We start from the raw sequence: 103,559 nt of genomic DNA on the forward strand, positions 1-103,559 counted from the left end.
CGCGAAAATGCGGAACATGGGCGAAGCCTGCACCGCCGCCAACCGCTTCCTCGTCCACGAAACCGTCGCCGCCGAGTTCACCACCAAATTCGCCAAAGCCATGGCAGCCCTGACCACCGGCCGCGGCACCGACCCCGACACCACCGTCGGGCCCCTCATCGACGCCGGTGCCCGCGACGACGTCCACGCCCTGGTCACCGCCGCCATCGACGCCGGAGCAACCGCGGTCACCGGCGGCGCCCCCGTGGACGGGCCCGGCTACTTCTACCAGCCCACCGTCCTGGCCAACGTCCCCAACACCGCCGCCATCCTGGGCCAGGAAATCTTCGGCCCCGTCGCCCCCATCACCACCTTCACCACCGAGCAAGACGCCATCACACTCGCCAACAGCACCGAGTACGGGCTCGCCTCCTACCTCTACTCACGCGACTTCAACAAACTCCTGCGCGTCGCGGAACACATCGAATTCGGCATGGTCGGCTTCAACGCCGGAATCATCTCCAACGCCGCAGCACCCTTCGGCGGCGTCAAACACTCAGGACTCGGCCGCGANCGCCACACTGGCCCAGCTTTCAAGCGGCGGGACCAGGGAAACCCGGTCCCGCCGTTTGGCGTGCCCAAACACCGGGCCAGCCTGCCCCCGCCGCCCCTGTAGTCTCTGCACATGGTGCAGCGGCATAGGTATCAATACGGTGCGGACCCCAGCCAGTGGGGCGAACTGTTCCTGCCGGAGCTGCCTGCCGGCGGGAAACACGAGGGCGTGGTGGTGGTGGTCCACGGCGGCTACTGGCGCTCCAGGTACGGGGCCGAACTGGGTGAACCGCTGGCCAAGGACTTGGCGGAACACGGCATGGCGGCCTGGAACCTTGAGTACCGGCGCGCGGGCAACGGCGGGGGTTGGCCCGGGACGTTCCAGGATGTTCTGGGCGGAATCGACCGGCTCGCCGGGCTCGCGGAACCGCACGCGCTGGATCTGGGCAAAGTGGTGGCACTGGGCCATTCGGCCGGCGGCCACCTGGCAGTGTGGGCCGCGGGTCGGGACCGGCTGGCGGGGCTGGGGCCGGCGGAGGGTGGCCTGCTGCAAAGCCGTGGCGACGGCGTCCGCCTCACTGGGGTGGTGAGCCAATCCGGTGTGCTGAACCTGGCCGAAGCTGAACGGCTGAACCTCAGTGACGGCGCCGTGCGCAACCTGCTGGGCGGCCCGTCGTCGGAATTTCCCCGGCGGCACCGCATGGCTGATCCCATGGTGGCTCTGCCGCTGGGCGTTCCCGTCCTCGCCGTCCACGCCAGGGAGGATGCGGACGTGCCACTGACAATGTCCACCACGTACGTGGACGCGAGCCGCTCCGGACCCCTGCCGGCGGAGCTGGTCATGGTGCCGGGCGACCACTTCTCCCTGATCGATGTCAGCGCCGAGGCCTATCTGACGTGCCGGGACCTGGTGCGGCGCCTGCTCGGCTGACACGAAATGCTGACGCTGCCCTCTTTCTGGCAGAGTATGACCATGCTCACAGTGATCGGCGAAGGCCTTGTTGATGTTGTCCAGCGTGCTTCTGGAATCCAGGCCCACGTGGGCGGCAGTCCGCTCAACGTTGCGGTGGGACTGGCCCGGCTGGACCACCCGGTGCAGTTCATTGGCCGCTACGGCCGGGACGCCTACGGTGACTCCGTGGCAGCGCACCTGCGCGCCAGTTCCGTGATGCTGCCGGTGCCCCCGGACGATCTGCCCACCAGCGTGGCCACGGCATTGATTGACGACGACGGCGCGGCCACCTACACCTTCGACCTCGCCTGGGAGCTCCCGGGCCTGGCGGACCGGCTTGGCTTCATGCTGCAGGGCACCACGCTGCTCCACACCGGCTCCATTGCCACGATGCTCGAGCCCGGCGCCGCCGAGGTGCTGGCCGCCGTCGAACATGCCCACCCCTCCGCCACCATCAGCTTTGATCCCAACTGCCGGCCCAGCATCATCACGGACGTGGATTATGCGCGCCGGCAGGCGGAGAAATTCGTGGTGCTCTCGGATGTGGTCAAGGCATCCGACGAGGACCTCGCCTGGCTGTATCCCGGGCAGGACGTGCTGGATTCGGCACGCAAGTGGCTGGCCCTCGGTGGGGAGGAGGGGCCGGCGATGGTGGTGGTGACCCGTGGCGCAGAGGGCCCTTGGGGTGTGTGCCGGGCCGGCGAAGCTTCGGTGCCTGCGCCCAAAGTGGACGTTGCAGACACCGTGGGGGCGGGCGATTCGTTCATGGCGGCGTTGCTGTCCGGCTTGGTGGACCGGGAGCTGGACGGCGCCCAGAACCGGCAGGACCTGCGGGACCTGCCGGTTGAAGGGCTGGCCGAACTTCTGGAGCACGCCGCAAGGGCGGCCGCTGTCACCGTGTCCCGGCCGGGCGCGAACCCGCCCACCCGGACTGAGCTGCACGAGGCTGCGAAGGAGGCTTAACCCCTCATCGATTGCTCCGTACCTGCCGTTTTGCGGGCCCAAAAAGACAACTACGGAGCAATCGACGGGGGAGGGGGCTACTCCTTGCCGAGTCCGGCGGCGGATGCCTTCCCGTTCGAGACGCTGTTGAGGGCCCGTAGGTCGAAAATGCCGTTGATGTCGGCCTGCTTGGTGGTCCCTGCCGTGACTCCGTCCGTGAGGAGCTTCTGGTAGGTTCCGGCGAGCGGGTCCACGGTGAACACAATGTTCTTCAGGGAGCGGTCAATGACGTCCGGTTTCAGCTCCGCGCCGGCGGCCTCCTTGAGGGCTGCGTTGATGACGGTGGCCTTTTCCGTAGCGGATGCCGCGTTCAACCACTCGACCGACTTCACGTGGCCCCTCAGCAATGCCTTGACGGTGTCCGGGTGGTCTGCGGCGAACTTCTGGTTCACGATCAGGACGGTGGTGGGGAACTCGCCCGGTTTGCCGGACAGCGAACCGTCCCACAGGTCCTTCTCGTCCACCAGCACCTTCGCGCCGGCGTTCAACACCAGGCGGGACGCCCAGGGCTCGGGCAGCCACGCGCCGTCGAGCTTTCCGTCCTGGAACAGCTTGAGGGTCTGGGCGTTCTCGGTGGGGTTGATGGCAACGTCGCCGCTGCCGTCCACGTTCGTCCTGTACCCCTGTGAGGACAGCCAGGCGCGGAGGGCAACGTCCTGGGTCCCGCCAAGCTGCGGCGACGCGAGGGTCTTGCCCTTGAGGTCGGCGGCGGAGGTGATCTCGGGTTTGACCACCAGCTGGGCGCCGCCGGCTGCGGCGCCGGCGATGATGTTGATGGATTGGCCCTGGCTCTTCACGAACGAGTTGATGGCCGGGTTGGGACCGATGTAGGCGGCATCAATGGCGCCGGCATTCAGTGCTTCGATGGCGGCCGGGCCGGCGTTGAAGACCTGCGTGCTGAGCCTGGTGCTGCCGAGCTCGCCGGCGATGAAGCCCTTGCTGATGCCCACCAGGGCCGGCGCATGGGTGACGTTGCCGAAGTAGCCGAGCTTCAGCTCGGCGGCAGGAGTGCCGGACTGGCCTGCTGCAGGTGCCGCGCTGTTCACGGCGGAGGCGACGGCGGCACCCCCGCCAACGAGGGCGACGACGGCTGCCGCAATGCCGATCTTCAGGCCAAGCGGACGCTTGGGCTTGGCCGACTGGCCGGCGACGATGCGGGTGGAACCTTGCTGGTTTTGGGGAGTCTTGTCCTGTGGGTTTGCCATGGGAATCCTTTGCTGGGGCGGATGCTGAGACGAGATTACGGAGCAGCCGACGGCCCCACAATCAATGCCGTAGCGGTCGTTCACGGGGCGACGCGAAGGCTTAACCCGGCGTAGGAGGGCGTCAAAATTCGTCACGGGGCGTCTTGAATCGGGGCTGCTACGGCGCCGGAATCAGTGGCGCAAGTGGCCAGGTACTCTTCCTGATTCGCTTGGGGTGATTTATCTGCCGCTTTGGTGGGTACGTGCCCGGCATGGGGATTTTGAAAAACTAGTCAAGGAGACTCTCATGTTGCTTTGGATCGCCATTATCATCGCTGTTCTCTGGCTTCTCGGACTGCTGGCAAACATCGGTGGTGGCCTCATTCACATTCTTTTGGTCATCGCAGTAATCGTCCTGATCTTCCACTTCGTCACAGCCCGGCGGCGCGTTTAGGCAGGAAGCGTCAAGACGCGACGGCTCAGGCAGTAACGAGGTCCCGCCGCCGGCAGAGAGCCGGCGGCGGGACCTGCTGTTTTCAGGCCGCCTTGACCAGGGGGAGTTCGTCCCAGTGCGTGGTGTAGCGGGGCGAGCGCATCCCACGTTTCATGGTCCAGTCCAGGCCGGACCTGATTCCGGCGTGCCCCAGGCCGATGGAGCCGCGGCCAAACCGCCTGCTCACGTCGTCGAGCAGGGGGCCGATCCCGCGTTCCTCGTGCCGGTTTTCGAACGGTGCCAGGGGCGGCTGGTTTCCTGAAGGCCGCAGGTCGGTGAGCATGAGGCCCGCTTTGGCGTACTTGAGTCCTTCCCGGATTTTGGGGAGCAGCGCGTGCGCCGCCTTGGTGAGCAGCAGTGGATCCGCCGTGGGCATGGGCAGCGGAACACACACTGACGGGTAGGCCTGTTCATGGTTCCGGAAGGGCGACGTGGCCGCGAAGGCCGTCAGCACTTTCGCCTGCAGCCCGTGTTTGGCCAGCCGGGCGCTCGCCTGCTGTCCGTAGATGCTTAACACCTCGCGCAGGCCGGCGGCGGTGGTCACGGGAGTGGCGAAGGAGCGCGAAAAGATCAGCTGGTCGCGCCCGATCCGCTCCTCCTCCATGGGGATGCACGGCGTGCCGCGCAGTTCCAGCACGGTGCGCATCAGCACCACGGAGAACCTGTCCCTGATCATGACCGGATTCGCGCGGACCAGGTCCAGGACGGTGAAGATCTCCAACACGTTCAGGCGCTTGCTGAGGCGGCCGGCGATGCCCCAGACTTCATTGACGGGCAGCCGGCCCATCAACCCCTCCCGCACCTCGGCCGGGACCGATTCCCACACGCACACGCCACCGAAAGCCGGATTGTTCTTGGCCCACTGGTTGCAGAGTTTGGCAAGGGTCTTGGTGGGGGCGATGCCCACGCAAACAGGCACCCCCACATGCCGGCGCACGGATTCTTTGATCCTGCCGCCCAGGGCCAGCAACTGCCCGGTGTCTCCTTTGACGCCCAGGAACGCTTCATCAATGCTGTACACCTCCAGCCAGGCCGAGTACCTGCCCAGCAGTTCCATGACACGGGCGCTGATGTCCCCGTAAAGCTCGTAGTTGCTGGATTTTGCCACCAGCCCCCATTCCCTGGCGCGCGGCGCAAGTTTGAACCAGGGCTCGCCGGTGGCAATGCCCAGTGCCTTCGCCTCCGGGGAGCGGGTCACGGCGCAGCCGTCATTGTTGGACAGCACCACCAGCGGACGCCCCTCCAGCGAGGGGTCGAACGCCCGCTCCGCCGAGGCGTAGAAACAGTTGACGTCCACGTGCGCAATCTGCGGCATCTGCCGCATGGGGGCCGGCCTAGCCATGCCGCTGCTCCCGAGGACCCCGTACCTCAGACATGGTGCAGGCACCTGGTGGCCACACCCCAGATGGTCAGCTCGGACAGCGCGGGCACGTGGATGTCCGGATATTTGGGATTCTCTGCCTGCAGCACCACGCCGCCGCGGGTGATGCGGAGGCGTTTGACGGTCAGTTCACCATCCAGCACCGCGATGACCACGGATCCGTCCCTGGGTTCGAGCGCCCGGTTCACGATCAGTTCGTCGCCGTCGCTGATGCCGGCACCCTCCATGGAGTCGCCTGTCACCCGCACCACGAAGGTGCTGGTGATGTCCTTGATCAAATGTGCGTTCAGATCGATCCGGCCGTCGAAGTAGTCCTGGGCCGGGGACGGAAAGCCTGCCGCCACAGGCACGGGCGAGATCAGCACCGAAAACAAGGAGGCGCCCGCATCTATCACGCGGGGACCGATAATAACGCCCACAACACACCTTTATTCGAAAATATGTTCGATAGTTCAGTGTAGCCCCGGAGGCTGACAACGGGCAGTCTTCGGTGAACTGCCGCCGTGGGGGCGTCCACGCCCACGTAGACTTGCAGGATGCGGCTGGTTGCAAGCGATATCGACGGAACAATCCTTGGGCACGATGGAAAAATCAGCCCCCGCACCATCCGCGCCTTCCACGCCTGCAGGGATGCCGGCGTCGAACTTGTTTTCGTCACGGGACGGCCGCCGCGGTGGCTGCACCCGCTGGAAGAGCAGCTGGGCCACACGGGGCGCGTGATCTGTTCCAACGGGGCCGTGGTCTGGGACCTCGAGGCGGGTCGCCTGGTCTCTGCCCGCACCCTGGCCATCGACACCGTCATGGAGGCCCGGCGCATCATCAAGGCGCTCCGGCCGGCCGCGCTGTTCGCCGCCGAAACGCTGACTGGCTTCCACCTGGAACCGGGCTTCATCGAAAACGAGTCCAGCGAGCTTCTTGCCGAATTCACCCCAGCGCCGCTGGCGGACACGCTCACGGACAACGACTCCGTAGTGAAGTTCCTCGCCATCGTCCGGGAGGGAACGCCGGACGACTTCCTCGCCGAGGTGGCTCCCGCCGTCGGACACCTGGCCGCTGCCACCCACTCCTCGCCCGGCGTTGCCATGCTGGAACTGTCCCTGCCCGGAGTGAACAAGGCAGTCACGCTCGCCGAATACGCGTCCGGGCTGGGCATCGATGCCGCCGACGTGGTGGCCTTCGGTGACATGCCCAACGACATCGAAATGCTGCGCTGGGCCGGCCACGGCTACGCGATGGCCAGCGGCCACCCGGACGCCATCAGGGCGGCGGGGCAACAGGCGCCGCATTTTGACGACGACGGCGTGGCCCAGGTTCTGGAGGCCAGGCTCGCTTCCCTGGGCGTCCAGTTCTCCTGACTCCGCCCGGTGCCCGTCGCCAACTTCACAGCCGGCGCTCACCTGGCGTTTACCTTCCCGCCGTAGCGTGAAGCGTGCAGGGCCGGCAGCCTCCCGCCGGCTCGAAGGGGGTAATAATGGCAAGGAATGCCAGGCAACACGCTGCCAATGCGCCGCTGGGCACGGCAACGCCCGCCCCGCACTGGAAGCAGCTGCGGCAGGGTGACCGCGTCCGGGTCCTGTTTTCGCCCGGCTTTGAAGCGGGCGGCGTGGTGGACACCGTCACACCGGACCACACCGCCGTGTGGGTCCACCTCGACGGCGGCCGCGGCCGGACCATGCTGCACTGCAGCGACGGCGTCGACATCGTGGCCTGCCGCGAGACTGCCTGCCGGGACTGACGGCGGGATCCGGTCCCGCGCGGCGGGGTACGCTCGCTGTGTGACCCTGCCCTTTTTCCAGCACCCCGACGACGCCGGGCGGCAGCTTCCCATCGCCATGGCCCACCGCGGATTCTCTGCCGACGGGCTCGAAAACTCGATGGCCGCGTTCCGGGCCGGTGTGGACCTGGGATTCAGCTATCTCGAAACGGACGTGCACACCACGGCCGACGGCGTGCTGCTGCTCTTCCATGACGAGAGCCTGGACCGGGTGACGGACGGCAGCGGCCGGGTGGCGGAGCTGCCGTACGCGGAGGTGGCCAAGGCCCTGATCGGCGGTCAGGAGCCCATCCCCACGTTTGACGAACTGGTCACGGGGCTGCCCGAGGCCCGGCTGAACCTCGACGTCAAGGACTGGAGCTCGGTGCGCAGCACCGCGGCCGCCATTGAACGGCACCAGGTGCACCACCGCGTGCTGGTCACGAGTTTCTCGGACCGGCGGCGGCGGGCGGTGCTGAAGCTGCTCAGCCGCCCCGTCGCCTCCTCCGCGGGAGTGGGTTCAAACGCGCTCTTCACCCTGCTGGGGCCGGCACTTCCCCGCCCGGTGTTCCGCCGGCTGATGCGGCGGGTCCTCCGGGATGTCCATGCGCTCCAGGTTCCCGTCCGCTATGGGCGGCTCCGGGTTGTCACCCGGGGCTTCCTCCGCCGCGCCCACGACCTTGGCCTGGTGGTGCACGTGTGGACCATCAATGAGGAGGATGAGATGCACCGGCTCCTGGAGCTGGGCGTGGACGGCGTCGTCACGGACCGGGCAGACCTGCTCCGCGACGTGCTCATGCGTCGCAGCCAATGGCCGCACCGCATGTAGCGCACTGCCTCGCTGTCACGGCACGGGCGTCCCGGCCGGGGCGGCCGGCGCCCGCGCCGCCGGGCTAACTCCGGTCGGTGTCGGTGGGCGCCGTCGCGTCGCCGGCCAGTCCGCCGTCGTCCGTCCTGTCGTTGTGCGCGCTGTCATTGTCGGTCTCGTCGACGTCCCCGCCCAGGGGGCTGGTGGACACGGGCGCGGGGGCGTCGCCGGTCTTGAGGCCCGGGGCCTTCTGCTTCTCCGCCTCCATCGCGTTCGAACCTTCGCTGAGGGACGAGTGGACCTCCACGTCGTCATTGGGGTCCGCCGGATCAGGCACGTCCATCTTCTCGGTCGGCTTGGACGTCCCGGCCAGGTCCTCCATGGCGTTTTCCGCTGCCTTGCCAATGCTGTCGCCGATTCCCATGTGACTGCTCCTTCCGACATCGCATGCCGGCGCCCCAGCGGCGTCCCGGCCCTACCCCTCCAGAATTATCAGCATGCTTACAATTAGTCCAGTGCTGGGGAATTCAACCCCAGCCAGAGAGGAAGGAAGAGCAGCATGGGCACTTACCATCCCGAAAACGACCCCGCCAACCCGGACCGTCCCGGGAAGGACAATGTAGGCGCGGCGCAGCCGCACCTGGCCGAACAGCGAAGCCGCGAGGCGGGGGGCTCACCCAACCCTGACCCAGCGGAAGGCAATGTCACCGGCCTGGAGCCGGGCGGGGGAGTGCCTCCCGGCGAGACCCCGCCGGCCGAGGACCAGATGAGCAGGGACCAGGGACACTCCGAATAGCGCTTACAGGCCAGGACGGGGGCGGCGTGCCTGCCGCACGCCGTCCCCGTCCTGCCCTGCGCCGCTTCCTAGGAAGTCTTCTTGCCCCGGCCGGTCCGTGACCTGCCCGGGGCCGCCAACTGACGCTCCAGGCCGTCAAGGTCAAGGCGCGTGTTCCAGGCCGCCCAGTCCTCCGGGCGCACTGATGGCCTGCCCAGCAGGAAGCCCTGGCCGGCGCTGATGCCCAGTTCAGTCAGGGTCTTCAGCTCGCCCACCGTCTCGATGCCCTCAGCCACCAGGGTGATGCCGATCTGGTCGGTGAAGTCCACCAGGCAGGCGGCCAGGTCGCGCTGGAGTCCGTCCTTGTCCACGTCGCCGATGACGTTGCGCCCCACCTTGAGGAAGTCCGGCCGAAGGTGGAGCATGCGGCTGAGTGCGCCGGCGCCGGTGTGGGTATCGTCAACGGCGATCCGCAGCCCCTGCTCCCGCAGCGGATTGATGGCCGAAATGAACTGCAGGTATTCCTCTTCCGGAATGTCCTCGGTCAGTTCCAGAACCACCCGGCTAACGGACAGGTCAATGTGCTCAAACAGTTCCGGAAGCCGCGGATCCATGCAGGACGTGGGGGAAATGTTGAGCGAGACATAAAGGTTTTCCGGCAGCCCGCGGGCAGCCGCTGCCGCGGAGCCAAGGGCAGAAAATTCAAGGTTTGCCCCGAGGCCCACCGCCGCGGCCTCGGCAAACCAAAGTTCAGCAGCGGCGCCGTCATCGCTGACGAAGCGTGAGAGGGCTTCCACGCCAACCACCGTTTTTCCCTCCAGCCCGTAAATGGGTTGGAATGCTGTCATCAGCATCTGGCTTTCAAGCAGGGCACTGATCCGTGACATACTGCGGATCGCGTCCACTTGCTCGGCGAACTGGGGCGGCAGCGCGGGCGGCGCAAGGCGGACCTCCCGCGCGGTTTCCAGCGAATCCGCCGTATTCGCGTCACTGTGCCGGGTCTCCAGGAGATATTCCAGCAGGGCGCGTTCAGGCACGCCCGGATTCTCATCGAGGCTGTTGCTCAACCGCTGCCGAACGGCGGCTCCCGCAGGATCCGTATCCGCCAGGACAGCGGCGATAATTCCCCATGCCTGTACCCGAACCGACATTAGCGACGCCCCCAGTTGACGAAGTAATGACCCCATGGCCCAATAATGTTCAAATTTCCAAACGCCTTATAAAAGTACGGTGCTGCCAGACCTGAATTCCGCGGCGGCGAAAAACCTGACACCGCACGCTGATCGTATAACGGCGGCTCCAAAAGCGCAGTAGTTTTTGCGCTACTGGTCAGCGCTTTCCTGCTGGTCAGCCAGCAGTTCCGGGATCCGGTCCGGGGGGACGGGGCGGCTGAAGTAGTAGCCCTGCGCGCTGCGGCAGCCCAGGTTCCGCAGGATTTCCGCCTGTTCCGCCGTTTCAACGCCCTCCCAAACGGCTTCCAGGCCGCAAGCCCGCACCAGTTGCAGCACCGCAGCCACCAGGGAAGGCTGGCTGGGATCGCTGTCCAGGCCGGCGATCAGGGACCTGTCCACCTTGACCCGGTCCACGGGCAGCCGGCGAAGGTAGCTGATGGAGGAGTAGCCGGTGCCGAAGTCGTCAATCTCGATGCCCACGCCCAGGCCGCGGAGGCCACCCAGGGAATAGCGGTCGAGCTCGTTGCCCTTGACGATGGCCACTTCCGTCAGCTCCAGGACCACCTGTTGGGGCCGCACCCCGTTTTCCTGCAGGGTGTTCCGCACGTCCTCGATGAACTGCAGGCTTTGCAGGTCCGTGGCGGAGATGTTGACCCGGACGGAGAAGCTGCTGTCCACCAGCGAAGCGTCGATCCAGGACCGCAGCTGCTTCACGGCCGTCTTGAGCACCCACAGTCCGAGTTCGGAGATCAGTCCCGCCTCTTCGGCCAGGGGGATGAACTCGTCGGGCATGATGAAGCCGCGGGTGGGGTGGTCCCAGCGGACCAAGGCCTCGACGCCTTCGATCCGGCCGGTCTCCAGCTCCACCACCGGTTGGTAGTGCAGGCTCAGTGCATCGTTCCTGATGGCCGCCCGCAGGTCATCCACCAGCTGGCTGCGGAGCCGCCGCATCAGCAGCAGCGCCGGCTCGAACCGGTGCAGCTTGTTCTGCCCTTCCGCCTTGGAGGCATACATGGCGACGTCGGCTTCCATCAGCATGTCCTCGGGGCTTTGGCCCTCGCTTCCCACGCTCAGTCCGATGCTGGCGCCGCAGCGGACGCTGCGGCCCGGCAGCTCGATGGGATCGTTGAGGGAGGCAAGGATGCGGTGTGCCACGATGGCAGCCTGGTCCGCCGACGCCGTCGGCATGACGATGGCGAATTCGTCCCCGCCCAGGCGCGCCACGACGTCGGAGGCCCGCACCGCGGTCCGCAGCCTTTCGCCCACGGTCACCAGTACCTGGTCGCCGGCAGTGTGGCCCAGGCTGTCGTTGATGGACTTGAACGCATCCAGGTCCATGAGCAGGATGGCCGGGCCGTCCTGCCCCGGTTCCCCGTCCGCTCCGGGGCGGGAGCCCAGGGCGCTCCGGAGGGCCTCGATCATCGCGGACCGGTTGGCGAGCCCCGTCAGCGGGTCCTGCATGGCCATCTTCTGCATCTCGAGGTGTGCCTCGTGCAGGAGTTGGGTCCGCACCTGGACCCGCTGCTCGAGTTCCTCGTAGATGACCTGCAAGTCCTCGGCCAGCAGGTTGGTGCCCATGATGATCGCATCCAGTTCGTCCCGGGCAGGGGAGACCTCGATGCGGGAGTTCAGGTCGCCGGAGGCAAGCCGGACTATGCCTTCCAGCAGCTGGGACAGCCGGGGGTCGTCGTTGGTAAACACCGCCAGTCCTCCTTTGACGCCTAGTTGACCAGGGCGCGGTCGGTGCCAAGGGGAAGGCTGACGGTGACCGTGGTTCCGGTGCCCAAGGTGGAGTCGACGTCGATCCGGCCGCCGTGGCGGTCCACGATGTCCTTGGAGATGGCGAGGCCCAGCCCGGTGCCGGGGATGGCGCCGTTCATGGCGTTCGATGCGCGGTAAAACCTCGTGAAGACGTGGTTGATCTCATCGCTCGAGATGCCGATGCCCGTATCGGAGATCCGCACGGTGGCCCACTTGGACCCGTCCGGGGTGGCATGGGATTCGCTGCCCACCGCAATCCGTCCCCCGCTGGGCGTGAATTTGATGGCGTTCGACACCAGGTTGGTGAACACCTGCTGCAGCTGCACTTCGTCGGCAAGGATTTCCGGATCCTCCGGGACCGGCTCCACGTCGATGGTCACGTTCTGCAGCGTGGCCAGGGGGCGGAGGGCCGCGGCCACCAGGTCAAGGGTCTGGCCCAGGCGCACCGGGGCAAGGTGCATCTCCAGGGTGTCCAGGCCGCCCCGCGAGACGCTGAGCATGTCCTCGATGAGGGTCCGGAGCCGCTCGGTGTTGCGGACCACGATGTCCAGCATCTGGTGGACTTCCCTGGACACCGGATGCTCAGTGCTCTCCTGAATCATGTCCAGGTAGGCCATGATCGAGGTCAGCGGTGTGCGCAGTTCGTGGTTGACCGTGGCCAGGAAGTCCGTCTTGGCCTTGTCCAGTTCCCGCAGCTGCTTGACCACCTGCTGCTGGCTGCTGATCAGGTGGCTTTGGATGAGTCCGTACGCGGCGTTGCCGGCCACGTGCTGGATCAGCCCCAGCTCGGCGCTTGACCACGTCCGTGGCCGGTCCATGGAAGCGATCCAGATGATGCCCAAGGAGGAATTGCCCTCGCCGATGGGCACCGCAAGCGTGGAAGCGGCGCCGGCGATGGCTGTCACAGGCTTGTCGTCGGCCAGCGACCCCGTCTCGGCCCCGTCCGCGGAAAGTGTTTCCGTCCCTGCCCAGAGCGCGTCCGCCGTGGCGCGGGCCAGGTCCTCGCCTGGAAGGGCCGCCGGCGGCAGCGCGGCCAGGCCGGACCTGTGCCACGCCGCCCTGATCACCGGGACCCTGTGGTCCTCGAAGGTGGCCAGGACAACGTGGTCTGCCTTGAAGGTCCGGCCGAACCCCGCCACCACGTGGTTGGCGATCTCCTGGGGGTCGTTGGTGGACCGTACGGCGGCGGAAACCTCACGCAGCTGCTCGCGGAGTCCCTCCGCTTCCTGCCGGGATGCGCTGCGCCGCCTGACCTGGTCGATCAGGGCCGATGCCCGGTGGACCAGCTCCTTGGCGGCCGGTGGCTTGGTGATGCAGTCATGGACGCCGGGTGGATTGGCGGCGGCGATCTCCTGCGGGCTGTCGAGGTCCACCATCACCAGGACCGGGGCTTTGGACGGGACGGAGGACAAGGCCGCGTCGGCGACGATAACGGAGGGCTCGACGGTGTCCAGCAGGACAGCGAGGCCGCTGGCGTCAGTTGCTTCAAGGACGGTGTACCCGGCCTCGCGGAGAGCGCAGGCATTGGCGGCGAGCCGGCCGGCGTCGGGATCGGCGACGACGGCGGTACGGGGCAGGCGGACGTCACTCGGCGCAGCCGTCACAGTGCTCCCTTCCCTCCCAGTTGAGTACATTCTAGGGGGATGCGGCCCCGGAGGGTCCACAGCGCGGGGACCGTTGATGCATCTCTTCCGTCAAGCCCAACTACTACGTGGCGCGCCGTAATGTAACCCAACGCGCCGCCGGTGCCTGGGAGGGAACATATATTTGACGCGTGTCCCCTACAAAGTCACCGTCCTCCATCTGGCAGAAGTACCTGATGATCCCCAAACTCGTCAGGTTGTCGCGGAGCGCCCCGAAGGACCGCCACCAGGCGTGGGATACCTACTGGGCCGGCATCAGTGCCACCGGACCCGGGGGCGAAGTTCTGTGGGATTCGGGCACTGACCACGAGTTCCTTGGTTATAAGGGCAGCCTGCTGCGCCACTTGGACTCCGGGCTTCCCGTGGTGGACACAGGCTGCGGCCATGGCAGCTTCACCCGGGCGCTCGCCGGGATCTTTCCCCGGGTCATCGGTGTGGACGTCTCACCCAACGCCGTTGCGAGGGCCACCGCAGAGTCCCAAGGCACCGCCAATATTGCCTACGAGACGCGGGACATGACGGCAGCAGGAGCGGGCGCAGCGCTGGCGGAGTCCATTAACGCCGGTGCCGACGGAGCCAACGTCTTCATCCGGGGCGTCCTGCACGTCCTTGACCCGGCGCACCAGGTGGCGCTGGTGGAAAACCTGCTGCACCTTGCGGGGCGCCGCGGCACTGTTTTCATGGCTGAAACCAACTTCCATGGGAATCCGGTGGAGTACGTGTCCCACCTCGGGGCCAGCACCCGCGGCATTCCGGCGCCGTTGGAACTGGCCATCCGCGGACTCCCCATGCCAGGGCACTTCGGGCCCGCAGAGCGCGAACGTGCGTTCCCGGCGTCGGAATGGGAACTCCTTGAGGACGGCCAGGTGGCCATCGAAACCAATCCCGTGACCGGCGTCCCGGGACAGGACCGGGTGCCCGGGTACTACGCCGTGCTCCGCCCCCGCCACTAACCGGAAGCCGCCTAATCCGCCAGGTTCCCTCTGCGCCCGCAGATTTTCCCGTCTCCCCGCAGACGCGCCGCAGAGTACCCGCGTCCCCCTTGACAGGGGGCCGGGGCCGGAGGCTCCATGGTAAGTAGACTTACTAGTGGAGGCTGAGAGGGGGCCGCGCACATTAGCCGGGACGGATGGTTTGACACCTGCAACTCCCGCAAAACCCAACGTCATTCACCAGGAACAACGCAGCGACGGCGGAAATCCACTTCTTCGGGATGGAGGACCCCAACCCGGAGAACGCCCAAGCCGCACCCGCGCCCCAGCATCTGGCAGCCGCCGGATATATCTTCGGCTCTGCAGCCCCGCCGAGGCGCACGACCTTCAGGAAATACCATGAGCAACCTTATTCCGTCCGGCGCTCTCCGCCGGATGCTGCTGCCCCCCACCTACGGGCGGCACGTCACCTCCGCCACCGAATTCACCATCCTGTCCGTGGAGGTGTGGGCCTCCGGGCTGGTGGTCAACATCCACCTTCCCTCGGATGGCGCGCCCCAGCCCCGCCTTGTGCTTCAGGACCACTTCGGGACTGAATACCGGCTGCAGGACTCGGCCACCATTGGTTCCCGCAACCTGCAGGTGTTTACCCCGTCGGTGCCGCCCGGCACCAGGAGCCTCACCATCAGGTCTGCGGACGACCCCGCCGGCCGCCCCGTGGTGACCTTCGCCGTCCCCCTGATGGCCGTCCCGGAAGCATCCGGCGATGCGGCAGGTCGCCGGACAGCTCCCGACGCCGAAAACGAGCCTTACCGGGACGACCTCCGCCGCCCCGCCTAACCCACCGAAAGGCCCGCCATGCCGGACACCAGCGACTTTGCCCCCGCCACCGCCATTGTCACCGCCTCCGACTCGGGAATCGGCAAGGCCACCGCCGTGGCACTCGCCCGCGCCGGAATGGATGTTGGCGTCACCTGGCACTCCGACAAGGAAGGTGCGCAAGGTACGGCGGAGGAAATCCGGGGCCTGGGCCGCAAGGCGGTGGTCCGCCGCCTTGATACCACCGAACTCCGGGAGGCGGGCGGCGTAATCGACGAGCTTGCCGGTGAACTCGGGGGCCTGGATGTCTTCGTGAACAACGCCGGCACCGGGGCAAGCACGGGGTTCCTGGACATGGGCATCGAGGACTGGACGAAGATCCTGGACACCAACCTCAACGGTGCCTTCGTCTGCCTGCAGGCAGCGGCACGCCGCATGGTCAAGGCCGGACGGGGCGGGCGCCTGGTAGCCGTCTCCAGCGTGCACGAGTTCCAGCCCCGCGTGGGATCCTCCGCCTACGATGCCTCCAAGCACGGCCTGGGCGGCCTGATGAAAACGCTGGCACTGGAACTGGGGCAGTACGGCATCACGGCCAACACCGTGGCACCGGGCGAGATCGCGACCCCCATGACCGGGCAGGAGGACCAGGACCCGACGACGACGCAGCGGCCCGGGGTGCCGCTCGGACGGCCGGGGCATGCGCGCGAGATCGCCGACGTCATAGCGTTCCTCGCCTCGCCCGCGTCCAGTTATGTGACCGGTGCGGCGTGGGTGGTGGACGGCGGGATGCTGCAAATGGGCCCCCAGGCCGGCTCGCACCTCACCAGCAACGACTGGCGCGACGGGTAGGGGCCGCGGGAAGCCGGCTCCCGGTCGACCGCCCGGCCGCGGGTCCATATGGCGGATCAGGCAAGCCCTTTCCCGACGCCGGCTGGCATGATGGAGCGCATGCGCATTCTTATCGCCCCGGACAAGTTCAAGGGGTCCCTCACTGCAGCTGAGGCTGCCGCGGCCATCGCCGAAGGCGCGTTGCGGGTATACCCGGACGCCGTTGCCACCCAGTTCCCCATTGCCGATGGCGGCGAGGGCACCCTGGAAGCGGCCGTCGCAGCCGGCTACGAAGAGCGGCTGAACGCCGTGGTGGGGCCCATCCTGGCCCCCGTCGGCGCTGCGTGGGCCATCCATAAGGGCCGCGGCGGCAAAGTCACTGCAGTTATTGAAACAGCCCAGGCGTCCGGCCTGGCGGACATGGAACCAACCCCGGCCAACTCATTGAGGGCGCACAGTTACGGTTGCGGCCAGCTCATCGCCGCCGCCCTGGATGCCGGCGCCACCGAAATCGTCCTGGGCCTGGGGGGATCGGCCATGACCGACGGCGGCAGCGGCGCCCTGCGCGCCTTGGGCCTGACGCCGCTGGACTCCGCCGGAAACGTGGTGCCCCTGGGCGGTGGTTCCCTTGCCGACGTGGTTGCGCTGGACAGCACCGGCCTGGACCCCCGGCTGTCCGCCGCCACCTTCCGCATTGCCGTGGACGTACGCAACCCCCTGTACGGGCCAACCGGCGCCGCGCACGTTTTCGCCCAGCAAAAGGGGGCGGACCAGGACGCCGTGGAAATGCTCGACGCCGGGCTGCGCAACTGGGCATCAGTGCTGCGGGAAGCAACGGACCGGGACGTGAACGTCCCCGGCGCGGGCGCCGCCGGCGGCTTCCCGGCGTCGTTCCTTGCCTTTACCAATGCCACGCTGGAAGGCGGTTTCGCACTGGTGGCGGGCTTGACTGGCCTGGCAGGCCAGTTGGACCAGGCAGACCTGGTCATCACCGGCGAAGGGTCCATGGACTCCCAGTCGCTCACCGGAAAAGCTCCGATCGCGCTCGCGGACGCGGCCCGTGAACGGGGCATTCCCGTCATTGTGGTGGCGGGCAGGATCCTTGTGACCCTTGAGGATCTCGCCGGACACGGTGTGGTCGGCGCGGCGCAGCTGCTCGACGTCGCCTCAAGCCCGGACGACGCCGTGGCAAACGCCGCCAAGTACCTGGCCTGGGCCACAAGCCAGGTACTCGAAGGCGCCTGACAGGATAAGTCGCCAGCACACGATGGTGGTGTTGCGGCGGCGAATCACCAAGGTGTGTAGTTCAGCCCCGTGGACTTATTTCGGGCCGGTTCGCCGGTTCGCCGGTACCCGGGTTCGCCGGGCCCGTGGGCGCGGTATCCCCGGGGAATGCTTCAAGACCCGGTTTCGTAATGGGGTTCAGCAACAGGCTTCGATTCCGGGGACCCCTTTTCCCGAAGGTAGACCGATGCGCCCACCAGGACCGCGACGGCCAGGAACTCGCTTTGCCAGTTCTGGAACGACTCGAACCAGAACCGGCTGGTGCCCAGGTACTGCAGGAAGCTGACGGCGGGCTGGCCATGGCTTTCCTGGTCCTGGTTGTACTCATTCGCGCCCCCAGCGGCGTGCAGGCCGAATGAGGCCAGGAACAGAACGAAGAACATGATGGACAGGGAGTGTTCGTACACTTTCAGGACCAGGCCGCCGCGCCGGATGGGCCATGGCGTGGCCGGGCTGATGGAAGCCTGGCGCGGGTCCTCGTCCTGCGGGGCGTCCTTCCCCACCGGCTTGGACTCGGAGGAGCCCTTTTGGAACAGGAACACCGTGAGGACCACGTACATGGCCATCTGCAAGAACTCCGACTCCCAGTTCTCAAACGTGGCTTCCACGAAAGCGCCCGTTCCCAGGAATTGGAGCACCGAGACCGCCGGTTCCCCGTGGGCTTGCTTGTCCTCGCTGTAGGACGCGGCTCCGGAGACGACCATCCCAACGAAAAAAGCGAGGAACAGGCCTGCGTTGGCCAGCAGCAGGCCGTGTTCCCTGGCCCATTTACGCATCCTCACTCCTTCTCCCCGGCCGGGGGAAGGACCCTTCCGGTTGCCAGCCTGTTCAGGCGAAGCGGAACAAGTACGAGCATGACCACCATGACGGCCAGCAGCGCGCCGCCAGCGGCGACCCCGGCGGACCGGCCGGCAGCGACGTCGAACACCAGGGCGGCAGTTCCGGCGCTGAGCAGGGCGATGCCGCCCAGGGCAATCTTGGTGATGGTGTCGGCGCTGGAAACCAGCATCTCCTTGAGGCGTTTGCGGAAGAGCCGGCGGTGCACGCTGACCGGGAGGAGGATGAAGGCGGTGGTCAACGCGGCGACCACGACGTTGGCCAGGTAGAGGCCGACTTCCCAGTCGTCGAGCTTTTCGAACCGCTGCTGGAATGGCAGCGTCAGCAGGAAACCGGCCAGGATCTGCACCCCGGTCTGGAGCACGCGCAGCTCCTGCAGCAGTTCCGCCCAGTTGCGGTCCAACTGCTCTTCCCGGGTCTCATTCCGTCCCGTCCGGCCCGTGTAGTCCTCGACTTCGGACATCGGTCCTCCTCCCTCTCAGGCCCCGTCCAGGTCTTCTTTCTACTCCTCCCGTACCCAGAAACAAGGCCACCCGTTGCGCCTCCTACAACATTTGATAAGTTTACTGATTATTACCCGGAGTGGTGGACGCCGTGCTCCACGCCGGGATAGCTTCAAAGGGCCGGAGCACGGTGGTGCTCTTCCCAACCGACGGGGCTTTTTCCAACCGACACAGGCAGGGCGGACCATGAGCGACACGGAAAAGCAGACAGACCAGCCGAAGGATCCGCGCGGCGGCTACCACTCGGGGCCGTTCCCGGAACAGGAACAAAAACAGCCCGGGTTGACGGCACCGATGGACCCCAAGCCGGACCACGGGGAGCTGAGCTACGAGGGGCACGGCAAGCTCGAGGGCAAGGCCGCGCTGATCACGGGCGGCGACTCGGGCATCGGCAAAGCCGCGGCGATCGCCTTTGCCCGTGAAGGGGCCGACGTCGCCATTTCCTACCTGCCCGAGGAGGAAGACGACGCGCAAGACACGGCGGAATGGATCCGGAAAACCGGACGCAGGGTACTCCTGTTTCCCGGGGACGGACGTGAAGAGGAATTCAGTACGCGCATCGTCGAGGAGACCGTCTCCGAATTCGGTCGCCTGGATGTCCTGGTGCTGAACGCGGCGTACCAGAAGAACCGCGAGAGCCTGGAGACGCTTCCCACCGAGGAATTCGACCGGGTTTTCCGGACCAACCTGTATTCGCTGCTGTGGTCGGCCAGGGCGGCCGTGCCGCACCTGAAAGCCGGGGCTTCCATCATCACCACCGCCTCCATCCAGGCATTCAATCCCTCGCCCGGGCTCATCGACTACGCCATGACCAAGGCCGCGCAGGTGGCGTTCACCAAGGCACTGGCCCAGGAACTTGGGCCCAAGGGGATCCGCGTCAACGCAGTGGCGCCCGGGCCCATTTGGACACCCCTGATTCCGGCCACGGAGTGGCCGGACAAGCTCCCGTCCTTCGGACAGGACACGCCCCTGGAGCGGGCGGGGCAGCCAGCGGAACTCGCGGCGGCGTACGTACTGCTCGCATCCGAGGACGGCTCCTACATTTCCGGTGCCGTCCTGCCGGTCACGGGCGGCAAGGGACTGTAGGCAGGACCCGGCGCGGGGCTCCGGGCACCATCACCAGACCAGCAATATCGGCAACGCACAACAGGAGGAAGCATGACACAGGAAAACCAGCAGGCTGAGCCCGAGACGGCCCCGGGCGGTTACGGGACCCCCACCGCGGAGCAGGAGGCGGCCGGGACCCAAGGCGGGCAGGGCCAGCAGTCCAGTGGCCGCACCTCGTCGCCCGGAGCGGACACCAACGAGCCGCAGGCGGGAGCCGGCCAGCAGCCCGTCCCGCACGATCTGGACCTTCCCTCCAGCGCGGCGGAAATCGATGAGTCCAATGACGATTCCCAGGGTTCTGCTCCCGTGTCGTCCGAGTCAGGGCAGGAGGCCACCGGCATTCCGGACGGCAGTGGCAACGATCTGCCCCAGGAGGAGTCGCCCAACGACAACGACGAAAGCTTCGACGCCGGATAAGGCGCCGTGAGCCACTGGCCCCCGCCCTGCTGCCTGCCCGGCAGCGGACGCGGGGTCCTTTTGCCGTGCCCGTGGCTGTGCCAGCTCCCGCGCCGGCTCTCCACGCCGGGAAGGGCATACATCCCGCACTGCTGGGTACGGAACACGCGAAACCAATTCGCCGGCATCCGGCAGCCGCAAGCACATTGTGCTGGCCGCCGGCGCCAACTTCAACGCCAGGAAGGTGGACCGTGGGCATGAGGTTTTCGGAGCAGTGGGCGCTCCCGGTGGACCGGCCGGAGACGGCGGCAGTGGACGTCCTGGTGCCCACCTGCAACCGGCCGGCCGAGCTCGCCGTGACCCTCGCGGGACTGGCCGCGCAGCAGGAACCCGCGTTCGCCGTCGTCATCAGCGACCAATCAGCCGGGCAGCCGGCCTGGGAACACCCTGCCGTCGCAGCGATGGTGCGCGTGCTGGAGGTGCAGGGGCGCCCTGTCACCCTGCTGCGCCACCTCCCGCGCCGCGGACTGGCTGAACACCGGCAGTTCCTGCTGGAGCAGTCCACCGCGGACCAGTGCCTCTTCCTGGACGACGACGTCTGGCTGGAGCCCGGGGCCCTGGCGAGGCTGAGCCAGGCCCTCGACCGCCTCCGGTGCGGCTTTGTGGGGATGGCGCCACAAGGCCTGTCCTTCCTGGACGACCGCAGGCCGGAACAGACGGCAGCGTTCCAGCCGTGGGACGGCCCGGTGACACCCGAACGCGTCCGTCCCGGCACCCGTGAATTCGAACAATGGCCGCTGCACAGCGCCGCCAACCTCAGCCACCTCAGCGCAGAGCTCCCACTTCAGCCCGGTGAATGGGTGGCTTACCACGTGGCATGGCTGGGTGGCTGCGTGCTGTATCGGAGGGAAGCCCTGAACGACGCTGGCGGGTTCCGTTTCTGGGCCAGCCTGCCGCCCGACCACGCCGGCGAGGACGTGGTGGCCCAATGGCAGGTGATGGAACGGTACGGCGGTGCCGGCATCCTGCCGTCCGGTGCGGTGCACCTGGAATCGCCCACGACGGTGACGGAGCGGCGCGTGGAGGCACACCACGTCGTCCTCGGCCAGGAGTCGGCCCGGACGTCCTAGTATCCGCCCGTTGCCGGTGATTCCAGCGGATAGGCAACATAGGCGAAGCGTTGGGAGTCCGGCGACCAGCTGTTGACGTTGAGGGTGCCCTGGCCGCCAAACACCGGCCAGGTGTGCAGCGGAGCGGTCCAGTCGCTGGTGGACACTAGGACGACCTCAACCGGCAGGTCCGCGGGGTGGCCCTGCGTCCCGGCGGGGAAGCGGAGGTAGCTGGCCAGCCGGCCGTCGGGGGAGAGGTGCGGGAACCAGTCCACACTGGCAGTCTCTGCGAGCGGCTCGAACCCGCTGCCGTCCGTGCGGACGCGAGCCAGCTGCGCGTGGCCGGGTGCCGTGCTGAAGGACTCGGTGTTGAGGTACAGCCAGTCCCCGTCCGGGGAGTACTCCGGGCCGTCACAGTGACCTTCGCCTACATCCACGCTGCGCGCCGGACCGCCGGCTGCGGGGATGATCCGCAGCCGCCCCGGCCGCGTGAAGTCCCCACCCTCGATGTCGACGTACGCCAGGCAGCCGCCGTCGGGAATGATTCCGTGCAGGAAATGGAATGACCCGTCGTCGTCCGTGATCCGCGTGGCCGCACCGCCCTCAAGGGGCGCGCAGTAGATGTGGCCGTCCTCCCCGGACAGGAACATGGTGCTCCGGTCCGGGGCGAGGACGTGATCGTTGTTCAGGTCGGGGACGCGGGTGAGCGGGACCTCGGCGAGGCTGCCATCGGCCGGGCCGAGCCGCCACAGCTTGCCGGCGCCGTTCAGAATCAGTGCTTGCCCGTCAAGAGTCCAGTTGGGTGCTTCAAGGAGCATATTCTCTGAAGCGTATATAAGATTCCGCTGACCATTGGCCGAAGCGATCCATACCTCGCATTTCTGGCCGGGGCGGAGGCTGCGCACGGCGGGAAGCTCAGTCGTTGCTGCTGAAGGCGGCGTCGAAGCTGGTTTGGGAGGCGGGGAAGTCGTATTTCTTCAGGGCTGCGAGGGCTTCGGGGGCGCCGTGGAGGCGGTCCATGCCGGCGTCTTCCCATTCGATGCTGATGGGGCCGTTGTAGCCGATGGCGGTCAGCGCGCGGAAGGAGGCTTCCCAGGGGACGTCGCCGCGTCCTGCGGAGACGAAGTCCCAGCCGCGGCGGGGGTCGCCCCAGGGCAGGTGGGAGCCCATGACGGTGTTCCGGCCGGTTTGGCGGATCTTGGTGTCCTTGCAGTCGACGTGGTAGATCCGGTCCTTGAAGTCCCAGATGAAGGAGACGGGGTCGATGCCCTGCCACATCATGTGGGAGGGGTCCCAGTTCAGGCCGAACGCTTCGCGGTGGCCGATGGCTTCGAGGGTGCGGACGGTGGTCCAGTAGTCGTAGGCGATTTCGGAGGGGTGGACTTCATGGGCGAAGCGGACGCCGTTTTCGTCGAAGACGTCCAGGATGGGGTTCCAGCGGTCGGCGAAGTCCTGGTAGCCGGCGTCGATGACTTTGTCGGGGACGGGGGGGAACATGGCGACGTATTGCCAGATGGAGGATCCGGTGAACCCGACGACGGTGTCCACGCCGAGGGCTTTGGCGAGCCGGGCGGTGTGCTTCATTTCCTCGGCGGCGCGGGTGCGGACGCCTTCGGGGTCGCCGTCTCCCCAGACCTTTGATCCGACGATGGCCTGGTGGCGGAAGTCGATGGGGTCATCGCAGACGGCCTGGCCTTTGAGGTGGTTGGAGATGGCCCAGACCTTGAGGTTGTATTTGTCCAGGATTTCCAGCTTGGAGTCGACGTAGCCGGGTTCGTCCCAGCGCCAGGCGTCCAGGTGGTCGCCGGAGACGGCAATTTCGAGGCCGTCGTAGCCCCAGCCGGAAGCCAGCTTCGCGACTTCTTCGAAGGGCAGGTCGGCCCACTGGCCGGTGAACAGGGTGAACGGGCGGGGCATGCGGGGCTCCTCGGATTGGGGCTGGTTCGGGGGCGAGCTAGTGGCGGACCACTGTGAGGGTGCTTTTGTTGGCCGCGGATTCCTCGACCGCGTTCAGGACGTATTGGACGTTCAGTCCTTCTTCGAACGACGGCGAGGGCTCGGTTCCGCTGTTGATGGCGGTGAGGAAGTCGCGGATCTGGTGGGTGAAGGTGTGTTCCCACCCGATGATGTGCCCCTGCGGCCACCAAGCGTCCAGGTAGGGGTGCTCGGGTTCGTTGACCAGGATGCGGCGGAAGCCCTGCTCGCGGACGGGAAGGGTGGCGTCGAGGAAGCCGAGTTCGTTGAGGTTTTCCAGGTCGAACAGCAGGCTGCCCTTGTCGCCGTAGACCTCGATCTGGAGGCTGTTCTTCCTGCCTGTGGCCACGCGGGAGACCTCGACGGAGGCGATGGCCCCTGAGGCGAGGGACAGGGTGGCCCAGGCGGCGTCGTCGACCGTGACATCCTCGGTCCCCTCAGGCCCGGGGCGCTGGGGCACGAAGGTGTTGAGCCGGCCGGAGACTTCGGTGACCTGGTCGCCCAGGAGGTACAGGACCTGGTCGATGGCGTGGGAGGCGATGTCGCCCAGGGCGCCGGACCCGGCGGTTTCCTTCCGCAGCCGCCAGGTCATGGGTGCGTCGGCGTCGGCGAGCCAGTCCTGCAGGTAGGCGGTGCGCACGTGCCGGATGGTCCCCAGCCGGCCTTCGGCGATGAGTTCTTTGGCCAGGGTCAGGGCAGGAACCCTGCGGTAGTTGAAGCCGATCATCGATTGGACTCCCCGGGCCCTGGCTTTGGCGGCCGCTGCGGTCATGAGTTCTGCCTCGGCAAGCGTATTGGCCAGGGGTTTTTCCACCAGGACGTGTTTTCCCGCTTCCAGGGCGGCGATGGCGATTTCGGCGTGCATCCAGCCCGGGGCGCAGATGTCCACGATGTCGATGTCATCCCGCGTGATCACGGTGCGCCAGTCCGTGGCCGATTCGGCCCAGCCGTACTTGGCCGCGGCCCCTGCCACGGCGCCGGCATCCCGGCCTACGAGGACTTTCTGCTCGAAGGCCGGGACGTCGAAGAAGCTGGCCACGTTCCGCCACGCATTGGAATGGGCCTTGCCCATGAAGGCGTAACCGATGGCGGCCACGCCCAAGGGCCGTGAAGCCGGTGGTGATGCCGGGGGCTCGGACTGGTGTGCGGGTGTGGTCATGATGCGTTCCTGCGTGCTTCCTGCTTGCGGACTGGTGGGCCGGGTTAGAGGGTGGCTGTTTCCGGTGCCCAGTCCTCAGGAAGGGCGGAGGAAGCCGGGGCGTTGCTTTCGACGTTCACGAACGTACCGGCGTCGATTGATTCGCTGATGGAAACCATCGTGTCCAACACGTGGTACGCCAGCTCGCCCGGGGCGCGGTGCGGAACGCCGGCCCGGATGGAGCGTGCCATATCCAGGACGCCCATGCCGCGGCCATTGGCCGGACCGGTTGCGGGAACTGTGGTCCAGTCCTCGTCGCCGGCGCGCCAAAGCTTGATGTCGCCCGTGAAGTAGTTGGGGTCCGGCAGCGAGATGGTGGCCTCGGTGCCGGTGATCTCCACGAAGCCCATCCGCGTCCGGGGGGACTCGAAGGAGAAGACGCTGTGCGAGGACGCGCCCGATTCGAACTGGGCCATGGCGGAAACGTGCGTGGGCACCTCAACCGTGAACTCCTCGCCGGCCTTGGGGCCGGAGCCGATGACGCGAACGTCCTTGGCCTTGGACCCGACGGCGGCCACTTTGCGGATGGAGCCGAAGGCCTGCACCAGGGTGGTGAGGTAGTACGGTCCCATGTCGAACAGGGGGCCCGCGCCATGCTGGAAGAGGAACGCCGGGTTGGGGTGCCAGGATTCCGGGCCGGGAGTCTGGAACGTGGTCATCGCGGTCAGGGGAGTGCCGATGTCGCCCCGGCGGATCAGCCGGAGCGCGGTTTGGATGCCCGCGCCCAGGAACGTGTCCGGGGCGCAGCCCAGGCGGATTCCTGCAGCGTCCGCGGTCTTGAGCAGGCCAAGCCCGGACTCGCGGTCCAGGGAGAACGGCTTCTCGGTCCAGACGTGCTTGCCGGCGTTGACGGCCGCGGTGGCCACTTCCACGTGCGCGGCGGGGATGGTCAGGTTGACGATGATTTCTACGTCGGGGTGGTTCAGGGCCTTGTCAACGCCGCCCCATTCTGGGATGCCGTACTCTTTGGCCCGTGCCTCGGCGGCGTCCTCGAAGAGATCGGCGATGACGTGGACTTTGAGGTCCGGGAACGCCGTGAGGTTGTCCAGGTACTGCTTGCTGATCACGCCGGCGCCGATGACGCCGACGCCTACCGGACCGCTGCGGGCCGGGTTGGCTGCGGGGGTGCTCACGCGTTGGCTCCTTCGGTTGCAGTGTTGCTGGTCAGGAAGGCAAGGCTCTGGGCGATGCCCTCGAAGATGTCGCCGGTGTAGTCATCGAACTCCACCACGCCCACTTCCAGGGATTTGGCGGCGGCGATGACGTCCAGGACGGGAACCTTGCCCTGGCCGGCGGGCTGCTGGGCCTTGTTGTCCTTGTTCAGGGGGCCGTCCTTGATGTGGATGAACTTCACCCGGTCCCCCAGCCTGCCCAGGAGTTCCACGGGGTCCTGGCCACCCACGGCGGCCCAGTAGGTATCCACTTCCAGGACCAGCTCCGGGTCCAGCAGGCTTTCAAAGTATTCCAGTGCGGTGCGGCCCTCGATGGAGGACTCCAGCTCCCAGGCGTGGTTGTGGTAGCCCACCCGGATGCCGTATTCCGCGCCCTTCTTCGCGGCCGCGTTCAGTTTGGCTGCGGTCGCCTGGATGTCTTCGGCTTTCTGCCAGTGCTCCGCGGGGAGGAACGGGTCGATGACCGTGGTGATGCCCAGTTCCTTCGCCGCTGCGAAGATTTCGTCCTGGTCCTGGCTCATCAGGGGCGCATGGCCCGAGGGCGCAGTCAGGCCGTTCTCCTTCAGGGCCGCGCCCAGTTCCTTGGCAGTGGCCACGAAGTTATACGGCTCAACCTGGGTGTAGCCAATCTCCGCCACCTTCCTGATGGTGCCGGGAAGGTCCTCCGAGATGGCATTGCGGAGGGTGTAGAGCTGCAGTGAGTAGGACATGTGTTTCCTTTTGCGGTTTGTGGTTGGTCGTTGGGGTGGGCGGGCTGTCTTTAGCGGACCGTGGTCAGCGTCCTGCCAGCGAGCCGCCGATGCCGCCGACGCTGAAGTACTTGTTCAAGGTGGCGAAGACAATGACGGGCGGGAGCATCATGACCACGGCCAGGGCCATGACGGATGTCCAGTCAGTTGCATTCTGCTGGAAGAAGGACTGCACGCCCATGGGGAGGGTGAAGATTTCGTTCGAGCGCAGGAAAACGATGGCCACCAGGTAGTCGTTCCATGCCAGGAGGAAGGCGAAGATCGCTGTGGAGAGGACGCCCGGGAGTGAATTCCGGAGCACCACTTTGGTAAACGATCCGAATACCGAGCATCCGTCGATCCAGGATGCCTCCTCGAGGCTGGCCGGGATGGAGTCGAAGTAGGCGGCCATCATCCAGGTGGCCACGGTCATGGTGGAGCCCACGTAGATGATGGTCAGGCCCAGGAGGTTGTCCACCAGGCCCATGCCGGCAAAGAGGATGAACAGCGGCACCACGGAGGTGATGATGGGCAGCGACTGCATCACGAACAGCAGCAGGGAGTATCCGGACACCGCCTTGCTGCGGCCGCGGGAGAGGACGTAGCCGGCGGGTGCGGCCACGGCCACGGATACCACCACGGTGGAGAGGGTAGTGACCAGGCTGTTCTTGAGCCATGTGGCGGCAAGGGTCTTGGAGAAGACGTTGGCGAGGTTTTCGAATGTGAGCCCCGTTGCGGTGCTGTTGGGTCCGGGCGTGAAGGCCAGCAGCACTGTGACCATGATGGGTACCAGCACGATTCCAGTGATGATGAGGATCGCGGCGAAGCGCCACCAGCGGCCCCGCTGGCCGGCTTCGGAGAGGACTTTGCGGCGCTTGCCGGCGTCAACGCCCAGGCTGGGGCCGGACTCGGGATGGGCGTGAAGGACTGCGCTCATTATTCGACGCTCGACTTTCGGATCTGGCGGTACAGGATGACCGAGATGACCACCAGGGTCATGGTCATGAGGAAGGCGATGGCCACGCCGGGCCCGGTGGCGAAGTCCTGGAACACGGTCCGGTAGGCAAGGACCACCAGGGACGTGGTGGCATTGACGGGGCCGCCGCCGGTGAGCAGATAGATCGTGGGAAAGTCGTTGACGCAGAAGATGGTCATCAGGATCCAGCTGATGTAGGTGGACCGTGCGATCAACGGCAGGGTGATCTGGGTGAACTGCTGCCAGCGGCTGGCGCCATCCATGCTGGCTGCCTCGTACACGGTGGTGTCCACCGAGGCCAGGGCGGCCGAGATCATCATCATCATGAAGGGGAAGCTGACCCACACCTTGAACACCATCACGGTGACGGCGGCCAGGGTGGGATCGGCCAGGAAGAGCGGGGTGCCCATGCCCAGGTTCCGGAACAGCGAAGGAATCAGGCTGTCCGGGGTGGCCACCAGCCAGTTCCAGGCCGTGGAGGACACCACGATGGGCACCACCCAGGGCAGGAGCAGCAGGACCTTGAAGGTGCCGCCGCCCGGGATCTTGGTGCGCAGGAGCAGGGCCAGGCCCAGGCCCACCAGCCAGGATCCGAAGACCCCCACGATGGTGAACCACAGCGTGAACTGCGCTGCCTTCCAGAACGCCGGCGAGGTCAGGACGGTGGCGAAGTTCTGGCCGCCCACGAAGTTGCCGGTCTGCAGCAGGTCTCCATCGTGTGTCGCCTGCACGGCGGCATATACCAGAGGGTAACCGTGGATCAGGACCAGGAGGACCACAGAGGGGAGCAGGAGCCAGAAGAACGTCCTGGTGGCCTGCGCGGAGAGCTTACTCTTGCGTTTCCCGGGGACCGTCCCGGTCCCGCCAGGGGCAACCCCGCGGCGGGCCCGGGCCAGGCCGGACTGGGTGGTGGTGCTGGACATGGGCGGTCCGTCCTACTTCTTCAGGACGGATTCGAGGCCCGACTGGAAGGTCTGCAGGGCCGTCTTGGCGTCTGCCTTGCCGGTGATGATGGTCTGGCTGAACTGGTTGAGTGCCTGGCCGCCGTCGAGCGCAGCCAGGTTGGCGTTAAGCGTGCTGCCCTGGGCAGCAAAAGTCTTGGCGATGGGCTGCCATTCCTTGACGATCTTGACGTTGTTGGGGTCGTCTGCGAACTCGGGCATCTCGGTGATGGACTTGAAGACCGGCAGGGCGGACATCAGCTTCTTCTGCCACAGCTGCTTCAGCTGGCCCAGGTAGTACACCAGGAATTCCTCGGATGCCTCCTGGGACGGGGTGTTGGTGTACATCATGATGTTGTTGGGGAACACGATGGTGGCTTTATCGCCGTGCGGCCCGGTGATGGGGTCGGCCACCAGGAGGTCTCCCGACGTGTCGCCGACGCGCTGCGGAACGTTGACCTGGAACAGGCCGTAGCCCGCCTTTCCATCCTTCCACTGCGCTGACATGTTGTCCGTGGTGTAGCTGACGGCAGCGGGGTCGATGATGCCGTTGGACACGAGTTCCAGGACGAACTCCATGGCCTCCACGTTGCGGTCGTTCATCAGGTCCAGCTCGCCGTCCTTGTTCCAGACCCCGCCGCCGTTGTTGACCATCATCATGATCATGGAGTGGTTGGCGTAGTTGTTGCCTGCTCCTGCGCCGGTGGTGAAGCCGAACGCGCCGACCTTCTTCAGGGCCTTGCCCGCCTCCAGCAGGGACGGCCAGTCCGTGGGGAGGGCAACGTTTGCCTTGTCGAACAGGGACTTGCGGTACCAGAAGACACGCATGTCCAGCTGCCACGGAACGGCCACATAGCCCTTGGCCGACTTGAAGGGATCCAGCACTCCGGGCAGGAAGTCGTCGAACTGGCCGTTGGCCTTCAGCTTGTCGATGACCTTGTCCGCGTAGGCGATCTGGCCCTGCTGTTCGAACTGGAAGGCCTGGAAGCCGCCGCCGGTGGAGACGGCAGGGCCTGTCTTGGAAGCGATCGCGGAGGAGAAGGTCTGGTAGAAGTTGTTCCACTGGATGATCTGGTAGCTCGCCTTGGCGCCGCTGGCGCCGGAGAAACCTTCCGCGATGCCCTTGGCGGCGTCGTTGTACGCCGGCGTTGCCCACGGCATGTCCCAGAACTTGATGGTCCCGCCTGCTCCGCCCCCGCCGCCCTGCGACGCCGAGCCGCCGCCGCATGCAGCGAGGAGGGGTGCTGCGACAGCGGCAGCCGTCAGGCCCAGGAAGCCGCGCCGGGAGAAGGAACGGCGCTGTTCGGAAGTTGCGTTCATGATGTGTCCTTTCGGGACCGTCCTGGCCTGCGCCGGTGGTGCGGTCCTGCTCATCGTCGAGAGTGGAGGTGGGACTGGACTGTGCTGTGGGAGTGCGTGTTTGGTTGCGTAATGGAGGGTCTGGTTACGTGGCGGCGAGGGTTGCGTAGAGGTCGGTCAGCCGGGCGAACCCGGCCAGATCGTCCGGACGTGTGCCGGCGTGAAGATGTTCCTTCAGGCGCCGCCATGCAGACCGGTGGGCGGATTCGTAGAGGGTGGGGAGCAGGAGTTCGCCGTGGGCTCCGGTGACCCGGACTTCGGCGGCCCAGGCTGCGTCCGGGTCGGGAACCTGGACAGCCACGCCGCCGTCGGCGGTGTAGAGGCGGATGTCGACGCCGGCCCGGCGGGCAGCGGTGAGTACGCCCTGGGCGGTGAAGGGGGCGCCATTGCCCAGGCGGCCCGTCACGGTGTACCCGGTGGCATTGCTGTTGAGCAGTGCCACGCCGTGGAGGGGGCCGCACACGGCCAGCAGCGCGGCCAGGTGTTCGCCCAGGAGCAGCCGGGGATCCGTGCCGGGAGCCGCCGTCGCAACTGTGTCCAGCAGGGAGGCAGCGCCCAGTGCGCTGCGAACTGCCTCGCGGGCGTCCGGGTCCGCGGCGCTGCCCACCAGTGCGGGATTGGAAGCCCAGCGAAGGTCAAGGACGACGGCGGTACCTGCGGCATCTGCCGCGGCCGCCAGTTCCGAGGGGTCCTCGGGAACCGGGTTGGCCACCACAATGCCCCGGGCGCCGGACCCGACGGCGGCAGCTGCTTCGGCGGTCCAGCCGGATCCGCCGGCGACTACCACGACGTCGGCACTGCCTGCCCGGTCCTCCGGGGCTGGTCCGAACGTTGCGGGCAGGGATGCCATGGTCTGGGCGACGGCCCCGCCTGCCACGGCCGCGGGGTTTGCCGTGACGGTGTAGTGGCCGCTCATGCCGAAGCTCCTGCTGTGTTTTCGGAATCTGCGTGCAGTGCCGCCGCACCTGCCACCGTGGCATCCGCGATAGCGAGGGCGAATGTAAGGTCGTCAATCAGTGCCTGCGCGGAGGGAGCCGGCCGGATTCCCCGGGCCAGTGCGGCCAATTCGCGCCACTCGCCCTCGTAGCCGTTGTGGCCGTACGGGCCGAAGACCGTTTTTTCAGTGCCGTTGTCCCGCGAGAAGGCAGCGACGGCGGAGCCCGCCTGGACGTAGGACGGCGTGAAGTCGATATGCAGTGCTGCGTCATCCGCGATTGCTTCGAACGTCCACTCCGGCTTCCAGGTGCTGTTCATGACCGCCCGCAGTTCAATCGTGCGGCTTGGCGTGCGGAGCGAAATGGCGTAACCGAATGGGCGGACATGGAATACGTGGAGGACCTCGACCTGCTCAAAGTCCGGCGTGAACCGGCGCACCAGGGGAAGGTCGTGGATTGCCAGGCCCATGACCCCGCCCTGCAGCGCGGTTTTGATGACCCCGATGTCCGAGTAGTCGGGCTGGACGGCGGTGGGGCGGGTAATGATTTCAGTTGCGAAGTCTTCGAATCGGGCGTTGGGCGGCAGGACGATGGAGGACCGGATGGTGTGCACCTGCTCCGGCAGGTCCCCCCAGTTCTGTTCTGCCGCGAGCCAGCCGGGATCGAACGTGTGCATGGCCCCCACGATGATGGGTACGCCGGTTTCGGCGCTGACTTCCGATATTCGGGCAGCTTGCTCCCCGCTCATGGCGAAGGGTTTTTCGCAAAGAACCGCCTTCTTGCCTGCCCGGCAGGCGGCGATGACCTGGTCTGCATGGAATTGATGGGGGCTGCAGATGGCCACGATGTCCACAGCCGGGTCACCAAGCAGGGTATCCATGCCGGTGCTGGATGTTGCGCCGACGCGGGCGGCAACGGAGGAGGCAACCGCCGGGTCCACATCCATGATGTGCCGCACCTGGAGAATGTCCTGAAGCCGGGCCAGGGCCGGGAGGTGGATGGCCTGCGTGACCGGTCCGGCGCCGAGGATGCCGACGCCGAGGGGCCGGTCTGTTGGCACTGCGTGGTGTGACAAGTTCAATTACCTCTTTGTAAGCGGACTCCGGAGTGGCGGGATCGCTCCCGTGAATGCCTGCTATCCGATCGGCAGATGTGCCGTGAATCACAACCTAGAGGCACTTTTGACGCGCGTCAAGCAAAAGTTGTTTGTTGCGCGTCGTTCTTCTGCCGTGGTGACAGCACCAAGTAAGAGTGTTATGACTTAGACATGACTCAAGCCACGGGGAAGCAGGCCGTAAAAGACCCCGACGTCGGCAGCCTGTCCCGCGCCGGCGATCTCTTCCAACTGCTGCGCGACGGCAGGGCCCGCACCCGGGCCGAACTGGCGTTGACCACGGGATTGGCCCGTTCAACCGTCGCTTCCCGGATCGATGCGCTGATGCTCTCCGGCCTGGTGGGTCCCGCAGGCGAGGCGCTCTCCAGCGGCGGCAGGCCGCCGTCGCGCTTTGCCTTCAACCCCTCCGCCCGGCTGGTGCTGGCCGTGGACGTGGGAGCCACCCACGTGATGGTGGCGGTTACAGACCTGGGCGGGAAGATCCTCGCAGAGCACCGGCTTGAACAGCAGGTGGCCGACGGGCCCGAAGCAGTGCTGGACCAGGTGGTGGCGCAGGCCAAGGAACTGCTCGGCTCCGTGGGACGCGGGGTTGGCGAGCTCGCCGGGATCGGCATCGGGCTCCCCGGACCCGTGGAACATGACACCGGCAAGCCCGTAAAACCGCCCATCATGCCGGGCTGGGACGGGTTCGACGTGGTCAGCTACGTCCAGCAGTCCCTCCCCGTCCACGTGCTGGTGGACAACGACGTGAACATCATGGCCCTGGGGGAGCAGTCCGCGCACTGGCCGGAGCACAACAATTTTTTCTTCGTCAAGGTGGCCACCGGCATCGGCTCCGGCATCATCAGCAACGGCGAGCTGCAACGCGGTGCCAACGGCACGGCAGGCGACCTGGGGCACGTCCAGGTGGCCCGGGGCGCGGATGTCCTCTGCGCCTGTGGAAACTACGGGTGCCTGGAGGCACTCGCGTCAGGCCCCGCCGTCGCGCGCTCCCTGCGGGAGCACGGACTGGACGTGGCGAGGGGCGCCGACGTAATCCGGCTCGCCGCAGACGGCAACCTGCAGGCCATCCAGGCGCTGCGCCAGGCCGGCCGGGACATCGGCGAGGTGCTGGCCACCGTGGTCAACCTGCTCAATCCGTCCGTCATTGTGGTGGGCGGCAGCTTTGGTGAGACGGGGGAGCACGTGGTGGCCGGCATCCGCGAAGTGGTGTACCGGCGCTCGCCCCCGCTGGCCACCTCGCACCTGCGCATCAGCGTCTCCCGCGCCGGAAGCCAGGCTGCCGTGCTGGGGGCAAGCCAGCTGGTCACCCAATACATTCTGTCGCCGGCCGTCATTGAAGCGACCCTCGCCGGCGCCGCCGCCGCCGGGTGACGCCGGGATTCCGGCGCCCCCCAGCGGACCTACGCTTCCGCCTCGGGCTCCGGCGCCTCGCTCAGGATCAGTGCGGTGCCGCCGTACGCCGGCAGTTCCAGGAAGAAGCTGTGCAGGTCATCCACCTGCCCCACCGTCTCGCCGCTGAACAGGTCCCGGACGTTGGCGCCCGAGGGCAGCTCGTTGGACTGGATGCTGCCGGCGATGTCCTGGCCGGAGAAGTTCAGTGCCGTGACCTGCAGGGTGCCGTCCTTGAGCCGGTTGACCAGCACCAGCGCGCCGCGGTTGGAGACGTCCGGGACGTCGAGCAGTGTGCCGGTGGCTATCCCGTTGTCTTCACGCACGGCGAGGATCCGCTGCAGCCGCCGGGCGAATGAGTCCGGGTCCTTCAGCTGTTCGGGCAGCGGCCCGTAGAGGCTGCGTGCCCGGGGCATCCCTGCCGAGGAGGTGGTGGCGTCCGGGCTGGTTCCCATGAGGTCGTGGGCGCCGCGGTTGATCCAGCGCGTATCGCCCTGCGAGGTGAGTTCGCGGACGCTGCTGCGGTCCAGGGCCAGGATGCCGGTGAGATCCCAGCCGGAAAGGGCGAAGACGCCGGGCTGCAGGGCGTTGTACATGGCCAGCAGCAGGTGGACGTCCCTGATCTGCGTTTCCTGCTCCGGGGTGATGTCAGCCGGGTCCTTGATTCCCAGCGCGGCCATGATGAAGCTGACCGTGGTGCAGGCGATGCCATTGGTGGTGAACACGGCGTTGTAGGGCCCGTTCTCGCCGGTCAGCCGGTCCCGGAGGGTCTGCTGGATCTGCTCTGCAAGCTGGGCGCCGGTGAGCTCCTCGCCGTTGAGCTCGAACATTTCGTCCCGGTGCCCGGCGGCGAAGTGCAGGAGTTCGTAGGTGAGCTCGTCATGGTTCTGCAGGGCATGAACCAGGGAGGCCTGGTCCACCCCGATCTCCATGGACAGCCGCAGGGTCAGCCGCAGGAATTCGGTATCCGCGGTGACCAGCGAGTAGTGGTAGGCCGGGCGGGTGATGAAGTCGTAGGAGAGGTCCGGGCCGGAATCCGAGGTTGCCTTGATGTCGTCAATGGTCAGGTTCAGCTCCTGGAAGGAGAACCCGCCCACCTTGCGGATCATGGAACCGATGAGCTGGTTGGCGGCTTCGGAGAGCGGGTGGCCTTCGGACCAGCCGGGCTGCTCCTCGGCGCTCTTTTCCACCCCCAGGAAGCCGTTGGCGTCCAGGCGCAGCGCGCCGGTGCCCAGGTCCACCAGCGAGTGCAGGGCATCTCCCACCACCAGGCGCATTCCCGCGAAGGTGGGGTCCAGCCAGTTGATGGAGGGCTGGCCGGCCTTGAAGTAGTGCAGGTAGACCCAGCGGCGCGTCTTGCCGGTGGTGTCAACGATGGGCCGGGTGGCGCTCCAGTTGGTTTCCTTGACCCCGGGTTCATAGAAGATGACCCGCTGCAGCCGCCCGATGATGTAGCCGGCCTTCTGCAGCGCCTGCTCCGAATCCGGGCTGAGGTTGACCGAATCGGCGCCCTCGGGAACATCCGGCAGGAGGTGCCAGTCCTCTTCCGGAATATCCACCATGTGGTAGATCCCGGGGTAGTCCCGGAAGTTCATTTCGGCCAGGCGGAAGTCCGCGCCCTTGCCGGTGTGGCCGGGGACAATGTCATCGATAACGGTGCCGTCATGCTCAGCGGCCACCACGCACATGCTGCGGAACTCGTCCTCCGTGCCGAAGACCGGGTCAATCGCCATGCTGATGCGGTCGAAGTGCCCGTCAACGCTGGGCGTATGGGACCAGCCGCTGATGCCGCCGGCAAGCTTCACAGGGCCCGTGTGGATTCCGCGGATGCCGATTTCACGGAAGGCCTTCCACATTTCGGGGTCGCCCAGGGCGGACAGGAACGATTGGCCGGTTGGCGTGATGAAGGACAGGGGGTAGGCGGTGAACCAGACAGAGGCGCGCTCGACGGCGGCACGCGGGTTGGGGTGCGCATACGAGTTCTGCCACATGCTGGCCTGGCCGGACAGCTGCCGGGCAAGGGTGTTGGCGTCCCCGAGCATGGCCTGGTTGCGCAGCCATTCCACGTAGGCTGCGTTCCGGCCATCGAATTCGAAGGACGGCCTGCTTCCTACGAACTGGCGGCGGCGGGCAATCGGCCGCAGGGCCTTGGGCCGGGCCGCGAAGAACTGCTCATCGAAATTGACGTCCAGTTCCGTAGCCTGCTCCGCTGCGCCCGCGTCCACTTCCCCATTGCCTGCGGCTGCATCCGCTTCTGAAGTGTGCTCGCTGGTGCCCGGCTCCCGCATTAGCTCCTCTTTCCGTTGCTCGTTTCCGTGCTGGCATGGATGCTCCAAGATTCCTTGCTCAGAGAAAGGTACCCAGGCCAGCAGGGAGTATTCGGCGTTCCCTCTCCCGATGCTACTGCGCAGCGGAGCCGACTGAGGGGCCACCGGCGCGCCGCTCCTCCCTAAGCTGGGAAATTCCCCCTTGTTTCCCCACTATCCATCTTCAAGCCGTTGACCGGTCGTATGCTTGGAGCAAAGGTTTTGCAGTGGGCCGGAGCGCTGATAGCAGGGCTGGAGCATGGCCGCTGATCCCACGGGGCAGGTTGGCTGGGGACCGCTTCCAGTTACCCCAGAGCCGGTTTTCGACAGCAAGGACGTCGAAGACTTCCTCTGGGAGGTCACCCGCGACTTCATGTCGGGTATCAAAGGTGAGCGCCGCAGCATCAGCTGGGCGGCCACCCTTTTCCGCCTGGGCAAGGCACGCACGCTCGCGGCCAGCACCGAGCAGGCGCGCGAGGCAGACCGGGAGCAATGCTCGTTTGCGGACGGCCCGGTCATGGAAGCTGTGCGCAGCGGGGAATTCGTCCTGCTCTCTGACCTCAGCCGGGACCGGCGCTGGCCCGGATACTCCAGCGCCGCTTCCGTCCACGGCGTGCAGTCCCTGCTTTCCGTTCCCATTCTTACCGAGGGCGTCACCAGCGCCGCCATCAGCCTTTACTCGCCTGCCCCGCATGCCTTTACCAGCGATGACCTGGTGCACAGCCAGAGCTACGCGCGCCAGGTGGCGCGTGCCCTCCGGGTTGTGGTCCGGGTGGCCGAACGCGCCGAAGCGACGGCAGGCCTCGCCGTCGTCCAAAGCTCGCTGGTGCTGGTGGACCTTGCGGTGCGCAGCCTCATGAACGAATACGGACTTTCGCGCGAGGGAGCGCTGCGCTTCCTTCAGACACAGGCGCTGCACCACGAAGTGGACCTGCGGGACGCGGCCCTGAACGTGGTGGCACCCTCAGGCCTGGAACGTGGGGGCGGGCAGCCGGCGGGGCTGCGGCAGGAAACGTACGACGGCGTGGCGGAGCTCCCGCGGCCGCCGGCGGCGGGGCGGGACTTTCCAACCGGAACGTCGCCCCGCAGGGACGCTGCGGCGGGGAAGGAACCCCCGTCCGCGGCAGAAGGGAGGACGGCATGACCGTCGAGAAGCAGGAAATGCGGCCCGTTGCACAAGGACCGGTCAGGCACCCCTGGCACCGGTTCGTTGCCCTTGGCGACTCCTACACGGAGGGAATAGGCGACCCCGAACCGCACAGCATGGGCGGACTCCGGGGCTGGGCGGACCGGGTGGCGGAGGAACTCGCCGATGGCCAGCCGGACTTCGCCTACGCCAACCTGGCCATTCGGGGGATGCTGCTGAAGCAGATCCTCGATGCCCAGCTGGAGCCGGCCCTGGCGTTGAAGCCCGACCTGGTCGCGATGTCCGGCGGCGGCAATGACATCATCTTCCGCCACGGCGACCCAGACAGGCTGGCGGAAAAGATTGACGAGGCCGTGGGAACCTTGGTTGGTACGGGCGCCACCGTGCTGCTGTACGCCGGCCCGGACTGGGGCAACACACCTGTCTTTGGAAAGATCCGCGGCCGTGTTGCCATCTACAACGAGCACCTGCACCGGATCGGGGCCCGGCACCACGCCATCATGGTTGACCTGTGGTGCCTGCCGGAGCTTCAGCACGCGGTGATGTGGGATCCTGACCGGCTGCATCTTTCCCCGCTGGGGCACCACTCCGTTGCCGTGGCCACCCTCAACGCCCTGGGAGTGGCGCATACGCTCAAGCCGCTCCAGCCCCGGCCGCTTCCGGCCCACGGATGGACGCAGGCCCGGGCCGAGGACCTGGTGTGGGCGCGGCAGTATTTCGTGCCGTGGGTGCTGAAGCGGCTGCGCCCCCGCCAGGCCGCCGGCCTCCTGTTGGCCAAGCGTCCGCAGCCGGAACCGATGTTCGGCCTGGGCCGCCCCGGTCCTTTCCCGCCAGAGCACCCCGGAGGGCATGCGTCCGGCGGAGCGGCAGGCTCACGACGCCCGGAGATAACGGCCGCGGAAGGAGCGGACAGGGTGGCCTGAAGCGTTTAGCGCTTCTTCGGTGCGCGCTTGGCTGCGGCCTTCATGGCAGCCTTCGCCGCGGGAGGCAGCACGCCCTGCTCGGTCTCGGGTTCGGCCACTGTTCCGCGCGCCTTCGCGATGGCCTTCATGCCGTGGTAAATCACCAACGCTGCCGCAGAGCCCAGGGCGATGCCGGTGAATTTCAGGTCGCCGATGGTCCACGTGTAGTCCGCGATGCCGATGATCAGTGCCACCGCGGCGGTGGTCAGGTTGACCGGGTTGGAGAAGTTCACCTTGTTCTGCACCCAGATCTTCACGCCCAGGATGCCGATCATGCCGTACAGCATGGTGGCCGCACCGCCCAGCACGCCCGCCGGGACGGTGGCGATGAGTTCGCCGAACTTCGGGGAGAAGCTGAGCAGGATGGCGAACATGCCCGCCACCCAGTAGGCCGCCGTCGAATACACTTTGGTGGCTGCCATGACGCCGATGTTTTCTGCATACGTGGTGGTGCCGGATCCGCCGCCGAAGCCGGCCAGCACGGTGGCGGCGCCGTCGGCCAGCAGCGCGCGCCCGGAGACGCCGTCGAGGTTCTGCCCCGTCATAGCAGCGACTGACTTCACGTGGCCAATGTTCTCCGCCACCAGTACCAGGACCACCGGGACAAAAAGGCCCAGGACGCCGATGTGGAACTCCGGGGTCTGGAAGTGCGGCAGGCCCACCCATGCTGCGGCGTCCATCTTGTCGTACTTCACCTCGCCGCGGAGCATGGCCACGAGGTAGCCCACCACCACGCCCACCAGGATGCTCAATCGGCCCAGGATGCCGCGGAACAGGACGCTGACCAGGATGATGGTGACCAGCGTGACCAGGGCCGTGACCGGCGCCGCGTCGAAGTTCTGCTTGGCCGCGGGGGCAAGGTTCAGGCCGATCAGGGCCACGATGGCGCCGGTGACGATGGGCGGCATCAGCCGGTTGATCCAGCCTGCACCGAACTTCTGCACCACCGCACCCACCAACGCCAGTGTGGTGCCGGCGAGGACCACACCGCCCAGGGCGCCGGGGATGCCGAACTGGGCCTGTGACGCGGTGATGGGGGCGATGAACGCAAAACTGGAGCCCAGGTAGCTGGGCACCCGGCCCTTGGTGACCACCAGGAACAGCAGCGTTCCGATCCCTGAGAAAAACAGTGTGGTGGCCGGCGGCATTCCGGTGATGATGGGCACCAGGAAGGTGGCGCCGAACATGGCCACCACGTGCTGCATGCCCACGCCGATGGTCAGCGGCCAGGCCAGGCGTTCATCCGGCGCCACCACCTGGCCGGGCTTGATGGATTTGCCGGTGCCGTGCAGCTTCCATTTGATTCCGAGCATGCTCATGGGAAGGAAAGCCTTTCAAAGGGGGATGCCGCGAAGGGGCGAAAATCGACTCGCTCCAGAATACCGCCAAGTTTTCCGGGACTGCCGCTGTGGCCAACGTCACCTGCCGCCGCGGGAAGAGGAGGAAAGCAGTTGAAGTTGCAACTATGGAAAGCAACAGAAGCCACCCCGCAGGCAGGGCGGCGCAGCGAAAGGTAAGCACATGACCATTGCCCATGATGAAGCGGTTATCGACTCCGCAGCCGTGGACGCCATCTTCGCCCAGGCCCGCACCGCCAACTCCTTCACCGGAGAGGTGACTGAGGAGCAGGCACAGGCCATCTACGAACTCACCAAGTTCGGCCCCACCGCGTTCAACTCCCAGCCGATGCGCGTCACCTACGTCCGCTCGGCCGAGGCCCGCGCCACCTTGGTGGACGCCCTGTCCCGCGGCAACCAGGCAAAGACGGCCTCCGCTCCCCTCGTGGCCATCCTCAGCTACGACACCGACTGGGCCGGTAAGTGGGATGACTTCCTCCCCGGCTACAACGCCCCCAAAGCCATGTACGACGCCGACCCGGCCCTCGCCGCAGCAACGGGCAACAACAACGCCCACCTGCAGGCCGGCTACTTCATCCTGGCCGTCCGCTCGCTCGGTTTTGCCGCCGGCCCCATGACGGGCGCCGACTTCGCCGCGATCGACGCCGCCTTCTTCCCCGCCGGGGACCAGAAGAGCTTCCTGGTGGTCAACATCGGCCAGCCCGGAGCGGAAGCCTGGGGCGAGGCCAAGCCCAAGTTCTCCTACGACGAGGCCGTCCGCACCGTCTAACAGTTTCCTCCTGATGCTCTATCACTTATGGTCCCTATCCACCCGGAATGGGGACCATAACTGATAGAGCATCGGTGTTTGAGGGGGGTGGGAGACTGGGGCCATGCCGATCCGGAACCTGATTTTCGTGGCCTTCGTGGAAGCGGTGGCCGAGGGCCGGGTCTTCCCGCGGACTGAGTGGCCGCTGCACATCACGCTGGTGCGGTTTGACGTTAAGTTCGACGTCGGCACTCCAGCAGGTGCCGATCCCGCCGACCCCATCGCGCGCCTTGCGGAGGGACCGGCCGCCGCAGCGCTTGGCGCGCCACTGACCATGGGGGAGGATGCCGCCTTTGGGCGCAACGGGTCCGTTCCCGTCAACCTCGTAGAGCCGCACCCCGCCCTGCAAACATTGCATGAGCAACTGGTTCAGGCGGTGTCGGACGTGGGCGGCAGAATCTTGACGCCGGCGCACACGCTCGCCGGTTACCGTCCCCACGTCTCTTACCACGGCACCAAGCGCCTCCACCCGGGCGACGCCGTCGTACTTGACCGCGTCGCCCTGGTGGACATGGCTCCCGGCGGCGACCACACCATCAGGCGCGTCCTCCGGCTCTGGAGCCGCGACGGTGAAAGCTAGGCGATGACGCTGTCCACCAGCGCCTTGGCCTCGGCCTGCACCTGCTTCAGGTGCTCCTCGCCCTTGAAGGACTCGGCGTAGATCTTGTAGACGTCCTCCGTGCCGGAGGGCCGGGCCGCGAACCAGGCGTTCTCGGTGACCACCTTCAGTCCGCCGATTGCTGCGCCGTTGCCGGGCGCCTCGGTGAGCTTGGCGGTGATTTCTTCGCCCGCCAGCGACGTCGCCGTGACGTCGGCAGCAGACAGCTTGCCCAGCTTGGCCTTCTGTTCACGGGTGGCGGCGGCATCGATCCGGGCATACACCGGCGCGCCGAACTGGTCCGTCAGCCCCTTGTACAGCTGGGACGGGGACTTGCCGGTAACCGCGGTGATCTCGGAAGCCAGCAGCGCCAGCAGGATGCCGTCCTTGTCCGTGGTCCACACGCTGCCGTCCAGCTTGTTGAAGGACGCGCCCGCGGATTCCTCGCCGCCGAACGCACCCTCGCCGGAGAGCAGCCCGGGCACAAACCACTTGAAACCGACCGGGACCTCGACGAGCTTGCGGCCCAGGCTCTCTGCCACGCGGTCGATGATGGAGGAGGACACCAGGGTCTTGCCCACCACGGAAGCAGGGTTCCAGCCGCTGCGGTTGCGGTAGAGGTAATCGATGGCCACGGCCAGGTAGTGGTTCGGGTTCATCAGGCCGCCGTCAGGAGTGACAATCCCGTGCCGGTCGGCGTCGGCGTCGTTGCCGGTGGCGATGTCAAAGGCGGGCTGGCCGGACGCTGCGGCGTCGGACATCCGCTGGATCAGGGACGCCATGGCGGACGGGGAGGAGCAGTCCATGCGGATCTTCTCGTCCCAGTCCAGGGTCATGAAGGCCCACTGCGGGTCCACCGTGGGGTTTACCACGGTGAGGTCCAGGTGGTGGCGTTCGGCGATCTCGCCCCAGTAGTCCACGGAGGCTCCGCCCATGGGGTCGGCACCGATCCGGACGCCGGCCTCCCGGATGGCGTCCAGGTTCAGGACGGACGGAAGGTCATCCACGTAGCTGGAGAGGAAGTCGAATTTGCCGGTGGTGTCCGCCGATTGGGCCTCGGCCAGCGGAATCCGCTTCACACCGCGCAGGCCGTTTTCGAGCAGCTCGTTGGCCCGGTTGGCGATCCAGCCCGTGGCGTCCGAGTCGGCGGGGCCGCCGTGCGGCGGGTTGTACTTGAAGCCGCCGTCGGCCGGCGGGTTGTGGCTCGGGGTCACCACGATGCCGTCTGCCTGGGGCGCGCCCGGCGCAGCTTTCCGGTTGTACGTAAGGATTGCGTGGCTCAGTGCCGGAGTGGGGGTGTAGCCATGCCGGGCGTCGACCAGGACCTGCACGCCGTTGGCGGCGAGCACCTCCAGGGCGGAGTTCTGCGCCGGCTCGCTCAGTGCGTGGGTGTCCTTGGCCAGGAACAGCGGACCGGTGACGCCCTGCGCTGCCCGGTACTCGACGATCGCCTGGGTGATGGCAACGATGTGCTGCTCATTGAAAGACGCCTTGAGGCTGGACCCGCGGTGCCCGGAGGTGCCAAACACCACGCGCTGACCGGGGTCACCCAGGTCCGGCGTGATGTCGTAATACGCATCAAGGAGCGCAGTGATGTCAACAAGGTCCTGGGGTTGGGCAACTGTACCCGCGCGGCTAGCCATGGCTCCAGCATGCCAGAACCTGGCAGGAGTCAAAACGACCCGCCCAAAATCCGGCCCCTGTGACACGCAATGACGCCGCCAAACAAGTAGTCCACCTGAGTACCTGGCCCGGAAAGTACCTATATACCGGCGCTCCGGCACCCTGCTAATTTCGAAAAAATTCCACGATGCAAACGAAAGGAACGGACGACGGCGGACCGTCGCAGTCGTCATTTCCGCCAAGGAAACGGGGACGTCCAATGGTGGCAGGAGACGGGGCAGCGGAGCAGTCCAGGCTCGCCGCCGAGCGGGTAGCCAGGCTGAAGCGCCGGCTGGACCACGCGGAGCGCTCCACGAAATCGTGGGACGCCGGTGCCGTGGGGGAGCGGGTGGTGGCGGACAAGCTCAGCGAGTTGGTGCCGCACGGCTGGTACGTGCTTCACGATGTCCACTGGCCGGGCCGTCCCAAAGCGAACCTGGACCACGTCCTGGTAGGGCCTGGCGGTGTGGTGGTGGTTGACTCCAAGAACTGGACCGGTGAGGTCCGGGTGGCATCGGGTGTGCTGTGGCAGGGCCGTTTTGCGCGGACCCAGGCAGTTGAAGGTGCCCTGGCCCAGTGCGCTGCCGTGGCCTCGGTGCTGACTCCGCCGCATCGCAGGCTGGTGCGGCCGCTCATCTGCATGGCCGCGCAGCCGGACCTGTTCGGGGTGACCAACTCGGACGTTGCCGTTGCGGGCTCCCAGCGGGTGGTGGCCGCCATCGAGGCGCTCCCTCCAGTGCTGGACCAGCAGGAGGTAGTGGGGCTGTACGCGCAACTTGGCCAGCAGCTCACGCACGAACAGGAGCCGGGCATCACCGCACTGCGGAACGTGCGTCCGGGAACCGTGGTGCGCCCCGCGGACGCTTTACCGCCCGGCGGCTCCACTGCAGTTCCCCGCGTGAAACCCGCGCCCCGGAAGGCGCCAGGACCGGACGGAACAGGACGAGACCAAAGCGCGGCCCGGCACCCTGCGGGCAAGGCCCTGCCCCCAAGGGCGGCAAATGGCGGACGACGGGCGGCGCAGCGGGCCGGAGGACCGGCAGGATCACGCGCCGGCGCCACTGCCGGCGCCCACGGCCGGAATGGCAGGGCCCGGCAGCGCGGCACCACCAGCGGAGGAAAACTGGCGCTGCTGGCCGCCTTCGTCATTTTCGCCGTCTATATCCTGCCCTACTTGGGCCGCTAGCCTCCCGGGTCCCTCCGGCCTGCAGTTGATCTGTCGCTGCGCTGCGGACGGCGGCAGTAACCCGGTTGAGCCGCTCCGAATCGAGGGTCCAGGCCTGCCAGTAAAGGGCCACGTCCTGGTGCCCGGCTTTTTCCAGCCGGACCAGCGCGCCGGACTCCAGCTCGTCCGTGAGCTGCAGCTCCGGGATCATCCCCCAGCCCAGGCCGGCGGTTACCGCGGTGAGGAATCCCTGCGAGGACGGGACCGTATGCGTGGGAGGTTGCCGGCTCACGCCCTTCGCCGCGAGGAGCTGCTGCTGCAGGTTGTCTTTCGCATTGAATTTCAGGACCGGCATGGCCGCCCAGTCGACGCCCCTTGAGGTGGCAAAACGGCGGTGCAGTGCGGGGGCGGCCACCGGGATGTACCGCATGGAACCGAGGAGCTCCACCCGGCACCCACTGACCGGGACAGGGTCCGAAGTGACGGCGCCCATGACCTCGCCCCCGCGCAGGAGTTGGCTGCTGTAGCCCTGGTCCTCCACATGGAGATCGAGGGCCGAGTCGTCCCATCCGGCGGCCTGCTGGAGCACGGGGATAAACCAGGTAGCCAGCGAATCGGCATTGACGGCCACCGGTAGATGGGCCCGGGAGGACGTTCCTGAGCCGAGTGCTGCGGCCGTTTCCGCCTCCAGCACCTGCACCTGGCGGGCCATCCGGAGCAGCAGGGCGCCGGCGTCAGTGGTGGTGCAGGGCAGACGGCGGCGCACCAGGACCTGTCCCACCGAGGCTTCCAGCGCCTTGATCCGCTGGCTGACGGCTGACGGCGTGATCCGGAGGAAATCCGCCGCTGCCTCGAACGTACCTTCGTCCACCACAGCGACGAGGGCCTTCAGGTGTTCCAGGTTCATGAAGATATTCTAAGGAAAGCGTAAAATTCTTTGTTTGCCTGCATGGAACGCAGCGTCCTACCGTCGTTGATATGTGGACCGCAGGAATAACCGGAATGCTGACAGGGCTCGCGCTGATCGTGGCGATCGGTGCGCAGAACGCGTTCGTGTTGCGGCAGGGGATCAGGCGGGAACACATCGGCGCCGTGGTAGCTGTCTGCATAGCCGGCGACGCCCTGTTGATCGTAGGCGGCACTGCGGGGATCGGGGCGCTGGCGACGCGGTTCCCCGGAGTGCTGGAGGTTCTGCGCTGGACCGGAGCGGCCTACCTGCTGTGGTTCGGGGTGCGGTCCTTCATGGCGGCTGCGAAACCCTCCGCGCTTTCGGAGCAGGGGCCCAGGTCAAAGAACTCCGTCCTTGCCACCACGGCAGCGCTGACCTTCCTCAATCCGCATGTCTACCTGGACACCGTGGTGCTGCTGGGAAGCGTGGCCAACCAGCAGGGCGCCGACCTGCGCTGGGTCTTCGCCGGCGGCGCAGTCGCCGGCAGCGTGCTGTGGTTCTCGGCCCTGGGGTACGGGGCGCGGACGCTGGCAGGTGTCCTCCACAGGCCGCAGACGTGGCGCTGGATCGACGCCGGGATCGGGGTCCTGATGGTCTTCCTGGCCATCCGCCTGGTCCTGCACTGAAGTAGGCTGTAGGCAGATTCGCAGGGGAGAAACCATGACCAACCAGCCATCCCAGGGACCTGACTACCAAGGCAATGGCTCGCCCTGGCCCGGCTACCAGCCGCCGGCCGGGAACAACCAGGGACAGTACGGCCAGCCCGACTATGGCCGCGGATCCTATGGCCAGGGACAGTTCGGGACCCCGCAGTACGTCCAGCGGCAGTACAACCAGCCCCAGTACAGTCAAGCCCAGTACAACCAGCCCCAGTACCTTGGCCAGCAGCCCTACTACGGCAGGCCGGAGCCGAAGACCCTGAGCATTGCCAGCATGGTCTGCGGCATCGCCTCGGTCATCATGGGCTGGCTGGTGCTTCCGCAGGTCGCCGCCATCATCACCGGCCATCTGGCCCTCCGCCGGGAACCTTCGGGCAGGGGCATGTCCATCAGCGGCCTGGTCCTGGGCTACCTGTGCCTGCTGGGCTACGGTGCACTGTGGCTGCTGCTCATCATTGGCCTGGCTGTCGCCGGCACGTCCGGTTCGAATACCGGCACTTTCTAGCCCCGGCCGGCCAAGGAAGCGGCGACGGCGGGACGGGCACTTCAGCCGGGCTGCCGGCGGCCCTAGCGGAGCAGTTCCACGTCAGAGACAAGGTCGATGTGGGCCAGCATGGCGTCCGCTGCTGCGGCCCCATCCTGGCCGCGGATGGCCTCGGCGATCTTCCGGTGCGAGGCCAGTGACTGCTCGGGGCGTCCGGGTTGGCCCAGCGATTCCATCCGGGTCTCCAGGATCATCTCCGCGATGAACGCCATCAACTGCGCCAACACCGACGAGTGCGCAGCTGCCGTGATGGCCTGGTGGAACAGCTCATCGCCGTGGGTGCCTCGGTCGCCGTCGTGGATTTCCTTTTCCATGACGTCCAGGGCGTTGTCGATGGCCACCAGGTCCTGGTCCGTCCGTCGTTCAGCGGCGAGGGCGGCAAGCTTCACTTCAAGCGTGCTGCGGGCTTCCACGATTTCCGGGAGGCGGCTCTGGTGCGCGCGCAGGCCTTTGATGACGGAGGCCACGCTGGGCCGCCTGGCCAGGACAGCCCCGGTGCCGTGCTGCACATCGATAACGCCAAGCACTTCAAGGGCCACCAGGGCCTGGGCCAGGGTGGCGCGGGAAACGCCGAGCCGCTCCGCGAGGTCGCGTTCTGCGGGCAGGAGGTCGCCGGGCTTCAACTGGGCGGACTCGATGTAGGCGAGGATCTGCTCCACCAGTTGCTCGTAGAGCCGGGGCCGCGTCACCCGTTCCAGGCCCAGCCGTGCCGTCTTTTCCACTAAGCCCTCCCTTGGGTCGTCGGGGTCCAGAATACCTCCTTCATCTATTGACAGATAGACTCACTGTCTAAGAGGCTAGTCCAGTGAGCCAGTAGCTCACGTCACACTCGCTCCCCCTAGCTTCCCCAAATGGAGGACCAAAGATGTCCGCTCCTGTCTTATCGATCATCATCCTGGCGGTGATGTTCCTGCTCGCCACCGTCCTGCCCCTGAACATGGGTGCGCTCGCGTTCGTGGGCGCCTTCCTCCTGGGCGCCGTAGTCCTTGGCATGTCCACCAACGAAATCCTGGCCAACTTCCCCGGCGGCCTCTTCCTGACCATCGTCGGCGTCACCTACCTGTTCGCCATCGCCCAGAACAACGGCACCATCGACCTGCTGGTCAGGGGTGCCGTCAAACTGGTGGGCAGCCGCGTTGCCCTTATTCCCTGGGTCATGTTCGCCATCACCGCCGTCATCACGGCCGTAGGCGCCCTGTCTCCCGCCGCCGTCGCCATCATTGCCCCGATCGCCCTGAGCTTCGCCGGCAAGTACAGGATCAGCCCGCTCCTGATGGGCATGATGGTCATCCACGGTGCGCAGGCAGGCGGATTTTCGCCCATCGCGGTCTACGGTGTCACCGTCAATGGCATCCTGGCCAAGACGGACCTGGCCTTCAGCCCAACGGCACTCTTCCTGTCCAGCTTCATCTTCAACCTGGTCATCGCCCTGGTGCTCTTCGCGGTCCTGGGCGGAAGGAACCTCCTGTCCTCCAGGGTGGGGCACTTCGTGGAGCAGGCAGCCGAAGCCCGGATCGCCGTCAGCGTCGGCGCCAAGGCAGCAGGTGGCGACGTTCCCTTCAAGGGCTTCGGCTCCGGCATGTACGGCCCGCGCGACCCCGCAGGCGACGGCGTCGCCGCCACCAAGGAGCGCAAGGACCGGATCCCGCAGCTGGTCACCATCGCCGGCCTGATCGTGCTGGCCGTGGTGGCCCTCGGCTTCAAGATGGACGTCGGGTTCGTATCCATCACCATCGCCATCGTGCTGGCCCTGGTATCACCCGCAGCCCAGAAGGGCGCCATCAACAAGATCAGCTGGTCCACCGTGCTGCTGATCTGCGGCATGCTGACCTTCGTGGGCGTACTGGAGGAAGCCGGCACCATCGAATTCGTTTCCAGCGGCGTTGCCGGAATGGGAATGCCGCTCCTTGCGGCCCTCATCATCTGCTTCATTGGCGCCGTGGTGTCCGCCTTTGCCTCCTCCACCGCCATCCTGGCGGCGCTCATCCCGCTGGCCGTGCCGTTCCTTTCCACTGGCGAGATCGGCGCGGTCGGCGTCATCTGCGCCCTGGCGGTCTCCGCCACCATCGTGGACGTCTCACCGTTCTCCACCAACGGTGCCCTGGTGCTGGCCAACGCGCCCGAGGGCGTGGACAAGGACCAGTTCTACAAGCGGATCCTCGGCTACAGCGGCGTAGTTATCGTGGCCGGTCCCGCCCTGGCCTGGTTGGCACTGGTGGTTCCCGGCTGGCTCTAGCCACCTCCGCCGCACTTTAGAAAGGAAACCCAGCATGTCTACAACCGAAACTTCCCAAGGACCCCTGGCCGGGCACCTCGTCGTCGACCTCAGCCGCGCACTGGCCGGTCCGCACGCCGGGATGATGCTGGCGGATCTCGGCGCCCGCGTCATCAAGGTGGAGAGTCCGGGGACCGGAGACGATACCCGGGGCTGGGGGCCGCCCTTCGTGGGGCCGGAGGACGACCTCCAGTCCACCTACTTCATGTCCTGCAACCGCAACAAGGAGTCCATCGCCCTGGACTTGAAGAGCAATGACGGGCAGGCGGTGCTGCGCGGCCTGCTGGAGCGCGCGGACGTGGTGATCGAGAACTTCCGGCCCGGGGTCATGGACCGGCTGGGCTTCTCCACCGCCGCCATGCACCAGCTCAACCCGCGGCTGGTCATCCTGTCCATTACCGGCTTTGGCCACGACGGGCCCGAATCACAGCGCAGCGGCTACGACCAGATCCTCCAGGGCGAAGCAGGCCTCATGTCCCTCACGGGCTCGGGACCGGACGATCCCCAGCGCGTGGGCGTCCCCATCGCGGACCTGCTTTCCGGGATGAACGGTGCTTTTGGTGTCCTCGCCGCTTTGGTGGAGCGGAACAGGACCGGGCAGGGCCAAGTGGTGCGGACCTCGCTGCTGGCATCGCTGATCGGGGTCCACGCCTTCCAGGGCACCAGGACCACCATCGCAGGTGAAGTCCCGCAGGCCCAGGGCAACCACCACCCGTCCATCGCCCCCTACGGCCTGTTCAACTGCAAGGACGGGAGCGTGCAGATCAGCGTCGGCAGCCAGAAGCTCTGGCAGTCCTTCGCCGCGGCCTTTGGCCTGGACCCGGCTGCCCCGGGCTTTGCCAGCAATGCGGAAAGGGTGCGGAACCGCGCCGAGGTGATTGCCGCCGTCGAACGCGCCTTTGCGGCCTACGGCGCCGTTGAGCTGCTGCAAAAACTGAACGACGCCGGGATCCCGGCAGGGAAGGTCCGCTCGCTGGACGAGGTGTACGCCTGGGAGCAGGTGGCGTCCCAGGGCCTGGTGGTTGACGTGGAGCATCCGCTGCTTGGAAAGATCAGCCTGCCCGGTCCGCCGCTGCGGTTCTTCGCACCCGGGGACGCGGCCGAAACCACCCGGACCGGCCACGACGCGCCCCCTCTGCTCAACGAGGACGGCGCCGCAATCCGCGAATGGCTGGGCCTGGGCGCCACGCCTGGCGGGTCCAAATAGCATGGCGACGGCAGAGAAGGTACGGCACATGAACGCAACCGAACTGCTGGACGCGGTGGTGGACCCAGGCTCGTTTGTCTCCTGGGACACCGAACCGGAACAGCCCGCGCTGTCGGAGGAGTACGCCAGGGACCTGGCCAAAGCCCGGGACCGCAGCGGCACCGACGAATCGGTCATCACCGGTGCGGGGCTGATCCGTGGACGACGGGTGGCACTGATCGTCAGCGAATTCTCCTTCCTGGCCGGCTCCATCGGGCATGCCGCGGCGGAACGGATCGTTGCCGCCGTCGAACGCGCCACCGCGGAGGGCCTGCCGCTGCTGGCCGGCCCTGCCTCCGGCGGAACCCGCATGCAGGAAGGGACACTCGCGTTCCTGTCGATGGTGAAGATTACCGGCGCTGTCCGGGCACACCGCCAGGCCGGGCTGCCCTACCTGGTGTACCTGCGCCACCCCACCACCGGCGGCGTCATGGCGTCCTGGGGATCGCTGGGACATATCAACGTGGCCGAGCCCGGAGCCCTGCTGGGATTCCTGGGCCCGCGAGTGTACGAGGCCCTCTACGGCGAAGCGTTCCCGGAGAACGTGCAGGTCGCCGAGAACCTCTTCCACAAGGGGCTGATCGACGGCGTGGTGGAGCCCGGGGACCTGGCCGACCTTGTGGCCCGGGCGCTGGACATCCTCTCTCCCGGACATCCGGCGGCTGCGCCACCTGCTCCGCCCAAAACCCTGAACATCCGGCCGGCGGCCGTTGACGCCTGGACCTCCATCGAGCTCTCCCGGCGGCCCCGCCGCCCTGACCTGCGCCAACTGCTGAAGTTCGGCGCCAGGGACGCGCTGCCCCTCAATGGGACGGGGCAGGGCGAGAAGGACCCGGGTCTGCTGCTGGCGTTGGCGCGCTTCGGCAGCCAGTCCTGCATCGTGCTCGGACACGCGCGCCCCCTGCGGAAGGACGCTGCCGGGATGGGACCAGGCTCGCTGCGGGAGGCACGCCGCGGAATGAAGCTGGCGGAGGAGCTGCGGCTGCCCCTGCTCACCGTCATCGACACTGCCGGCGCAGCCCTTTCCCAGGAAGCGGAAGAGGGCGGGCTTGCGGGGGAGATTGCCCGCTCACTGCATGAACTGATCGGTCTGGAATCGCCGTCGGTCTCTGTGCTGCTGGGCCAGGGTGCCGGGGGAGGGGCACTGGCCCTGCTGCCCGCGGACCGCACCATCGCGGCCCAGCACAGCTGGCTGTCGCCGCTGCCCCCGGAAGGTGCCAGCGCCATCGTCCACCGGACCACGGCGTTCGCCCCGGCCATGGCGGAGGCGCAGGGGGTCAACGTCGCCGCGCTGTATGCGAACGGCCTGGTGGACCACATTGTTGACGAGCGCGGCGATGCCTCACTGGAGCCACGCGGATTCTGCACCCGGATGGCTCGGGCCATCGAGTTCGAGCTGGCGTCCGTCGCGGGTGTCCCGGTGCCTGACCTCCTGGCCGTCCGCGTCCGCAAGTTCGCCAATCTGGGAAGCCGCTGACGCGTGCCGGACGCGTGCCGGGCGCATGGGGCGGGGCCGCTTCCGCTCCTACCCCCGGTCCGGAATGTACAAAGCCATCAGGACGCCGGTGGGCGTGTGTTCCGCTTCGATGAGCCGCAGCACCGCGTGGCTGCCACCGGCGAACAGCCGTTGGCCGCTGCCCAGCACCACGGGATGGATCATGAGCAGGTACTCATCGATCTGGTCGGCGGCCATCAGTGAGCGGATCAGGACGCCGCTGCCCATAATCACCAGGGTCGGCCCCGGGCCCTCCCTGAGTTCCTGCACAGCGGCGGAAACGTCGCCGTGCAGGAGGGTGGAGTGGGGCCATTCGAGTTTGGTGTCGGGATTGCTGGAAGCCACGTATTTGGGCGTGTTGTTCAGGGCTTCCCTGAAGGGGCCGCCCCTGGTGTTCCAGGACTGGAGCAGCTGTCCATAGGTGTGCCGCCCAAACAGGAAGGCATGATCTTGGCCCATCCGTTCGCCCATCTTCCGGACGGTCGCCTGGTCAGCGTAAGGAACCGCCCAGCCGCCGCGGCTGAAGCCGCCCCTGGTGTCTTCGTCCGCCCGCCCGGGTCCCTGCATGACGCCGTCGAGCGTCACGTGGTTCATGACAACCACCTTGCCCACCGCCGCCACCTTTTCCGCGCGCAGTCCACCGGCGTCAGCCGGTGAGGCCTAGCGCCGTTGCCGCACCCGGTCCCGGTGGACGTTCCTGCGAAGCTGCAGGATGCGGGCGCCGCCGGCTGCTGCCACCAGCACGCCTCCGGTTACGGCGGCGATGAAAAGTGCCATGCCCAGCGGGACGGAACCCTCGAAACCCAGGAACTTCACCAGGACCAGTTCCTGGTTTTGCAGGATGAAGATGATCAGCAGGATCAGCAGCACCAGGGCTGCCACGACGGCGGCCCAGATGACACCCGTGCGCGTGACTTTCCGTTCCGGGGCCACGCCGGCGCCCGGGCTCGTTCCCGTGGCGGGCGTTCCCGGCTCACCGGGGGCATATGAGGGGGCGTTGCCGTATGTCCCGGCACGGTCTGCTGAGGCCCTGCCCACGTTCGACGGCGTCTGGCCGGCTTCGGTCTCCGGCCGCCCGTCCGGCCCCGGACTGTACTGTCCTGCGCTCATGCCCGTCCCCTTTCCCAGAATGCTAAGCATGCTTATGTTTCAACCATAGACGCCGGGGTTGCCGCAGCACAACGCCCGGCGCCGGGGCGCGGGGCGGCAAAGCTGCGCCGGGGACGGAATCGGGTCCCGCGAGTAGAGGGGTCCCCGAGCGGGAACCCCTCCTTTGGACCCACGCCGGGCCTGGATGGACCCGGGTGTCACACCCTCTCTTTGCTCCGTTCAGCGGAAGGGGTGCGTGGTGCAGGCGTCCGGCGCCACTTGGGGAAGGCCCAGAAGGTGAAGTCCTGTGCCTTGACCGGTTCCTCCGGAGTCTTTTCGGGAGTTGCCGGTTCCGCTTCAGGCTGGCGCTTGGTTTCTTTCCTCGCGCCCCACCCGAAGTCCTTGTTCGATGCGTAGCACATCACAGACCTCCTTGATGGTGACTGCCCTTTAATCGTCCTCCGGTTTGTGACGGGAGTCGATAGGCCGGCGAAGGTCAGGGGCCCGGGGAGGCAAATCCGCCAACGCGCGGCATGGCGGCCAGCCGGCTTCCGGCCAGGCTTTCAGGGCGCCGGGTCAGCTGCCGCGCACCACGTCCTGCGCCTCCTGCGGGCGGTGGAACTCGCAGGGCCCCTGGTGCCGCAGGGGGAGGAGGCAGGTCCGGCCGGTGGGCAGATGCACCAGGGCGCACCGGCCCGTCATGGCCAGGTCCTCGCGGACGTTGGAGTTGTTCAGGTCCGGCCGCTCGTCGTCGGCCGTTTCGGTGGTTCCGGCGCTGGCAGCAGGGTCTTCTGCGTTCATGGTGGGGCAACTCCTCATCGGGCGTAGGGCGAATGGAGGGTGCTGAATGGTGCTTTTTCCAGTCTGCGCCGTGGGCGTTACGCGCGGGTTAAGTGGCCGTTAGGTTCAGGTCAACAACGGCCAACAGCCCGGGCTGGCGTCAGTATCCCAGTTGGTGCGCCACCTGCAGGAGGAGTGCCTCCGAGCCCATCGGACCCACCAGTTGGATGCCCATGGGAAGCCCGTTGCCGGGGCTCCCGCCGGTCCAGTGCACGGGAATGGTGACGGCCGGCAGGCCGCACACGTTGACCATGGAGGACCAGGGCGCGAATTCGCACTGCTTGCGGTAGTCGCCGTCTGCATCGCCCGGCCACTGCGCCGCGGGCCATCGCTCACTGCCATGTCCGGTGCCGGTAAACCATCCCACCGGCCGCGGCGTCTGCGCCTGTGCCGGCATCAGCATGAGGTCCCACTGCCCGTACTGGGTTACGGTGTCGTGCTGGAACTGCCGGAGGAAGGCCAGCGCTTCTGCCAGTTTCGCGGGGCTGCGCTGCTGGGCGCGCCGCCGGAAAGTCCGGGTCAGGGGTGCCAGCAGGGCTTCCCGCGTGGGGCTGATCCTCGCCGCGCCAACCCCGGCGGTCCAGGCCGTGGTGAAGGCGTCAGGGTAGCGGTTGTCATAACGGATGGCAGCCTCGCCAAGGACATGCCCCGCGTGCTCCAGGAGGGCGATGCCGGCGCGGAGGGCGTCAAATGCCTCGGCCTCCGGAGCGAACGGAAAGGTGCCCGACCAGGGGCTGTCCAGCGTGACGCCGATGCGGAGCCGGGAAGGCTCCTGGCGCAGTGCCTGGAGGTATCCGTTCCCCGGCGCCAGCGCATCCATCATCAGTGCTGCATCCTCCGCGCTGCGCGCAAGGGGCCCGGGCACCACCAGTCGGGCCGGATCTCCCGCGCTTTCCCCGGCCAGCACCAGGCCCCGGCCCGGCTTAAGCCCCACCAGCCCGCACGCCGCCGCCGGAATCCTGACCGACCCGCCGCCGTCGGTCCCCGGTGCGAACGGCAGCAGCCCTGCCGCCACCGCCGCGGCGCTGCCGCCGGACGAACCTCCAGAACTCCTGCTGGGGGCATGGGGATTGCGCGACGGCGGTGCAATGCGGTTTTCGCTGTAGGCCGTCAGTCCGAATTCGGGCACCTGCGTCTTGCCCAGGGTGATCACGCCGGCGTCCTTGAAGAGGGACACCAGGGGAGCGTCCGACGGCGCAGGTTTGTGCTCCAGGGCCGCACTGCCATGCGTGGTCACCACCCCGGCCACGTCGGTGAGGTCCTTGAAGGCCAGGGGCATGCCGTGCAGCAGCGGAAGGTCGCTGTCCACGGCGCGGGAGTACCAGGCATCGGCTGCCCGTGCCTGTTCCATGGCCTGGTCCCCGGTGACGGTAATGAAGGCGCCCAGGCGGGGGTTCTGCTGCCCGATCCGCGCGAGGAAATGGGTGGCGGCATCTGCGGCGGAGACTGTTCCACTTCGCAGGAGATTCCGCAGCTGCACTGCCGAAAGGTCGTGGAGTTCAGCCACGAAGATGTGCCCTCCGCTGCGGCTCCGGGGTGTTCCGTTCCGTCCGTGCGCTCGGACGCGGCGGTCGCGCGGTGATGGCCGCGGGCTTTCGGAACATGGAAACCTCCTTGTGCTTCACCAGCCTAACCCGCTGCTTTCCGGCATCTGTTTCGAGCGTGACGCCTCCGGTCGGGGCGGAAGCAGGTGGAAGGGATAGGCTTAAAAGTGACTCTGATCCGCCAAGACAGGACTTCCGATGAGTGATTTCGATACCGTCCCCGTCCATGACGTCCCCACCGACGCGGTAATCCTGGACGTCCGTGAGGACTACGAGTGGGTTGCCGGACATGCTGACGGCGCACTCCACATCCCCATGGACCAGGTCCCGGCCCGGCTGGCCGAGCTCGATCCCGATGAGGACGTCTACGTCATCTGCCGCACCGGCGGCCGGTCCTTCCGCGTTGCCCAGTGGCTCACGGGCCAGGGGTACACCGCCATCAACGTCGCCGGAGGAATGGACCAGTGGCTCGAATCCGGCAAGCCCCTGGTCTCGGACAACGGACTCAAGCCATTGGTGCTTTAGTGCCCGCTGCTTCCCGTACCTACGCCTTCCTGGGGCCGGAAGGCACTTTCACGGAGGCCGCCCTCCTGCAGGTTCCGGACGCGCTCCAGGCGATCCGCATTCCCGCGTCCAACGTCAACGCTGCCCTGGACCTGGTGCGGGACCGGGTGGCGGACGCTGCGATGGTTCCAATCGAGAACTCGGTTGAGGGCGGAGTCACTGCCACCCTGGATGCAATTTCGGGCGGTCCCGAACTCCGCATCGTCCGCGAGGTCCTGGTACCCATCACCTTCGTCCTCGTGGCCAGGCCCGGTGTGCGGGTGGAGGACGTGCGGAGAATCTCCACGCACGGACACGCCTGGGCGCAGTGCCGGCTGTGGATGGACAAGAACATCCCCGAAGCAGAATATGTCCCGGGGTCCTCCACTGCGGCCGCCGCCGTGGGCCTGCTGGACAACGACTGCCACTATGACGCCGCCATTTGTGCTCCCCTCGTTGCCCAGGAACATGCCGGGTTGTCGGTCCTGGCGGAAAACATTGGCGACAATCCCGGCGCCGTGACCCGCTTCATCCTGGTCAGCCGCCCGGAAGTGCTTCCCGCCCGCACCGGCGCGGACAAAACCACGGTGGCTGTCCCGCTGCCGGAGGACCGCCCGGGCGCACTCATGGAGATCCTGGACCAGTTCGCCAGCCGCGGCGTCAATCTCAGCCGGATCGAATCCCGCCCCACAGGACAGTACCTGGGGCACTACTTCTTCAGTATTGACGCCGACGGCCACGTGGCCGACGCCCGGGTGGCTGATGCGCTGGCAGGACTGCACCGCATCAGCCCGGCGACGCGCTTTTTGGGCTCCTACGCCAGGGCGGACGGCCAGGCCTCCCAGGTGGCGGCACACACCTCAGATGAAGCGTTCTCGGCCGCCCAATCCTGGGTTGAATCCATCCTGGCGGGGGAACGCCCCGCAGGTGAAAACGGTTTTGCGGCTTCGCCAACAGCGTAGGCAAAAGCGCTTCGAAGTACTTCCCCGGGCTGTGGACAATGCGTATGCTTGCCTGATCCACACGGGGTATGGCCCCTGACGAAGGGAGAGGGTCATGACCAGCAGCACCGAAAACGACGGCCAGGGGATGATCGTCAACCCCAAGCCGTCGGGAGACAACCAGGACTGGGACGGGGACGACGCGGACCGGGCTGACCGCCTGCGCTTCGAAGAGGAGCAGGCCATGATCCGCGAGCAGTCCGAAGCCCATGCTGCCGCCAAGCACGGCACGCACGTGGAGAAGGAACCAGAGGAGAAAACCGGCTCCTGAAAAGGCCGTCATCCGGATGCCTGCCCTCCCATAAGCGGGCGCCAACGTAGCCCAGTGTCTCTATCCCACCGCTGCCTGGACCTGCCCTTTCACCCTGACCAGGAGTGACCGGGGCTCTACCCGCACCGTGAGCTGCGTCGCCTCACCTGACGTATCGCCGTCGAGCTGTGTGGGCATGGGCTCGGGGCACTTGATGACCACCTTGGTGGACCGGTACACGGTCATGATGGGCAGCTTTCCGCTGTGCTTGAACATGATCTTCATGTACATCAGCAGCCAGCCAAGGGCGCTGCGGGGACTCATCACCACCACGTCCAGCATGCCGTCGTCGATCATGGCCTGCGGAATGAAATCGATGCCGCCCGGCACCAGGCCGCAGTTGGCGAACAGCACGCTGCGGATGTTCCGGATCTGCTCCGGGCTGCCGTCCAGGGCGATGGATACCTTCTTGCGCCGGCCCGGGAGGTGGCGGACGCCGGCCTCCGTGTAGGCGAGCCAGCCCACGGCCTTCTTCAGCCCAGCGTTGGTGTCCGCCAGCACCTCCGCGTCCATGCCGATGCCCGCGATCACCAGGAACAGGTGTTCCGAGTAATGGCCGGTACGGGAGTTCTCGATGGCCATCCGGGCGGTGTCGATGTAGCGCTGGCGGCCGAAAAGTGCGGTCTGGATGTTGCCATGCAGATCGTTGACGTCCAGGTCCACGTTGCGTGCCAGCAGGTTTCCCGTGCCCAGGGGGATCAGGCCCATCGCCACGTCGGTGTGGGCCAGGGCCTCAGCCACCACGCGTACAGTGCCGTCGCCGCCGCCCACCAGGACGACGTCGGGCTTGGCTGCAAGGGCCGCCTGCATCTGGGAGAAGCCGGGGTCCTCCGCCGTGGTTTCGAAAAAGACCGGCTCTTCCCAGCCGGCTGCCAGGCAGGCCCGCTGGATAGTTGCCCTCGCCTCGGCTGCCCGCGCCTTGATGGGATTCAGGACCACGGCCACCCGCTGCAGCCCCAGCCCGGAGTCGTACGCTTCGCCGGCCACGGTGCTGCGCACATGCAGGGCCTTGAGGCGCCGCACCCCCCACCAGCTGGAGGTGGCGAAGGCAAGCGCCACCGCAATCAGCAGGTAGAGAATCCAGTCGCTCATGGTGCTTCAACAGTAGCCCGGCGCACGGCGGGCGGGGGCACGGAGCCCGCAGCCCGCCGTCGTGCACCGAATTGGATACCCTTGTCTGGTGATCGACGTAAAAGACCTCAGCGAAAACCCGGACAAGTACCGTGCCAGCCAGCGTGCCCGCGGCGCGGACGAATCAGTGGTGGACGCGATCATCTCCGCGGACTCCACCCGCCGTGCCGCCCTGCTCCGCTTCGAAAACCTCCGCGCGGAACAGAACGTGTACGGCAAGAAGGTAGCCAAAGCCAAGGGCGAGGAGAAGCAGGCCCTGCTGGCCGAGGTCAAGGAGTTGGCCAATTCCGTCAAGGCAGCCTCCGCCGAGGCCGATGCCGCCCAGCTCAAGCAGGAAGAACTGCTGCGCACCATCCCCAACCTGGTGGAGGACGGCGTTCCCGAGGGCGGCGAGGATGACTACGTGGTGGTCAAGACCGTCGGCACGCCCCGCGAATTCCCCGACTTCGAGCCCAAGGACCACCTGGAGATCGGTGAACTGATCGGCGCGATCGACATGGAACGCGGCGCCAAGGTCTCCGGCGCCCGCTTCTACTTCCTCAAGGGCGTTGGAGCCCGGCTGGAAATGGCCCTGCTGCAGATGGCCATGGACCAGGCCATCGAGGCGGGCTTCGTCCCGATGATCACCCCCACCCTGGTGCGTCCGGAGACCATGCAGGGCACGGGCTTCGACGTGAAGCACGACGCCGAGATCTACCGTCTCGCCGAAGACGACCTTTACCTCGTGGGCACCTCCGAGGTGGCACTGGCTGGATACCACGCGGACGAGATCCTGGACTTCTCCGCCGGTCCCATCCGCTACGCCGGCCAGAGCTCCTGCTACCGCCGGGAGGCCGGTTCGCACGGCAAGGACACCCGCGGCATCATCCGCGTACACCAGTTCAACAAGGTGGAGATGTTCATCTACACCACCGTTGAGGAGGCCGCCGCCGAACACCAGCGCCTGCTGGCCTGGGAAGAGGAGATGCTGGCCAAGTGCGAGCTGCCCTACCGGGTGATTGACACCGCGGCAGGCGACCTGGGCACTTCGGCCGCACGCAAGTACGACTGTGAAGCCTGGGTCCCCACGCAGGGCGCCTACCGCGAACTGACCTCCACCTCCAACTGCACCACCTTCCAGGCCCGCCGCCTGAACATCCGCGAACGCATCGTCAACGCTGAAGGGGTCTCCAAGGGCACCCGTGCTGTGGCCACCCTGAACGGCACGCTGGCCACCACCCGCTGGATCGTGGCCCTGCTGGAGCACCACCAGAACCCGGACGGCTCGGTCAACGTGCCCAAGGCCCTGCAGAAGTACATCGGCGGCCTCGAGGTCCTCCCGGTCCTGTAGTTTTTCCTCGCTGGTGCACCCGGACCTGGACAGTGCACCCTTGAGTGGACAGTGCACCCCCGAATTCGGGGGTGCACTGTCCGTTAGCGGGTGCTATGTGGTCTGGGCCGGGCGACCGGCAGGCCTGCCTGCCGGAGGCGCGCCGCAAGGCGGCCGGGGTCGGAGGCTGTTGCCCAGTCCCATCGAACCACCCGGAAACCCGCCGCCCGCAGCCTGTCTTCGCGCTTCTTCTCCGCCAGCACGGCCTGCCGTGCCGTCCGGGTGCCCAGGTAGTCGTCATTGAGATACTTGGCGTCGCCGTCGAACTCACCGACCAGGCGGTACTTCGGCCAGAAGAAGTCAGTCCGGGCCAGCAGCGAACCTTCCTGCCGGAACTTTGCCTGCAGCATAGGGGCCGGGACACCGAGAAGATGCATCTGTGCGCGGCTGAGCGATTCACCGGCCGACTCTGACTCGGGTGATGCGAAGTCGAGCACCTGTGCCACCCAGTTCCGGCGGGCTCCTAAGGGGAGCCGGGCAGCCTTGTTCAGCAGCCCATCCCTGCTGAGCGCCGGTCCCGACGTGCGGCGGCTGCTAATTGCGTGGTCCGCCAGCACTACGCCTGCCGTGAAGCTTTCCCTCGCGATGACTTCCACTACGGTCTCGGGCAGGGGAGTTACCTGGAGCCCTGCGTGCTCCACCGCGGCAGGTTGACCGGGATGCCTGTGAATGCCGTAAGCGCTGATGCGTTCGAGGCCCGTATGGCCAGACCTGTTGCACGCCGCGGAGGTGGTGGGTTGCGTCCGGCCGGTGTGCCCCCTCGATGCCCCGGACAGATGGACGTATCCAGGAACTGCAAGCAGGTCCAAGTTCCAAACAGCAATCGCTGAGTTCAGGCAGAACGTAGATCCCGGGAGTTCCAGGTCCACGGCGCGGACAGTCTGGAAGTACCTTTCCCACGGAGCCAGGGATATCCACTCTTCCTTCCCGGCGTAAACACCTTTGCGGACGCGGACAAGTTCACCCTGCGCATAGCGCCTGCTGAGTGAACGGGTGTCCCCGGTGGAGCGGCGGAGATCTTGAGCCGAGATCAGGTGCATGCCGCTCATCGTCACAGGATCATGCCCCGGCGCTGAAGAGGGCAGCAGGTTCATGTGGACAACCGGGAATCTCATATTCGCACCGGCTAATGGACGTTGCACCGGCGCGTGCGGGGGTGCAACGTCCGTGGGTGGGTGTGCAACGAAGGGGACGCCGGACAGTACCCATGTGGAAACCCGCCGTGTTAACCAACAGTTCAGTAAACGTGTGGCCCCCGTCCTAGCGCCTGTCAGTCACGTCTGGTTCACTATGTGGATGACAACGCTGACTGAAACCTCAGTCGCCGGCAACGATGACCGGCGAGAGAATGACCAGAACACCAACCTGAACAACATCGAGTTCACCGCTATTGACCGGAAATTCATGGTCGCCCTGGACGTGGACGGCACGCTGGTCAACCATGACGGCCACATGTCCCCCGGGGTGCGGGACGCCGCGCAGGCCGTAGTGGCTGCCGGGCATGAGGTGATGATCGCCACCGGCCGCTCCCTGAATGCCACGCTTCCCATCATCGAGAAGATCGGAATCGAGCGCGGATATGCCGTCTGCTGTAACGGCGGTGTGACCCTGCGGCTCCACCCCGACCTGGAAAACGGCTACGAGGTGATCCACAAGGCCACGTTCGATCCCGCCCCGGCACTGCGTGCCCTCCGCGAACGCCTCCCGTCCGCCAAGTATGCGCTTGAAGACGCCGACGGCAATTTCCTGTCCACGGAGCGGTTCCAGGACGCCAGCTTCGGCGTCGAGGCTGTGGGCGTGGACTTCCACACCATGCTGGAGGCAACCGCCGTCCGCGTGGTGGTGTTCAGCACCGAAAACACCCCCGAGGAGTTCAACGAGGCCATCAACCACGTGGGCCTGGCCGGAGTCACCTACTCCGTGGGCTGGACCGCGTGGCTGGACATCGCCGCCGCCGGCGTCACCAAGGCCAGCGCGCTGGAAAACCTGCGCGTCCGGCTTGGCTTCGAGGAGCACCTCACGGTGGCCGTCGGTGACGGCAGGAATGACATCGAGATGCTCACCTGGGCCGGGCGCGGCGTTGCCATGGGCCAGGCCCCGGCAGAGGTGGTGGCGGCTGCCGATGAGGTCACCCATTCGGTGCACGACGACGGCGCCGCCCACGTTCTGCGCAGCCTGCTGTAAGCAGGACCCAGCAGCTTGCCCCATCAGATATGGCTCCTAAACTCCGGTTTTAGGGGCCATATCTGATGGAGCAAGCGGGAATTCAGGGCGCAGTGCCCAGCCAAGGCAGAATAGGGGCATGACCCTTACGACGTTCGCCCTCGTCCGCCATGGCCAGACCGACTGGAATGCCGAGCGCCGGCTGCAAGGATCAACCGACATCCCCCTGAACGACGTCGGACGCGGCCAGGCTCGTGACGCCGTCGCCGTCCTCGCCCCGTACGAGTGGGACGCCATCGTCTCCTCGCCCCTGAGCCGTGCCGCCGAAACAGCTGACCTGATCGCCGAAGGGCTGGGGCTGACGGTGTCCCGACGCGTCCCGGAACTCACCGAACGCAGCTTCGGTCCGGCCGAAGGGATGCAGGCGGGCCCGGAGCTGGAGGCGCTGCGGGTTCCCGGCGGGTTCGAGGGTGCGGAAAGCGAAGACGAAGCGGCAGACCGGGGCCTCGCCGCGCTGGAAGCCCTGGCAGAGGAGTTCCGCGGCCAGCGGCTCCTGGTGGTCACGCACGGCACGCTGCTGCGCGTCAGCCTCAGCCGCGCCGTCGGCCAGACCCTCGCCAGCGTGGACAACGCCGCCCTGAACCTGGCACACCACCACGCGGCCGACGGCTGGAAGCTGGAGTACTTCAACGGCGAACCCGTGATGGCAGCCGCCGGCAGCTAAAGCCGGGCGCGCACGTCAAGGCAGGAATAACGACGGCGGCAGGCGTCTGAAGCGGTCAGCCCACCGCGAGGATCAGCGCCAGCAGCCTCGCGGCAGCGGGCCGGGCGGCATGTTCCTCGTTCCACTGGGACCGGGCCACCGCTTTGCTGACAGCCTGGGTGGTGATGCCCAGTTCCTGCGCCACCGCCTTCTGCTGCCCGCGGACGCCAGGTGTCAGCAGGTCCAGCACCCGCCACTCTGCGCCCGAACGGTCCCGCACGATGTGGCCCAGGAGGCGAAGGACGGCCTCGGCGTCGTGGGCCGCATCAGCCAGGGGCCCCTCTACGGCTACCGGGATGCGTTCCTTGCTGTTGCGGAGCCGGTCCACGGCCCGCCGGGCGTACACCAGACCATGGCCGGACGCGTCCTTGACCTGGTTGGGCAGCGGCTCGTTCACCGGTCCTACGCCGATTCCCACGTACCAGTACCCGCTGCGGAGCGCGATCAGGGCGGTGTCCACGGCCTGGTGCGGACACTCGACGATCCCTTGGACTTCGTCCTCCACAGACCGGTCGAAATCCAGGCGCGCAGGGATGTGCCGCAGTGCCTTGAGCAGCTGCGGCACCTGGTCGCCGTCGCGCCGGTTGTCCGTCTGGTTGATGGTCAGGGTGAACATTCTGGATCCACACTACCCGGAAGTAGGAATAGCGAAACCCATGTTTCGGCGGCGGGGCATCCGCCGTTTCCTGCCGGGAAACGCCAAGGGCCGCCCTGGTCCGGCTTTGGCGGCACCGGCTCCCGCGGGGTGGTGGGCTGGGTCAGCAAAACAAGGTTCGACGGCGGGGGTTGCCTGCCGGCCCCTTCATCTGTTGCGATGGGGGAACGGCCGCCTGCAGCGGCACACCCGACGTAAGGATGGTTATGGCAGGCAGCGCAGGGCAGGACGGGCAGCAGCAGGACCGGACGCAGCAGGACGCATTTCCGCAGGACGAACTGGAGCTCGTTGACAAGTGGTGGCGGGCAGCCAACTATCTTTCGGTGGGCCAGATCTATCTCCGGTCCAACCCGCTCCTGCGGGAGCCGCTGCAGGCGGAGGACACCAAGTCCCGCCTGCTGGGCCACTGGGGGACCACCCCTGGGCTCAACTTCATCTACGCGCACCTGAACCGCGTGATCCGCCGCGACTCACTGGAGATGCTCTTTGTGGCCGGTCCCGGGCATGGTGGCCCCGCCGTCGTCGCCAACGCATGGCTGGAGGGAACCTACTCCGAAATCTATGGCCATGTGGGCAACGATGAGGCAGGCCTGGCCGAACTGTTCCGGCAGTTCTCCTACCCCGGCGGGATCCCCAGCCACGCAGCACCGGAAAGCCCCGGTTCGATCAGCGAGGGCGGTGAACTCGGGTACTCCCTGGCCCACGCCTACGGGTCGGTCTTCGACAACCCCCAGCTGGTGACCGCTGCCGTGATTGGCGACGGCGAGGCGGAGACGGGCCCGCTGGCCGCCAGCTGGCACTCGCACAACTTCCTGGACCCCGCCGCGGACGGCGCCGTGCTGCCCATCCTGCACCTCAACGGCTACAAGATTGCCAACCCCACCGTGCTGGCCCGGATGCCGCAGGACCAGCTGGAGCAGCTGCTGCGCGGGTACGGCCACGAACCGTATTTCGTCACGGTGGCGGACCCCGCCAACACCGAGCAGGCGCACCGCGATTTCGCCGCGGTCCTGGACCGCTGCCTGGCGGACATCCGTGCCATACAGGACGCGCGCCGCCTGGACTCCGCCGGCGAGCAGGCGGGGGAGGGTGGACACCGCTGGCCCATGATCGTCCTGCGCTCGCCCAAGGGTTGGACGGGACCCCGGACCGTGGACGGGCTGCAGGTTGAGGGCACATGGCGTGCACACCAGGTGCCGCTGTCCGAGGTGCGCACCAACGGGGAGCACCTGAAGCAGCTGGAGCAATGGCTGCACTCCTACCGCCCCGACGAACTGTTCGACGGCGACGGCCGGCTCCGGCCCGACGTCGCCCAGGGCGCACCCGCCGGAGACTTCCGCATGAGTGCCACGCCGCACGCCAACGGCGGACTGCTGAGGCGCGCCCTGAAGCTGCCCGCATACCGGGACCACGCCGTGGAGGTGCCCACCCCGGGCATCGAGCGGGTCAGCCCAATGATCACGCTCGGCTCCTGGATGCGCGACGTCATTGCGCAGAACATGGAGAACTTCCGGCTGTTCGGCCCGGACGAAACGGCGTCAAACCGCCTGCAGAACGTCTACGAGGTCACCGACAAGGTGTGGCAGTACCGGATTGACGACGTCGACGAGCACCTGGCACGGTCCGGCCGGGTGATGGAGGTGCTGAGCGAGCACCTGTGCCAAGGCTGGCTGGAAGGGTACCTGCTCACCGGCCGCCACGGGGTCTTCAACTGCTACGAGGCCTTCGTCCACATCGTCGACTCCATGTTCAACCAGCACGCAAAATGGCTGAAGGTGTCCCGGAAACTGCACTGGCGCCAGCCGGTGCCGTCGCTGAACTACCTCCTGTCCTCGCATGTGTGGCAGCAGGACCACAACGGGTTCTCGCACCAGGACCCGGGCTTCATTGACCACGCCGTCAACAAGAAGGCCGAGGTCATCCGGGTGTACCTGCCGCCGGACGCCAACACTCTTTTGTCCGTCATGGAACACTGCCTCGCCTCCACGGACTACGTGAACATCGTGGTCAGCGGCAAACAGCCCTCGCCCACCTGGCTTGGCCCGGGGGACGCCGCCAACCATTGCCGCCGGGGCCTCGGCATCTGGACATTCGCCGGCTCCGAGGTGCCCGGCGAGGAGCCCGACGTCGTCATGGCCTGCGCGGGCGATGTCCCCACGGTGGAGACGGTGGCGGCCGCCGAGCTGCTCCGCGAAGGTGCCCCCGGACTCAAGGTGCGGGTGGTCAACGTGGTGGACCTGATGCGGCTGCAGGACGAAAGCGAGCACCCCCACGGCCTCCCGGCCCACGACTTCGACGGCATCTTCACCCCCGACAAGCCCGTCATCTTCGCGTACCACGGGTATCCCGCCCTGATCCACCGGCTCGCGTACCGGCGCACCAACCAGCAGGGCCTGCACGTGCACGGCTACAAGGAAGAGGGGACCACCACCACGCCGTTCGACATGGCCATGCTCAACGGCATCGACCGCTTCACCCTGGCCATCGATGCGATCGACCGCGTGCCGGGTATGGCGGAGAAGCACTCGCTCCTGCGCCAGGACCTGCAGGACCGGCGCAGCCGCGCCCGGGAACACACCCGCACCCACGGCGAGGACCCGGACGAGATCCGGAACTGGAAGCTGGGCGGCTGACGGCCTAGCCCGGAAGTTCGTCCAGCGTGCAGGACGGAAGGTGGATCCAGCCTTCGCTGCGGGCGGCTGCCGCGTGGGCACTGTCCGGCAGGAGCGTACGACGACGGGCCACGGCACGGGCGGTCAGCGAGGCTATGACGGCGTCGAACAGGTCGTCCGAACTGGTTAGTCCGTCCCGGTAACCGCCCAGGTCCAGCCATGGTGCCTGTTCCTCCAGGGCCGCCAGCAGCAAACCAAGGCGTTCGGCTTCCGGGACGCCCCGGCCTTTGTAGCCGCGGCCGTTGAGGCCCCAGATCTTCAGCGATGCCGCCGGGTACACCTCGGCAAGGCCTCCGGACCCGTCGCGCAGTTGCGGGCCGTGCAGTGCCGCGATCTTCGCCTGGATCACCGCGCAGCGCATGGCAGGGTGCGCCAGCCTGTCCGCGGAGACGCTCAGCGGAATCAGACCGGTCCGGGCGGTGCAGAACCGGTCCGTGTCCCGGTAGGCAAGCAACCTGCGGCCTGCGATGCCATCGTGCTCCAGGACTGGCGCGGCATCGAAGTTCAGGTGGCCCGTGAGGAACGGAATGAGCGCGTCCGGCCAGCCCACGGGACAGTCCACGCCGGTCATATCGCAGGTGCCGAACAGGTCCACGATCTCCTGGTCGTCCACGTCCAGGGCCAGATGGGTAAGCCGGGCCCGGTGATCACTCCAGTCGATGACCGCCACGGCAGTCTTTTTGGTGGCGGCCGCCAGGTCCACCCCGAGGGTTCTCACTGAGCGCCCGTCACGGAAGTACTCAAACCCCCCGGTAGCGCAGGACACCCGGGATGCCGCCGGATTTACCCAGGTCCCCGCCCCGCGCAAAGCCGGCCCACAGGGCGCGCAACTCCCGGCCCGCGGACTCAACATCATCCCAGCGGGCGCCCTCGATCAGGCCCACGCCTTCCCAGGTCTTCCGGGTTCCCAGCAGCAGGGGCAGGTCCACCGTGTGGGCGGCGCCGAAGATGTTGCCGGGAGCGTGCCAATCCAAAACATAGCGGTGGGCACGGCCTCCTGCTTTGGCGTGCCGGCGGGCGAACCGCCTGGTGGCCCGGCCGTACACGGTTTCGGTGACCACCCAGTCGATGGCGCGCACGGCCGCGGAGCCCACCAACGGCACCCGGGCAAGGCGCATCAGGCGCGGATTGCGTGGCAGGAACAGGCGTGCTTCCTCGGAGGTGTGGCCGATCAGCACCTCGATTGCGGGGGCGCTCCGGTTCCAGGCTGCCTCGATGCCGGACTCCTCCGGGAGCGGTTCAAGGCCGTACTGCGTGCCGAAGGGCATGGCGGCCAGCATGCCGAATTTCCTGGCCACCTGGGTAACTTCTGCTTCACGGGCCACCACATCCATGGCGGGCGTCTCCTCGGTCACGGAATCCGCGGCGATGCCCATGGCGTGATTCATCTTCGCCCGGCCGCGGGTGATGCCCAGCGGTGCGCTCTGGATGATGGCGCGCTGGAAGAGCGTAGGTGCCTCCGGTGTGGCCATCAGGTGGGCGATCGCGTCACCGCCGGCGGACTGGCCGAAGGCCGTGACCCGGCGGGGGTCCCCACCGAAGGCCGCAATATTCCGCTGCACCCAGCGGAACGCCTCCAGCTGGTCCAGGAGCCCCAGGTTGCCGGGCCGCCCGGCCGGCGTGGCCAGGAACCCGAACAGGCCGAGCCGGTAGGTTACGGACACCACCACCACGCGGTTCTCGGCCACCAGCCGGGCGGGGTCGAAGATCGCCAGGTCACCGGAACCCGTGGTGTAGGAGCCGCCGTGGATCCACACCATGACGGGCAGCTTCTCGCCCGGCAGCAAGTCACCGGGCATGGTGATCGACAGGTTCTGGCAGTCCTCGCTGCCGGGGAGCTCGCCGTACCTTGTGCCCAGGACATCATCGAGGAACGGCACGGGTGCCTGCGGGCACGCGGGGGAGAGGGACGTGGCGGCGTACTCGGCAGTCCGGTCCGGGACGGGCGCGGGCGGCTGGAACCGCCGGGCCCTGGCATAGGGGATGCCGGTGGCCCGGAGGACCTCGCCGTCCCTCCAGCCGGAGACGGGACCGCAAGGCGGCTGGAACAACAGCTGGGACGTCACGGCGGGCTCGGAACTCACAGCCCCACCATGCCATAACTTCCTGAAACAACGACGGCGGGTGCCCGGCTTCGAAAAGCCGGGCACCCGCCGTCGTAAAGGTGGTTGAGCTTGTTTGACACCCGGTTTCCAAAAAAGCTCAACCACCTTTACGACGGCGGGTGCCCGGCTTCGAAAAGCCGGGCACCCGCCGTCGTAAAGGTGGTTGAGCTTGTTTGGAACCCGGGTCTCAAACAAGCTCAACCACCCTGGGAATCAGTGCTGGGTGGGCACGTAGCGCTTGATGGAGGCCTCGAGCTCGGCTTCCGCGGCGGCGCGGTCGCCCCAGCCTTCGGCCTTGACCCACTTGCCCGGCTCCAGGTCCTTGTAGCGGGTGAAGAAGTGCTCAATTTCCTTGATCAGGAACTCGTTGACGTCGCTGACTTCCTGGATGTGGTCAAAACGGGCGTCCACCGGAACGCACAGAATCTTGGCGTCTCCGCCGCCGTCGTCGGTCATGTTGAAGACGCCGATGGGGCGGGACTCGACAATGACGCCCGGGTGCAGGTCGAAGTCCTGCAGGAGCACCAGTGCGTCCAGCGGGTCGCCGTCCTCGCCGAGGGTGTTTTCGAAGTACCCGTAGTGCGTGGGGTACTGCATGGAGGTGAAAAGGACGCGGTCCAGTCGGACGCGGCCGGTCTCGTGGTCAACTTCGTACTTGACGCGAGATCCCTTAGGGATCTCGATGGTCACGTCGTGCTTCATGGAATGCTCCTCGGCAATTGCAGGGGGTGCGCGGCACACTTGACGGGCCCATAAATAAGAGTGTCGGTGCCGCCGACTAGTATTGAGGATATAGCGAGAGGCCCTGGAATCAGGAACTTGTGGGGAATTTCAGGACTTGAGGACCAGCACCAGCATGACCAAAGCAACAAGCCGGGAACCCACGCGTGACCGTCTTTCCCGCCGGCCGGGCCACGGTGGCGGACGGCCGCGAAAGCCCTGGCACTTGGCGCTGGCGGCATTGGTCCTGCTCGCCCTCGCGGTTCCGGGTGCCCTGCTGGTGGCTCCGGGCTTACTCGGCCCAGGACTATTTGGCTCCAGCGCCCCGGCGTCCACTCCCGCCACTCCTGCCTGGCAGCAGGCTCCGGCAACCCTTTCGGCGCCGCACGTGCTCGCCCCGCTTCAGCCGTCCGCGCCAGTGCCTGCCCCGTCAGCGGTGACAGCCCAGGTGGAGCCGGTGTTGAAGACCGACGGCGGCGGTACTTTCACCGGCACGGTGCAGGATGCGCTCACAGGCCAGGTGCTCTTTGACCGGGGCGGCGCGGACGGCCGGGTTCCGGCGTCGAACCTCAAGCTGCTGACGGCGGTGGCCGCACTGCGCACGCTGGGACCGGAGCGCCGGTTCACCACCAAGGTGGTGCCTGGCCCCGCGCCGGGACAGGTGGTGCTGGTGGGCGGCGGCGACGTTCTCCTTGGGCCAGGGGACTCGCAGCCGAACCAGGTGATGGGCCACGCGGGCCTTGGCACCCTTGCCGCCCTGACGGTCCGGGCCCTGCAGGCCGCCGGGACCACGGGAACCATCAAGGTCCTGGTGGATGACTCCCTCTTTACCGGGCCGGCGCTGAATCCCAACTGGCAGTCGGGGGACGTTGAAGCCGGCGAAATAGCACCCCTATATCCACTGGCGCTGAACTCGGCGCGGTTCGATCCCGCCGTCACCACAGGTCCCCGCCCGCAGGACTCCGCGATGGCCGCGGCAGAGGCGTTCGCCGGGCAGCTGCGCGCGGCAGGTGCCGGCGCGGGACTCACGGTGGCGGACGGCGTCGAACGTTCCCCCGCCGCTCCCAACGCTGCAGCCCTGGCGGGCGTGGACTCAGCAACCGTGGGGGAGCAGGTGGACCTGATGCTGCAGGTATCGGACAACTATCTGGCAGAAACCATGGGCCGGATGGCCGCCGTGGCCACGGGCAGGCCGGGCAGCAACGATGGCGCTGTGGCCGCCGTGGCTGCCGAACTCGGGGCAGCCGGGATCGCCGCGGACTCGGTGAAGCTGGCGGACGTGTGCGGGCTGGCCATGGGCAACCAGGTCCCTTCCGGCCTGTTGGCGGACGTGGTGCGTGCCATGACCACCGGTACCGACACCAGGCTGCGTGCCGCCCTGGACGGGTTTCCTGTTGGCGGCCTGTCCGGAACGCTCGACGCCCGCTACGGCGATGCCACAACCTCTGGCGGCGCGGGGCTGGTGCGGGCCAAGACCGGAACCCTGAACACGGTGCTCGCGCTGAGCGGCTACGTGGTGGACGCTGACGGGCGGCTCCTGGTCTTCTCATTCCTCGGCAACGGACTGACGCCCGGGGCCGCCGGCAACAAGGAAGCCCTGGACCGGGCCGCCACGGCGCTCGCAGGTTGCGGCTGCCGCTAGGGATTACTGAGGCTGCACGCCCAGCAAAGCGGCCATGACGACGGCGGCAACCACGGAGGCCCAGCCCTTGCGCTCGCCTGGGGTCAGGGGAGGAATGGGGCGGTAGGGGATCATGGTGGCCTCTTTCGGCAGGGACTTTCGGGGTATTTCCAATCTCCCGCGGCAGACTGGGACGCCGCTTTTCCCCTCCTGTGCAGGGCCTGTGGAAGTTTCGCCGGTCAGCGAACTTAAGGACGGGCCGCGGCCTGCTGTGTTCTGATGGGAACCATGGAGTCCACTGCGCGCGAGTCCGCACCGTCCGTATCACCAAACGGATCCCCCCCGGCCCAATCCAGCCAGGCCCAAAGCAGCCAGGCCCAATCCCTGATCAACTGGGACCTCGCTGCTTCTGCCGCGGCGCGGCTGGCCCCCGCCGGGCCGGTGCTGGACGAAAAGGCCATCGGCGAGGCGGTGGACAGCCTGCGCAGGCTCGCGGACGCATCAGTGCCGCACGTCCACGAGATCACGGGCCTGGAGGCGGCACGCGATCTCCGGGACTCCTCCGTCCTGGTGGTGGACCGGGCGTCCTGGGCCAAGGCCAACACCCAGAGCTTCGCGGTGATGCTCAAACCCGCCATGCAGAAGATGCTGGACAGCCGGCGCGGAAACCTCAGCCCCGGGGCTGCCCAGGTCAGCGGCGCCATCACCGGCAGCCAGCTGGGCGCCGTCCTGGCTTTCCTGTCCAGCAAGGTCCTGGGCCAGTACGACCCCTTCGCCGCCCTGGCCGAAAACTCCTCTGCGCCCGCGGCTGGCAGGCTGCTGCTGGTGGCCCCCAACATCGTCTCGGTTGAGCGGGAACTCAACGTGGCGCCGGAGGATTTCCGGCTCTGGGTGTGCCTGCACGAGCAAACCCACCGCGTCCAGTTCGCGGCCGCGCCCTGGCTGCGCCACCACATGCTGGAACAGATCGACAACCTCAGCGGCCACTTGCTGGGCAACGTCGATTCGCTGATGGAGCGGGCTTCCGCCGCTGCACGGTCGTTGAAGGACCGGTCGGCGAACGGAGAGGCGCCCCGCCGCGGAGCCATTCTGGACCTGCTGCAGGACCCTGAGGAAAAGGCCGCGATTTCGCACCTCACCGCCGTGATGAGCCTGCTCGAAGGCCACGCAAACGTGGTGATGGACGGCGTGGACGCCAGCCTCGTTCCCTCCGTCAAGACCATCCGGCAGCGCTTCAACGACCGGGGCAAGGACCGCGGGGTGATCGAGAAGTTCATCCGCAGCCTCCTGGGCCTGGACGCCAAGATGCGCCAATACTCCGATGGGGCGCGCTTTGTCCGCGCCGTTGTGGATGTGGCCGGAATGCAGGGGTTCAACCGGGTGTGGGAGTCGGCTGACCACCTGCCAACGGAACCTGAAATCCACGACGCCAAGCTGTGGCTTGAGCGGATGGGCCTGTAATTGCCCCACGCGCCACTGCCTGACAATCCACCTTCACTTCCGCCGGCCCCCGCGCGCAGCGGGCGCCGCCGCCCCGGCAGGCTCGCGCCCGTCGTCGGCACAGCACGCAAAATGCTGCAGGACGCCCTGTCCGGGGCGGGCTATCCCCGGCACGTGGTTGTTGCGTGCAGTGGCGGGCCGGACTCCCTGGCGCTCGCCGCCGTCGCCGCCTATTTTGCCCGCCGCGGGCACGTGGACGGCCACCCCCTTACGGTCGGCGCCGTGGTGGTTGACCACCAACTGCAGGAGGGGTCGGCTGAGGTGGCCGCACAGGCTGCCCGGGTGTTGGCGGGGCTGGGCCTGTCACCGGTTGAGATCCGCACGGTCACCGTGGCCGGCGCCGGTATGGGCCCCGAAGCCGCAGCCCGTGAGGCGAGGCACGCCGCGCTGGAAGCCGGCGCAGTTGAACAGGGTGCGGAGGCAATCCTCCTGGGCCACACCCTGGACGACCAGGCCGAACAAGTACTCCTGGGCCTTGCCCGCGGCTCCGGCACCCGTTCGCTTGCCGGCATGCGGCCTGCCCGCGCAGGTGCGGGGAAGACCCTTCTGCTGCGGCCGTTCCTAGGACTCCGCCGGGCGGACACTGAGGAAATCTGTGCAGTGGAGGACCTGGATCCCTGGCACGATCCCACCAACGCCGATCCCGCGTTCGCCCGTTCGCGGACCCGGGTGGAGGTCCTCCCGCACCTTGAGGACAAACTCGGTCCCGGCGTCGCCGAGTCACTGGCCCGCACCGCCGCCATCCTGCAGCTGGACGCCGACTACCTGGAGGATGTGGCGGAAAGCACCTACGCCTCGCTCGTGGAGCGGGATGGGACCGGACTGCGCCTGCCGGAGAAGGCGCTGCGCGCCCTGGCCCCCGCCATCAGGTTCCGCGTCATCGCCAAGGCAGCGGCCGACGCCGGCGGCCAACAACCCAGTTATCAGCGCCTTTTGGCGGCGGAAGCGCTGCTGCGGCGGCAGGGCTCGGCAGGCCCGGTCCAGCTGCCCGGCAACGTGAGCGTGTACAGGTTGTCGCTCGCGGAGCTGGAAGAATCGCGGGACGCTGCCACCAACGCGGTCCCTGCGGGCGCCGGTTCCGTTCCCCGCGAACGGGCGCGCTGTGGGAAGCTAGTATTCCGGCCCCAAAAGCCACCCGCAAAATAGTCGCACCCCGCATCTAAACAGGAGCCATTGGTGGATTCAAACGACGTCCAGGCAGACCTCAAGCACGTTCTCTACACCAAGGAACAGATCCAGCAGCGGATCACCGAACTCGCAGCGCAGATCGACAAGGACTACGAAGGGCGCGAGATCCTCATTGTGGGCGTCCTCAAGGGCGCCGTAATGGTCATGGCGGACCTGGCCCGGGCACTCCACAGCCACATCTCCATGGACTGGATGGCCGTGTCCTCCTACGGTTCGGGAACCCAGTCCTCCGGCGTGGTGCGCATCCTCAAGGACCTGGACACTGACCTGATGGGCAAGGACGTGCTGATTGTCGAGGACATCATCGACTCCGGCCTCACCCTGTCCTGGCTCAAGACCAACCTGGAATCCCGGGGCACGGCGTCGGTTGAGATCTGCACAGCCTTCCGCAAGCCCACGGCGGCCAAGGTGGAAATCGATGTCAAGTACGTCGGCTACGACATCCCCAATGAGTTCGTGGTGGGCTACGGCCTGGATTACGCGGAAAAGTACCGCAACCTGGACTTCGTGGGCACCCTGGCCCCGCACGTCTACGAGTAGGCCTCCCCGGACTTCCGTAGGACGGCTGGCCGGCCCTTAACGGTGTTTCGCTGAAGCGGAGGTCCGGCGGACAGCCGCGCGCGCTACGCCCACAGGGAACTTTTGCTTTCGGCTATGCGTGATCTAGTCCGGACGGTGTATAGCTAGAAGCTGACGCAGCACCATCACGCGCGCAGACTACTCGCCGTGAAGCACTACCGGAAGGGACGGGGCCAGCCCCCGAACAGATGAAAGCTAAGAACTTCTTCAAAGGCCCGGGCATCTGGATCGTCGTTGTGGTCGGTCTGCTCCTTGTGGCTTTTGCAACGCTCGCCCCCGGCGGTGCGGCCCGGATCGACACGGACAAGGGCCTGGAACTGCTCTCCAGCAATAAGGTGGAGCAGGCCAAGATCTTCGACGGTGAGAACCGCGTTGACCTCACGCTCAAGGATGACCTGCAGCTGGATGGGCAGGACAAGGGCAAGAGCGTGCAGTTCTTCTTCGTGGATGCCCGGGCGCAGGACGTTGTAAAGGCTGTCACCGACGCCAAGCCCGCCCAGGGCTTCACTGACCAGCCGATTGAGAGCAACTGGTTCTCCGGCCTGCTCTCCCTGCTGATCCCGGTCATCCTGCTGGGCGCCCTCTTCTGGTTCCTGATGACCCGCATGCAGGGCGGCGGCTCCAAGATCATGCAGTTCGGCAAGTCCAAGGCCAAGATGGTCAGCAAGGACATGCCGCAGGTTACGTTCGCCGACGTCGCAGGTGCGGACGAGGCCGTGGAGGAACTCCAGGAAATCAAGGAATTCCTGCAGGAACCGGCCAAGTTCCAGGCTGTTGGCGCCAAGATCCCCAAGGGCGTGCTGCTCTACGGCCCTCCAGGTACCGGTAAGACCCTGCTGGCCCGCGCCGTAGCCGGCGAGGCAGGCGTGCCCTTCTTCTCCATCTCGGGTTCAGACTTTGTGGAAATGTTCGTCGGCGTCGGCGCCTCGCGCGTCCGCGACCTCTTTGAACAGGCGAAGGCCAACTCGCCCGCCATTATCTTCGTCGATGAAATCGATGCCGTCGGCCGCCACCGCGGCGCCGGCATCGGCGGCGGCAACGACGAACGCGAGCAGACCCTCAACCAGCTGCTGGTGGAGATGGACGGCTTCGACGTCAAGACGAACGTCATCCTCATCGCCGCCACCAACCGGCCTGACGTCCTGGACCCCGCACTGTTGCGTCCCGGCCGCTTCGACCGCCAGGTTTCCGTGGAAGCGCCGGACCTCATCGGCCGCGACCAGATCCTGCAGGTGCACGCCAAGGGCAAGCCGATGGCGCCCGGGGTGGACCTGAAGGCCGTGGCGAAGAAGACACCGGGCTACACCGGCGCCGACCTCGCCAACGTCCTCAACGAGGCCGCACTGCTCACGGCGCGCTCCAACGCCAACCTGATCGATGACCGCGCCCTGGACGAGGCCATCGACCGCGTCATGGCGGGCCCTCAGAAGCGCAGCCGCGTCATGAAGGAACACGAGCGCAAGATCACCGCGTACCACGAAGGCGGCCACGCCCTGGTGGCGGCTGCCCTCCGCAACTCCGCTCCGGTCACGAAGATCACCATCCTTCCGCGTGGCCGGGCCCTGGGCTACACCATGGTGGTTCCGGAAAACGACAAGTACTCCGTGACCCGCAATGAGCTCCTGGACCAGATGGCTTACGCCATGGGTGGCCGGGTCGCCGAGGAGATCGTGTTCCATGACCCTTCCACCGGTGCCTCCAACGACATCGAGAAGGCCACCGGCACCGCGCGCAAGATGGTCACCGAGTATGGCATGAGCGAACGGGTCGGCGCTGTCCGCCTCGGCCAGGGCGGCGGGGAACCGTTCCTTGGCCGCGACGCCGGGCACGAACGCAACTACTCTGACCAGATCGCCTACGTGGTGGACGAGGAAGTGCGCCGCCTGATCGAGCAGGCGCACGATGAGGCCTACGAAATCCTCACCGAGAACCGGGAAATCCTGGACATCCTGGCCCTTGAGCTGCTGGAGCGGGAAACGCTCAACCAGGCAGAGATCGCCGACATCTTCCGCGACGTGCGCAAGCGCGACTTCCGTGAGGTGTGGCTGTCCAAGGAGACCCGTCCAGTGCTGGCCGGCCCCGTGGAAACCCGCCGGGAACGGGCAGAGCGCGAAGCCCAGGAGGAAGCCAAGAAGGCCCGCCTGGACGAGCCGCTGGACGCCCAGCCCCCGCACGCGCAGGGCGTCCCGGAGGATGCTCCCTTCAAGGGCGGAGTCACCGACTCGGGGCCTGACACCCTTCGCGGCTAAGCTTTCCCTGTGACTTCCTTCGACGACGACGACGTTCCCGCCTCCGCCGGATACCAGGCAGAGGACGGTTCCCACCATTCGACGAGCCAAAAGGTGGACCGGCCACGGATTGAGGCGGCCGTCCGTGAGATCCTCCTTGCCATCGGCGAGGACCCGGACCGCGGCGGCCTCGTCGACACCCCCAAAAGGGTGGCAAAGGCGTACGCCGAGGTCTTTGCCGGACTGCACCACGACCCCGCGGACGTCCTGTCCACCACCTTCGACCTGGACCACGAGGAACTGGTCCTGGTCAAGGACATCCCCTTCTACTCCACGTGCGAGCATCACCTGGTGCCGTTCCACGGGGTGGCCCATGTCGGCTACATCCCGTCGCACGATGGAAGGGTGACGGGTCTGAGCAAGCTGGCGCGGCTGGTGGACATCTACGCACGGCGCCCGCAGGTGCAGGAGCGGCTGACCACTGAAATCGTTGAAGCGATGGTGCAGCACCTCAAGCCCCGCGGCGCCATCGTCGTTGTTGAATGCGAGCACATGTGCATGTCGATGCGCGGTATCCGCAAGCCCGGAGCGAAGACCGTCACCAGTGCGGTCCGCGGGCAGCTTCATGACCCGGCCACCCGTGCCGAGGCCATGAGCCTCATCCTCGGAAGGTAACCACACACCATGGATTCACTCGCTGCAGCACCCGGAACGGGGCCCGCAACCTCCCCGCTGCCCATCCTGCGCAAGCCACGCCCGGCTGCACGGTTTGGCGACCTGCCCACGGACCGGACCCTGGTCATGGGCATCCTGAACGTCACCCCGGATTCCTTTAGCGACGGCGGCAAGCATGCCACGGCGGATACCGCCATTGCTGCCGGCCTGCGCATGTTCTACGCGGGTGCGGACATCATCGACGTCGGGGGAGAGTCAACCCGGCCGGGTGCGGACGATGTCAGCCCGGACGAAGAGCAGCGCCGTGTCCTGCCCGTCATCGAGGCGCTTGTGAAGGCCGGTGCCCTGGTGAGCATTGACACCACCCACGCCTCCACGGCGGAAGCGGCAGTCAAGGCTGGTGCCGCCATCATCAACGACATTTCAGGCCTGAGCATCGAGCCCGAAATGGCCGAGTTCGTGGCTGCCTCCAAGGTGCCCTACGTCCTCACCCACCGCCGCGGAGACGCCCGGACCATGAATTCGCTCGCCGAGTACGCCGACGTGGCCGCCGAAGTGGTGGCGGAACTGGCGGGAGTGCGGGACAAGCTGTACGCGGCCGGAGTGAGCCAGGAACAGATCATCATTGACCCGGGCCTGGGGTTTGCGAAGAACGACGCGCAGAACTGGGAACTCCTTCAGAACCTGGACCAGCTGGACAGCCTGGGCCACAAAGTCCTGGTGGGTGCCTCCCGCAAACGGTTCCTAGGCACCCTGCTCACCGTGGCGGGCAAGGCCGCCGCTCCCGAGGAGCGCGACGGTGCCACCGCGGCGATCACCGCCATCAGTGCCTACCGCGGGGCCTGGGCCGTCCGCGTGCATGACGTGGGATCAAGCCTTGACGCCGTCAAGGTGGCTGCGCGCATGGCCGCTGTATCTTCAGCCGCCGCCGTCCCCAAAACGCAATAGGGCCGGGGGACCCATGGACAGGATTACGCTGACCGGAGTAACCGCAGTCGGCCATCACGGTGTCTTCGATTTCGAACGCCGGGACGGCCAGCCCTTTGTTGTGGACGCGGTGCTCTACCTCGACTTCACCGAGGCGGCGCAGTCCGACGATGTCCGGGACACCGCACACTACGGTGAAGTTGCGCAGCGTATTGTCGAATGGATTTCCGGGGAACCACTGAACCTCATCGAGGCGCTTGCTGTGCGGATCGCGGACAGCCTCCTGGCGGAATTCAAGCTCCACGCGGTCGACATCACCGTCCACAAGCCCCAGGCACCCATCGAGGTCCCGTTTGGCGACGTCGCTGTGGCCGTCCACAGGGAACGTGCCACTGCTGGGCCCATGCTTTCCGGGGCGGACGCATGAACGGGATCTACACCAAGGCGGTACTGGCCCTGGGCAGCAACCTTGGCGAACGGAACGAGACGCTGACCGAGGCCGTGGCGGACCTGGTCGATCCGCCGGAAGTGCGCCTCCTTGCCGTCTCACCCATCGTCCAGACCAAGGCGGTGGGAGGTCCTGCCGGCCAGCCCGACTTCCTGAACATGGTCATCACCGTGGAGACCTGCCTCAGCCCAATGGAACTGCTGGCACACTGCCAGGCCGTGGAGAACAAGCACCTCCGCGTCCGTGAGGTCCACTGGGGTCCTCGGACGCTCGACGTCGACATCATCACCTACGGCGACCTGCACAGCGACGACCCCCACCTGACCCTTCCGCACCCGCGGGCGGCGTCCCGAGCCTTCGTCCTCTACCCCTGGTCGCTTATCGAGCCCAGCGCCACACTGGGCGGCGAACGGATCAGCATCCTGGCGGCCCAGGCGGACGATTTCGCGGACCTGGCTCCGTTCGACGGGTTCGGCGACTTCAACGGGCTGCCCACGGCAGGAGCGGTCGAGGAACGATGAAGCCCATCAACCCCCTGCGCCTCCTGCTGATCTGCGTCATCCTCGCCGTCGCCGGCTGGTCTGCCACTGTTGTCACCAGCCGGTACAGCATGGCTACGCCCGTGCTGCCCCTTACCGCCCTGGCCACCATGGGTGCCATCGTGGCCATCACGCTGGTCCTGGGGATCCGGGTCCTGCGATGGCGCAACAGCCACAAGCCCAACAGCACAGCCAAGAAGACCCACCTGGATCCGCTCCTGGCCGCCCGCACCCTGGTCCTGGCGCAGGCTTGCGCCTATGCCGGGACAGTTTTGCTGGGCTGGCACGTGGGCATCTTCCTGGACCAGTTGCGGGTATGGAGCCTGCGCAGCGACCAGAGCATCACGTGGCTGGCCCTGGCCATGGCCGGTGGCGGCCTGGTGATGATAGTGGTGGGCCTCGTGGTGGAGCGGTTCTGCCGGATTCCCCCCGAAGACGGCGACCCCAACCTGGATGGCAAAAAGGGCCGCCCTGCCCGCGGGGAAGCCGCAGGGGAAGGCGAATATGCATACCGGGGCGATTGACCCGCCCAGTATCGCCTGGCAAAGGGTTTCGCCGCAGTACGTCACTGTCCGGCTGGTGGAGTGGGCCGTGGCCAACCTCGCAGCACTCCTCGTCCTGTCCGCTCCGCTGGTGTTTGTCCTCCTGGGGTGGTGGCGCTGGCCCCCACTGTGGCTGGCCGTCACCGTTCCCGCCGTCGCGCTGGTGGTTGCCTTGTGGCGGCTGGCCCTCATTCCGCGTCAGGTCCGGGCCATTGGCTACGCCGAGCGCGGCGACGACCTGCTGATCAGGAGCGGCATCTTCTTCCAGCGCAGCATGGCCGTGCCCTATGGGCGGATGCAGTACGTGGACATCGCCGTGGGCCCGGTTGAACGGGCGCTGGGGCTGTGCACGGTAAAGCTGCACACAGCATCGCCGGGCACCAACGCGCGCATCCCCGGCCTCCCGGCCCCGCAAGGCGCGCGGCTGCGTGAGCAGCTGGCTGCGCGCGGCGAAGCCAGGCTGGCAGGGCTGTGACCGCGGGCGGACAGCTGCCCGGACCGCACCTGCTGCCCTCCGCTGCAACAGGTCCGAAAAGCAACGCAACGTCCGACGGCGAGTGGCTTCGTGTCCATCCGGCCTCCCCTTTTGTCCGCGGCTGGTTTGCCCTGGCAGCCATCGCCTTCTTCTTTGGCCGGGACCTTTTCGAGCGGGCCCTCCAGGGCCAACCCGTTTTTGAAGAGGGGTTCGCCAGGCGTGCCCCTTGGCTACTGGGCGGGGGAGCGCTGGTGCTGGCGGTGGCGGTGCTGGGGTTCGTCCTTACCTGGTACTTCACCAGGTACCAGGTGTCGGGCGGCTACGTCCGGGTCAACAGCGGGCTCCTCTTCAGGCAGCACCGCCAGGCACGGCTGGACCGGGTGCAGGCCATTGACATCGTGCAGCCCCTGCTGGCCAGAATCTTCGGGCTGGCTGAACTCAAGTTCGAAGTTGCCGATGCAGGCCAGTCCGCGGTACGCCTTGCCTACCTGAAGATCGACAATGCACGCCAGCTGCGCGCCACCATCCTGGCACGCGCTTCCGGGGCTGTCCCTGCCGCCGGTCCCGGCACGGCTTCCGCGGCCGGCATGAGTGCCCCGTCCGTAACGGGCCGCTGGGACCCGCCGGGCCCGGCACTTCCTGCCGGGCCCGCGCCCGAGGCGCCGGAGTTCGCAGTACTGGCCGTTCCGCCGTCGCGCCTTATTGGCTCGTTGCTGCTGAGCGAGCAAAGCTTCTTCATTGTGGTGGGCGGCGTGGCCTCCGTTATCCTGTCCGCACTCACGGACAACCGCGCCTTCTACTTATATCTGCTGCCCGCCGCGCTGGGCCTTGCGGCAAGCTACTGGAACTTCTTCAACAAGGGGTACAACTTCACCGCCGCCATTTCCCCTGACGGAATCCGGCTGCGTTACGGACTCCTGGACATCCAGGCGCAGACGCTTCCGCCCGGGCGGATCCAGGCGGTGAAGATTGTGCAGCCCCCGCTCTGGCGCCCTTTCGGCTGGTACCGGATGCAGGTCAACGTGGCCGGCTACGGAACGTCAGGCAATGCGGTCGAAGGCAACACCCGGACCATCCTGCTGCCGGTGGGAAAGTTCCCCGAGGTCCTGGCCATGCTCTCGCTGGTCCTGCCCGACCCCGGAACCGCCCAGCCCGCAGTGGTGTTCGCCGCAGGGCTTACCGGCAGGGATACCGGCGGCGGGTTCGTCACCACGCCGCGCCGGGCCTGGCTGCTGGCACCCCTGGCGTGGCGGCGGAACGGTTTTGCGGCCACCGACACGGCCCTGCTGATCCGTTCCGGGCGCTGGTGGCGCGAGCTTGTGCTGGTTCCGCATCAACGGACGCAGTCAATGGCGTTGCAGCAGGGGCCCCTGGCGCGCTGGTTCCGAGTGGCGGACCTGGTCCTGCACACCACCCCCGGGCCGGTTGCCCCGCGGCTCAGGCAGGCGGGGCTGGACGAGGCGAGGCGGCTCTTCGATGAGCAATCGGCGCGTGCCCGGTTGGCCCGGAAGCGGCAGACGACGGAACAATGGCTGCGGCAGGTTGTTCCGGCACCGGAGCCCACCCCCGTGGTTGAGCCCGATCCGGTGGGTGAGGGCGAAGCGGTGGTTGAGCCCGTCGAAATCTTGGATTCCCGAATGCAGAACCAACAGGAAGGCCAGCGAAATGGCTAAGCCCGGACGTCTCGGCGTCGGAATCATCGGCGCCGGCAAGGTGGGGGCAGTTCTTGGCGCCGCCCTGCGGGCCGCCGAACACGCCGTCATTGGAGTGTCAGCCGTTTCCGATGCGAGCCGCGAGCGGGCTGAGGCTTTGCTCCCCGGCGTGCCCATCCTGGAAGTGCAGGAGATCGTTGAGCGGGCCGAGCTGGTGCTGTTGGCGGTACCGGATGATGCCCTGCCGGATTTGGTGGAGGGACTGGCGAAGCTGGGCGCCTGGCAGCCCGGGCAGCTCGTGGCGCACACCTCCGGCCGGTTTGGCGTGGGCGTGCTGCATCCCGTGCGTGCCGCTGGCGCCATTCCCCTGGCACTTCACCCGGCCATGACTTTCACCGGCATGAGCCTGGACCTCACCCGGCTGTTGGACTGTACCTTCGGGGTGACGGCCGACGCTGCCATGCTCCCCATCGCCCAGGCGCTGGTAGTGGAGATGGGGGCGGAGCCGGTCGCCATCGCCGAAGCCGACCGCACTCTCTACCACGCCGCCCTGGCCCACGGCTCGAACCATCTCGTCACATTGGTGGCGCAGGCATCGCAACTGCTGCGCGAGGTGGGCGTCGAAGCCCCGGAGCGGATGCTCGGTCCGCTGCTCCGGGCAACCCTGGAGAACGCACTGGCCTCCGGGGAGTCCGCGCTGACCGGCCCCGTGGCGCGCGGAGACGTGGGAACGGTCCGTGCGCATGCGGAAGCGCTGCGTGAGTTCGACGGCGGTGGGCATGGGGATGTGCTTGAGGCGTACCTGGCGATGGCGCGCGCGACTGCCCGCCGTGCTGAAGGCCGCGGCCTGCTGAAACCTGACCAGCTGAAGGGGCTCAGCGACGCCCTCGACCCGAAGGAGGACTGATGTCCATTCAACTCGTTACCACTGTGGCCGGACTGAAGGCCGAAAGCGCCCGGCTCCTGAACGCCAAGCAGGGCACCTCACAGGCGCTGGTGCCCACCATGGGCGCACTCCACGAAGGCCATGCAGCATTGGCGCGCACCGCCGTTGAAAACAATGACGTGGTGGTTGCAAGCATCTTCGTCAATCCCCTGCAGTTCGGCGACGCCGTGGACCTGGACCGCTATCCGCGAACGCTTGACGCAGACCTTGCCTTGCTGGAGGAGCAGGGCGTGGACCTCGCGTTCGCGCCCTCCGTGGAGGAGGTGTACCCGGGCGGGGAGCCGTTGGTGCGGGTTACGTCGGGCCGGTTGGGGGAGAAATGGGAGGGCGCTTCGCGACCCGGCCACTTTGACGGCGCACTCACTGTTGTGGCCAAACTTCTGCACTATGGGATGCCGGCGGCGGGGCTTACGGCTGGTTCCGCAGCAGGTGCCACGGCTGGTGGACTGCCTGCCTACCGCGCCTACTTCGGCCAGAAGGACGCCCAGCAGCTGGCCCTGGTCCGGCGGATGGTTGCCGACCTGAACTTCCCCGTGGAAATTGTGGGCGTGCCCACGGTCCGCGCGGAGGACGGCCTGGCGCTGTCCAGCCGGAACCGCTTTCTGTCCGACGACGAGCGGGACGCCGCGCTGGTTCTGTCCAGGGCCCTGCGGCTGCTGGAAGAGCGGGCCAACGCCCATGAGCCCCTGGACCTTGACTCCGCGCTGGCGCTGGTGGAATCCCAGCCGCTGGTGTCCCTCGACTACTTTGACGTGGTGGATCCGCGCACGCTTGAACCGTTGGCCGAAAACTGCCGCGAGACGCCGTTCCGCGGAGAAGGCCTGGCCCTCATCGCTGCCAAGGTGGGTCCGGTGCGGCTCATCGACAACGTGCCGCTCAACTCCTGATGCACCAGCGTGGCCGCGGCCGCTTCCTGCAGCTTCCAAGCGTGCGCCGTGAATGTGCGCTTTGAAGGAGCGCGCTAGAGGTGAAGGCCGTCCTCGCTGGCCATCAGCTGCTCCAGCAGCGCCCTTTCCGGGCGACCGGGATTTTGGGCCACGTAGCGTCGCAGGCGGGCCTTGGCCAGTTCATCTGCAGGGTCTGTGCTGGAGAGCAGCTCGTCGATGATCTCCTGGGCCTGCCAGCGGAGGGATTCGATGGCGAACTGCCGGACTTCGGCAGGAGTGTCACTGGACATCCAGGGGTCCGGGTCCGACGGAACGCTTTGGAACATCGGCTCTGCTGCCATCGGGGCCTCCTTGCACCGTTCCGAGGGGGCCGATCGTCTGGCCTCCGCGGCTGTTGAGGGCACTGCGCGTAGGAAGAACTTTACAGCCGGAAAGACCGGTCTGTCTTCCCTGGAGTACGCTATTAACACGATGAATCCTGAGGCAATCAGTCAACCGCCTTCCGCGCACACTGTCGGCGAGGCGACGCTTGGCAGTGCCGGTCTCCGGGAGCGCATCCTGTCGGTTGCGTACGACTTGTTCTCGCGGCGGGGCATCCGGGATGTTGGCGTCAATGAACTCATCGAACGATCCGGAGTGGCCAAGGCGACCTTCTACCGGCACTTCCCGTCCAAGGACTCCCTGGTGCTTGCGTTCCTCGAACGGCGGGACAAACTGTGGACCGTTGATGCCATCGTTTCGGAAGCACAGCGGAGGGCAACCACTCCAGCGGAGCAGTTGCTGGCCATCTTCGATGTCTTCAGTGACTGGTTCCTGCGCGACGACTTCGAAGCCTGCTCTTTCGTCAACGTCCTGCTGGAGATGGGCCCAACCCACCCCCTGGGCCAGGCAAGCATCGACTACCTGGCCAAGATCCGTGGCCACGTGCAGGCTTTGGCGGAGGCAGCCGGACTCCAACAGCCCGAGGAGTTCGCCCGGTCGATGCAGATTCTGATGAAGGGCTCCATTATCTCTGCCACCGAGGGCGACCTGGATGCTGCCAAACGTGCCCAGCGAATGGCCGGCTGGCTAATCGAGCACCACAGGGCTTAGCAGCCCCTTGAAGGTCCGGGCGGAGCCGCGGTCACCCCGCAGGCGCCCCCGACCCGCAGGCGCCCCCGACCTGCAGGCGCCCCCCACCTGCAGGCGCGGTCAACCCGCAGGCGCCCCCGACCTGGTCAGTTGCAGACAAACCAGGCCTTTCAGCTTTCAACTGATCGACGCAGTCACGCGCGGGCGCCGAGCGCCACGGCCTAGCACTCTGCTCCGATCCAGCCGGGGGTGAGGGCAAGCGAACCTGCGAGGAATTCGTCCCAGAGTGGGTCGTCGGGTGGGATGTCGTCGAGGTCGAGGTATCTGTCGTCGTCTGGTTCCCATGGCGGGAGGTCTGCCAGGCCTGCTTCGGGACAGTGGATATTGAGGCAGGGCACGTCGTTGCAGGTGGCATCCGGACGTTCGGCATCGAGGCCCTGGGCCTGCGGAGACAGCAGTCCAGCGGGAAGGAGCCATTGCGGCCAGTGTGGTGGTTGGGGGTCTGGGTGTTCGGGTTGGTAGTGGCGTCCGGTGGGTGAGGTCCAGCCGGGTGGCTCTTTCGTGGTGGCTGGATCCGGTGTCCATTGGCTGTGGTGTTTGAGCCGGTGGTGCTTCGGGCAGAGTTGGGCGAGGTTGCTGACGTTCGTGGTGCCGCCATGGTCCCAGGCCTGCAGGTGGTCGGTGTCGTTGTCGGGGGTGTGGTTGGTGCAGCCGGGGAAGGTGCATTTGGTATCGCGCATCCTGATCCAGCGTTTGATGGTTTCGGGGAGCCGGTAGTTTGTCCGGCCGATTTCCAGTGGTGCCCCGTCGCGGGGGTCGATCAGGACCCGGTAGAACGCCTCCGCCCCGTCCGCGACGAGTTTCCGGGCCATGGCGGCCGGGATCGGTCCGAAGCCGTCCAGGGTGGCGGGTTCGTCGGTGAGGCCGAGGAGGGAGAACACGGGCACGGTGACCAGGACATCGGCCCGCGGGGCGGGGACTTTCCCGAACTCGGTGGCAGTTCCGGTTCCGAGGAGCAGGGATGCTGCGATGTCGGGGCGGAGTTGGGTGAGGGTGCGGGTTTCGTTTGGGTCTTGGAGGCCCCGGGCGGTGGCGGTGGTGCGGTTCCAGATGGCGCAGGCGGTGTCGCCGGGGAGGTAGAGGGAGAGCCAGGCCATGCCGTCCCGGTCGGGGGTGTATTCCATGCGCCGGTCCGCGGCGTCTTTGGCGTGGCGTTTCCCGATGGAGTCGGGGTGGTGGCGTTCCCGCCAGGCACGGACTTTGGCCCTGAACCGTGAGGGGACAAGTTCACCGGGGGCTGCGCCCCGGGCGGGGTTGGGCGTGTCGGGGTCGAAGAAATGCGCCACCAACTCCAAAGCGCCTTCGGGGGTGAGTCCTTCGGTCTCGTCCGCCACGACGCGGGCGTGCTGCCAGGACACGGCCCCGGCGGACAGCGCCTGGAACACCGGTGGCAGGGAACAGATCCGTCGTGACTGCTCCACCAACGCCCCCGCAGCGGCAGAGCTAACGGTCAGGACCCCGGCGATCTCCTCCACGACGGACATCTCCGCGTAGGTGCGTTCCTGCACGGAGGCATCCGGCGCGGTCATGGCCTGCTGCAACCCCATGCACTCCGCCGCATCCCGCGCTTTCACGGCCGCGAGCTGCGCCTCCAGCCGGGCAACAACCTCCAACCGTCCCAGACACAGCTCATACTCCCGCTGCAGCACATCAATATCCCCAGCCGCAGCACTCAGCGCAGGATGTTCGAGGTTCCGGTCCTCAAGAACCAGCGCATCAAGGGCAGCAACAGAGGCACGAACACCCTCCAACACCACCCCAAACCCGCCGCTGATTCCCATACCCACATCATCCAACCACCCACTGACATTCAAGCTGGGGTCACTTGACCGGGCTGCAGGCCACTTGCCGCTACGCCCCCACACGCACGGCGCAGCGCACGGCGCCGCAGCCCAAGAAGCCACCCGCCGCCGTCGTACGTCTATCCGCCGCGCCCGTTACTTACCGCAGCCCAAGCACCCGTCGCGACGAGTAATTTGCGCCGCGGAGATGCATAGCGCGCAGCNTTGCCGCTACGCCCCCACACGCACGGCGCAGCGCACGGCGCCGCAGCCCAAGAAGCCACCCGCCGCCGTCGTACGTCTATCCGCCGCGCCCGTTACTTACCGCAGCCCAAGCACCCGTCGCGACGAGTAATTTGCGCCGCGGAGATGCATAGCGCGCAGCAGCAGGAATATGTGCGTCGAACGCGGCACATTTGCCGGGGACGCTCGCAGTGGCAGCACCATCGGAAAGATAGTCAGCTTGCTTATTACTTTTTACTTTCCTAGGCTGGAAAGCGTCAGGCAATCAACTCTCGGGCGGTGTGCCGTGCGCCTAAAGGCCGCGCGCCGCCTCAGGCGAGGAGGAACAATGTCAGAGCACAGCATCGCAGGCAAGAAGGTCGCATTCCTGCTCACTGATGGAGTGGAGCAGGTAGAGCTCACCAGCCCCTGGCAGGCCGTGAAGGACGCCGGCGGCGAGCCCACCCTGGTTGCGCCGAAGAGCGGTAAGCTGCAGGGCTACAACGGCACGGAGAAGGGCGATACCTTCGACGTCGACATGACAGTCGCCGACGCCAACGCCTCCGACTTTGACGCGCTGGTCCTTCCGGGCGGCGTCGTCAACGCAGACCACCTGCGCGTCGACAAGGACGCCCAGAACTTCACCCGCAGCTTCTTTGAGCAGCACAAGCCGGTGGCGTCGATCTGCCACGGTCCGTGGCTGCTGATCGAGGCCGGCGTGATCAAGGGCCGCAACGTCACGTCTTACTTCACCCTGGAAACCGACCTGAAGAACGCCGGCGCCAACTGGACCGACCAGGAAGTGGTGGTGGACCAGGGTCTGGTCACCAGCCGTAACCCGGACGATCTCCCCGCGTTCAACAACAAGCTGGTGGAAGAAATCTCCGAAGGACAGCACGCGGGCCAGACGGCCTAACGCAAATCCCTAATGTTCCCTCAGGGGTAAATGAACCCATGCGGAGGAATTACTCCAGCGGGTAGAGTGTTGGAATCTGCAGCGGCGCCGGCCGCGCACCACTCTTAAAACACCCCTGAGGGAACACCCATGTCTACCGAGACCTCTCCCAACGCCAGCGGCCAGTCCGTCAAAAACCAAGGATCGCGGCCTGCTGCCCCGGAGAAGATGTCCCGGGAGTCTGTGACCATCATCAGCACGCTGCTGGTGGCGACGTTCGTGGTGATCCTCAACGAGACCATCATGAACGTGGCCCTGCAGCGGCTCATGGTGGACCTCCGCGTTGATGCGCCCACCGTCCAGTGGCTGTCCACGGGGTTCATGCTCACCATGGCCGTGGTCATCCCCACCACCGGATTCATCCTCCAGCGCCTCTCCACGCGGGCTGTCTTCATGCTGGCGATGGGCCTGTTCGCCGGCGGAACAGCGCTTGCGGCCATGTCGCCCGGCTTCGAACTCCTGCTGCTGGCCCGCATCGTCCAGGCCGGGGGCACCGCCATCATGCTGCCGCTGCTGATGACCACCATCCTCACCCTGGTTCCGCTGGCCAAGCGCGGCGCGGTGATGGGGAACGTCAGCATCGCCATCTCAGTAGCCCCCGCCATGGGGCCCACCGTTTCGGGCCTGATCCTGGAGCACTTCACGTGGCGGTTCATGTTCATCTTCGTCCTGCCCGTGGCCCTTGCCGCGCTGGCCATTGGGGCGAAATACCTCACCAACGTGGGCGAGGCTGAAAAGGGAAAGCTGGATGTCCTGTCGGTAATCCTCACCGTCCCGGCCTTTGGCGGCCTGGTCTACGGCCTCAGCCAGATCGGTGGCGGCCACGGCGGCCAGGCGGGCCCAGGCGCAGGTGCCATCGCGGCCCTGGTCGTCGGCGTCGCTGCGCTGGCGGTATTCGTCCTGCGCCAGGTCCGGTTGCAGAAGGCCGCCGCGCCGTTGCTGGACCTGCGGGCTTTCAACTTCCGGATGTTCACCGTCTCGGTCCTGCTGATGGTGGTGGCCATGATGGCCCTGTTCGGCGGCGTGATCCTGCTGCCGCTCTACCTGCAGCAGGTGCGCGGCCTCGGTTCGCTCGAAACCGGACTGGCGCTGCTTCCCGGCGGCCTTGCCATGGGCCTGCTTGGCCCGGTCATTGGCCGCGCGTTCGACAAGGTGGGCCCGCTGCCGCTGACCGTCACGGGGTCCCTGCTGATGGTGGCCACACTTTGGCAGTTTTCAATGCTCGACGCCGGCACGGCAGTCTGGTGGATCATCACCCTCCACGTGGGGTTGAGTTTCGGCCTCGCGCTGCTGTTCACCCCCGCCTTCACCACTGGACTCAACCCGCTGCCCCCGCACCTCTACTCCCATGGTTCGGCGATCATGAGCACCACGCAGCAGGTGGCCGGCGCAGCGGGCACCGCACTGCTGGTGTCAATCTTCGCGGTGGTGGGTGCCGCGTCCGGCCTGGTCGCCGGAATGAGCGCCGCCTTCATGACAGCGACCGTCATAGCCCTGGCCGCCGTCGTGCTGTCCGCGATGATGCGCAAGACCGAAGGTGCCGGCGGGCACGGGCCGGGGCACTAGCCGGCGAAGAAGTCGCTCAGTTCCTTGATCAGTTTGTCCGGGGCCTTGATGGCGCCGTCGTGGCCGAAGCCCGGCAGGATGGTGTAGCTGGAACCGGAGAGGACATCGTGGATCTGGCCGCAGGCGATGCCGAAGTACGCCGGGCTCTTTTCGCCCACCACAATCAGCGTCTCCAGGGGCAGCGCCTGGAACGGTTCGGCCGGCATGTCCGCGGCAATGATGGCCTTGATCTCGCGGACGCCGGTGCGCATCAGTTCACGCTGCTGCTTGCCTTCCGTGGTGCCCGCGGTCAGCTTGTTGGCCAGGGTCAGCATGGAGAGCGGCATGCGCGACGAAAAGGAGCCGCCCGCCTCCAGGCCCCGCTGGATCACGGCCAGGGCGCGGTCGTCATCGCCGGCGGCAATCGCCTTCTCGTATTCCCCAATCCAGTTGGCGGTCACGCTGCCGTTTACTGACACCGCGGGGTCGTAGACGGCCAGCCGCTCCACCGGAAGGGTCCGCGCGGCGTGCAGGGCAACCGCGCCGCCGAAGCTGTGTCCGAAGACGTCCGTGCTGGACGTGTGCTTCATGACGGTATCGAGGTCCCGGATGTCCACGTCCAGTGTGTAGTCCTCAGGCTGCGGCGACGAGGAGCCGCGGCCGCGACGGTTGAATGTATGCACCGGCCGGCCCAGGGACGCAGTCAGTTTCTGGGCGAATTTGGTGTAGTCGGCGGCCGTCACCATGGAGGGCGGTACCACCACCACTCCTGACCCGGCCGTGGCAAGTTCCGCGCCGGTGGAGAAGAGCTCAATCGTGCCGCCGTCGGGGGTCCTGATGTTCTCTCGCGTCATGCTCCGAGCCTAGCTGAGCAAACTCGGTGGGGCATAAGGGACGCGGGTCCAGGGGGTGCCCGGGTTCAGGCCAGCCGGTCGATGAGGGCCCGGCTGGCGGCGCGGATCGCCGGGAGATCGTGGCCAAGCCCGCAAAGAATGAGCCCGGCGTCTGCAGCCTGCATGGCCGACTCCGGACCAACCGCCCCATCCGCCCGGAGGTAGATCAGGGATTCGACAAGGCGGAACGTGAAGTCGCCTCCGTCCGTACCCTCAGGGGTCGCTGGCAGGCTTTCGCCCAGCTCCCCGTACAGGCGCCGCAGCTCCTGCCGATCGGTGAGGAACCGGGCAAAGCGGGTGCTCCGCACCTCCGGCAGGTGGTACAGGACGCCGAGGTTCCAGCGGGCACTGCACAGCTGGGTGCCGTCGTAAAGCGCGACGGCGTGCAGCCGGCTCCCTGCCGGGCGTTCGGTTTCGGGGGGCCCGGCAGGCAGCGCGGCGACGGACCGTGCGAACTTCAGGCCGGCCGACACCGTCCCCTCCAGAAGATCCTCGAGGATGTCGTCCTTGGTTTTGAAGTGGTGGTAGAGGGACGACTGCCGGATTCCGACTGCGTCCGCAATGGACCGGGTGGAGGTGCTGGCGAAGCCCTGGTTGGTGAAGAGCTCGGCCGCGGCGTCGAGTATTTCGTCGCGGGCCGTGGCGCCTGGCCGCGACGGTTGCTGGTGGCGGGGGCGTCCCGGTCCGGCTGAAGTCACCGCCTCATTCTTGCACCACGGTGGCCCCCACTGCCCAGTGCCGATGCGGCATCAGTGCTGGTGAGGGGACGGAAATCTACCCGAAACAAGATGTCTATCCGCCTTTTACTGAGGGGAAACTGTTTGGGGACATCCCGCTGGAAAACTATCAATTGACCGGTAATCAGCAGCCTTCGGCCGAGCGCTGCGGTACCGGGAGGCTCTGCCCCCAAGATTCCCTTTCCAGCCCCGGAGATCCCCGATGACTTCAACCGTTCTTCCTAGCGTCCACCAGGACGATGCAGACCTGACGTCCCTTGGCTACCAGCCCACCCTCCACCGAAAGCTCGGCCGCTACGCTTCCTTTGCCGCCGGCTTTTCCTTCGTTTCCATCCTCACCACCATCTTCCAGCTCTTCGCCTTCGGCTACTCGTTCGCAGGTCCCGCGTTCTTCTGGACCTGGCCCGTTGTCCTGGTGGGCCAGCTGCTGGTGGCCCTGAACTTCGCCGAACTCGCCGCCCGCTACCCACTCTCCGGAGCTGTGTACCAGTGGGCCAGGCGCGTCGGGGGAGAAGGCGTGGGCTGGTTCGCCGGCTGGTTCATGGCCATCGCGCAGGTGGTGACCGCCGCCGCGGCGGCCATCGCCCTGCAAGTGGTCCTGCCCCAGCTCTGGGACGGGTTCCAGGTCATGGGTGGCGACCCGGCACTCAACACCGTGACCGGGGCTTCGAACGCAGTGGTCCTGGGCGCAGTCCTGCTGGTTGCCACCACCATCATCAACTCCCTGGGCGTGAAGCTCATGGCGCACGTGAACTCGGTTGGCGTCACCTGCGAAATCGTAGGGGTGGCAGCCGTGATCCTTGCCCTCATCAGTGCCGCCCAGCGCGGACCGGACGTGGTGGCTGACACCACCGTGCTGCAGGGATCCGATCTCGGCGCCGTGGGAGCCTTCCTGGTCTCCGGGCTCATGGCCGCCTACGTCATGGTGGGCTTCAACTCCGCGGGTGAGCTGTCCGAGGAAACCAAGGACCCCCGCCGCACCGCACCCCGGACCATCCTCTCCGCCCTGCTCATCTCCGGCATCGGCGGCGCCCTGATGATCATCACCGCCCTGATGGCCGCCCCCAGCCTGGACGACGGCCGCCTCGCCACCGAGGGCCTGCCCTACGTCCTCACCGCGGTCCTGGGCACCTTCTGGGGCAAGGTCCTGCTGGTGGACGTGGCCATCGCCATCTTCGTCTGCACCCTGGCGATCCAGACCGCCGGGTCCCGCCTGGTGTTCTCCATGGCCCGTGACGGCAAGCTCCCGGCCTCCCGCCTCCTCTCCTCCGTCCACCCCACCCGCGGCACCCCCATGTGGCCTTCGATCGTGATCGGCGGCCTGGCCGTCGCGGTGCTGGCCATCAACGTGGGCAATGCCGCCCTGTTCACCACCCTCTGCAGCGTCTGCATCGTGATGGTCTACATCGCCTACCTGCTGGTCACTGTCCCGCAGCTGGGCAACCGCCTCCGCGGCGACTGGGCCCGGGTGGGACAGACGATGCCCGCGGGCCTCTTCTCGCTGGGCCGCTGGGGCCTTCCAGTCAACATCCTGGCAGTCCTCTACGGCGGTGTCATGGTGGTCAACCTCGCGTGGCCCCGGCCGGAGGTATACGACCCCTCCGGCGAAAGCGGGCTCCTCCTGTGGTCCGCGCCGCTGATGGTCGCCGCCGTCCTGCTCCTGGGCTTGTGGGTCCGGCGCCGGAACCTCGCGGCCAGCAGGGCCTGAGCCAAGTTCCCGCTCCCAAAGAACTTCCTTCCACGACATCCAGGACTGACATGACCCAGACCATCGAAACACCAGCCACCGGCACGGCCACCACGGCCGGCGCCCGCGCACATGCCCGGGAACAGCACGGCAAGACAGCCGACACCATGCGCTTCGTCCCGGCCTCCTCCGCGCCGGGCCGCCTGCTGGCAGGAATGCCCGACGACGTGTCCCCCACATGGGCAGAGTCCCTCGCCTTTGGCCGCTACACCACCATGGCGCTGGCGCGCGGCACCCGGATCCGGCTCACCGACACCGAAGGCGATGCCTGCGTCCATACCCTCCTTTACCGGACGGGCGCCGTGCACGAGCGCCTCAACACCGCCGACACCGTAAAAGTCCCCTGGCAGGCCTACCCCGGCACCGGCCACCCGCTGCTGTCCGACGCAGGACGCCTCATGGCCACCATCGTCGCGGACACATCCGCCCGCCATGACGCCCTGACCGGTGCCACCACCCTCGCCGGCAACACCGCAAAATACGGGGCCGGGACCGTCCACAGCGCCTCACCCGCCGGCCGGGAACTTCTTACGCTTGGCGCCCTGAAGAACGGCCTGGGCACCCGGGACGTGGCACCGTCGCTGTCCCTCTTCAAGGGCATCGCCGTGGACCCCGCCGGAAGCATCACCTTCACCGGGAGCGCCGGGCCGGGTGCCGCCGTCGAACTCCTGCTCCAGATGGATGCAGTGCTGGTCCTGGCCAATACCGCCCACCCGCTGGACCCCCGCCCGGACTTCACCGGGAGCGCCGTGGACATCGTCGCCTGGCATGCGCCGCAGGACCTCGCCGGACTCAAGTCGGGCCGCCTCACCGGCCCGCTCAGCCCGGAACACCTGCAGGCCCTCCGCAACACCGATCACGACCTCACCGCTAGGAACGCCCGATGAACACCACCACTAATATCCGCCCCGACGCCGCGGCCACCGCGCTGGCTGCCGGCACCGTGATCCTGGACGAATTTGTCGAAGCCCGCGGACCGTGGTCCGCCGTGGTGGCCGCCGGGGACGTGCTGACCATCGTGGACCTGGAAGGCAACCAGGCCGTGGACTGCCTGCTCTACGCCGCGGCGGACACCACACTCCGCTACTCGGCCCCCGCAACCATTTCCGCCCAGCGGTCGATCGTCCTCACCACGGGCTCCGTCCTGCGGGCGGACACCGGAGCGCCGCTGATGACGGTGGTGGCTGACGAAGTGGGCGTCCACGACACCATCGGGGGTGCCTGCTCGCAGGAATCCAACACCCTCCGCTACGGCCAGCACACCCGCGAACAGCACGCCTGCGTGGAGAATTTCCTGATCGAGGGCTCCCGCTGGGGCCTGGGCAAGCGGGACCTGGTCTCCAACATCAACTGGTTCATGAACGTGCCGGTGGACCCGGACGGAGCCCTGGGCATCGTGGACGGCCTGTCCGCCCCTGGAAAGCGCGTCGCGTTGCGGGCCGAAGTAAACACTCTGGTGCTCGTCTCCAACTGCCCGCAGATCAACAACCCCTGTAACGGCTTCAACCCCACCCCCGTCCGCATGATCGTCACCCGGCCGGAGGCTGCGCTGTGAGCAACAACCTGAACACCTTCGACACCCTGCTGGTCGCCAACCGCGGCGAAATCGCCTGCCGGATCATCGCTTCCGCCAGGAAGCTGGGCCTGCGTACCGTGGCCGTCTTCTCCGAGGCTGACCGCGGCGCCAAGCACGTCCGGCTCGCCGACGAAGCCGTGCTCCTGGGCCCCGCCCCGGCCAAGGATTCCTACCTGCGGATCGAGACCATCCTGGACGCCGCCAAGGCAACCGGCGCAGGTGCCATCCACCCCGGCTACGGCTTCCTTTCCGAGGACGCCGCCTTCGCTGAAGCTGTGGAAGCGGCAGGTCTGGTCTTTGTTGGCCCCACGCCCGAGCAGTTGCGCATCTTCGGCACCAAGCACACTGCACGCGACGCCGCCCGGGCCGCCGGGGTGCCCATGATCGCCGGTTCCGGGCTGCTTGAGGACGTGGACGCCGCCATCGAAGCGGGCAGGACGATCGGGTTCCCGCTCATGCTCAAGGCCACCGGCGGTGGCGGCGGCATCGGCATGACGGTCTGCCGCTCCGAAGCCGAGCTCGCCGAGAGTTTCCCCCGGGTGGCCCGCCTGGCCGGCGCCAGCTTCGGCACCGCGGGCGTCTTCGCCGAACGCTACGTCGAGAACGCTCGTCACGTGGAAGTCCAGGTCTTTGGCGACGGCGAAGGCCGGGTAGTGAGCCTGGGCGACCGCGACTGCTCGCTGCAGCGGCGCCACCAGAAGGTCCTGGAGGAAGCCCCGGCGCCAGACCTGCCCGAAGACCTCCGGGCGGAACTGCACCGCACCTCCCGGGCTCTCTGCGCTTCCCTTAACTACCGCTCCGCCGGCACGGTCGAGTTCGTCTACGACTCCGCCCGCCAGGAAGCCTCCTTCCTGGAAGTCAACGCCCGGCTGCAGGTAGAACACCCGGTCACGGAGGCCGTCACCGGAGTGGACCTGGTGGAATGGATGCTCCGCCTGGCACAGGGCGGAAGCGCAGCTCAAACGGTGCTGGAGAACGTGCCGGACAGCCTGCCCGTGACCGGCTACGCCGTGGAAGCACGCCTTTACGCAGAGGACCCGGCCCGCGGCTTCCAGCCCAGCGCCGGAACTGTCACCAACGCTGCCTACCCCGGGTCGGGAGAAGCGCGCGTGGACGCCTGGGTGGAAACCGGCACGGAAGTCTCCACGAACTACGATCCCCTCCTGGGCAAAATCATCACCTCCGGGGCCAGCCGCACAGAGGCCTTTGACAGGCTGGCCGCAGCCCTGGCGAGCACGCGCATCGACGGCATCGAAACCAACTTAGGGCTGCTCCGTGCCGTAGGCGGCATGGGGGTGGTCCGCAGCGTGCAGCACTCCACCAGCACCCTGGACTCCGTGGGGGACCCGGAACCGCGCATCACAGTGAACCGCCCCGGCCTGCAGACCAGCGTGCAGGACTGGCCGGGCCGCACCGGTCTATGGCAGATCGGCGTCCCGCCCAGCGGTCCCATGGACGACCTGTCCTTCCGGCTCGGCAACACCGCTCTGGGCAACCCGGAGGGCGCCCCCGGCCTTGAGTTCACCATGACCGGCCCCAGCCTGACCTTCACGCACGCCACCACCGTCTGTGTCACCGGCGCCGACGTCACCGTAACGGTCGATGGCAGCGAGGTGCCCACCTGGACGCCCGTTACCGTGCCTGCAGGTGGAACGGTCGACGCCGGTACGGCCACCGGGAACGGCCTCCGCGGCTACATCCTGTTTCAAGGCGGGCTGGACATCCCGAAGTATCTGGGCAGTGCGTCCACGTTCACGCTGGGCCAGTTCGGCGGCCACGCCGGGCGCGTCCTGCGGGCCGGCGACGTCCTTCGCGCCGTCAAGGACCCCAGGGGTGAAGCCAAGGAAACGGCCGTACCCCTGGACAGCCGCCCCGCACTCACCTCCACCTGGGAACTGGCCGTCGCCGAAGGCCCGCACGGTGCCCCGGAGTTCTTCCAGCGCGAAGACATCGACGAACTGTACAGCGCGGAGTACGAGGTGCACTTCAACTCCGCCCGCACCGGCGTCCGCCTCATCGGCCCCAAGCCCCGCTGGGCACGGACCGATGGCGGTGAGGCAGGCCTGCACCCGTCCAACATCCACGACACCGCCTATTCGGTGGGTGCCCTGGACTTCACCGGCGACACCCCCATCCTGCTCGGCCCGGACGGCCCCAGCCTGGGCGGGTTCGTCTGCCCCGTAACCGTGGTGACGGCCGAGCGCTGGAAGCTGGGCCAGCTCCGGCCGGGGGACAAGGTCCGGTTCGTGCCCATCAAAGCCAGCCAGGCGCCGTCGGCCAGGGATTTGGGACCGGGGCGGCAACTGGTGCTGCCCGGCGACGCCGGATGGTCGGCGAATCCGACGACGGCGGCTTCTGCCGCCGGGGCGCGCCGGCTCGGCGGGGATGGCGACGACGGCGTACTGGGCCGGGTGCCGGAAGAAGCCGGGCGGCCCGCGGTCACCTACCGCCGATCCGGTGATGACAACCTGCTGGTCGAATACGGCGACATGGTGCTGGACCTTGGCCTGCGCGCCCGCGTCCACGCCCTGCACCAGCACATCGAGGCGCTCCGCGTGCCCGGCGTCGTGGACCTGACCCCAGGGATCCGGTCGCTGCAGATTAAGGTGGATCCCTCCGTCCTGTCCACCGCGCGGCTGCTGGACCTGGTCCAGGAAGTCGAAGCCGCACTGCCCGCAAGCTCCGAACTGGTGGTGCCCAGCCGCAGCGTCCGCCTGCCGCTGTCCTGGGACGATCCCGCCACCCGGGAGGCAATCGAACGGTACATGGCAGGCGTCCGGGACGACGCTCCCTGGTGCCCGTGGAACATCGAGTTCATCCGCCGGATCAATGGCCTGGACTCCGTCAATGACGTGTTTGACACCGTCTTCAACGCCGAATACCTGGTCCTGGGCCTGGGCGACGTGTACCTCGGCGCCCCGGTGGCCACCCCGCTGGACCCGCGCCACCGCCTGGTCACCACCAAGTACAACCCGGCCCGCACCTGGACACCGGAGAACGCCGTGGGCATCGGCGGCGCGTACATGTGCATTTACGGCATGGAAGGCCCCGGCGGCTACCAGTTCGTGGGCCGCACCACCCAGGTGTGGTCGCGCTACGCGGATTCGGCACCGTTCGAGCCGGGATCGCCGTGGCTGCTCCGCTTCTTTGACCGGATCTCCTGGTACCCCGTCAGCCCGGAGGAACTCCTGGACCTGCGTGCCGACATGGCAGCGGGACGGGGCCGCGGCGTGGAGATCGAGGAGGGCACCTTCTCCTTGGCTGAGCACGAGGCGTTCCTGGCCGAAAACCGTGAGTCGATCGAGCTGTTCCGCGAAAAGCAGGGCGCCGCCTTCGCCGTGGAACGGCAGGCATGGGCCGACGCCGGTGAGTTCGACCGTGCGGAGGCGCTCGCGGCCGTCGTGGCCCCCGCTGCAGACGACGTGGACATTCCCGACGGCGGCTCGCTGGTGTCCGCGCCCTTCGCCGCCAGCGTCTGGAAGGTGGACGTGGCGGCCGGCGACCGGGTGGCCAAGGGGCAGCCGCTGGTGTCGCTGGAGGCCATGAAGATGGAGACCGTCCTGGAAGCACCCTGCGACGGCGTGGTACTCCGCGTCCTGCCGACGGCGGGTTCGCAGGTGGTGGCCGGGGAGGCGGTGGTGGTCCTTGGCACCGTCACTGAGCCTGCAGGGCTGGAAGAGCTTGAACTGGAAGAGGCAGCAGTATGAGTGCGGACATCAGCGGCAACGCCACCCGGCGCGTGAAGGCAGCGCTCGCCGCCATCGACGCAGTGGACCGGCCCGAAATCTGGATCACCGTGCGCGGCGCGGACGATCTCCTGGCCGAGGCAGCCGCCATCGACGCTGCGGTTACCGGCGGCGCCGACCTCCCGCTGGCCGGACTCCTGCTCGCGGTCAAGAACAACGTGGACGTGGCAGGCATCCCCACCACTGCAGCCTGCCCCGGCTTTGCGTACATCCCGGACAAGGACGCCGAAGCCGTGGCCCGGCTGCGCGCCGCCGGGGCCCTGGTCCTGGGGGCCACCAACCTGGACCAGTTCGCCACGGGACTTGTCGGCACGCGGAGCCCCTATGGAGCTGTCCGCGACTCACGCCGCCCGGACCACATCTCGGGCGGGTCCAGTTCCGGATCCGCCGTGGCCGTGGCACTGGGACTGGTGGACATCGCCGTCGGTACCGACACGGCCGGCTCCGGGCGGGTCCCTGCCGGGCTGCAGGGCATAGTGGGCATCAAAGCCACCCTGAACGTGGTCTCCACGGCCGGGGTAGTTCCGGCCTGCCGCTCGTGGGACGCCGTCACCATCTTTGCCCGGCACCTGGCCACCGCCGAGCTGGCCATGGGCGTCATGGCAGGCAACTCCCGCGTCTGGCCCACGGACGTCCGGCTGGCTGCACCGTCACGGCCGCGCGTGGCGTATCCCGCCACCCTGCCGGCCCTTCCACCGGCATGGGCTGCCGAGTTTGGCCGGCAGGTCGACCGGCTCACGGCCTCCGGTGTGGAAGCAGCCCCTATCGAATTCGACGACTTCCTCCAGGCCGCACGGCTGCTGTACGACGGCGGCCTGGTTGCCGAACGCCACGCCGCCGTGGGCAGCTTCCTTGCGGAGTGCGACGCCGGCGCGGAAAGCCAGGCAGGGATCGATCCCACGGTGGGGCGCATCATCCGGGCCGCCGGCACGGTGCCGGCACACCGGTACGTGGCCGACACGGCCCGGCTGCAGGAGCTCAAATCCAAGGCCATGGGCCGCCTGGAGGGTTTCGACGCCTTGCTGGTCCCCACGGCACCGTTCCACCCAACGCTGGCGGAGGTGGCCGCAGACCCCGTGGGTGTGAACTCCTTGCTGGGCACCTATACCAACTTCTGCAACCTGTTCGACCTGTGCGCCGTGGCAGTCCCCGCCGGGGACGTGGGCGGCGCCCAGTTCGGCATCACAGTGGTGGGCCGGACCTTCGACGACGCCCTGGCCGCCGACATCGCGCGCCGCATCGAAGCGACCCCCGCCCCGCCTGCACTGTTCGCCGCCGCGGCAGTGCCGGGCTGCGCAGGACCGGAGGCAACCGCAGCGGCCGGCCAGCCGTCGTCGTCCGTTCCCTGGCCCGTGGCCGCGGGGGCTGCTGCCGTGCCTCTGGTGGTGGTGGGTGCGCACCGCAAGGGGCAGCCGCTGGCGCCGCAACTGGAGGAGCTCGGCGCATTCTGGGATGGCCCGGTCCGGACGGCTGCCCGCTACCGGATGGTGTCCCTGGCCACCGTGCCGCCCAAACCGGGCGTGTACCGGTCCGACGACGGCGCCGAGCTGGTGGGGGAACGGTGGCTGCTGTCCCCGGCCGCGCTGGGGATGTTCCTGGCGGCCCTCCCCGAACCCATGCTGCTGGGGTCCGTTGAGCTCGCTGATGGTTCCACCGCCGTCGGGTTCGCCTGCGACGCCGTTGCCGCCCGGCACGGCGAAGACATCACCGCATGGGGGGACTGGCTGGCCGACCGCACTGCGGCACCGAAGCCGCGGACCGGTTGGCGGGACCTCGGAGAGGTGGCACTCGCCGGGTTCAGCCGCGGGGAACGGGGATAGCGTCAGGGGTGTCCGGGTGGGGATTCCCGCCCGGACCTTCGTCCTTGAAGTACGCCGAGATATCCGCCACCAGTTCCTTGACGGCAGCCGGAATGGAACCGTGGACGCATTTGGGGGACAACTGGTAGGTGCTCCCCGGGACTGCTGCGTGGAGCCGTTCCGCCGTCACCTTGTAGTAGCTGGGGCTCTTTCCGCCGGCCATGAAGTGGGTGCCGGGAGGCAGCACGCTGAAGTCCCGGGCATGGTCCTTCTCGTCGTACGCGGCCCTCAGCTCGCCCACGCCGCTGGGCATGACCTCGCGGAACAACCTGTTGACCTTGGTGCGGGACAGTACCGCCATCAGGCCCGCCAGAACCGGTTCCGGGATCCTGGCCATGGCAGACCCCGCGCTGGTTGCCTTCTTCATGTGGGCCAGTGCATGGCCCACCCTGCCGTTGTTCACGGCATCCTCGAACCCGTCCAGCCACCTGGTGTCGATGCTGCCGTCAATGTTCACCGCCGCGTCATAGACCGCAAGCCTGTCCGGTACAAAGCCGCTCCCCGTGAACTCCTGCACCGCGTTCAGCGCCACGGATCCGCCCAGGCTGTGGCCCAGGATGTTCCGTGCACCGGTGGCGGCGAGGACGGTCCGGACATCCTCGATTTCCGTCGCCATGGAATAGTCCGCGGGCTGTTCGGTCGAATTGCCGCGGCCCCGGCGGTCATACACGTCAACCGCCCAGCCCTCACCCAGGCCCTTCGCCAGCTCGATCGAGAACGGACGGTAGATCAGGGCTGTGAGGAACGCGCCGCCGATCAGCAGCACCCGCTGTTCCCCGGGCGCATCCTCCGTGCCGTAGCTGTATAAAGCCAGCCTGGCGCCGTCGTGCGTTGGAAGTAGCCGTTCTTTCACCCGCCCAATCGTAGGGCCCCAGCCTGCGGGGCAGCTGGGAGTCCGGGTTTTGAAGTCCCGGTAAACTTGATGATTGTGACTTCCCAAAACACCCCCGCGCCCAAGAACGCCCCAGAGCCCGTAGACGCCAGCGAGCAGATGCGGATCCGCATGGAAAAGCGCGCCAAACTTCTTGAGCGCGGCGCGGAGGCGTACCCCGTGGGAGTGGAGCGGACGCATTCCCTCGCCGAGATCCGGGAGAAGTACGCCCACCTCGAGGCGGACGACACCACCGGGGACATCGTGGGTGTTACCGGCCGTGTGGTCTTTGTCCGCAACACCGGCAAGCTCTGCTTCGCCACCCTGCAGGAGGGCGGCACCGACGGCAAGGGAACGCGCCTGCAGGCCATGCTCAGCCTGGCCAACATCGGCGAGGAAGCGCTCGCCGACTGGAAGGCCCTGGTTGACCTGGGCGACCACGTCTTTATCAAGGGCGAGGTCATCTCATCCCGCCGCGGCGAACTGTCCATCATGGCCGAGTCCTGGTCCATGGCTTCCAAGGCCCTGCGCCCGCTGCCGGTGCTGCACGCGGACCTGAACGAGGAAACCCGCGTCCGCCAGCGCTATGTGGACCTGATGGTCCGCGACGAAGCCCGCGAGATGGTCTACACCCGTGCAGCCATCACCCGTTCCATCCGCGAAACGCTTTTCCGGCGCCGCTATGTGGAGGTGGAAACCCCCATCCTGCAGCTGGTCCACGGCGGCGCGCTGGCGCGTCCATTCGAGACCCACATGAACGCCTTCGACCAGAAGATGACACTCCGCATCGCCACCGAGCTGTACCTCAAGCGCGCCGTGGTGGGCGGGATCGACCGCGTCTACGACATGGGCCGCGTGTTCCGCAACGAAGGCGTCGACTCCACCCACAGCCCCGAATTCACCACCCTTGAGTGCTACGAGGCCTGGGCCGACCAGTTCGTCATGGCCGAGCGGATCAAGGAAATCATCCTCGACGCCGCGGACGCCGTGGGTGCCGGACGCGTCCTGCAGACCGAGGCGGGGGAGATCAACCTCGACGGCGAGTGGACCTGGCTGGCCGTCTACCCCGGACTGTCCGACGCCGTTGGGCAGGAGATCACGCCGGACACCTCCGCTGAGGTGCTTCGGGAGATCGCAGCCAAGCACGACGTCAAGGTGGATCCCAAGTGGGACGCCGAGAAGCTGGCGGTCGAGCTCTTCGGCGAGATCGTGGAGCCCACCCTGCTCAACCCCACCTTCGTCTACGACTACCCGCCCTCCGCCCAGCCGCTGGCCCGCCCGCACCGTGAGGACGGCCGCCTGATCGAGGCCTGGGACCTGATCATCGGGGGTATGGAGCGCGGCACCGCCTTCTCCGAGCTGATCGACCCCGTCATCCAGCGTGAGCGGCTCACCGAGCAGTCCCTGCACGCGGCCGCCGGTGATGTCGAGGCCATGCAGCTTGACGAGGACTTCCTGCGCGCTCTTGAGTACGGTGCCCCTCCCATGGGCGGCATCGGCCTGGGTATCGACCGGCTGGTGATGCTGTTCACCGGTGCCGGCATCCGGGAAACCATCCTTTTCCCCCTCCTGAAGCCCGAAGGGCACTGACCATGGAATACGTAGCAGTCATCCTTCCCTCCCTTGTGGTGGGCCTGCTGTTCTGGTTCGCCATGAAGGCGATCTTCAACGCGGACAAGGCCGAGCGGCAGGCGGAGGCCGCTGCCCAGGCCGAAGCAGATGCCCGTCCAGTGCCTCCCGCGGACCGGCCGGACCCCGAATCCAAATAACAAAACCCCCTGTTTCCGCGGTTTATCCCCAAGGAACCATTAGGCGCTTTGACGCGTTGCCAAGATAAGAGTCATACTTTTTTTGGGAAACATCCTGCTTTTCTGAAAACCGACTTTCCAGCAAGAGGAAGACCTAAATGGCACAGAAAGTAAACATCATCCTCGTTGATGATTTGGATGGGGGATCCGCGGACGAGAATGTTAAGTTTGGCCTCGACGGGGCCAACTACGAGATTGACTTGTCGGCAGCCAATGCCGCTGAACTTCGGTCTTCACTGGAGAGGTTCATCAACGCAGCACGCAAGGCGTCCGGCGGAGGTCGAGCGCAGCGGGCAAAGGCACCAGCCGGTGGCCGCAGCCACGATTCGGCGCAAATCCGGCAATGGGCGCGGGATAACGGTTACACCGTTAACAGCCGCGGCCGAATTCAAGCCGAAATCCAGGAAGCCTACCAAAAGGCAAATTCCTAGGACTGCCTTTGGCTCCACTGAAACCCCGCTTACCGCCGCAAGGCGGGGCGGGGTTTTCAATTTTGATATGGGATGCCGCATGTCACGCCGGCCGTTGTTCATAATGACGACATTAGGGCGTTTCCGGCTGCCCAAACCCCGCGGCCGCATTCGATGCGGTGGGCGGTTCAATAGCTGTCCTGCCCTGCTGACTGCTGCGCCTGCCGGCCCGGTGCGCCGCGCCGCAGCTTCCTGCAGCCGGTATTCCCGCAAGGCGCCCGGTTTCCCCTGTGGCGAACACGCTCCACAACTCAGGACCGGCCACGTAGCATCAAAGTACGTCGTAGCTAGGAGTGTGGCGAAATGTTTGAGCGATTTACGGACCGTGCCCGTCGCGTAGTTGTGCTTGCCCAAGAAGAGGCACGCATGCTGAACCACAATTACATCGGTACCGAACACATCCTCTTGGGTCTGATCCATGAGGGTGAGGGTGTTGCCGCCAAAGCTCTTGAGTCTTTGAGCATTTCGCTCGACGGCGTTCGCGAGCAGGTGCAGGAGATCATCGGGCAGGGCCAGCAGGCTCCCTCCGGTCACATCCCCTTCACCCCCCGTGCCAAGAAGGTACTGGAGCTCTCGCTGCGCGAAGCCCTCCAGCTGGGCCATAACTACATCGGCACGGAGCACATCCTGCTCGGCCTGATCCGCGAGGGTGAGGGCGTTGCTGCCCAGGTGCTGGTCAAGCTCGGCGCCGACCTCAACCGGGTCCGCCAGCAGGTCATCCAGCTCCTCTCCGGCTACCAGGGCAAGGAAACCACCGGCGCAGGCGTCGGCGGCGGACAGCCCGAGGGCGCACCCGCCGGCTCCGTGGTCCTGGACCAGTTCGGCCGCAACCTGACCCAGGCTGCGCGCGAAAACAAGCTGGACCCGGTCATCGGCCGCGAGCAGGAAATGGAACGCGTCATGCAGGTCCTTTCCCGCCGCACCAAGAACAACCCTGTCCTCATCGGTGAGCCCGGCGTCGGCAAGACTGCCGTCGTCGAAGGCCTTGCCCAGGCGATCGTGCGCGGCGACGTTCCGGAGACCATCCGGGACAAGCAGCTCTACACCCTGGACCTTGGTTCGCTGGTGGCAGGCTCCCGTTACCGCGGTGACTTCGAAGAGCGCCTGAAGAAGGTGCTCAAGGAGATCCGCACCCGCGGCGACATCATCCTGTTCATCGACGAGATCCACACCCTTGTGGGTGCCGGTGCCGCCGAAGGCGCCATCGACGCAGCCTCGATCCTGAAGCCCATGCTGGCCCGCGGCGAGCTGCAGACCATTGGTGCCACCACCCTGGACGAGTACCGCAAGCACATCGAAAAGGACGCCGCACTGGAGCGCCGTTTCCAGCCGATCCAGGTCAAGGAACCCTCCGTGGCGCACGCCATTGAGATCCTCAAGGGCCTGCGCGACCGGTACGAGGCACACCACCGCGTCACCATCACCGACGGCGCCCTGGCGTCCGCCGCCAGCCTCGCCGAGCGCTACATCTCGGACCGCTTCCTGCCGGACAAGGCGATCGACCTGATCGACGAAGCCGGCGCCCGGCTGCGCATCCGCCGCATGACCGCTCCGCCGGAGCTCAAGGCCATGGACGAGCGCATCTCCAAGCTGAAGATGGAGAAGGAATCCGCCATCGACGCCCAGGACTTCGAAGGTGCAGCTTCGCTCCGCGACAAGGAGCAGAAGATGATTTCCGAGCGCGCGGAGAAGGAACGCCAGTGGAAGTCCGGCGGCATGGATGACATCTCGGAAGTGGATGAGGACCTCATCGCCGAAGTTCTGGCCAACTCCACCGGCATCCCCGTCTTCAAGCTGACCGAGGAAGAATCCTCGCGCCTGCTCAAGATGGAAGAGGAACTGCACAAGCGCGTTGTGGGCCAGGACGAGGCCATCAAGGCACTCTCCCAGGCCATCCGCCGTACCCGTGCAGGGCTCAAGGACCCCAAGCGCCCCGGTGGCTCGTTCATCTTTGCCGGCCCCACCGGCGTCGGCAAGACCGAGCTGGCCAAGGCACTCGCGGAGTTCCTGTTCGGTGAAGAGGACGCCCTCATCACCCTGGACATGTCCGAATACTCCGAGAAGCACACCGTTTCGCGGCTCTTCGGTGCCCCTCCGGGCTACGTCGGCTACGAAGAGGGTGGCCAGCTGACAGAGAAGGTCCGCCGCCGTCCGTTCTCCGTGGTGCTGTTCGACGAAGTGGAAAAGGCCCACGCGGACCTCTTCAACTCGCTGCTGCAGATCCTGGAAGACGGCCGCCTGACCGACTCCCAGGGCCGCGTGGTGGACTTCAAGAACACCGTGATCATCATGACCACCAACCTGGGTACCCGGGACATCTCCAAGAGCGTTGCCACGGGCTTCCAGTCCGGCACCGACACGCAGACCGGCTACAACCGTATGCGTGCCCGTGTCACCGAGGAGCTCAAGCAGCACTTCCGCCCGGAGTTCCTGAACCGTGTTGACGACGTCGTGGTGTTCCCGCAGCTCACCCAGGACGAGATCATCGAGATCGTGGACCTGTTCGTGACCCGCCTGGAGAAGCGCCTCAAGGACAAGGACATGGGCATTGAGCTGACCAAGGCCGCCAAGGTCCTCCTGGCAACCCGCGGCTACGACCCCGCCATGGGTGCCCGGCCGCTGCGCCGCACCATCCAGCGCGAGATCGAGGACCAGCTCTCCGAGAAGATCCTGTTCGGCGAGATCCACACCGGCGACATCGTCGTGGTGGATGTCGAAGGCGAAGGCGACGACGCGAAGTTCACCTTCGCCGGCAACGCCAAGCCCCGCATCCCGGAAATCGCCCCCAGCGTCTAAGCGCCACACTCGAAAGCCCCGCCACTCCACACAATGAACTGCTCCCCGAAAGTTGGACTGAAAATTCAGTTTCGACT

The 103,559-nt window shown here is 67.0% G+C and carries 98 protein-coding genes and 1 pseudogene; 59 read left to right on the plus strand and 40 right to left on the minus strand.

All coding sequences use genetic code 11. From position 1 onward, the window contains the following. From VXJ37_RS16355 to VXJ37_RS16365, 3 genes and pseudogenes are all read left to right on the plus strand, one after another. Nucleotides 1–550: pseudogene (locus VXJ37_RS16355) on the plus strand (aldehyde dehydrogenase family protein); the annotation flags it as partial. 114 nt (nucleotides 551–664) lie between these two features. Next, nucleotides 665–1,462, plus strand: a complete 798-nt coding sequence (locus tag VXJ37_RS16360; RefSeq protein WP_331324097.1) for an alpha/beta hydrolase family protein — start codon at nucleotides 665–667, stop codon at nucleotides 1,460–1,462. A gap of 6 nt (nucleotides 1,463–1,468) precedes the next feature. Beyond that, entirely contained in the window at nucleotides 1,469–2,446 is a 978-nt protein-coding gene (locus tag VXJ37_RS16365) for a carbohydrate kinase family protein (RefSeq protein WP_331324098.1), read from the plus strand. Between the two features lie 77 nt (nucleotides 2,447–2,523). Here the strand turns inward: VXJ37_RS16365 and VXJ37_RS16370 are convergent, their stop codons facing one another. After that, the gene (locus tag VXJ37_RS16370; RefSeq protein ID WP_331324099.1) at nucleotides 2,524–3,690 is read right to left on the minus strand and encodes an ABC transporter substrate-binding protein; all 1,167 of its coding nucleotides are present in this window, start codon (nucleotides 3,688–3,690) and stop codon (nucleotides 2,524–2,526) included. A gap of 286 nt (nucleotides 3,691–3,976) precedes the next feature. Here VXJ37_RS16370 and VXJ37_RS16375 point away from each other — a divergent pair, with 286 nt between their 5' ends. Continuing rightward, nucleotides 3,977–4,123: a lmo0937 family membrane protein gene (locus tag VXJ37_RS16375; protein ID WP_141944604.1), complete on the plus strand. Its 147-nt coding sequence runs from the start codon at nucleotides 3,977–3,979 to the stop codon at nucleotides 4,121–4,123. An 82-nt stretch (nucleotides 4,124–4,205) separates the two neighbouring features. Here VXJ37_RS16375 and VXJ37_RS16380 read toward each other — a convergent pair whose 3' ends face one another. Then, complete coding sequence (locus tag VXJ37_RS16380; protein WP_440589828.1) at nucleotides 4,206–5,504, minus strand: Y-family DNA polymerase; 1,299 nt, start codon at nucleotides 5,502–5,504, stop codon at nucleotides 4,206–4,208. A gap of 26 nt (nucleotides 5,505–5,530) precedes the next feature. Continuing rightward, complete coding sequence (locus VXJ37_RS16385; protein WP_331324100.1) at nucleotides 5,531–5,962, minus strand: LexA family protein; 432 nt, start codon at nucleotides 5,960–5,962, stop codon at nucleotides 5,531–5,533. Between the two features lie 117 nt (nucleotides 5,963–6,079). On the opposite strand from VXJ37_RS16385, the gene VXJ37_RS16390 reads away from it, so the two are divergent. From VXJ37_RS16390 to VXJ37_RS16400, 3 genes are all read left to right on the plus strand, one after another. Then, nucleotides 6,080–6,898: an HAD family hydrolase gene (locus VXJ37_RS16390; RefSeq protein WP_331324101.1), complete on the plus strand. Its 819-nt coding sequence runs from the start codon at nucleotides 6,080–6,082 to the stop codon at nucleotides 6,896–6,898. Between the two features lie 116 nt (nucleotides 6,899–7,014). Further along, on the plus strand, nucleotides 7,015–7,278 hold the full coding sequence (locus tag VXJ37_RS16395) for a hypothetical protein (protein ID WP_331324102.1): 264 nt from the start codon (nucleotides 7,015–7,017) through the stop codon (nucleotides 7,276–7,278). 40 nt (nucleotides 7,279–7,318) lie between these two features. Then, nucleotides 7,319–8,125, plus strand: coding sequence for a glycerophosphodiester phosphodiesterase (locus VXJ37_RS16400; RefSeq protein WP_331324103.1), 807 nt, complete (start codon nucleotides 7,319–7,321; stop codon nucleotides 8,123–8,125). 64 nt (nucleotides 8,126–8,189) lie between these two features. On the opposite strand, the gene VXJ37_RS16405 is transcribed toward VXJ37_RS16400, so the two are convergent. After that, on the minus strand, nucleotides 8,190–8,528 hold the full coding sequence (locus VXJ37_RS16405; RefSeq protein WP_331324104.1) for a hypothetical protein: 339 nt from the start codon (nucleotides 8,526–8,528) through the stop codon (nucleotides 8,190–8,192). Between the two features lie 135 nt (nucleotides 8,529–8,663). Between VXJ37_RS16405 and VXJ37_RS16410 the strand changes: the two genes are divergently transcribed. Continuing rightward, nucleotides 8,664–8,900 (plus strand): DUF6480 family protein, encoded by a 237-nt coding sequence (locus VXJ37_RS16410; RefSeq protein WP_141944578.1) that lies wholly within the window; start codon nucleotides 8,664–8,666, stop codon nucleotides 8,898–8,900. Nucleotides 8,901–8,968: 68 nt separating this feature from the next. Here the strand turns inward: VXJ37_RS16410 and VXJ37_RS16415 are convergent, their stop codons facing one another. From VXJ37_RS16415 to VXJ37_RS16425, 3 genes are all read right to left on the minus strand, one after another. Next, nucleotides 8,969–10,030, minus strand: coding sequence for an EAL domain-containing protein (locus tag VXJ37_RS16415; RefSeq protein ID WP_331324105.1), 1,062 nt, complete (start codon nucleotides 10,028–10,030; stop codon nucleotides 8,969–8,971). 171 nt (nucleotides 10,031–10,201) lie between these two features. Further along, complete coding sequence (locus VXJ37_RS16420) at nucleotides 10,202–11,752, minus strand: putative bifunctional diguanylate cyclase/phosphodiesterase (protein WP_331324106.1); 1,551 nt, start codon at nucleotides 11,750–11,752, stop codon at nucleotides 10,202–10,204. A gap of 20 nt (nucleotides 11,753–11,772) precedes the next feature. Continuing rightward, a complete protein-coding gene (locus tag VXJ37_RS16425; protein WP_331324107.1) occupies nucleotides 11,773–13,416 on the minus strand; it encodes an ATP-binding protein in 1,644 nt (547 codons plus the stop codon). Between the two features lie 215 nt (nucleotides 13,417–13,631). Between VXJ37_RS16425 and VXJ37_RS16430 the strand changes: the two genes are divergently transcribed. The 4 genes from VXJ37_RS16430 to VXJ37_RS16445 all read left to right on the plus strand — a co-directional run bounded on the left by VXJ37_RS16430 (nucleotide 13,632) and on the right by VXJ37_RS16445 (nucleotide 17,279). After that, complete coding sequence (locus VXJ37_RS16430) at nucleotides 13,632–14,408, plus strand: class I SAM-dependent methyltransferase (protein WP_331324189.1); 777 nt, start codon at nucleotides 13,632–13,634, stop codon at nucleotides 14,406–14,408. A 378-nt stretch (nucleotides 14,409–14,786) separates the two neighbouring features. Further along, a complete protein-coding gene (locus tag VXJ37_RS16435; protein ID WP_331324109.1) occupies nucleotides 14,787–15,227 on the plus strand; it encodes a hypothetical protein in 441 nt (146 codons plus the stop codon). A gap of 18 nt (nucleotides 15,228–15,245) precedes the next feature. Beyond that, nucleotides 15,246–16,055 carry an SDR family oxidoreductase gene (locus tag VXJ37_RS16440; protein ID WP_331324110.1) on the plus strand — a complete coding sequence of 270 codons (810 nt, stop codon included), beginning with the start codon at nucleotides 15,246–15,248 and terminating at the stop codon, nucleotides 16,053–16,055. A gap of 99 nt (nucleotides 16,056–16,154) precedes the next feature. Further along, nucleotides 16,155–17,279, plus strand: coding sequence for a glycerate kinase (locus VXJ37_RS16445; RefSeq protein ID WP_331324111.1), 1,125 nt, complete (start codon nucleotides 16,155–16,157; stop codon nucleotides 17,277–17,279). 152 nt (nucleotides 17,280–17,431) lie between these two features. Here the strand turns inward: VXJ37_RS16445 and VXJ37_RS16450 are convergent, their stop codons facing one another. Continuing rightward, the gene (locus VXJ37_RS16450) at nucleotides 17,432–18,094 is read right to left on the minus strand and encodes a DUF6766 family protein (protein ID WP_331324112.1); all 663 of its coding nucleotides are present in this window, start codon (nucleotides 18,092–18,094) and stop codon (nucleotides 17,432–17,434) included. Between the two features lie 2 nt (nucleotides 18,095–18,096). Next, a complete protein-coding gene (locus VXJ37_RS16455; RefSeq protein ID WP_331324113.1) occupies nucleotides 18,097–18,618 on the minus strand; it encodes a DUF6328 family protein in 522 nt (173 codons plus the stop codon). Between the two features lie 226 nt (nucleotides 18,619–18,844). On the opposite strand from VXJ37_RS16455, the gene VXJ37_RS16460 reads away from it, so the two are divergent. The 3 genes from VXJ37_RS16460 (at nucleotide 18,845) to VXJ37_RS16470 (ending at nucleotide 21,291) form a co-directional block, all read left to right on the plus strand. Beyond that, nucleotides 18,845–19,744, plus strand: coding sequence for an SDR family oxidoreductase (locus tag VXJ37_RS16460; protein ID WP_331324114.1), 900 nt, complete (start codon nucleotides 18,845–18,847; stop codon nucleotides 19,742–19,744). Between the two features lie 72 nt (nucleotides 19,745–19,816). Further along, on the plus strand, nucleotides 19,817–20,182 hold the full coding sequence (locus tag VXJ37_RS16465; RefSeq protein WP_331324115.1) for a hypothetical protein: 366 nt from the start codon (nucleotides 19,817–19,819) through the stop codon (nucleotides 20,180–20,182). Between the two features lie 236 nt (nucleotides 20,183–20,418). After that, the gene (locus VXJ37_RS16470) at nucleotides 20,419–21,291 is read left to right on the plus strand and encodes a glycosyltransferase family 2 protein (protein ID WP_331324116.1); all 873 of its coding nucleotides are present in this window, start codon (nucleotides 20,419–20,421) and stop codon (nucleotides 21,289–21,291) included. Here the strand turns inward: VXJ37_RS16470 and VXJ37_RS16475 are convergent. From VXJ37_RS16475 to VXJ37_RS16520, 10 genes are all read right to left on the minus strand, one after another. Then, the gene (locus VXJ37_RS16475; protein ID WP_331324117.1) at nucleotides 21,288–22,088 is read right to left on the minus strand and encodes a TolB family protein; all 801 of its coding nucleotides are present in this window, start codon (nucleotides 22,086–22,088) and stop codon (nucleotides 21,288–21,290) included. The genes VXJ37_RS16470 and VXJ37_RS16475 overlap by 4 nt on opposite strands. Nucleotides 22,089–22,185: 97 nt before the next feature. Then, complete coding sequence (locus VXJ37_RS16480) at nucleotides 22,186–23,187, minus strand: sugar phosphate isomerase/epimerase family protein (RefSeq protein ID WP_331324118.1); 1,002 nt, start codon at nucleotides 23,185–23,187, stop codon at nucleotides 22,186–22,188. A 37-nt stretch (nucleotides 23,188–23,224) separates the two neighbouring features. Beyond that, entirely contained in the window at nucleotides 23,225–24,403 is a 1,179-nt protein-coding gene (locus tag VXJ37_RS16485; RefSeq protein ID WP_331324119.1) for a Gfo/Idh/MocA family protein, read from the minus strand. A 44-nt stretch (nucleotides 24,404–24,447) separates the two neighbouring features. After that, nucleotides 24,448–25,575 (minus strand): Gfo/Idh/MocA family protein, encoded by a 1,128-nt coding sequence (locus VXJ37_RS16490; protein ID WP_331324120.1) that lies wholly within the window; start codon nucleotides 25,573–25,575, stop codon nucleotides 24,448–24,450. Further along, nucleotides 25,572–26,324, minus strand: coding sequence for a sugar phosphate isomerase/epimerase family protein (locus tag VXJ37_RS16495; protein ID WP_331324121.1), 753 nt, complete (start codon nucleotides 26,322–26,324; stop codon nucleotides 25,572–25,574). Before VXJ37_RS16495 ends, VXJ37_RS16490 begins: the two co-directional genes overlap by 4 nt. A 64-nt stretch (nucleotides 26,325–26,388) precedes the next feature. After that, nucleotides 26,389–27,279, minus strand: coding sequence for a carbohydrate ABC transporter permease (locus VXJ37_RS16500; protein WP_331324122.1), 891 nt, complete (start codon nucleotides 27,277–27,279; stop codon nucleotides 26,389–26,391). Beyond that, on the minus strand, nucleotides 27,279–28,241 hold the full coding sequence (locus tag VXJ37_RS16505; RefSeq protein ID WP_141944547.1) for a carbohydrate ABC transporter permease: 963 nt from the start codon (nucleotides 28,239–28,241) through the stop codon (nucleotides 27,279–27,281). The genes VXJ37_RS16500 and VXJ37_RS16505 overlap by 1 nt, the downstream gene beginning before the upstream one ends. Nucleotides 28,242–28,253: 12 nt before the next feature. Continuing rightward, on the minus strand, nucleotides 28,254–29,579 hold the full coding sequence (locus VXJ37_RS16510) for an ABC transporter substrate-binding protein (protein WP_331324123.1): 1,326 nt from the start codon (nucleotides 29,577–29,579) through the stop codon (nucleotides 28,254–28,256). Nucleotides 29,580–29,703: 124 nt separating this feature from the next. After that, a complete protein-coding gene (locus VXJ37_RS16515) occupies nucleotides 29,704–30,534 on the minus strand; it encodes a hypothetical protein (RefSeq protein ID WP_331324124.1) in 831 nt (276 codons plus the stop codon). Beyond that, entirely contained in the window at nucleotides 30,531–31,628 is a 1,098-nt protein-coding gene (locus VXJ37_RS16520) for a Gfo/Idh/MocA family protein (protein ID WP_440589830.1), read from the minus strand. The genes VXJ37_RS16515 and VXJ37_RS16520 overlap by 4 nt, the downstream gene beginning before the upstream one ends. A gap of 192 nt (nucleotides 31,629–31,820) precedes the next feature. Here VXJ37_RS16520 and VXJ37_RS16525 point away from each other — a divergent pair, with 192 nt between their 5' ends. Further along, entirely contained in the window at nucleotides 31,821–33,041 is a 1,221-nt protein-coding gene (locus tag VXJ37_RS16525; RefSeq protein ID WP_331324126.1) for an ROK family transcriptional regulator, read from the plus strand. Nucleotides 33,042–33,070: 29 nt separating this feature from the next. On the opposite strand, the gene treS is transcribed toward VXJ37_RS16525, so the two are convergent. Further along, on the minus strand, nucleotides 33,071–35,347 hold the full coding sequence (treS, locus tag VXJ37_RS16530) for a maltose alpha-D-glucosyltransferase (protein ID WP_331324127.1): 2,277 nt from the start codon (nucleotides 35,345–35,347) through the stop codon (nucleotides 33,071–33,073). 277 nt (nucleotides 35,348–35,624) lie between these two features. On the opposite strand from treS, the gene VXJ37_RS16535 reads away from it, so the two are divergent. Continuing rightward, nucleotides 35,625–36,509, plus strand: coding sequence for a GAF and ANTAR domain-containing protein (locus VXJ37_RS16535; protein WP_331324128.1), 885 nt, complete (start codon nucleotides 35,625–35,627; stop codon nucleotides 36,507–36,509). Then, the gene (locus VXJ37_RS16540) at nucleotides 36,506–37,435 is read left to right on the plus strand and encodes an SGNH/GDSL hydrolase family protein (RefSeq protein ID WP_331324129.1); all 930 of its coding nucleotides are present in this window, start codon (nucleotides 36,506–36,508) and stop codon (nucleotides 37,433–37,435) included. Before VXJ37_RS16535 ends, VXJ37_RS16540 begins: the two co-directional genes overlap by 4 nt. A 5-nt stretch (nucleotides 37,436–37,440) precedes the next feature. Here the strand turns inward: VXJ37_RS16540 and VXJ37_RS16545 are convergent, their stop codons facing one another. After that, entirely contained in the window at nucleotides 37,441–38,793 is a 1,353-nt protein-coding gene (locus VXJ37_RS16545; protein ID WP_331324130.1) for a uracil-xanthine permease family protein, read from the minus strand. 202 nt (nucleotides 38,794–38,995) lie between these two features. On the opposite strand from VXJ37_RS16545, the gene VXJ37_RS16550 reads away from it, so the two are divergent. Both VXJ37_RS16550 and VXJ37_RS16555 read left to right on the plus strand, forming a co-directional pair. Further along, nucleotides 38,996–39,601, plus strand: coding sequence for a malonic semialdehyde reductase (locus VXJ37_RS16550; protein WP_331324131.1), 606 nt, complete (start codon nucleotides 38,996–38,998; stop codon nucleotides 39,599–39,601). A gap of 103 nt (nucleotides 39,602–39,704) precedes the next feature. Next, nucleotides 39,705–40,220, plus strand: a complete 516-nt coding sequence (locus tag VXJ37_RS16555) for a 2'-5' RNA ligase family protein (protein WP_331324132.1) — start codon at nucleotides 39,705–39,707, stop codon at nucleotides 40,218–40,220. Here VXJ37_RS16555 and pgm read toward each other — a convergent pair. After that, nucleotides 40,217–41,881: a phosphoglucomutase (alpha-D-glucose-1,6-bisphosphate-dependent) gene (pgm, locus tag VXJ37_RS16560; RefSeq protein WP_331324133.1), complete on the minus strand. Its 1,665-nt coding sequence runs from the start codon at nucleotides 41,879–41,881 to the stop codon at nucleotides 40,217–40,219. The two genes, VXJ37_RS16555 and pgm, sit on opposite strands and share 4 nt — an antisense overlap. Nucleotides 41,882–42,120: 239 nt before the next feature. Here pgm and VXJ37_RS16565 point away from each other — a divergent pair, with 239 nt between their 5' ends. Beyond that, the gene (locus VXJ37_RS16565; RefSeq protein WP_440589831.1) at nucleotides 42,121–43,086 is read left to right on the plus strand and encodes a nuclease-related domain-containing protein; all 966 of its coding nucleotides are present in this window, start codon (nucleotides 42,121–42,123) and stop codon (nucleotides 43,084–43,086) included. Here the strand turns inward: VXJ37_RS16565 and VXJ37_RS16570 are convergent. Next, nucleotides 43,046–43,972 (minus strand): LysR family transcriptional regulator ArgP, encoded by a 927-nt coding sequence (locus VXJ37_RS16570; RefSeq protein WP_331324135.1) that lies wholly within the window; start codon nucleotides 43,970–43,972, stop codon nucleotides 43,046–43,048. The genes VXJ37_RS16565 and VXJ37_RS16570 overlap by 41 nt on opposite strands. A gap of 95 nt (nucleotides 43,973–44,067) precedes the next feature. Here VXJ37_RS16570 and VXJ37_RS16575 point away from each other — a divergent pair, with 95 nt between their 5' ends. Then, nucleotides 44,068–44,640, plus strand: a complete 573-nt coding sequence (locus VXJ37_RS16575; RefSeq protein WP_331324136.1) for a LysE/ArgO family amino acid transporter — start codon at nucleotides 44,068–44,070, stop codon at nucleotides 44,638–44,640. Between the two features lie 34 nt (nucleotides 44,641–44,674). After that, the gene (locus tag VXJ37_RS16580; protein WP_331324137.1) at nucleotides 44,675–45,178 is read left to right on the plus strand and encodes a DUF4190 domain-containing protein; all 504 of its coding nucleotides are present in this window, start codon (nucleotides 44,675–44,677) and stop codon (nucleotides 45,176–45,178) included. A 62-nt stretch (nucleotides 45,179–45,240) separates the two neighbouring features. Here the strand turns inward: VXJ37_RS16580 and VXJ37_RS16585 are convergent, their stop codons facing one another. Next, nucleotides 45,241–45,939 carry a FadR/GntR family transcriptional regulator gene (locus VXJ37_RS16585; protein ID WP_331324138.1) on the minus strand — a complete coding sequence of 233 codons (699 nt, stop codon included), beginning with the start codon at nucleotides 45,937–45,939 and terminating at the stop codon, nucleotides 45,241–45,243. A gap of 143 nt (nucleotides 45,940–46,082) precedes the next feature. Between VXJ37_RS16585 and VXJ37_RS16590 the strand changes: the two genes are divergently transcribed. The 3 genes from VXJ37_RS16590 to VXJ37_RS16600 are packed head-to-tail and all read left to right on the plus strand — an operon-like array spanning nucleotide 46,083 to nucleotide 50,215. Next, a complete protein-coding gene (locus VXJ37_RS16590; protein ID WP_331324139.1) occupies nucleotides 46,083–47,453 on the plus strand; it encodes an SLC13 family permease in 1,371 nt (456 codons plus the stop codon). 34 nt (nucleotides 47,454–47,487) lie between these two features. After that, the gene (locus tag VXJ37_RS16595; protein WP_331324140.1) at nucleotides 47,488–48,699 is read left to right on the plus strand and encodes a CaiB/BaiF CoA transferase family protein; all 1,212 of its coding nucleotides are present in this window, start codon (nucleotides 47,488–47,490) and stop codon (nucleotides 48,697–48,699) included. Between the two features lies 1 nt (nucleotide 48,700). After that, entirely contained in the window at nucleotides 48,701–50,215 is a 1,515-nt protein-coding gene (locus VXJ37_RS16600) for a carboxyl transferase domain-containing protein (protein ID WP_331324141.1), read from the plus strand. A 48-nt stretch (nucleotides 50,216–50,263) separates the two neighbouring features. Here VXJ37_RS16600 and VXJ37_RS16605 read toward each other — a convergent pair whose 3' ends face one another. The 5 genes from VXJ37_RS16605 to VXJ37_RS16625 all read right to left on the minus strand — a co-directional run bounded on the left by VXJ37_RS16605 (nucleotide 50,264) and on the right by VXJ37_RS16625 (nucleotide 53,669). Further along, entirely contained in the window at nucleotides 50,264–50,827 is a 564-nt protein-coding gene (locus VXJ37_RS16605; protein ID WP_331324142.1) for a dihydrofolate reductase family protein, read from the minus strand. Between the two features lie 66 nt (nucleotides 50,828–50,893). Then, nucleotides 50,894–51,343 (minus strand): LapA family protein, encoded by a 450-nt coding sequence (locus VXJ37_RS16610; protein ID WP_331324143.1) that lies wholly within the window; start codon nucleotides 51,341–51,343, stop codon nucleotides 50,894–50,896. A 197-nt stretch (nucleotides 51,344–51,540) separates the two neighbouring features. Continuing rightward, on the minus strand, nucleotides 51,541–51,744 hold the full coding sequence (locus VXJ37_RS16615) for a hypothetical protein (RefSeq protein WP_331324144.1): 204 nt from the start codon (nucleotides 51,742–51,744) through the stop codon (nucleotides 51,541–51,543). Nucleotides 51,745–51,898: 154 nt separating this feature from the next. Next, nucleotides 51,899–52,123 carry a hypothetical protein gene (locus tag VXJ37_RS16620; protein ID WP_331324145.1) on the minus strand — a complete coding sequence of 75 codons (225 nt, stop codon included), beginning with the start codon at nucleotides 52,121–52,123 and terminating at the stop codon, nucleotides 51,899–51,901. 139 nt (nucleotides 52,124–52,262) lie between these two features. Next, nucleotides 52,263–53,669 carry an amidase gene (locus VXJ37_RS16625; RefSeq protein ID WP_331324146.1) on the minus strand — a complete coding sequence of 469 codons (1,407 nt, stop codon included), beginning with the start codon at nucleotides 53,667–53,669 and terminating at the stop codon, nucleotides 52,263–52,265. A 235-nt stretch (nucleotides 53,670–53,904) separates the two neighbouring features. Between VXJ37_RS16625 and VXJ37_RS16630 the strand changes: the two genes are divergently transcribed. The 3 genes from VXJ37_RS16630 to VXJ37_RS16640 all read left to right on the plus strand — a co-directional run bounded on the left by VXJ37_RS16630 (nucleotide 53,905) and on the right by VXJ37_RS16640 (nucleotide 55,521). Then, on the plus strand, nucleotides 53,905–54,231 hold the full coding sequence (locus VXJ37_RS16630) for a rhodanese-like domain-containing protein (RefSeq protein WP_331324147.1): 327 nt from the start codon (nucleotides 53,905–53,907) through the stop codon (nucleotides 54,229–54,231). Beyond that, nucleotides 54,231–55,211, plus strand: a complete 981-nt coding sequence (gene pheA, locus VXJ37_RS16635; RefSeq protein ID WP_331324148.1) for a prephenate dehydratase — start codon at nucleotides 54,231–54,233, stop codon at nucleotides 55,209–55,211. The genes VXJ37_RS16630 and pheA overlap by 1 nt, the downstream gene beginning before the upstream one ends. A gap of 94 nt (nucleotides 55,212–55,305) precedes the next feature. Beyond that, the gene (locus tag VXJ37_RS16640; protein WP_331324149.1) at nucleotides 55,306–55,521 is read left to right on the plus strand and encodes a hypothetical protein; all 216 of its coding nucleotides are present in this window, start codon (nucleotides 55,306–55,308) and stop codon (nucleotides 55,519–55,521) included. Between the two features lie 60 nt (nucleotides 55,522–55,581). On the opposite strand, the gene VXJ37_RS16645 is transcribed toward VXJ37_RS16640, so the two are convergent. Beyond that, nucleotides 55,582–56,652, minus strand: coding sequence for a diacylglycerol/lipid kinase family protein (locus tag VXJ37_RS16645; RefSeq protein ID WP_331324150.1), 1,071 nt, complete (start codon nucleotides 56,650–56,652; stop codon nucleotides 55,582–55,584). Between the two features lie 88 nt (nucleotides 56,653–56,740). On the opposite strand from VXJ37_RS16645, the gene serS reads away from it, so the two are divergent. After that, entirely contained in the window at nucleotides 56,741–58,021 is a 1,281-nt protein-coding gene (gene serS, locus VXJ37_RS16650) for a serine--tRNA ligase (RefSeq protein WP_331324151.1), read from the plus strand. Between the two features lie 83 nt (nucleotides 58,022–58,104). On the opposite strand, the gene VXJ37_RS16655 is transcribed toward serS, so the two are convergent. Next, entirely contained in the window at nucleotides 58,105–59,109 is a 1,005-nt protein-coding gene (locus tag VXJ37_RS16655; protein WP_331324152.1) for a hypothetical protein, read from the minus strand. 247 nt (nucleotides 59,110–59,356) lie between these two features. On the opposite strand from VXJ37_RS16655, the gene VXJ37_RS16660 reads away from it, so the two are divergent. Together VXJ37_RS16660 and VXJ37_RS16665 are read left to right on the plus strand one after the other, a co-directional pair. Then, nucleotides 59,357–60,244 (plus strand): HAD family hydrolase, encoded by an 888-nt coding sequence (locus VXJ37_RS16660; RefSeq protein WP_331324154.1) that lies wholly within the window; start codon nucleotides 59,357–59,359, stop codon nucleotides 60,242–60,244. A gap of 118 nt (nucleotides 60,245–60,362) precedes the next feature. Continuing rightward, entirely contained in the window at nucleotides 60,363–60,947 is a 585-nt protein-coding gene (locus VXJ37_RS16665) for a histidine phosphatase family protein (RefSeq protein WP_331324155.1), read from the plus strand. A gap of 55 nt (nucleotides 60,948–61,002) precedes the next feature. Here the strand turns inward: VXJ37_RS16665 and VXJ37_RS16670 are convergent, their stop codons facing one another. Continuing rightward, nucleotides 61,003–61,602: a hypothetical protein gene (locus tag VXJ37_RS16670; RefSeq protein WP_331324156.1), complete on the minus strand. Its 600-nt coding sequence runs from the start codon at nucleotides 61,600–61,602 to the stop codon at nucleotides 61,003–61,005. 245 nt (nucleotides 61,603–61,847) lie between these two features. Here VXJ37_RS16670 and VXJ37_RS16675 point away from each other — a divergent pair, with 245 nt between their 5' ends. Further along, a complete protein-coding gene (locus tag VXJ37_RS16675) occupies nucleotides 61,848–64,274 on the plus strand; it encodes a phosphoketolase family protein (protein WP_331324157.1) in 2,427 nt (808 codons plus the stop codon). Between the two features lie 4 nt (nucleotides 64,275–64,278). On the opposite strand, the gene VXJ37_RS16680 is transcribed toward VXJ37_RS16675, so the two are convergent. The 3 genes from VXJ37_RS16680 to VXJ37_RS16690 form a co-directional block, all read right to left on the minus strand. Beyond that, the gene (locus VXJ37_RS16680) at nucleotides 64,279–65,031 is read right to left on the minus strand and encodes a DUF429 domain-containing protein (protein ID WP_331324158.1); all 753 of its coding nucleotides are present in this window, start codon (nucleotides 65,029–65,031) and stop codon (nucleotides 64,279–64,281) included. A 22-nt stretch (nucleotides 65,032–65,053) separates the two neighbouring features. After that, nucleotides 65,054–66,397 carry a carboxylesterase family protein gene (locus VXJ37_RS16685; RefSeq protein ID WP_331324159.1) on the minus strand — a complete coding sequence of 448 codons (1,344 nt, stop codon included), beginning with the start codon at nucleotides 66,395–66,397 and terminating at the stop codon, nucleotides 65,054–65,056. Between the two features lie 234 nt (nucleotides 66,398–66,631). Continuing rightward, the gene (locus VXJ37_RS16690) at nucleotides 66,632–67,120 is read right to left on the minus strand and encodes an inorganic diphosphatase (protein ID WP_331324160.1); all 489 of its coding nucleotides are present in this window, start codon (nucleotides 67,118–67,120) and stop codon (nucleotides 66,632–66,634) included. A gap of 154 nt (nucleotides 67,121–67,274) precedes the next feature. Here VXJ37_RS16690 and dacB point away from each other — a divergent pair, with 154 nt between their 5' ends. The 14 genes from dacB (at nucleotide 67,275) to VXJ37_RS16760 (ending at nucleotide 81,345) form a co-directional block, all read left to right on the plus strand. Further along, nucleotides 67,275–68,780: a D-alanyl-D-alanine carboxypeptidase/D-alanyl-D-alanine endopeptidase gene (dacB, locus tag VXJ37_RS16695; RefSeq protein WP_331324161.1), complete on the plus strand. Its 1,506-nt coding sequence runs from the start codon at nucleotides 67,275–67,277 to the stop codon at nucleotides 68,778–68,780. Between the two features lie 267 nt (nucleotides 68,781–69,047). Next, entirely contained in the window at nucleotides 69,048–70,220 is a 1,173-nt protein-coding gene (locus tag VXJ37_RS16700; protein WP_331324190.1) for a zinc-dependent metalloprotease, read from the plus strand. 111 nt (nucleotides 70,221–70,331) lie between these two features. Further along, nucleotides 70,332–71,405 carry a tRNA lysidine(34) synthetase TilS gene (tilS, locus tag VXJ37_RS16705; protein WP_331324162.1) on the plus strand — a complete coding sequence of 358 codons (1,074 nt, stop codon included), beginning with the start codon at nucleotides 70,332–70,334 and terminating at the stop codon, nucleotides 71,403–71,405. A 30-nt stretch (nucleotides 71,406–71,435) separates the two neighbouring features. Further along, on the plus strand, nucleotides 71,436–71,987 hold the full coding sequence (gene hpt, locus VXJ37_RS16710; protein ID WP_041651844.1) for a hypoxanthine phosphoribosyltransferase: 552 nt from the start codon (nucleotides 71,436–71,438) through the stop codon (nucleotides 71,985–71,987). Between the two features lie 227 nt (nucleotides 71,988–72,214). Continuing rightward, a complete protein-coding gene (gene ftsH / locus VXJ37_RS16715; RefSeq protein WP_331324163.1) occupies nucleotides 72,215–74,275 on the plus strand; it encodes an ATP-dependent zinc metalloprotease FtsH in 2,061 nt (686 codons plus the stop codon). Between the two features lie 9 nt (nucleotides 74,276–74,284). Continuing rightward, nucleotides 74,285–74,929 (plus strand): GTP cyclohydrolase I FolE, encoded by a 645-nt coding sequence (gene folE, locus VXJ37_RS16720; RefSeq protein WP_331324164.1) that lies wholly within the window; start codon nucleotides 74,285–74,287, stop codon nucleotides 74,927–74,929. 9 nt (nucleotides 74,930–74,938) lie between these two features. Then, a complete protein-coding gene (gene folP / locus VXJ37_RS16725; protein ID WP_331324165.1) occupies nucleotides 74,939–75,877 on the plus strand; it encodes a dihydropteroate synthase in 939 nt (312 codons plus the stop codon). A gap of 13 nt (nucleotides 75,878–75,890) precedes the next feature. After that, nucleotides 75,891–76,283, plus strand: coding sequence for a dihydroneopterin aldolase (gene folB / locus VXJ37_RS16730; RefSeq protein ID WP_331324166.1), 393 nt, complete (start codon nucleotides 75,891–75,893; stop codon nucleotides 76,281–76,283). Then, nucleotides 76,280–76,825, plus strand: a complete 546-nt coding sequence (folK, locus tag VXJ37_RS16735) for a 2-amino-4-hydroxy-6-hydroxymethyldihydropteridine diphosphokinase (RefSeq protein WP_331324167.1) — start codon at nucleotides 76,280–76,282, stop codon at nucleotides 76,823–76,825. Before folB ends, folK begins: the two co-directional genes overlap by 4 nt. Further along, nucleotides 76,822–77,367 carry a DUF3180 domain-containing protein gene (locus tag VXJ37_RS16740; RefSeq protein WP_331324168.1) on the plus strand — a complete coding sequence of 182 codons (546 nt, stop codon included), beginning with the start codon at nucleotides 76,822–76,824 and terminating at the stop codon, nucleotides 77,365–77,367. Before folK ends, VXJ37_RS16740 begins: the two co-directional genes overlap by 4 nt. Then, on the plus strand, nucleotides 77,348–77,860 hold the full coding sequence (locus VXJ37_RS16745; protein ID WP_331324169.1) for a PH domain-containing protein: 513 nt from the start codon (nucleotides 77,348–77,350) through the stop codon (nucleotides 77,858–77,860). The genes VXJ37_RS16740 and VXJ37_RS16745 overlap by 20 nt, the downstream gene beginning before the upstream one ends. Further along, nucleotides 77,857–79,533, plus strand: a complete 1,677-nt coding sequence (locus tag VXJ37_RS16750) for a PH domain-containing protein (protein ID WP_440589829.1) — start codon at nucleotides 77,857–77,859, stop codon at nucleotides 79,531–79,533. The genes VXJ37_RS16745 and VXJ37_RS16750 overlap by 4 nt, the downstream gene beginning before the upstream one ends. Next, nucleotides 79,526–80,419 (plus strand): Rossmann-like and DUF2520 domain-containing protein, encoded by an 894-nt coding sequence (locus VXJ37_RS16755; protein ID WP_331324170.1) that lies wholly within the window; start codon nucleotides 79,526–79,528, stop codon nucleotides 80,417–80,419. The genes VXJ37_RS16750 and VXJ37_RS16755 overlap by 8 nt, the downstream gene beginning before the upstream one ends. Next, nucleotides 80,419–81,345 (plus strand): 4-phosphopantoate--beta-alanine ligase, encoded by a 927-nt coding sequence (locus VXJ37_RS16760; protein ID WP_331324171.1) that lies wholly within the window; start codon nucleotides 80,419–80,421, stop codon nucleotides 81,343–81,345. The genes VXJ37_RS16755 and VXJ37_RS16760 overlap by 1 nt, the downstream gene beginning before the upstream one ends. Before the next feature lie 74 nt (nucleotides 81,346–81,419). On the opposite strand, the gene VXJ37_RS16765 is transcribed toward VXJ37_RS16760, so the two are convergent. Next, nucleotides 81,420–81,686: a hypothetical protein gene (locus VXJ37_RS16765; protein ID WP_331324172.1), complete on the minus strand. Its 267-nt coding sequence runs from the start codon at nucleotides 81,684–81,686 to the stop codon at nucleotides 81,420–81,422. Between the two features lie 130 nt (nucleotides 81,687–81,816). On the opposite strand from VXJ37_RS16765, the gene VXJ37_RS16770 reads away from it, so the two are divergent. After that, entirely contained in the window at nucleotides 81,817–82,437 is a 621-nt protein-coding gene (locus tag VXJ37_RS16770) for a TetR/AcrR family transcriptional regulator (RefSeq protein WP_331324173.1), read from the plus strand. Nucleotides 82,438–82,637: 200 nt separating this feature from the next. Here VXJ37_RS16770 and VXJ37_RS16775 read toward each other — a convergent pair whose 3' ends face one another. Next, on the minus strand, nucleotides 82,638–84,257 hold the full coding sequence (locus VXJ37_RS16775) for an HNH endonuclease signature motif containing protein (RefSeq protein ID WP_331324174.1): 1,620 nt from the start codon (nucleotides 84,255–84,257) through the stop codon (nucleotides 82,638–82,640). A gap of 571 nt (nucleotides 84,258–84,828) precedes the next feature. Between VXJ37_RS16775 and VXJ37_RS16780 the strand changes: the two genes are divergently transcribed. Together VXJ37_RS16780 and VXJ37_RS16785 are read left to right on the plus strand one after the other, a co-directional pair. Then, on the plus strand, nucleotides 84,829–85,395 hold the full coding sequence (locus VXJ37_RS16780) for a type 1 glutamine amidotransferase domain-containing protein (RefSeq protein ID WP_331324175.1): 567 nt from the start codon (nucleotides 84,829–84,831) through the stop codon (nucleotides 85,393–85,395). A 129-nt stretch (nucleotides 85,396–85,524) separates the two neighbouring features. After that, nucleotides 85,525–87,000 (plus strand): DHA2 family efflux MFS transporter permease subunit, encoded by a 1,476-nt coding sequence (locus tag VXJ37_RS16785; RefSeq protein WP_331324176.1) that lies wholly within the window; start codon nucleotides 85,525–85,527, stop codon nucleotides 86,998–87,000. Here the strand turns inward: VXJ37_RS16785 and VXJ37_RS16790 are convergent. Together VXJ37_RS16790 and VXJ37_RS16795 are read right to left on the minus strand one after the other, a co-directional pair. Then, a complete protein-coding gene (locus VXJ37_RS16790; RefSeq protein WP_331324177.1) occupies nucleotides 86,997–87,833 on the minus strand; it encodes an alpha/beta fold hydrolase in 837 nt (278 codons plus the stop codon). The genes VXJ37_RS16785 and VXJ37_RS16790 overlap by 4 nt on opposite strands. Nucleotides 87,834–87,898: 65 nt before the next feature. After that, a complete protein-coding gene (locus VXJ37_RS16795; protein ID WP_331324178.1) occupies nucleotides 87,899–88,570 on the minus strand; it encodes a TetR/AcrR family transcriptional regulator in 672 nt (223 codons plus the stop codon). A 241-nt stretch (nucleotides 88,571–88,811) separates the two neighbouring features. On the opposite strand from VXJ37_RS16795, the gene VXJ37_RS16800 reads away from it, so the two are divergent. The 5 genes from VXJ37_RS16800 to atzF are packed head-to-tail and all read left to right on the plus strand — an operon-like array spanning nucleotide 88,812 to nucleotide 97,498. Beyond that, complete coding sequence (locus VXJ37_RS16800) at nucleotides 88,812–90,317, plus strand: amino acid permease (protein WP_331324179.1); 1,506 nt, start codon at nucleotides 88,812–88,814, stop codon at nucleotides 90,315–90,317. A 50-nt stretch (nucleotides 90,318–90,367) separates the two neighbouring features. Further along, nucleotides 90,368–91,243, plus strand: a complete 876-nt coding sequence (locus tag VXJ37_RS16805; protein WP_331324180.1) for an urea amidolyase associated protein UAAP1 — start codon at nucleotides 90,368–90,370, stop codon at nucleotides 91,241–91,243. Beyond that, on the plus strand, nucleotides 91,240–91,911 hold the full coding sequence (locus tag VXJ37_RS16810) for an urea amidolyase associated protein UAAP2 (RefSeq protein WP_331324181.1): 672 nt from the start codon (nucleotides 91,240–91,242) through the stop codon (nucleotides 91,909–91,911). Before VXJ37_RS16805 ends, VXJ37_RS16810 begins: the two co-directional genes overlap by 4 nt. Before the next feature lie 8 nt (nucleotides 91,912–91,919). After that, complete coding sequence (gene uca / locus VXJ37_RS16815) at nucleotides 91,920–95,639, plus strand: urea carboxylase (protein WP_331324192.1); 3,720 nt, start codon at nucleotides 91,920–91,922, stop codon at nucleotides 95,637–95,639. Continuing rightward, a complete protein-coding gene (gene atzF / locus VXJ37_RS16820; protein ID WP_331324182.1) occupies nucleotides 95,636–97,498 on the plus strand; it encodes an allophanate hydrolase in 1,863 nt (620 codons plus the stop codon). Before uca ends, atzF begins: the two co-directional genes overlap by 4 nt. Here the strand turns inward: atzF and VXJ37_RS16825 are convergent. Continuing rightward, nucleotides 97,476–98,390 (minus strand): alpha/beta fold hydrolase, encoded by a 915-nt coding sequence (locus tag VXJ37_RS16825; protein WP_331324183.1) that lies wholly within the window; start codon nucleotides 98,388–98,390, stop codon nucleotides 97,476–97,478. The genes atzF and VXJ37_RS16825 overlap by 23 nt on opposite strands. Before the next feature lie 69 nt (nucleotides 98,391–98,459). Between VXJ37_RS16825 and lysS the strand changes: the two genes are divergently transcribed. The 4 genes from lysS to VXJ37_RS16845 all read left to right on the plus strand — a co-directional run bounded on the left by lysS (nucleotide 98,460) and on the right by VXJ37_RS16845 (nucleotide 103,482). Next, nucleotides 98,460–99,998 carry a lysine--tRNA ligase gene (gene lysS / locus VXJ37_RS16830; protein ID WP_331324184.1) on the plus strand — a complete coding sequence of 513 codons (1,539 nt, stop codon included), beginning with the start codon at nucleotides 98,460–98,462 and terminating at the stop codon, nucleotides 99,996–99,998. 2 nt (nucleotides 99,999–100,000) lie between these two features. After that, the gene (locus VXJ37_RS16835; RefSeq protein WP_307309557.1) at nucleotides 100,001–100,177 is read left to right on the plus strand and encodes a hypothetical protein; all 177 of its coding nucleotides are present in this window, start codon (nucleotides 100,001–100,003) and stop codon (nucleotides 100,175–100,177) included. 137 nt (nucleotides 100,178–100,314) lie between these two features. Then, the gene (locus VXJ37_RS16840; protein ID WP_331324186.1) at nucleotides 100,315–100,647 is read left to right on the plus strand and encodes a histone-like nucleoid-structuring protein Lsr2; all 333 of its coding nucleotides are present in this window, start codon (nucleotides 100,315–100,317) and stop codon (nucleotides 100,645–100,647) included. Between the two features lie 342 nt (nucleotides 100,648–100,989). Then, nucleotides 100,990–103,482 carry an ATP-dependent Clp protease ATP-binding subunit gene (locus VXJ37_RS16845; RefSeq protein ID WP_331324187.1) on the plus strand — a complete coding sequence of 831 codons (2,493 nt, stop codon included), beginning with the start codon at nucleotides 100,990–100,992 and terminating at the stop codon, nucleotides 103,480–103,482. Nucleotides 103,483–103,559 lie beyond the last annotated feature (77 nt).

The organism is Pseudarthrobacter phenanthrenivorans (assembly GCF_036455295.1).
Classification (GTDB): domain Bacteria; phylum Actinomycetota; class Actinomycetes; order Actinomycetales; family Micrococcaceae; genus Arthrobacter; species Arthrobacter phenanthrenivorans_C.

Coding starts and splice junctions, on each gene's coding strand:
- VXJ37_RS16525 (WP_331324126.1), top strand. CDS start 31,821: ATGACTCAAGCCACGGGGAAGCAGGCCGTAAAAGACCCCGACGTCGGC.
- folK (WP_331324167.1), top strand. CDS start 76,280: ATGAACGGGATCTACACCAAGGCGGTACTGGCCCTGGGCAGCAACCTT.
- VXJ37_RS16675 (WP_331324157.1), top strand. CDS start 61,848: ATGGCAGGCAGCGCAGGGCAGGACGGGCAGCAGCAGGACCGGACGCAG.
- VXJ37_RS16475 (WP_331324117.1), bottom strand. CDS start 22,088: ATGCTCCTTGAAGCACCCAACTGGACTCTTGACGGGCAAGCACTGATT.
- VXJ37_RS16745 (WP_331324169.1), top strand. CDS start 77,348: ATGCATACCGGGGCGATTGACCCGCCCAGTATCGCCTGGCAAAGGGTT.
- VXJ37_RS16775 (WP_331324174.1), bottom strand. CDS start 84,257: ATGGGAATCAGCGGCGGGTTTGGGGTGGTGTTGGAGGGTGTTCGTGCC.
- VXJ37_RS16755 (WP_331324170.1), top strand. CDS start 79,526: ATGGCTAAGCCCGGACGTCTCGGCGTCGGAATCATCGGCGCCGGCAAG.
- VXJ37_RS16390 (WP_331324101.1), top strand. CDS start 6,080: ATGCGGCTGGTTGCAAGCGATATCGACGGAACAATCCTTGGGCACGAT.
- VXJ37_RS16515 (WP_331324124.1), bottom strand. CDS start 30,534: ATGAGCGGCCACTACACCGTCACGGCAAACCCCGCGGCCGTGGCAGGC.
- VXJ37_RS16395 (WP_331324102.1), top strand. CDS start 7,015: ATGGCAAGGAATGCCAGGCAACACGCTGCCAATGCGCCGCTGGGCACG.
- tilS (WP_331324162.1), top strand. CDS start 70,332: ATGCTGCAGGACGCCCTGTCCGGGGCGGGCTATCCCCGGCACGTGGTT.
- VXJ37_RS16370 (WP_331324099.1), bottom strand. CDS start 3,690: ATGGCAAACCCACAGGACAAGACTCCCCAAAACCAGCAAGGTTCCACC.
- folP (WP_331324165.1), top strand. CDS start 74,939: ATGGATTCACTCGCTGCAGCACCCGGAACGGGGCCCGCAACCTCCCCG.
- VXJ37_RS16790 (WP_331324177.1), bottom strand. CDS start 87,833: ATGACGCGAGAGAACATCAGGACCCCCGACGGCGGCACGATTGAGCTC.
- VXJ37_RS16590 (WP_331324139.1), top strand. CDS start 46,083: ATGTCCGCTCCTGTCTTATCGATCATCATCCTGGCGGTGATGTTCCTG.
- VXJ37_RS16565 (WP_440589831.1), top strand. CDS start 42,121: ATGGTGGCAGGAGACGGGGCAGCGGAGCAGTCCAGGCTCGCCGCCGAG.
- VXJ37_RS16415 (WP_331324105.1), bottom strand. CDS start 10,030: ATGTCGGTTCGGGTACAGGCATGGGGAATTATCGCCGCTGTCCTGGCG.
- VXJ37_RS16445 (WP_331324111.1), top strand. CDS start 16,155: ATGCGCATTCTTATCGCCCCGGACAAGTTCAAGGGGTCCCTCACTGCA.
- VXJ37_RS16805 (WP_331324180.1), top strand. CDS start 90,368: ATGACCCAGACCATCGAAACACCAGCCACCGGCACGGCCACCACGGCC.
- VXJ37_RS16840 (WP_331324186.1), top strand. CDS start 100,315: ATGGCACAGAAAGTAAACATCATCCTCGTTGATGATTTGGATGGGGGA.
- VXJ37_RS16450 (WP_331324112.1), bottom strand. CDS start 18,094: ATGCGTAAATGGGCCAGGGAACACGGCCTGCTGCTGGCCAACGCAGGC.
- VXJ37_RS16485 (WP_331324119.1), bottom strand. CDS start 24,403: ATGACCACACCCGCACACCAGTCCGAGCCCCCGGCATCACCACCGGCT.
- VXJ37_RS16595 (WP_331324140.1), top strand. CDS start 47,488: ATGTCTACAACCGAAACTTCCCAAGGACCCCTGGCCGGGCACCTCGTC.
- VXJ37_RS16770 (WP_331324173.1), top strand. CDS start 81,817: ATGAATCCTGAGGCAATCAGTCAACCGCCTTCCGCGCACACTGTCGGC.
- VXJ37_RS16410 (WP_141944578.1), top strand. CDS start 8,664: ATGGGCACTTACCATCCCGAAAACGACCCCGCCAACCCGGACCGTCCC.
- VXJ37_RS16640 (WP_331324149.1), top strand. CDS start 55,306: ATGACCAGCAGCACCGAAAACGACGGCCAGGGGATGATCGTCAACCCC.
- VXJ37_RS16765 (WP_331324172.1), bottom strand. CDS start 81,686: ATGGCAGCAGAGCCGATGTTCCAAAGCGTTCCGTCGGACCCGGACCCC.
- VXJ37_RS16800 (WP_331324179.1), top strand. CDS start 88,812: ATGACTTCAACCGTTCTTCCTAGCGTCCACCAGGACGATGCAGACCTG.
- VXJ37_RS16500 (WP_331324122.1), bottom strand. CDS start 27,279: ATGAGCGCAGTCCTTCACGCCCATCCCGAGTCCGGCCCCAGCCTGGGC.
- VXJ37_RS16615 (WP_331324144.1), bottom strand. CDS start 51,744: ATGTGCTACGCATCGAACAAGGACTTCGGGTGGGGCGCGAGGAAAGAA.
- VXJ37_RS16535 (WP_331324128.1), top strand. CDS start 35,625: ATGGCCGCTGATCCCACGGGGCAGGTTGGCTGGGGACCGCTTCCAGTT.
- VXJ37_RS16360 (WP_331324097.1), top strand. CDS start 665: ATGGTGCAGCGGCATAGGTATCAATACGGTGCGGACCCCAGCCAGTGG.
- VXJ37_RS16670 (WP_331324156.1), bottom strand. CDS start 61,602: ATGTTCACCCTGACCATCAACCAGACGGACAACCGGCGCGACGGCGAC.
- VXJ37_RS16600 (WP_331324141.1), top strand. CDS start 48,701: ATGGCGACGGCAGAGAAGGTACGGCACATGAACGCAACCGAACTGCTG.
- VXJ37_RS16835 (WP_307309557.1), top strand. CDS start 100,001: ATGGAATACGTAGCAGTCATCCTTCCCTCCCTTGTGGTGGGCCTGCTG.
- VXJ37_RS16785 (WP_331324176.1), top strand. CDS start 85,525: ATGTCTACCGAGACCTCTCCCAACGCCAGCGGCCAGTCCGTCAAAAAC.
- atzF (WP_331324182.1), top strand. CDS start 95,636: ATGAGTGCGGACATCAGCGGCAACGCCACCCGGCGCGTGAAGGCAGCG.
- lysS (WP_331324184.1), top strand. CDS start 98,460: ATGATTGTGACTTCCCAAAACACCCCCGCGCCCAAGAACGCCCCAGAG.
- VXJ37_RS16550 (WP_331324131.1), top strand. CDS start 38,996: ATGACCATTGCCCATGATGAAGCGGTTATCGACTCCGCAGCCGTGGAC.
- VXJ37_RS16455 (WP_331324113.1), bottom strand. CDS start 18,618: ATGTCCGAAGTCGAGGACTACACGGGCCGGACGGGACGGAATGAGACC.
- VXJ37_RS16660 (WP_331324154.1), top strand. CDS start 59,357: ATGACAACGCTGACTGAAACCTCAGTCGCCGGCAACGATGACCGGCGA.
- VXJ37_RS16700 (WP_331324190.1), top strand. CDS start 69,048: ATGGAGTCCACTGCGCGCGAGTCCGCACCGTCCGTATCACCAAACGGA.
- VXJ37_RS16610 (WP_331324143.1), bottom strand. CDS start 51,343: ATGAGCGCAGGACAGTACAGTCCGGGGCCGGACGGGCGGCCGGAGACC.
- VXJ37_RS16440 (WP_331324110.1), top strand. CDS start 15,246: ATGCCGGACACCAGCGACTTTGCCCCCGCCACCGCCATTGTCACCGCC.
- VXJ37_RS16470 (WP_331324116.1), top strand. CDS start 20,419: ATGAGGTTTTCGGAGCAGTGGGCGCTCCCGGTGGACCGGCCGGAGACG.
- ftsH (WP_331324163.1), top strand. CDS start 72,215: ATGAAAGCTAAGAACTTCTTCAAAGGCCCGGGCATCTGGATCGTCGTT.
- VXJ37_RS16505 (WP_141944547.1), bottom strand. CDS start 28,241: ATGTCCAGCACCACCACCCAGTCCGGCCTGGCCCGGGCCCGCCGCGGG.
- pgm (WP_331324133.1), bottom strand. CDS start 41,881: ATGGCTAGCCGCGCGGGTACAGTTGCCCAACCCCAGGACCTTGTTGAC.
- VXJ37_RS16690 (WP_331324160.1), bottom strand. CDS start 67,120: ATGAAGCACGACGTGACCATCGAGATCCCTAAGGGATCTCGCGTCAAG.
- VXJ37_RS16545 (WP_331324130.1), bottom strand. CDS start 38,793: ATGAGCATGCTCGGAATCAAATGGAAGCTGCACGGCACCGGCAAATCC.
- dacB (WP_331324161.1), top strand. CDS start 67,275: ATGACCAAAGCAACAAGCCGGGAACCCACGCGTGACCGTCTTTCCCGC.
- VXJ37_RS16435 (WP_331324109.1), top strand. CDS start 14,787: ATGAGCAACCTTATTCCGTCCGGCGCTCTCCGCCGGATGCTGCTGCCC.
- folB (WP_331324166.1), top strand. CDS start 75,891: ATGGACAGGATTACGCTGACCGGAGTAACCGCAGTCGGCCATCACGGT.
- VXJ37_RS16575 (WP_331324136.1), top strand. CDS start 44,068: ATGCTGACAGGGCTCGCGCTGATCGTGGCGATCGGTGCGCAGAACGCG.
- VXJ37_RS16555 (WP_331324132.1), top strand. CDS start 39,705: ATGCCGATCCGGAACCTGATTTTCGTGGCCTTCGTGGAAGCGGTGGCC.
- VXJ37_RS16845 (WP_331324187.1), top strand. CDS start 100,990: ATGTTTGAGCGATTTACGGACCGTGCCCGTCGCGTAGTTGTGCTTGCC.
- VXJ37_RS16570 (WP_331324135.1), bottom strand. CDS start 43,972: ATGAACCTGGAACACCTGAAGGCCCTCGTCGCTGTGGTGGACGAAGGT.
- VXJ37_RS16460 (WP_331324114.1), top strand. CDS start 18,845: ATGAGCGACACGGAAAAGCAGACAGACCAGCCGAAGGATCCGCGCGGC.
- VXJ37_RS16365 (WP_331324098.1), top strand. CDS start 1,469: ATGCTGACGCTGCCCTCTTTCTGGCAGAGTATGACCATGCTCACAGTG.
- VXJ37_RS16495 (WP_331324121.1), bottom strand. CDS start 26,324: ATGTCCTACTCACTGCAGCTCTACACCCTCCGCAATGCCATCTCGGAG.
- VXJ37_RS16430 (WP_331324189.1), top strand. CDS start 13,632: ATGATCCCCAAACTCGTCAGGTTGTCGCGGAGCGCCCCGAAGGACCGC.
- VXJ37_RS16630 (WP_331324147.1), top strand. CDS start 53,905: ATGAGTGATTTCGATACCGTCCCCGTCCATGACGTCCCCACCGACGCG.
- treS (WP_331324127.1), bottom strand. CDS start 35,347: ATGCGGGAGCCGGGCACCAGCGAGCACACTTCAGAAGCGGATGCAGCC.
- VXJ37_RS16620 (WP_331324145.1), bottom strand. CDS start 52,123: ATGAACGCAGAAGACCCTGCTGCCAGCGCCGGAACCACCGAAACGGCC.
- VXJ37_RS16375 (WP_141944604.1), top strand. CDS start 3,977: ATGTTGCTTTGGATCGCCATTATCATCGCTGTTCTCTGGCTTCTCGGA.
- VXJ37_RS16665 (WP_331324155.1), top strand. CDS start 60,363: ATGACCCTTACGACGTTCGCCCTCGTCCGCCATGGCCAGACCGACTGG.
- VXJ37_RS16655 (WP_331324152.1), bottom strand. CDS start 59,109: ATGAGCGGCATGCACCTGATCTCGGCTCAAGATCTCCGCCGCTCCACC.
- VXJ37_RS16580 (WP_331324137.1), top strand. CDS start 44,675: ATGACCAACCAGCCATCCCAGGGACCTGACTACCAAGGCAATGGCTCG.
- VXJ37_RS16405 (WP_331324104.1), bottom strand. CDS start 8,528: ATGGGAATCGGCGACAGCATTGGCAAGGCAGCGGAAAACGCCATGGAG.
- VXJ37_RS16540 (WP_331324129.1), top strand. CDS start 36,506: ATGACCGTCGAGAAGCAGGAAATGCGGCCCGTTGCACAAGGACCGGTC.
- VXJ37_RS16480 (WP_331324118.1), bottom strand. CDS start 23,187: ATGCCCCGCCCGTTCACCCTGTTCACCGGCCAGTGGGCCGACCTGCCC.
- VXJ37_RS16760 (WP_331324171.1), top strand. CDS start 80,419: ATGTCCATTCAACTCGTTACCACTGTGGCCGGACTGAAGGCCGAAAGC.
- VXJ37_RS16780 (WP_331324175.1), top strand. CDS start 84,829: ATGTCAGAGCACAGCATCGCAGGCAAGAAGGTCGCATTCCTGCTCACT.
- VXJ37_RS16380 (WP_440589828.1), bottom strand. CDS start 5,504: ATGGCTAGGCCGGCCCCCATGCGGCAGATGCCGCAGATTGCGCACGTG.
- VXJ37_RS16465 (WP_331324115.1), top strand. CDS start 19,817: ATGACACAGGAAAACCAGCAGGCTGAGCCCGAGACGGCCCCGGGCGGT.
- VXJ37_RS16605 (WP_331324142.1), bottom strand. CDS start 50,827: ATGAACCACGTGACGCTCGACGGCGTCATGCAGGGACCCGGGCGGGCG.
- VXJ37_RS16740 (WP_331324168.1), top strand. CDS start 76,822: ATGAAGCCCATCAACCCCCTGCGCCTCCTGCTGATCTGCGTCATCCTC.
- VXJ37_RS16645 (WP_331324150.1), bottom strand. CDS start 56,652: ATGAGCGACTGGATTCTCTACCTGCTGATTGCGGTGGCGCTTGCCTTC.
- VXJ37_RS16510 (WP_331324123.1), bottom strand. CDS start 29,579: ATGAACGCAACTTCCGAACAGCGCCGTTCCTTCTCCCGGCGCGGCTTC.
- VXJ37_RS16810 (WP_331324181.1), top strand. CDS start 91,240: ATGAACACCACCACTAATATCCGCCCCGACGCCGCGGCCACCGCGCTG.